Source organism: Paenibacillus qinlingensis, from assembly GCF_013204845.1.
In the GTDB taxonomy this organism is placed as follows: Bacteria; Bacillota; Bacilli; order Paenibacillales; family NBRC-103111; genus Paenibacillus_E; species Paenibacillus_E qinlingensis.
Genome location: NZ_JABMKY010000032.1, coordinates 1 through 87,549, shown reverse-complemented (window position 1 = coordinate 87,549; position 87,549 = coordinate 1). Strand labels below are relative to the sequence as shown.

Sequence of the window (87,549 nt, the reverse complement as noted above, 5' to 3'; positions counted from 1 at the left end):
TTTTACAACAGGACAAGGTCGAATAGCACAATTGGTTACATGTCACCTGAGCAATTTGAGCAGCTATACTACCAGCAAGTTGCATAACTTAGTGACGTCCACTTTCTTGACAGAAGAGCAAAAGGGTAGTTATTTTCGGAATATCTGTCAGTTTTGCTGGAAACGGACGGAATTACCTACATGTTATCCAGCTATTTAACTAAATCGGGGAAATCGTGCTGATTTAACTGTGCTTTTTCCATCTATCCTCGGGGAGAGTTCAAACATTAGCTACTTGGCCACCACCAATATCCCTATCTTGCAACTGTCATTCGCACAAGCTAGTTAGGTTATTGATTCATCATGCCGATGATTCAAACGGAGGCATATCAGAAATTGAAAATAACCATGGGAACATGTACATTAGACTTAGATATGAAATGAAATGGGAGTGAGAGCATGGATGTGAAAGAAGCAATCCGTCAGCGGCGCAGCATTGGGAAGCTTAAGCAGGATCCCATCGAGCACGCGCTGATCGAAGAGATATTAGAAGCTGCTGTCTGGGCACCGAATCATGCGAATACGGAGCCTTGGCGGTTCTGGGTGATGACGGGTGAAGGCAGAAAGCTGTTGGGACGCGGGTATGCCGAAGTTGCCATTACGGAAGCGAAGGCAGGTGCAGATGCGGCACTGTCGGAGGAAGAAGAAGAGCAGCTGCGCAGCAGCAACGAGAAAAAAGCTTTCCGAGCTCCGCTCGTGATTGCTGTAGCTGTCTCCCCGGCTGAGAAGCCCGTCGTACCCGTAATTGAAGAATACGCGGCTGTTCATTGCGCCATACAGAATATGATGCTAGCTGCGCATGCCTTGGGCTTGGGCACCATCTGGCGTACTGGTGATCCCACGTATCATCCGAAAATGCAAGAGAACTTCGGCCTCTCAGGCAAAGAAGAAATGGTCGGTTTTATTTACATTGGTTATCCGGAAGTTATACCAACGAAAGCAGCGCGTGTCCCTTTTGCCTTAAAAACGCAATGGATAACGGAGTAACTACTCCGGGGCAACACGCTCATGGAAGGGAAGTGTGACTGTGAATACAGAGCCTTCCCCTAACTGACTGCTCACTTCGATGGTCCCTTTATGGGCCAATATCAATTGTTTGGCGATAGCGAGACCAAGTCCCATACCGCCGCTGTTACGGGCACGAGCTTCATCCATCCGGTAGAAACGCTCGAACAAGAAGGGTAAATGTGCCCCATCAATGCCCATGCCTGTATCGCGAACGGAGAGACGAAGGTGTTGGTCGTCATGCTTCTCTATCCAAACTTCCACTCGGCCGCCCTCGGTGGTATACCGAATAGCATTGGTCAGCAGATTATAGAACACTTGGGTTATGCGATGAGCATCGACCCACAGAACCGTATTTTCAGCAGCACAATGAAGGGAGAGTTTCACATCCTTACGCTGTGCATCCGGTGCGAAATGTTCCACGATGCGCCCAAGAAGGCTAAGCATATCAACAGGCTTCCGCTCCAGCGGAAGCTTTTTGGCTTCTGCCAGCGACAGCTGATGGAGATCATCAACGAGCCGCGTTAGCCGTATCAGCTCGTCCTGTAGCGGCAGCAGCACCTCTGGTGCAAGAGGCTTCGCCTCCTGCTGGAGCAGTTCGAGTTTGCCGCTGATGATGGTCAGCGGTGTGCGCAGCTCATGTGCCACATCAGCGGCCATGTTACGGCGCAGTGATTCTGCTTGGTCCAGTTGGGCCGACATCACATTAAAGGCTTCAGCTACCTTGCCATACTCATCCTGGCTGGTCACAGGCGCTTGAATGCCGTACTCCCCTTTGCCCAATCGATCCAGCACAGGAATGAGCGCTCGAAGAGGAGCAGTCAGCCTTCGAGCGAGCCAATAGATCAGAAATAGGGAAACTAACACGAAGACGAATGTTCCGATCATGAGGAGAAAACGGGTTGAGCTGAGAACGCCGATGCGCAGCTGAGAGATGACTTCCGCGCCTGCATCATGGTAAATCAGCGTAGCAATCCGCCTCTCGCCTAACATGAGGTTACTTCGAATACCGAATGTCTGAACCTTTTTGGAAGGAGTATCTCCACTCGTTAACAGAACACGGGAATCCGAAGCCAAAAGGATCACACTAGCCTCCTTTACGCCTAAGATTTTCGGAGGGTGAGCCGTCCAATAGGCTTCAATTCCTGTCCACGCGTCTCCGTTCGTTTGATAATACTGCGCAAGAGACTGTGAGATTTCGCCTATTTCATCCTTCCGTGAGGCTTCAACCATTACCTGCAGCACATCCCTCATCAAGAACTGCGTGACCACTGCAAAGATGATGCCCATCCCTACAATAAAGGCAATCATCATGATAAAAAGCTTACGCCGGACACTCATAGCCGATCACCGAAGCGATACCCAAACCCATATACGGTTTGCACAAAAAGAGGGGCAGACGGATTGTCCTCTATTTTCTTCCTCAGATGACTAATATGCGCATCTACCGTACGTTCATCGTTTAGAAAATCATCCTCCAACGCGCTTTGCAGCAATTGAAGTCGACTGTAAACGATCCCAGGTCTTGCGGCTAGTGTAAGAAGCAGCTTAAATTCTGTTGGGGTGAGCGAGATGTCTTGACCCCGTTTGCGCACGAGGCATTTCGCTTCATGAATCGTCAGATCGCCACGCTGAAGCTCCTCGGTGTCGCCCTCATCATGGACAGCGAGCCTTCTCAGAACGGAGCGAATACGGGCTGCCAGCTCCCGCAGCGAAAATGGCTTCGTTAAATAATCATCGGCGCCGACCTCAAGTCCCACAATTTTGTCCGTCTCATCCGTTCGCGCCGTCACCATGATAATCCCAATGTGGCTGGATCCGCTGCGCAAACGTCGACAGACCTCGATTCCGCTCATTTCCGGCAGCATCCAATCTAGCACCACGAGTGCAGGTTTATGTTCGCCAGCAAGTGCTAAAGCTTGTGCTCCTGTTGTAGCTGTAACAATATGAAAGCCTTCCTGATGCAGGTAGGGCTCCATGAATTCAAGCACCTGCCGCTCATCATCGACGAGTAAAAGCGTGTGAGTCATGCCAATAATCCTCATTTCCGTAACGAATTATGCTTAGTATACCTTTACTCTACCTGCTTGTGGGGACATTCATCCAAATCGCAATGGATCTTCACAAGTTCGCAACATGATGCAAGTATAATGCTCCTTAGTTAACCACTTAGGGAGGATTATTGATGACAAAATTAAGTCCAATCGGCATGAAATGGTTAAAAATTGTGCATATCTCACTTGTAGCGCTGTTCTTTGGCGGCATAATGAGTTCATTAGCTTTAAATATGGGCATTAGTCTTGCTACTTATGATGATACATTGGCCACTTACAAAAGAATTGTGATCATCAGCGACAGCATTATTCGAACCGGGGCGGTAGGTACGCTGCTTGTGGGCTTTTTGTACGGGCTGCTGACCAGTTGGGGATTCTTCAAGCACCGGTGGGTCACTGTGAAATGGATTCTTTTTGTCGGACAGACCATCATTGGCATATTCGTTGTGGATAAGTTGATGCTGGCCAATATGACCCTCTTAGAGACAGAGAAAGCACTGGCACTGACCAACCCAGAATTTCTGCATAACCAGACGTTGCGTCAATATGCTATCTATTTTCAAGTCGCTGTCACGGTGTTTATTATTTGTGTTTCGGTGATTCGGCCATGGAAAAAGAAAAAGCAGGCGGTTGCAGGCTAATTGAAGTTGATTATCAACTTTAATTCCGTCTGTTGTTATACAAAAAAACTCGCCCCCACGAGAGGAGCGAGTCTATTCTAGTTCTTTAGCGCAACCGCGATCCTTGCGGCGGTCTGCGCATTGTGATAAACGAGCGCGATGTTCGTCTCCAGGCTGCGGCCCTCCGTCAGCTGCTTAATCCGCGCTAGCAAGAAAGGCGTGACCTTCTTCCCGGTCACATTTTGCTCTTTGGCCTCATTCAGCGCCTGCTGGATGACGGCCTCGATTTGGGCATGGTCCATAGCAGATTCCGCTGGGACCGGGTTAGCGATGACGGCGCCGCCGCTAAGGCCGAGCTCCCACTTCGTGCGGAGCATGGCGGCCACGTCAGCCGCCTCATCGAGGCGGAAGTCTACGCCATAGCCGCTCTCGCGGGCGTAGAAGGACGGGAACTCGCTCGTTTGGTAACCAACCACGGGCACGCCGTGTGTTTCCAAGTACTCGAGCGTACGTCCGATGTCGAGGATCGATTTCACGCCAGCGCAAACGACAGCGACGTTGGTTGCCGCGAGCTCCGTCAAATCAGCGGAGATGTCCATGGAGGATTCTCCCTCGCGGTGGACACCGCCAATACCGCCGGTAGCGAACACTTCGATGCCAGCAAGGGCAGCGCCGATCATCGTTGCAGATACCGTGGTTGCACCGATTTTGCCCGAGGAAAGGATGTACGGGAAGTCGCGGCGGCTCACTTTTTCCACATGGCCATTCGTTGCAAAAGCTTCGAGCTCCTGCTCGTTTAAGCCAATCTTAATTTTACCGTCCATAATGCCGATGGTTGCTGGAACAGCGCCATTATCGCGGATAATTTGCTCCACTTTTTTCGCCATTTCAATGTTTTGCGGGTAGGGCATGCCGTGAGAAATAATGGTCGTTTCCAACGCCACGATTGGTTTATTGTTCGCGAGAGCTTCCTTCACTTCATCGGTAAAAGTTAAATATGAGTTAGATAACATGGGTTTAGTCTCCTTTGGTCATGGTGTTCATCGTAAGTTGTAGGCGTTCCTCGTTCAGCTCGCTGGACGTGGATTGACTAGTTTGAAGCGTTATGTGAGCAGCAGCAAGACCGAATTCGCAAGATTTCATATAGGATTTTTGATGGCTAACTCCGTAGACAATACCCGCTAAGAAGGCGTCGCCTGCGCCTGTAACCTCAACAACCTGGGTAGGAATGGAGGGAAAGAAATGTTCCCCTTCTTCTCCCGCATAGTAGACCCCTTGGCTCCCAAGTGTAATGAAAACATGCTTCACACCGCGATCTCGAATGGTTTGAGCAATTTTGCCATGATCAGGCTCTACATAAAATATATCAATGACATCCTGATCCATGGTTAAGGGAGTTTGTGCGAGTTGAACAGCTTCTTCTAAATTCGGGAAAATAGCCGTTACACCAGAAAGGTCTGTCGGAAGCTTCTTCGATTTCTCCGAAGATACAGGATCAATGAAGAGGGGGATATTCTCCTCCTGGCAGCGACGAATCAGCTCCTCCAAGGTGTCGGTAGGTAGATTGGTATCTGCAATCACAAGTTTGGCAGCGGCAATATGGGACCATTTATCGCGAAGCATCGCGGGTGACAATTTATCGTAGATGTCCATATTGGCAAAAGCGAGAAACATCTCCCCTGAAGTATCCAGGAGCGCGGTGTAGGACCCCGTATTCTCGCCATTCAGCACGATGGCTTGGCTGACATCAACACCACGGCGCTTTGTTTCCTCCAGCACCCACTGGCCTGCTTTGTCGTCGCCAACCACAGTAAGGAGTGCGGTTTGACAAGCCAATCCAGCTAAAGCTTCAGCGATATTGCGAGCAACGCCGCCACAAGATTCGGTTACCGTTACAGGGTTTGAGGAAGCTAGGCGGATCGCATGCTTGCTTGTGGCTTTGCTGTCGAGATTGGCTCCGCCGATGCAATAAATCATATGTTCATCCGAGGTGACATACGCTCTGCCGCGAATCGTCCCCTTTTTGGTCAAAGAGGCAATATAACCAGCCACAGCGGAGCGGGAGATCCCGATAATACCGGCCATTTCATGCTGGGAAATGAATGGATTTTGACGGATAAGCGCTAGGATTTGCTGTTCGCGATCCATGCAAAGCAACCCTCCTTCGTCGTTCTCCCCTTATTCTAACGCACCTCAAAACAAAAGTCTATCATATAAACAAATGTTTATAGTTGCATACCAAAAAGCCCGTTCCCGAATCAGGAACTAGGCTTCATTAGTGGCTATGCATGCTAAGCAAGCAGCTATTCCGAATACGAAGAGTTGGAGCGTGACCCCAGTCCGAGCAATCCAAGTAACCCCAATAAACCGAGATAACTGTACCAAGGTTTCGTTTTATCTTTTGGCTTAGCAGCGACAGATTGTGCTTTAAGGGTGGAACTATTCAGGGTTGTTGGTGGGGTAATACCATAAGCGGCAGCGTAGCCATTCAAGTTCGTCATTGGGAGTAAACGAGTGTCTGCCCCTGGCATGCCAAAGGGATTGGTTTGATACATCGTGGCAGAGCCACTCTTTACATGCTGTAAATTGTCGCTCTCTGTCACATGCGTATTGTGATCGTGGGCGTGCAACCGATATTGATGTTCACCGAGCAGAAGCGAAAAAGTAAGGAAAGAAATCGAAGCTAATTTGACAGAGCGGGTAACCATTATCCATACCTCCAGGTATTTAGTAGATAGGGGTCATTCAGTGTAGGTAAGCATATATTCCCCTGCGAATGAGAAGTTATACATGAGAATCAAGGAGGTAATGGAGGCACTTGTCGTGTAGAACAAAAAAGAACCGTTTCCTCCTAGATAGCTAGGAAGACAACGGTTCTGGCATAGTTTTATTTTACTTCGTGATGGTCACTTGAACCGTCGTTCTCATATTGCCATAAGTAATGGAAATACGTGCGGTTCCTTTACCAGTTGCTTTAATAACGCCATCCTTAACGTCTGCGTTCATGATGTTGGATGTTGTCCATAATGCTGGTTTGGTAACATCATCCTCAGATCCATCCGAATAGGTTGCTATAGCTTCGACTTTGGCGGTTTCGCCTTCCTTCAGCGTAAGCTTAACGATGTTGGTTTTCAAATATTTCAAGGTATCGATTTCAACAGGAATAGAGACCGTTTTACCACCGAAGGATCCCGTGATGGTTGTTTTTCCTGAAGCAGTCGCTGTGAAAAGACCTTTTTCAACCGTACCTAGCTTATAAGAAGAAACTTTCCAAGTTGCGCTATCCGTGACGTCTTTCGTTGAGCCATCGGACAATGTTGCGGTTAATTTTAGTTGCGTTTCAGATCCGCTTTTCGTTACAAAAAAAGATTTATTCGCTGTTAAGCTATCAATCACACCGATTTCAACGGGTACAGAGACTGATTTTCCACCATAAGTTGCCGTAATGGTTGCTTTACCGCGGGCAACAGGTGTAACAAGACCCTTAGATACGGTAGCAATGCTTGTATTGCTGGACTTCCATTCTACATCGGTCGTTACTAAAACATCTTCGCCGTCGTCATCTGTTGCTGTAATTTTAATCAATCTCGTTTCATTTAAATCAAAAACCAAGCTAGCTACATTGGATTTTAACTCATTAGCCATATCCACTTTTACTGGAATCGTAACTGTTTTGTTGTCCAGTTGAGCGGTAATTGTAGTTTCACCGGACGCGATGGCTTTTACGACACCCTTGTCAACAGTAGCGGCTTTAACATTACTGCTTGTCCAAATGACATCAGCGGTTACCGTTTTCTTGGTATCATCGGTATACATTGCTTCTGCAGTAAGGGTTGCTGTTTCGGCCTTCTTCATCGTTAATTTCTCTTGGTTAATCGTAAGAGTCTTCAATTCGCCTACCGAAACTTGTACAGTTGCTTTACGCGTACCGTATTCAGCAGTCACCGTAGCAGCCCCGTTAGCAATACCCGTAATGATACCGTCACGAACCTCAACAACATCTTGGTTACTTGATGTCCATTTAGTTTTGTCATTCAGATCGTCATCCGTGCGGCCTTTGAAATTCGCAGTAACTGTGACAGTAGTAGAATCTCCGACTTGCATATTTACTGTTTTCTTGTCTAATGTGATGGTGTTAGGGATGTCAACTTCAACTCGAGTTGTCGTCGTTTTGCCGCCATAGGTAGCCGTTACATTCGCAACACCAGCTTTATACGGTTTGATAAGTCCATTCGTTACCGTAGCGATTTCTTCATTATCTACACTCCATACGGCTCTATCTTTTACGAGATTATCTGTTGTGCCATCGGCATAGGTTGCAAATAACTCAACTTGCTGAGTTTCATCTGTTTTCAAGACAACGAGCTCGCTGCTCACGACCAAACGACGTGGAACCTCAACGTCAACTTTCGCTGTGACTGTTTTGTCGCCATACTTCGCAGAGATCGTTGCTTCGCCAATTGCGTTCCCGATGAGCTTGCCTTTGGTTACAGAAACGATACTCTCATCGCTGGAAGTCCATTCTGCACGTTCCGAAATATCCGTAGGCGTAGTGCTTGTTGGATAGGTAGCGTTAAGCTTTAACGTGCCTGTCCCATTTTTCTTTAACAAAATACTTTGTTTATCTAACTCAAGTTTCACCGTGCTATCCACATCAACCGTAATTGTCGTTGATTTGGTACCATAGGTTGCAGTTAAAGTCGCTTTACCAACACTGTATCCGGTAATTGTTCCTTTAAGGGCATCTGCTACCTCTGGCTTGTCGGATGTCCATACCGCTTTCGCAGCTACGTTATCTTTCGTGCCATCCGGGTATGTCGCCGTTAATTCAAGCACGGAAGTCCCCTTAAGAAGTAAGGAAACATTGGATTTCTCTGCATCAAGACGACGTACAACCTCGACATCGACATCCAAAACGATCGATTGATTCATATGAGTTACCGTGATGGTCGTGCTTCCCGGGTTTTGTCCTTTAACTAGACCATTCGTCACCGTAGCGACAGAGCTGGATGCGACTGTGTAGTCTGCTTTACTTGTTACATCTGCAGAAGTACCGTCGTCATAATAAGCTGTTATCAGCACTTGGCTCGTTCCATTGAGACGAAGATCAATGGCTTGCTTGTCGGTGGTTAACGATTTAACTTTTTTCGTAACCGTTACGTTAACGATAACAGTCTCTCCAAGATAGGTGGCCGTAATGACGGCTTTACCTTCTTTTTTGGCTGTCACGACACCCGCGTAGACAGTTGCTACATCGGTCGTGCCGGAGTTCCAATCGGTTTTGACCGTTGCATTCTCCGTGGAGCCACTTGTGAAAACGGCCGTTGCTGTCAGATTAGCTGTATCGCCAACCTGCAAGTTAAGTTCATTTTTGTTCAGAACTAATTTGGAAATGTCATTCGCGGCGAAAGCACTTCCGGTGAAAATAGCCTGACTTGCAAGAACGAAAATGACGACTAGGGACAACCACTTACTTTGAGAAAACCATTTCATGCTTCATTTCCCTCCATTAAAGCTGTTGCTAGAATCTGCTTGCTGAAAATAGATATCTATTTTATCGGCATTTCATCGCGAAAAATGAAGGGAAATGATGATTTAATTTGTTGAGATTTTGTTGATTATGTCGAAAAAGAGAACCCCACCATCTACACGCGCTTGCGGGGAGGGTGCTCAACGCGTTAACCGCGTTTCACAATTTTGAAATTATCTTGGAGCAGCAGCCAGTTCTGCGGGAACTTGAGTCCAAGCTTCCAATAACTAATGCCGCGAAGTCCGAGCTCTTCGATCAAACGGAACTTAGCTTGAATAGAGCGAGCATCCTCGAACCAGACGGTATGCTCCTTTCCCGCGTCATCCCAATAGTTAAAATGTGGCGCTTGCGCGGTGTAGTCATATAAAATTTGCGCGTTATACTTGCGGGCCAGATCAATAGCTGCCTGCGGTGAAATCGCTTTGGCGTAGGCGCCGCCTTGGACAAAGGGCAACGTCCAGTCGTAGCCGTACAAATTTTGACCCATCATGATTTTGGAAGAGGGCATTTCACTGCGTGCGTACTCCAACACTTTGCGAACAGGTCCAATCGGGGAAACGGCCATAGGTGGCCCGCCACTGTAGCCCCATTCGTAAGTCATGATGATGACAAAATCCACAATTTGGCCATGGGCTTTATAATCATGAGCTTCGTACCAAGCACCAGCTTGTGTTGCACTTGTTTTGGGTGCGAGTGCCGTGGATACGAGATAGCCTTTCTGATGGAAGCGATCTACCGCTTTGCGAAGGAACTTGTTATACGCCTCGCGGTCCGCAGGGAGAAGATGTTCAATGTCAAAATGAATATCTTTAAATCCAAGCTTATCCGCTGTCGTCTCGATAGTATCGAGCAAACGATTTTGAACAGCTTCGTCCGTTAGGATCACATGCCCCAGTTCTGCGCTGAATTGATCATTCTCGAGGTTGGTGACCACCATCATGAGGGTGACGCCATGCTGCTGAGCGATTTCTCGCAAATCGTTAAGTGGAGGATTAACCAAGGTTCCATCTCGGTTAATGCGGAAGCTGAAGGGAGCTAAGTAGGTCAAATGAGGTGCGGATTCGCGGGCAGCTTGAACGAGAACAGGTGACACATCCGTCCCTCTAGGTTCAATATAGGCATTAACTTCGGCTTGTCTGCGTGGGGCAGGGGGGATATATAATCGATAACCGCTGGGCAATGGTTGATATAGCGTAAGTCCGTTAGTAGATGCGAGCACATCTAGGTCAATGCCGAGCTTTTGTGCGATTCGGTAGAGGCCCTCACCAGGCTGTACCCAATAGTAGGAGCCAACAATCGGAATGACTAATGCCTGTCCGATGACTAACGATTGAGAGGGAGTTAACTCATTCGCCTCTGCGACCTCCTCGACCGACATGCCGTAGGCTTGCGAAATACGATACAACGTTTGCCCCTTTTGGACAACGTGAATTTGCATAAGTTATGCCTCCTTAAAAAAATGACCGAGCCGCCCTACATGGTAGTCTCAGTGGCTGAAACTCGCTAAAGCGCAATTGAGACACCCAAGGTGGGAGGCTCAGGAAATGGGGAGTCGGAAATGACTGTATCCGAGCCTGCTTTTCGATAAAACTAACCTCTTAACCGTGATCGCTCATCCCTGGAATGACCTCGTCAAAGGTTTTCTCATATGTTATTCCGCTGATAGGCGTTAGGTGAATGTCTTGGGGGAAACTTAGGGGAAAAAGATAAAGAGCTCGCCTCTGGAGCCCCTAGGTAGGGGCAATGTTGTCAGGTTGGGTAATCGGGTGGCATTTCGGCAGATGAGATATTGCTGGCGCGGGCGGGATGCCGAGGACTTGGGGGAGCGAGAGGTTTGTAGGCGTGAAGACAGCGTGGGTTAGCGGCAGGGAGTGGTGGGATTGCTCATTTTCTTTAAGCCCTCACCGCGTGCGCCTCTCGGCCACACGTCGGCTGTGAAACTTCCTCTCCCCTTACTCAAAAATGCAAAAATACAACCTTTTCTACTCATTTATGGTCGAATGGACTAAATGCGTGCAAATAGGCAACCTTTTTTACGTATTTCAGGATAATCTCCTGAGATCACTCTAAATTGATGCCTATTTGCATCAATTTCAAAAGATGGGGGAGGAATCCATTCGGAAAGTGCTTTTTTGCATTTTTGACAGGGGAGGGGATTAATTACATTACTCGACTTTTCCCACATTCTTTTTAGCGTGACAACTATTCAATTAATCTCAATACACACATAATCTCACATTACGCAGCTAACACAGATAACAGAGATAACACAGATAACACGGATAGCACAGATAGCACAGATAACACAGATAACACAGATAGCACGGATAGTACAGATAACACTGATAGCACAGATAGCACAGATAGCACGGATAGCGCAGATAGCGCAGATAGCACAGATACCATTGATAGCACAGATAACACCGCATTACACATAACCCCACACCACATTACAGCCCTAATTACTCACTTCTCATAATGGGGGAGAGTCGGGGAGGGGGCGGGTAGGGAGAGATGGATGTAAGACGAATGATGACAGATGAAAGAAGAATGCAGCAGACGGATGAAGGACAAATGATGACGAATAAAAGACGGATGTAGCAGACGAATGAAAAACGAATGACGACGGATGAGGCGGCGAGCTTGGTTACAGCCCTTGCTGCCGTAGCAACTGGGCTGTCAGCTCGGGATGCGAGATCGGGAAATGGTGCGCTGCCTCGATCTCCAACGTATGGGCGGAGCGAAGCTCCTCCGCCCAAGGCATAGCGCGATCCTGTGTGCCCCACAGGATCGAAGCCTCCCGCAGCAGCTTCGCCTGCTGCTGCGGAGGGAATGCCTCTGCGCGTGTCAGCGCAGAGAGGGTCTCGGCAGTCGTCTTCCGCACACGCGGCGACTGCAGTTCTTGCAGGACATAAGTGACATACGAAGCCGGTATGTCACTTATGTCCACGAAGCAGCGCTGCGCCAGCAGCTGCTTCCGCAGGTTTTTCTCGCGCAGTCGGCGCAGCGCGAGCTGGTTGAGACGCGCGCTGCGGTACATGCGCGCGGCTGGTTGCAGGGCAGGCTGCAGCAGATGCAGCCTGTGGATCCGCTCCGGCACGCGAGCGTAGGCGTGGGCGGCCAGGAGGCCGCCCAGCGAGTGGCCCACGAGCGTGACCGGGCTGTCGAAGGCGCGAATCGCCTCGACGAGCGCAGCGATATGGCCCTCCATCACGTCGGCAGCGTGATGGTAGGGCGAGCGCCCGAAGCCTGGCAGATCGACCAGGCAGACGTCGTGCTCTGGGAACTGCGCAGCCAGAGGGAGCAGGCAATCCGCTCCGCTTAGTGTGCCGTGCACGAAGAGGAGGGTGTTTTTATGCTGCGCCAGTGGATGTCCTTCCAACCGAAGTTCAGCGTTGCTCCTAATCAACCCCTCATTCTTCGTAAGCTGTCCGGTACCACTTCGACTTCGCTCCAAACTAGCCAATGGCCCTCGTTTCCCTCTCACAAACCCTTCCGCAGGCATATGACCATGTACGAGCTGAAAATCAAGATCTGCCATCGTAGAAGGCAGCATTTCTTCCTGGACCTTGTTCGCGAGTTTATGTTTGTTCAGCAAGCTATCTTTCGGTGCAATCGGAAAAGACGTTTTCTTTTTCACGATGAATTCAAGGGACTCCTTGGGGATACCTAACTTTTGTCCTAACCGTGTACCCAAAAACTTACTCAGCCACGTTGGAGAAATGGATCCATGAGGCTTACTGACACGCAGTTCTTTGGCAATCAGGGCAACTAACTCCTGCATGGAAAGACCTTCCTTGGGATCATCCAGCAAATAGTAAGTTTGCGTAGGTGGCGGTGTAGCTTCTTTGGTTAATAAATTGACGAAGGAGGCGACATGATCCACATGGACAAGAGGCAACCAATGTGTAGAACCGCCGGGTACGATGGACATCAAGCCGCGGGCGGTAGCTCGGACAAGAATGCCGAGACCGCCGGTTTGAGTCGTTTCTCCATGCAGCGAGCTGCCGATGACCACGCTGGGATGAACGATGGAAAGAGGGAATCCCAGTTCCTGAGCGCCTTCTCGGATGCGCAAATCCCCGAGGCATTTCATCAGCTCATACGGTGGACCTTGTTCCAATTGTGCGATGATGGGAGCGGGATTGTGGATGTTTTCGTCCGTCCAGGGGCTTTTGAACCCGACAACATGGATAAAATGCTGTAATCCCCCACGCAGTTGAATGTCCGCAGCCAATCGAAGCATTTCCTCTGCAGCCTGCAGGAAAACCACGCGTGCCTCCGCTTCGCTGATCCGAATATCCATTGGCCCGCCCGCATGGATAATGACTTCTGCGGTCAGAACCTTCTCCCTGTCCGAGTGACTCAAGCCAAGACCAGGCTTACCCAAATCGCCAATGACAGGGCGGATGCGACTTAGGATTGTATCAGCACTGTCTGACCAACCTAACCCCTTACAAATTTGTTCCCAACGCGAACTAGACCGCACGAGCACAGACACCGTGTGATTCCCTTGCGAAAGCTGTGCTAACGTGTGGGTTCCAATAAATCCTGTGCCACCAGTCATAAAAATATGTGCCAAATGAATAACCTCCATTTTTTTGTAGTACTAATCAGTACTAAATATGAGTAAAAAAATTACTTTAGCAATTGGGCTAAAGTAGCAAGTGTTTGACCCAGCAAAGCTGGATCTTGATTCGCATGCTGTAGAAAAAGAGCACCTTCGAGTGATGAAACGATGAGCCCCGCCACAGCTTTTGTAGAAAGAGAAGGAGAGAACTCTCCTTTGCGTACGCCTTCGAGAAGCAGATCTTCCACCAGCCGCATTTGATCCTGAAAAAACAATCCAACTTTCCGTCTAAGTTCGTCCGCTTCTTGCGGCATCTGGGTATACAGCGTGAGGAAGGGACAGCCGGCTAAGAAACGAGTTTCAGGGCCTGCCATACCTTGAAGGAACAGATCAAAGCGCTCCTGTACAGGTAAGTCTGAACGAGCTGCGATCTCTTGCATCTGCTGTGTATAAGCCCCGATAAGCTGATCGAGAATCGCTGTTAAGAGCTCTTCCTTACTTTTGAAATAATAGTAAATATTCGTCTTAGACACCTTGCTGATGACCACGATTTCATCCATACTCGTCGCCAAATAGCCTTGAGTCAGAAAGAGATTTCTAGCGGTCAGAAGTACAACATCACGATTGGTTATTTTTTTTGTCTTTGTCATGAATAGTACTATACAGTACTAAAAAGATAATGTCAAATTGTTCCATGTCATGCAGGTGGGAGAGGAGTTATTAGAATGTGTGTGAAAAAGAATTTTAGGTTTAGTCTTAGGAGTAGGTACTATTCAAAAATAGTACTATTTGGAAAAGGTGCAGCACCATATACTGAGTATCAAGAGCAAGTCATTCATAACGTTGCTTGGCAACGATAGGGGGATTTTAAGATGATGAATCAGCGGAAACGGAATACAACGGCGTTTACTTTTATGGCATGGGCATCCTTTATTGGAGCTTTTGTAGCAATGTTTATTGGGATATATACACTTGAAGAATCGCTTAGCGTGAAGGGGTATTTCGCGGTGTGTGCACTGTTTCTCACCATGTCGGCGTTCGTGCTGCAGAAGGTCATTCGTGATAATTTGGAGGATGGGTACGAATCACGGAAACGGAATACATCGGCTTTTACCTTCTTGGCGTGGAGCTCATTTGCCTTAGCTTTGTTGGGGATGTTCATCGGGATCATTAATCTGGAACAGCTGCTTTCAGTTAAAGGGTACTACGCCGTTACGGCTTTGTTCCTGACCATGTCCTCGTTTGTTCTGCAAAAAACAGTGCGTGATAATAACGATGACGATGCGTTAACTCCTGTGCAGCACGTACATGCAACTGAATTTAAGGTGGAAGATTAGTCGATCGAATAAGGTTAGCCGCGACCCGATGGATGAGACCGAAGCTGCGATCCAAGATAAGAAATCCCGATCTAGCCTGAGGGCGAAAGAGGGGTTTTTTGCTTAGCGTCCTAAGGATAGGAGATCTAAACCTCCGATGCTTCGCTTGGATGACAGTACGCCTAGTGGACACTTACCTGTAAAAACTACAGCTATTCTTCTCATATTGGGCTAAATCAGAAGAATAGCTGGAAAATCTACAGCTAAATTTGCCAGTATCGTTGATTTCGATCGAATCTGCTGATTTTTAACTACACAATTTCCAGTTATTTTAATTAAATTGATATATATGGCGAAAGTAACAACATACAATCCAGCTAATCCACTTAGCCTTGTTGTACAAGTTGTCCCAGTGGACATAGACCTGCAAAAAATCCCGCCCCAGCCCAAAGGCTGAAGCGGGATTGTTATTCTAGAACCATTAAGCGTTAAGCAAATATTGATTCACAGTTGCCTTGATCAATTCCAAACGGCCGGATTGGTTCACAATCGGAGCGTTGTTCTCAAGCGCATAAGCTTCAAGAGACTTGAAGTCTGCTTTGCCAGACACGATGTCTGCGCCGATGCCGGACTTGAAGGAACCGTAACGCGTATCAAGGATGTTGTCGAATACTTTATCTTCAATTAACTTAGCAGCAACTTGCAAGCCGCGAGCGAATGCGTCCATACCTGCGATGTGTGCATATACAACGTCGATAGCTTCGAAAGAAGTACGGCGAACCTTCGCATCGAAGTTCACGCCGCCGCTGCCGATTCCGCCTTCGTTCAAGAGGATTTCGTACATCGCCATTGTTGTGGAATACAAGTCAGTAGGGAACTCATCTGTATCCCAGCCTAGCAACAAGTCACCTTGGTTCGCATCAATGGAGCCAAGAATGCCGTTAACGCGGGCTACACGAAGCTCGTGCTCGAACGTGTGACCAGCAAGCGTTGCATGGTTAGCTTCAAGGTTTAATTTGAAGTAAGGAAGCAGGTCGTATTTTTGCAAGAATGAAAGTGTAGTCGCTGCATCGAAATCGTATTGGTGCTTGGAAGGCTCTTTCGGTTTAGGCTCGATCAAAAATTGACCTGTGTAGCCGATTTCTTTGGCATAAGCCACAGCCATGTGCAGGAAGCGAGCAAGGTTGTCGAGCTCAAGACCAAGATCCGTGTTCAAAAGCGTTTCGTAACCTTCACGCCCGCCCCAGAACACGTAGTTCTCAGAGCCAAGCTCTTTCGCGTGGTCCAGAGCTTTCTTCACTTGTGCTGCTGCATAAGCGAAAACTTCTGCATTATTGGAAGTTGCAGCCCCGTGAACGAAGCGCGGGTTTGTAAACATGTTAGCTGTGTTCCAAAGCAACTTTTTGCCTGTGGAAGCCATTTTATCTTTGATCAAACCAACGACTTCGTCGAGGATTGCGTTGGTTTCTTGCAGGGTCGCGCCTTCATATGCGATGTCCCGGTCATGGAATGCGAAGTAGTCGACATCCAAAATATGCAGGAGCTCAAAACAAGCTTCAACGCGAGCGTTTAACAGTTCCATACCCTCGAATTTGTCCCATGCACGGACGTTCGTGCCCGCACCGAATGGATCGGAGCCATTAGCGGAGAAAGAGTGCCAGTAAGCGACTGCGAAACGCATATGCTCACGCATTGTTTTGCCTAGAATAACTTGATCTGGGTTGTAAAATTTAAAGGAAAGTGGGTTCGTGGATGTCGGGCCCTCGTATTTAACTTGTTGTACATTGTCAAAGTAGCTCATGAGTTCAGCCTCCGTATAAATGAATGATAACTGCTTATGAAGTCATCATAGCATCATTCCGAAAGTTTGTAAATTCATTAAACAAACTTAGTTAGTGCGTGAAAAAGTCTTCTATGTTAGAATCATTTCCATAGCGATTGAGTCGCAGCATTTGGAACGGTATGGAGGATAATTATGAAACAAACAGGCGACTTAAACCTCGTGAAAAAGATAAATAAAACGATCGTCTTGCATCACATCCGCACGGATTCACCGATCTCTCGAGCTAAAATCGCTGAGATTACAGGTCTGACGAAAGCGACAGTATCTAGTCTCGTAAATGAACTGATCGAGAGCTCTCTCGTGGAGGAGATCGGTGCTGGGGAATCGAGCGGCGGGCGCAAGCCGATGATGCTGCTTTTTAACGGAACGGCGGGGTATGCGATTGGCGTTGATCTTGGTGTGCATGATATGTTGGCTGTTCTCACGGATTTAACGGGTAAAGTGATCCGGGAAAAACGCATCCAGCATCACAATGAATCTGTCGCGCAGGTGACGCAGTTACTCAAAACGACGATTCGTGAGCTGATTGAAACAGCACCAGAGAGTGTTTATGGTGTGATTGGGATTGGTCTTGGTGTGCCCGGTATCGTAGATGAGGAGGGGAATCTATTATTTGCCCCGAATCTAGGATGGGAAAATGTGCCGCTGCAGAGCCAGTTAGAAGCGGAATTCGGACTTCCTGTTGTGATTGATAATGAGGCGAACGCTGGGGCAGTAGGCGAGAAGCAATTCGGCGCAGGCAAAGACACCGCGAATCTCATTTATGTCTCGATCGGTATGGGGATCGGTGCGGGTATTATTATTAAAAACGAGCTGTATCGCGGGGCGACAGGATTCTCTGGCGAGATCGGCCACATCTCGATTCAGCATGATGGTCCGAAGTGCCGCTGCGGCAGCTTAGGCTGCTGGGAGCTATACGCATCGGAGCATGCGTTGTTGGAGCAAGCAGGGCGAGAGCTAGGGCACGAAGTCGATCTGGAGTCTTTATTAACAAAAGCAGAGAGTGGCGACGCAGGGGTTATTAAGCTTTTTGAAAGGCTGGGCTACTACCTTGGGGTCGGTGTGGTGAACATCATTAACGCGTATAATCCGGAATTTATCATTCTGGGTGGTCGGTTGGCTGGCGGTGAAAAGTGGCTAATGAAGCCGCTTTTGGATCTGTTAGAGAAGCGCTCTTTGCCACATCCGCGCAAGCAGTTGAAGGTGGAATTCTCGGAGCTTCGTGATCGGTCGACTGTGCTTGGTGCGGCGTCTTTTGCGGTGACGAAGTTCTTTGCTTCGACAACCGTGTCGGTTGAGCGAAACTAATCAAGTGAAAAATAAGGGAAAAATGACATAACATAACATGTAAAGTTATTGACTGATTCTCTGTCTATTTTGTAAAATGGGAGAGGTCTGGTTTTGAACATGATCGGCCTCATGAATCCCATTATAGAAAAGGACGGGAACCAACGATGTTTCTTCGTTCACTTGTTGTTTGTTGTTATCTGATGGGAGCTTATTGGGCATCCTATCACTTTCCATCGATGAAGATGGTTTTCTACCCAACGCTGGGCGCATTTAGTTTTCTATTCATGCATCGTGTAGACAATATAAGAGAAATACGCCGTATTATTATCGGAGCCATTATTGCGGTTACGATGGGCAGTATTTTTTATACCATTAGCACGGGAGCCGTTTCCTTTTTCCTGACAGCCCTTGTGACGATTACGTTAATCCAATTTTTCAAATGGAATGCGGCGCCGATCCTGGCGGTTTCATTCATCCCTTATTTCGCTCATCCGGTATCCATGTGGGCATTGCCGATTGCGGTTCTCGTGTCGCTTACAGGTTTACTAGTATCCATTTGGCTGATTGGCAAGGTCGAGCAGTTGAATTGGTACGTGAGCTTATCAGGCAAAATAACACAGGCACGTCAGTCAATTCGGGCACCTTTTGAGCCATTGAAAAAAGAAGTATAGTCGTTCAAGATATCCATAAAAGCGATCAGCCCCAAGCGTGCTGTCGCTTTTTCTCATTAAGGGGATACGTAGATGATATTGCATAAAGGGGAAATCCTGTTCCGCCAAGGCGAGAAGGGTTCACTATTCAAGCTGCATTCGGGTCTGCTGAAAATTGTTCGTTCACATGAAGATGGTAACACGACACTTGTGAATATCATTGTACCTGGTGAAACGATTCCGCATCATTCGCTGATTAGTCCGAGTGCCTACTATGCAACGGCGGTCGCGCTAGTGACAAGCGAGGTTGAAATGCTGCCTGCAGAGCGCTGGTACGAGGACCTGGAAAGCAATCCAGACCATTTTCGCACCATTGCGCGCCAATTGCAGGAGAAGCTGCGCATGATGCAGCAGCGGATTGATCAGCTCACAGCCGTTGCCCCAGCGGCTAAATTGTTGAAAATGGAGGCATGGTTTGGGCAGTATATCGGTACTTTGAAGTTGACCGACGTGCTAACCCAAGAGGAAATAGGGCAGTTCATAGGGCTTCGCCGAGAAACGGTGAATCGGCTGTTACGAGAAAAAGGGAGAAAGTAAGTAGTAGGTGAGTGAAAGTCTTCTAACCTTTTGAGCCGGAATTTCATTTTGGGAAGGGCTTACCCTGTAACGAAAAGAGATCCAAACCTTTAGATCCAAACCTTCACGAAGGAAATGCCCTCCTTTCACGAAAAGAGATGCAAACCCTCACGAAGGAAATGCCCTCCTTTCGGCGAAAGAAATGCAGACATGGCTCGAAGGAAGGTGCTACTTCCACGAACAGAAATGCAAACCCTTAACCAGAAGATCATTGGGGTTTTCACCAGCTAGGTCCTAACTGCTCCAACTGCTCACCAACTACGCGCTAACTGCTCTCCAACTGATCTCCAACTGATCTCCAACTGGTCTCAAACTGCTCTCCAACTACGCTCTAACCGCTCCCAACTGCTCCCATCTGCTCCCATCTGCTCCCCAACTACACTCTAACCGCTCCCCAACCTTCTACCTTCCCACTCCAACAAATTAGATGGATTTTCTGATGTTAAATTAGTGGAATTTAGCGCAAAAATAAGAATAGCTGGATTATATGTGGTTAATTTCAGTGATTTACCTCAAGTCTGTGAAAAGTAGCGAAAATACCTGTATAAAATCCAGTTAATCATCTTTTTCGCTCGAAATGAGCTCAATTAGATGGACATTTTCCAGTTAGTTAGACTCCCCCCTGCGATGAGAGATATCCGCGCTGCCCTTAAACCAAACGGCCCCGTCGCATCATGCGCACAGAGCCGTTTTTCACGATGATATGAGGTGCTCGGCGTACATACATGCCTTTCGCCAACCTGCAGCAGGGCATTGCTATGGCCGATGAGCTCCGAATGTTTTTAGGAAAGAGCACCGGAAGGACCGAAGAATTCGTAATGACGATCCGCTTCTGGAACACCCCAAGCGATAAGCGATTGGTTCACGGCTTTCATGAATGGCAAGGGACCACAGAAGTAAAAGCTGCCATCCACTGTCGGAACAAGGCTTTGGATCCATGGGAGATCGACATAGCCCTCTTTGTGATAAGACTGCTCATTGGTATCGGCAGCTGTCGGTTGAGCGTAGCACCAAGCAAGTGTGACTTGGGGATGCTTTTCAGCCAACTGTTCGACCTCTCTGCGAAGAGCGTGATGTTCTCCATTTTGAGCAGCATGGATAAAAGTAACCTTCCGATTCGGCTGCTTGGTGGCGAGTGCGTGCAGCATACTCACCATCGGGGTAAGTCCGACACCGCCGCTTAGGAGCGTAACAGGTCGTGTATCTGTTTGATCTAATGTAAAGTCACCTGCTGGCGCGGAGAGCCACAGAACATCTCCCTCTTGAACCTGATTGTGTAAAAAGACAGATACTTTGCCCGCCGGCACAGCTGGATTGGTGTCTTCGCGTTTAACCGAGATTCGGTAGAATGGCTGCCCCGCGGCATGAGAGAGGCTGTACTGTCGAATATGTGTGTAAGTATCGCCGGGTATTTGGACACGAACACTGATATACTGTCCAGCTTCGAATGCAGCAATCGGACCTTGATCCTGCGGCGTTAAGTAAAAGGAGGTAATAACGTCGCTTTCTCTGTCTTTGCGGGCGATGACGAACGGTCTGAAGTCGGACCATCCCCCAGGCTGCAAAGCGGAATTCGTATACATATCGGACTCAATGCCAATGAAGGCACTGGCAATGACCCCATAGGCTTCAGCCCATGCCCCGAGAATGTCGTCCGTCGCCGCATCGCCAAGTACATCCTTAATTGCACCTAGCAAATGTTCTCCAACGATGGGATATTGCTCGGGTTTAACGCCAAGAGAGCGATGTTTGTGGGCAATTTGTTTGACGGCTGGCAGGATCAATTCCAATCGATCAATATGTTTCGCTGCTGCATAAACGGCATTCGCTAACGCTGCCTGCTGCCGACCTTGTTTTTGATTAGCGTGATTGAACAGATGTAGAAGCTCAGGGTGAGATGTGAACAGCTTCTCGTAGAAACGTTTGGTTATCGCGACACCATGAACTTCTAATACAGGCACGGTGGATTTAATGATTTGGATGGTTTGTTCGCTTAACATGTCGGATCATCTCATTTCCAGTAGAATGACTTGATGCCTTTAGTATAGCGAACAAATGGATGGAACCCCTGTGATTAGAATCACAGGGAATCGCAACAAAGTGTGTCTATGGGCAGAGGGAAGGATACACGGTATACTGGAACTAACATCCAAAAGAGGAGGCGGCCTATGCCCGATTGGTCGTATCACACGTTATTTAAATCACTGCTTTTCCGCCTTAGCGGGCGAAGGGCAAGAGATCTTACGTTGCATGCGATAGGTGGGTTAAGTCGCATTCCTGGGGGAACCTTCGTGATCCGCACGATGGGGCACATGGAAATGTCGCCGCAGCTTGCGAGCGAGCTGGCAGGCGTGCCGATTGCCTGTCCCGTCGGCCTCAGCGGCGGGCTTGATCCGCACGGCACGGCGCACAAGGCCCTCGCTCAGTTCGGGCTCGGGTTCATCGAGCTCGGACCCGTGACGGTCCGAGCTGTTCATAGCCATGCATCGATTACTCGCATGGCGGAAGAGGAAGCCATCGTCTACTCCGATGGCTACGAGAACGACGGCGCGGAGGCGATCGCTGCGCGCCTGCGCAAGGGCACGGGGCATCGACTGCCGCACTTCGTGCGGCTGCGGCCGATGCCGGGGAGATCGCCGCGCGAAGCGGCCGAGGAGCAGCGGGAGCTGCTCCAGGAGCTGGCGCCGTACGCGGCGGGGTTCACCCTCGATGGCCTCAGCGAAGGCTGGCCATCGGCAATGGCTTTGGCGTACCTCACGGAGGTGCGCCAGCTGGCAGAAACGGCAGCCCCGGGCAAGCCGGTGCTGTTGTATGTGCCGCAGGAGCTCCCGGAGGGGGAGCTGCGGGCCATTTTGGACACCGCGCGAAGCTTCAGCGGTGTCGTCCTCGGCGACGCGCAGCGGGAGCCGGGCACTCGCCGCGAGCGCGTTAGCGGCGGCGCTGCTTTGCTCAGCGCGCAGCTGAGCAAGGTTCGGTTGCTGCGCGAGTCGCTGGGCGAGCGCAGCGCGATTGTGGCGGCCGGCGGCGTGCATCAGCCGGAGGACGCGCGCGTGCTGTTGGCAGCAGGCGCGACTAGCGTCATGCTGCACAGCGGGCTCGTGTACGCGGGGCCGGGGCTGCCGAAGCGGATCAATGAAGCGATCCTATATGATCGCATCACAGCTCCTGCGACTTCGGCTGTCTTTGAGGCTTCGTGGAACGAAGTCAGTGTTCCTTTAAACGAGCAGGCTTCCGATTCTAATACCGCTGTTATTACGTCTTCCGTCGCTTTGGCGTCCCCCCAGCTAGGGAAGATTTCATCCTTCCAGCCTTCATCATCCCCGCCTACTCTTTCCTTCTGGGCGAATTGGGGGTGGATGAGCCTGTTGGGATTAGGGATGATAATCGGCGGCGTACTTGCCTGGTTGATTGCAGCAACGACAGTGCTGTTGCCGTATGATGAAGACTTTCTCGGCAAAACACGCAATGAAATTATCCGTTTCAATAACCATCTACTCCATTTCATGTCTCATGATCGCATTACCTTAGCGGGTACGATGATCTCCATTGGCATTTTCTATTATCAGTTAGCTCATCACGGCTTACGTTACGGGCTGCACTGGGCGCGAACGGCCGTCATATCTTCTTGTGTTGTCGGTTTTGGCAGTTTCTTTCTGTATCTGGGGTATGGTTATTTTGATCCGCTTCATGCAGCAGCAGCGGTTGTTTTGCTCCCGATGTTGTTGCTGACGCTGCGTGGCTTGAAGGATTATCCGTCTCGTAAGCCGCCAGGTGTACGTAATGATCGAGTATGGTTTAGAGCGCAGTGGGGGCAGTGCTGTTTGGTGATACTTGGCTTTGGTCTGGGAATCGGGGGACTTATGATCTCCATTGTCGGCATTACGGAGGTATTCGTCCCAAGTGATTTGGTCTACTTAGGTGTAACTTCTTCGGAGCTGTCGGCTTGGAGTGAGGCCATGATTCCGCTCATCGCACATGATCGTGCTGGCTTTGGTGGTGCGCTGTTTTCATTAGCAGTAGCGATAACGGCTTCGGCGCTTTGGGGTGTCAATCAAGGCGAAGGATGGTTATGGTGGACATTCCTCTGGGGTGGGCTGCCGGGATTCGCAGCTGGATTAGTGGTGCATTTTCATATTGGCTATACGGATTTTGTACATTTATTGCCTGTTTACATAGCGGTGATGCTGTATGTAGGCGGATTATATTTAACATATCCCTATCTCGTTGGCAAAGGGGGCGCAACTGTTACGGCAGTTAGATCCCTGTAAAGATGAGTGAGCTTCCAAATGTCCACGTGAGTGGTGTTTGAGGCTTTTTGCTAGATAGAGGGGAAGTCTAACGGACACTAGCGACCTTATTCACAAGAAAAGAAGCCCTTCTTCCACGTAACGGACGCCTACGACGTTATTCATCCATTTTTTGCGATTAGCATGTGCCAAAAAAGCAAATAGCGACTATCATGTCCGTTAGCCATGCAAATGGGTACTTTTGAACCAATTAGGGTCATCTGTGTCCGTTTTACAGCTCAACTCCTGCTAATTAAAGAGCTGCTCATCGAGCTGATGCCGCCAATCCACAAAGAAAAACTGTCCCCTAAGATCCATGGATCCTGGGGGACAGCTCCTTATTAAAACGTATGCGCCAAATCCTTCGCACGCGCAATCGCGTCCTCTTTGATCTGCTGCGCTTTATCAGGGAACTGGTTATGCCCCTCTACGAACAGCCCTTGCGTGTCGGTTATTCCGAAAAAGCCCATAATGATGCTGATATAGCGATGACCAGATTCCATACCGGCCGCAGGCCCCTCCGAATACACGCCGCCGCGCGCTTGGATATGCAGTACCTTTTTGCCAGGAAGAAGGCCAACAGGACCTTCTGCGGTGTACTTGAACGTTTTGCCAGCTACGCAAAGAGCATCCAGATAAGCTTTCATCACAGGAGGGAATGAGAAATTCCACATCGGCGTGACGAACACGTATTTGTCTGCAGCAATGAACTGCTCGGTGAGTTCACTAATGCGTCCAACCTTAGCGCTTTCCTCGCTAGATAAAGAGGAGAAATCTTGTCCACTGCGCAGCTTACCCCATCCGCTGAACACGTCCGCATCAATATGCGGCACTTGGATACGATACAAATCAACAGGAATCACTTCGTCATTGGGGTTCGCTTCGCGATAGGCATCGATGAAAGCTTTGCCTACGGCCATACTGTAAGACGTTTGATGATCATGAGGATGCGCAGTAATATGCAGAACAGTTGCCAAAGTGAGATCCATCCTTTCGGGTATGCAGTCTATGAAATCCTCTTCTAATGTGTATTAAAAGCACTTTAAATATGCTGGTAGGTAATGGCGAGCCGTTATGAGGCTAAACTGATGCAGGTTGTCGACAAAGATTTGGTCATGGAACTACCTATTTACATTGAGCCTTGGCGGCTTTTGAGTTATGATGGGAGACGATGTTTTTATTTGAATTTTCTATGCGATGATTAACTAAATTGAGATAAAGTGAGATGACGAATAATGACGAAACCTAAAGATGTAAACTATAGCATGCCAGCAGAGTGGACAGAGCACGAACGAACTTTTATTTCTTGGCCGGTTCAGGCGTCGATGGTTTACCCAGAGGATCACGCGGTAGTGTCCCAAGGGTATGCGGATTTGGCGAAGGCGATTGCCGAATTTGAGCCTGTTACTGTGATTGTTAATCCTTCTGATGCAGAGCAAGTGAAAGCGATGTTCACGGAATCCAATGTGGATTTCTTGGAGATTCCCCATAATGACGCTTGGTTCCGCGACAATGGTCCAACTTTCGTGTTGAACGAGCAGCAAGAAATTGCAGCAGTCAACTGGAAGTTCAATGCATGGGGCGGCAAGTATGCGCCTTGGGATCTTGATGATAACGTAGCGCCACAAATTGCGGAGCACCATGGTGTGAAACGTTTTGACGCTCCGCTCGTCATGGAGGGTGGCTCCATCCACGTGGATGGAGAAGGGACGCTTTTGACCACAGAAGAATGTCTATTGAACACGAACCGCAACCCGGATCTGAGCCGTGAGGAGATTGAGGCGCATGTCCGCAATTTCGTGAACGTGGAGAAAATTATCTGGTTGAACAAGGGGCTCGACGGTGACGAGACGGACGGTCACGTGGATAATATTGCTTGCTTCGCGGCTCCAGGCAAAATCATTCTGCAAGTCTGTAACGATCCTTCGGATGCTAACTATGCGATTACGCAGGAGAATTTGGAGATTCTCCGCAGTGCGAGGGATGCTAAAGGTCGTTCATTTGAGATTATCCAAATTGAGCAACCACCGCTGACGTTCTTTGAAGAGCAGCGTTTGACGCTTAGCTATTTGAACTTTTATTTCGTGAACGGCGGCATCATCTTGCCGGTGTTTGGTGGAACTTCGGAAGAGACAGATCGCAAGGCGATTGAAGTGCTTCAAGCGACGTTCCCTGAACGTCGAATCCGTACAATTAACGGCATGTCCATTATCAAAGAAGGCGGCAATGTTCACTGCACGACGCAGCAAATGCCAGCAAGCAAGAAAGGGTGATTCCAAATGAGAAAAGTGACTGTAGCAGCCACACAAATGAGCTGTTCCGATAACATAGAAGAAAACATCGCCAAAGCGGAGAAATTGGTCCGTGAAGCCGCGGCGAAGGGTGCGCAAGTGATTCTAATTCAAGAGTTGTTTGAAACACCTTATTTTTGCCAAAAAGAAAAATCCGATTACTACCGCTACGCAACGGAATTAGAAACGAACAAAGCGATCAATCACTTCCGTGAGATCGCCAAAGAGCTGGCAGTAGTTCTGCCAATCTCCTTTTATGAGAAAAAGAACTACGCTCGCTACAACTCGCTTGCCGTTATCGATGCCGATGGTTCCGTGCTCGGCACCTACCGCAAAAGCCACATCCCTGACGGTCCAGGGTATGAGGAGAAGTTCTATTTTAACCCGGGAGATACAGGTTTCAAGGTGTGGAAAACACGCTACGCCAAAATCGGCGTCGGCGTATGTTGGGATCAATGGTACCCAGAAGCTGCTCGCGTAATGGCACTGATGGGGGCGGAACTGTTGTTCTACCCAACGGCTATCGGTTCCGAACCGCAGGATGGTTCCATTGATTCGAAGGATCACTGGCAAATGTGCATGCGCGGTCACGCGGCGTGCAACTTGATGCCGGTAATCGCATCGAACCGTATCGGGAAGGAAGAAGATGAGGATTCCAGCATCAACTTCTATGGTTCGTCTTTCATTGCAGGTCCACAGGGGAATCTGATTGAGGAAGCTGGACGTGACGAGGAAACGGTTCTTGTTGCCGAGTTCGATCTGGATCAGCTCGAAATTCAACGTATTGAATGGGGTATTTTTCGAGATCGTCGTCCGGATCTATACAAGAAAATCGCTACGTACGATGGTGAGCAGGTGTTTTAATTGTGTGGCTCATTCCCTTACTTAAGGGCCTGTTATTAGGCTTTTCCATCGCGGCACCTGTTGGCCCTATAGGAATCCTATGTATGCGCAGAACGCTGACGTTAGGTCGCTTGCATGGTTTTCTATCTGGACTAGGCGCAGCTACGGCAGATGCTATCTATGGCTTCATTGCAGGGTTCGGCTTGACGCTGATTACTAGCTTTTTGTTAGATCAAAAGGTGATCCTACAGTTGGTCGGGGGTCTGTTCCTTATCTATCTGGGCGTGCAAACTTTTCGCTCAAAGCCAGCCGCTGAAGCGGCTAAAGCGACAGGGGATACGCTATTCAAATCATATGCGTCGACGCTGCTGCTCACCATTACGAATCCGATGACGATCATGTCGTTCGTCGGTGCGTTTGCGGGGCTTGGGCTGGCAGATCGTGCAGCGGGAGGCTTCACGCCTGCGATTGCTTTGGTGGTCGGTGTGTTCTCAGGTTCAGCGCTATGGTGGTTGCTGCTTAGTTTGTTGGTTGGATTGTTGAGGGAGCGGCTCAAAGGAGCGGCGTTCCTGTGGATTAATCGCGTCTCTGGTGCGATGTTAACGGTTTTTGGATTGTTTGCAGTGATGGGGCTACTCCTTCGGGGGTAGCTTTTTTGTACATTCTCCATAAACGCTCCCATCCTTGAAGGTCGGTGTAGGCGTTTATTTTGTAAGCGAAGCCTACTCCGGGCCATAGCTAAAGCCAAAACGACAAAACGCAAAACGCAAAACGCAAAACGCAAAACGCAAAACGCAAAACGCAAAACGCAAAACGCAAAACGCAAAACGCAAAACGTAAAACTCAAAACCCAAAACCCAAAATCCAAAACCCGTAACGCAAACCGTAAAACTCAAAACTCAAAACCCAAACCCAAACCCAAACCCAAACCCAAACCCAAGCGAAGGCCCCCAACCCCACCCGATTGATGCAGAATTGGTGGTTGGTTTATTGGGGATTATTCTCTGAAAAATGCAAAAGGGCAACCTTTCTCTCTATTTATCCCCCAAATAAGCAAATGCGTGCAAAAAGGCAACCTTTCTATCGAATTTCAAGGAAATATCATCTACTCACACGAAATTGATGCCTATTTGTATCAATTTCCAAAAAAACAAGTGAAATCCGCTGTCAAAACTGCTCTTTTGCATTTTTGATAGCTCCCAACCCAACCCAACCCAACCCAACCCAACCCAACCCAACCCAACCCAACCCAACCCAACCCAACCCAACCCAACCCAACCCAACCCGACCCAACCCAACCCAACCCAACCCAACCCAACCCAACCCAACCCAACCCAACCCAACCCAACCCAACCCAACCCAACCCAACTCGCAACCTAGGCGTTACCCACAGTGCATCCTGACCAAGTGAATAACTGGATTATCTGTAGCTAATTCAAGCGAGATCACGCATTTTGGCAGACTAACTGGATTTCCTCCCGTTATTTCAGGCCAATTTCTCCAAAGGGGGCATATCGAGCAAATTTAAATGTAGAAAATCCAGTTAAACTCCCAAGAGGCTAGTTTTACCCGGAAATAGATGTAGGAAATCCATTTATTCCCCAAAACCACCACAAACTTAGCAGTTGCTACTCTCCCTTCCCTTTCGAATAGCCGATAAATGCTGTAGCAGCGAAATTACGAGGAGGAATGGCTTGTAAATTGGCTCTATTTCTCCATAAACTCCCGTCCTTGAAGGACGGCGTAGGCGTTTGTTTTGCATGTTATGGAAGATGACATCCCCCCTTATTTTTTTAATAACATTTGTCGATATAGATAGAATAGCCCGCGAAATTTGTCGAATGAAGACCTCTTAGATGACTGCTTAGATGAGAAAAAACTTTCTTGAATTCAATGGCAATCGAACAAAGCACGTAACGCAGCGGCTAGAATTCAAAAGAAGAAAGAAGGGGTCTTTCATGATTAAAAATTGGTCTTTAAAAACGAAACTACTATCGGGCATGCTCTTAGTTATTTTGTTATTTACGCTTGGTGCCGTGAACAATTACTGGAAACTAACGGGAGCTCAAAGTACGTTGAGTCAGGAGACGGAACGAAATGCCGAGTTGAAGGCAGCATACGAGCTTAAGAATTATGTAGGCATCCTGTACAGTAATCAAGCTGATGTCATTATCAATCAGAGTGATGAAGCAGCGAAAGCGTACAAGGAAAATGAAGTGAAATTTAGAGAATACCTCGAGTTCATTGCCCTAAGATCGGACAACCCGAAAGAGGTGGAGTTGGCTGCAAGTCTGCGAACCGCTAGCGAGGGTTTTATCAAATCATTTGATGTAGTCATGGACATTAATAAAAAAGGCAGCAAACTAACGGCAGCGCAGCTGCGCGATGAGAATAAGAAGGCGGATGATCAAACCGACGAATTCAAACAAACGATCTATACCGTGGCAGATCAATATATTAATAGATTCAATCAAGAATCGAAGGAATCCACAGAGTATTTAACCGATGAAATTAAATCCGTCAATATGACACTTATTATTTCCTGTATTATTGATGTGCTGCTTGGCATAGGTATCGCATTGCTGCTTAGCCGAATCATCATTGGACCTATCAATGTGTTAATGAATGTGGCTCAAAGCATTGCTGGGGGAGACTTAACGCGTACGATCACGAGTCAGAGTAAGGATGAGGTTGGGAAACTAACGGATAGCTTTAGCCGAATGATTCTTAATTTGCAAGAGCTGATTAAAGAGGTGAATGCAAATTCACATGATGTAGCCGTTTCCTCAAAGCAGCTTTCGGCAAGCGCAGAAGAAACTTCGGCGGCTTCGAACGAAATCGCGACTTCTATCCAAGCCGTAGCGCGAGGGGCTGAAGCTCAGGGCTTAACTTCCAATGAAAGCGCTCGAGCGATGGAGGAAATGTCGATAGGCATACAACGAATTGCAGAAACGTCATCTTCCGTATCGGATGTTTCCATGGATGCCTCTGAGAAAGCAAGGAACGGTAACCTATCCTTACAGCAAGTTATTCGTCAAATGGAATCCATACGAGCCACCGTTGATCGTACAGCCTCCATGGTACAGAAGCTAGATAAGCAATCCATAGAAATCGGCAGCATTGTAAGTGTGATCTCCAACATCGCCACCCAGACGAATCTGCTTGCGCTCAATGCAGCTATTGAAGCGGCTCGTGCTGGCGAACATGGTCGCGGCTTTGCCGTCGTTGCTGGAGAAGTGCGGAAGCTAGCTGAACAATCAGGCAGCTCGGCCAATCAGATTATTGCGTTGATTGAACAAATTCAGCAGGGTACTCAGCTAGCTGTCGAGGCGATGAATGAGGGAACCAGAGAAGTGCATACGGGGATCGTCGTGGTACATGAGGCTGGTGAGGCCTTTCAATTGATCCTGCGGGCAATCGATCAAGTGGCTGATCAGATCCGTGATGTTTCTGCTGTGGCGGAAGAGATGTCGGCAAGATCGGAACAGGTGACGGCTTCGGTGATTGAATCATCTAACATCGCACAGCAATCGGCCTTTGCCGCTCAGAATGTAGCGGGGAGCGCTGAGCAGCAGCTTGCAGCGCTGCAAGAAGTTGCTGCATTCGCTAACGACTTGAACAGTATGTCCCTGAGACTGCAGCAAGCCGTCGGTAAGTTCAAGCTATAAAACAGGAGTAGGAACCCTCTGGAGCGAAGTAGACCATCACTAGAGTTGCAAAGGAGGCAAATCCAAAGCCATGCGAAGTGAACAAGAAATGATGGCCATCATCCTAGACACGGCTCGAGAAGATGAGCGAATTCGTGCGGTGATGATGAATGGATCGCGTACGAATCCGAATGTACCTCGGGATGAATTTCAGGATTATGATATCGTCTATTTCGTACAGGAAACCGAATCTTTCCGATCGGATCCCGATTGGATTGATCGGTTTGGAGAGCGGCTCATCATGCAGATGCCGGATAATAACGAATTTTATCCTATGGCGGAGCCAACGGAGCGCCTCGTGTATCTGATGCAATTCCAAGATGGGAATCGAATTGACCTCACCTTGATCCCTTTGGCGCAGCGGCAACAGCTGATGAAGCCGGACAGCTTAAGTGTATTGCTTTTGGATAAGGATGGAACGATCGGTCTACTTCCTGTTTCGAGCGACAGTGACTATCATATCCATAGGCCTACAGAGAAACAATTCCAAGGAGCATGCAATGAGTTCTGGTGGATCTGCTTGAATATGGCGAAGGGGCTTTGGCGCGAAGAGTTGACCTATGTCATGTTTATGCATGAGCAAATCAATCGCAATGTCCTGATTCAGATGCTCGAATGGAAAATAGGGATGCGTGCTGATTTTACGATGAGTGCTGGCAAATGTGGCAAGTACATCGCCAATTACCTAACAGCTGACGAATGGCAAGCATTTAAAGCAACGTATACGGATGCTGATTATGATCACATTTGGCAATCTCTCTTTAAGATGTGTGACCTGTTAAGTAGAACTGCGCAAGAAGTTGCTGCTTATCTGGACTTCGAATACGTTCATGCGGAAGAACGGAATGTACGTACTTATTTGCATGAGGTGCGAAATCGGCCGAAGAAACATGGGAATTAGGGAGCCTAGATGACCCACAGCGGTGAATGCTGAGGGTCTTTTTCTTGCTTTCGGTGGCGTCACGATTTATTTATATGCAAAAAAGGAAAAATCTAGATTTTTGCCGAATTGAAATAGCGAATAATTTAGAGGAGGCCACCCCTGCATGATTAACAATATATTTACAGCAGCACGCACTGGCGATGTAACCTTAGTCAAGGATTTACTGGACACGGATCTTTCGCTAGTCAATGCTGAGAACAGTGATGGCCTTACGCTTCTGGGATTTGCAGCACATTTCGGTCAGAGCGAAGTGGTTAAGCTGCTTTTGGAAAATGGCGCAGATGTGAATGCCGTATCGCATTCTAAAGTCAGCTATATCCCTTCGAATACGGCACTGCATGCGGCTATTGCCGGCGAGCAGAGCTTAGAGGTCATACAACTACTGCTCGCTCACCGTGCGAAGCCGACGATTATGGATAGCAATGGACATACGAGTCTGCATGTGGCCGCCTTCCATAAGGATAGTACGCAGATCATTGAGCTTTTGATCAGCCAGGGTGCGGATGTGAATGCGAAATTGGAAGATGGCGTCTATGCGATTGATCTAGCCAAAGAGCAGGGTCATACTGCGGTGATTGGCTTGTTGCGAGCGCACGGAGCTATCGGGTAATACATAGTGAACAGAGGACATTCAGCCAGCCCTAGCGGATCAAAGAATGTCCTTTTTGGCTTGAAGTCTTTTATTGGCAGCGACTAGACGGTATAGACTAATACCCAGTAAGACAAGGACTGGCACATAGAGAATCAGCAAGGGATAAAAAATCACATTTTTTATGTTTATCATGAAAATTGGGATTTGTGCGGCAGTAACCGCCGTAAATACGCCGATGAGTCGTTTATTCCGCTCGATCATGGAGTCAATGTCAGTAAAAATTTCAGGCTTCGTATGCTGATAGGTTTGTCTCCAGATATACCAACCTGCACCGCTGTAAATTTTATCCCAACCTGTGTCTTCAAAAATGCTAGCGTAGTTGGAATCCACCTTCGTTTGGTAATCGACGCAGTAGCTCATTTTGCGAGGAGCGCCTTTTTTAAAGTGAAAACGCAAGCCATTCCAATTTACATGTTGTAAATGCCAGCCTTGCGCCTCCATATCCTCCAACCATGCTGTAATCGTCTCCGATTGTGAACTGTCCCACCATTTAAACATCTTTTTGGTCTCACTCATACAAAGATCCCTCTACTTTCTTCGCATTTTCGTAAAGCTCTGTAATTCTGGCGATCTCCAGCTTGAGTAGTTCTTTACCAGAAGGCGTGATGCGGTACAGCTTACGACGCTCTTCTTCAGCTACAGCTTGAATCAAACGATCCTTCTCCATCCGAGATAAACTGCCATAAATCGTGCCAGGGCCGAGGTGAATTCGACCTTGCGTGAGTTCCTCCACCCACTGAATAATGCCATAACCATGCCGAACTTCCGTTAGGGAAAGCAAAATGTAATAAGCCGTTTCAGACATCGGCAAGTACTGACGGTAGAGCTTTTCGCTATCCATAAATTCTCCTTCTTCATACATCAGGATATGTTATATCATATCTCGTTGTATCGCGTAGTGATATATCATGAGATGAGTATATCACCGCGTGATATAGAGTGCAATAGGCATTTACAAATTGACACTGCCACTAATGTCATCGTTTATGATGAGTTTATAACCCATTAAGGAGATGATTGCGTGCTCGTATTAACGTTTCACTACAAACAAGGTATCCCATTTGATGAAGCTTACTATCTGAATACACATGTTAGTTTACTATCTCAGAAGACGGTGCTTGAAATGGGAGCGGCCAAGTATGAGGTCAAAAAGGTCCTGTCCTCAGCAGATGGAACGACTCCGAGGTATTCGTATATATTCAGCTTGTATTTTGAAACGAAAGAAGCTTTGGAGTCGTTCATCAGTGACCCTAGAGTTCAGGAATTGAAAGATGATGTAGCAAACTATTATATCGGTGAGCAGGATATCTATATCGAGGAAGTTGTGGCTTCGTTCCAAGGGGAATAAAGGAATTCATTATGGTACTATTTGTGTATATGAGTTGACGAAGCTATAGAAGGAGCAAACACGATGAGGAAAATCGTAGCAGGACTGTTCATGTCACTGGATGGTGTGATCGACTCGCCAGAGAATTCGCCTAAGAAATGGGGCAATGCGGAGATCATGGCACGCATCGCGGAAGGTGTGGCGAAAGCGGATGCGGTACTCTTGGGGCCGCAGACGTATCAGTTTTTGGCGGGTTTTTGGCAGCACCAGACCAATGATGTGCCGATGGCGAAATTCTTAAATAACTCGCCGAAGTATGTGGTCTCGCAATCGCTCGACACATTGGATTGGCAGCCTGCAACTCTGCTTAGAGGTGACTTTGTCGACGAAATCATGAAACTCAAACAGCAGCCAGGACTGAATATTCAAGTCCCAGGCAGCCCGACTCTCGTGAGATCGCTGCTGCGTGAAGGATTGCTGGATGAACTTAACCTCAACATTTGCCCGGTTGTAGCAGGATCTGGTACGCGGCTTTTCGAAGGGATGGAGGAGCCGCTGAACCTTAAGCTAGTCGACACCAAAGGCTACAGTAACGGCGTTCTGGCCGTAACCTACCAGATAGTTAAGAGCTAGCGAATCAACCAATTCAGGCTGCCGTGCGAGGAGATTATATTTCCTCAGACATCAGGGCAGCCTGTTTTTTTTGTGCAAATCATAGGAATTTCCTATCGTTATAAGAAGAACTATTGTATTGAAGAATCAATGGTCCCCATTTATACTGAACCCGAAAAGAAGTAGCACGTGAAAACTATTTTCTCAAGGGAGGTTCATGGCATGGAACATTTGCTTATTCAAGACCCCGTGATCGCATCAGCGATCAAGCAAGAGGCAAACCGGCAGCACGATAAAATCGAGCTGATCGCGTCCGAAAATTTTGTCAGTGGTGCGGTGCTGGAAGCAATGGGGACGGTTTTTACCAACAAATATGCGGAAGGCTACCCTGGTAAGCGATACTACGCCGGATGTGAACATGCCGATACCGTGGAGGAAATGGCCATTCACAGAGTGAAGGCATTGTTCGGCGCGGAGCACGCCAACGTTCAGCCTCACTCTGGAGCTCAAGCGAATATGGCCGTTTATTTTGCTGCAGCTAAGCTAGGGGATACGATCCTGGGGATGAATCTCGCGCAAGGCGGCCACTTAACGCATGGAAGCTCCGTTAATGCTTCGGGACAATGGTACAATTTCGTCCCTTACGGCGTTAACGAGCAGACGTTCCGCATCGACTATGATGAAGTTCGCAAATTAGCCCACAGATCCAAGCCACGTATCATTGTGGTAGGGGCCAGTGCGTATCCGCGCACGATTGATTTCGAACCCTTCGCGCACATCGCCGAAGAAGTCGGGGCGCTATTCCTCGTAGATATGGCCCACATCGCGGGCATTGTTGCCGCTGGATTGCATCCAAACCCAGTGCCGCATGCGCACTTCGTGACGACGACTACGCACAAAACATTACGAGGGCCAAGGGGGGGAGTCATTTTATGCCGCAAGCCTTGGGCTCAGGCGATAGATAAAGCGGTATTCCCAGCCACGCAAGGCGGTCCCTTCATGCATACGATTGCGGCCAAAGCTGTCGCTTTCGGAGAAGCGAGTCGTCCAGCGTTCAGTCAGTATATGGCCGATGTCCTCCTCAATGCCCGTACATTGGCTGGAGCGCTAATGGCCGAAGGGCTTGATGTTGTGACCGGTGGTACGGACAATCATCTGATCCTGCTTGATTTGCGCAGCATCCAACTGACAGGTAAGGACGCGCAGCATCTGCTGGACGAAGTGGGCATTACCGTGAACAAGAATGCGATCCCTTTTGATCCAACCAGTCCGTTAATTACAAGTGGGATTCGTCTGGGAACTCCTGCGGTCACCACGAGAGGAATGGGAGCGGCGGACATGCAAGAAATAGCTCAGCTTATTGCCCACACATTACGTAACCCCAATCAGGTAGTTATTCAGGAGCAAGTGCGCAAGAAGGTGAAGGAGATCACCTCACGATTCACGCTACACGCAAGCCGCAATTAGCTGCTCCATAAAGACACGGCTGGCTGCGCAGAGGAATTTATTTTTGCGATAAACGATGCCAATTTGTGTAGTGAGCACGGGATTCTGAATCGGTATCGCACGAATATGCGGATGATCAATATAGTCGAGATAAGCCTTCGGCAGAACGGTCACTCCGACGCCTTTGCGGACCATTTGAATAATGGATTCCAAGGTCGTCATTTCGATGACAGGCTGCACGGCAAAATCAAGCGCACGGCACTGTTCATTGAGGAATTGGCGGAGAAAGTACGAGCTCGGCAGTAAGACACTTGGTGTTTCTTTTAAAATATCAAGCGACACGTTGGGCTCCTTCGCTAGCGGATGATCCATTGGCACGGCAAGCACTAGATGATCCGTATATAACGGAATGGTTTCTAAATCGTCATGCTGCATGGGCAAATACACGATCCCGAGATCTAATTCATTTTGCAGGAGGCCCTCATAAATATCTCCCGTCCGAAGCCCAAGAACAGACAATTCTACCTGAGGATAGCGCTCATGAAATGAAATAACCGTAGGTGGGAGTAAATAATTAACAACGGTTAGCAGGGCACCGATTTTTAATGTTCCTCGCTCCAGTCCTTGAAGCTCGCTAATGGCGGCACGTGCCTGAGATAACTCATGAAAAACTTGAAAGCCATGCTGCTGCAAGATGCGCCCGGCTTCGGTGATGACCGTTTTCTTGCCAATGCGATCAAATAAGGGCGTGCCGATTTCATGCTCGAGTAACCGAATTTGCTGGCTCAACGAGGGTTGAGCAATTCGCATTTTCTCAGCAGCACGGGTAAAATGAAGTTCTCGGCATACCGCCATAAAGTACTCTAATTGTTTAAGTTCCATTTAGCCTCCGGTGTACCCGTAACATCATGAACATAATGATAGGTTTTAACTATCATTATAAGATGAATCATAAAGAAATAATAACTATATTTGGAGTTGAGCTCATATGAAGTCTGTCGAAATCGTAGCGATTAATATCGGTAAGCCACAGCTCGTCCCGTATAAAAACAAAGAAGTTGCCACAGGGATTCATAAGCAGCCAACGGATGGAGCTTTATTTTTGTCATGGGAGAATTTCAAGGGGGATGGCCAGGCAGATCTCGTTCATCACGGTGGCCGAGAAAAGGCTGTCTGTGTATATCCTTTTGAACATTATGTGTATTGGGAACAAGAGTTAGGCCAGGCGTTAACCTATGGCGCATTTGGAGAAAATCTAACGATCCGTGGCATCGTGGAGGCGGAGGTGTGCATCGGAGATATCTTTGAGCTGGGGGAAGCAATCGTTGAAGTGAGCCAACCTCGGCAGCCATGCTTCAAATTATCTGTCAAGTACGACAGGCCAGACATGCCGCTCAAAGTGCAAGAAACCGGGTATACCGGCTTCTATTTTCGCGTTCTGCGTGAAGGATTCGTAGATAAATCCGATGGATTGAAGCGAATCTTCGCGCATCCCAAAGCGATCACGGTGGCCTACGCCAACCGGATTATGCATCAGGAGAAAGAGCATGTTGCAGGCATCCGCCAACTGCTGGAAGTCGATAAGCTGTCAGTGAGTTGGCGGGCTACGTTGCAGAAGCGTCTTGAAGGTCAGGAGACAGATACGCGAGAAAGATTAACAGGTGGTACAAGTGTATCGACGGATGTCTCAGATGGCTCTGCGAATGGAGCTTCCTGAACCTGTCGTTCTTTGCTCTTGGAGCATAAACCGAATATTCACAAGTCCAAACACTAAGAAACACACCCAAGGAAGGCCTTGCCAGCCGAGGTAAGTGCCCAAATCATACAAATAACCGCCGCCAACGTTTCCGATAATAGCCCCGATGGAGAGTGCAAAGCTGTTAAACCCGAAATAGCTAGCAATCTGCTCATCTCCGGCATAATCGGAAACCATGGTATTCATCATCGGTTGTAGAAAAACCTGTCCAATCATGAAGGCGATAACCCCCGCATAAATCCCCCACATGGATCCGATCATCCCTAATGTAAATAAGCCCCCAGCGAGCAGTAAGGTGCCTAATGACATCACGCCAAAAGGCTGTAACTTTCTGTTGCCTAATTTGGATAAAGGAACCTGAAGCAGGACCATGACAATAGCCCCAGAGCTGTAAATGAGTCCGATATTCGCATCTGAAGCTAGCTGATGAACACGAAATGGAACGGCAATATATAACTGCGTGACCAGTGACCACGAGATCATCGTGAAGAGCATGAAGCGCCGGAAAGGGCGATTGCTCCACACGGTTTGCATCTGAGACCAGATGCCCGTATATGCCTTGCGGGATTGTTCACTTTGGATAGCTGGCAAAAAGAAGAGACTAAAGAAAAAGGAAAATGCGAAAATAAGGGTAGCGGCCAAACTAACATACTTGAAATGAAAGCCCATGAGTAAGGCACCCAGGACGGGACCCACGACGAATCCCATATTGCTTAACATTTCTCGAATAGCATAAATCGTGATCCGATTGCTCGAAGTCGATAGTGCTGCATAATAAGCATAACTAGCTGGGTTGAACAGGGATCCGCCTAAGCCAGAGAAGAAGCAAGCTATGATAAAGCCTGGGATGCTGTCGACAAAGCCGAACATGCCGAACCCAAAGGTACGGATGAGCAAACCGATCAGAATCGTGCGCTTATAGCCAAGCTTGTCGGCCAACGTACCGCAAAGGACGGAAAGACCTTGCTGGCTGAAGCTGCGGATAGCGGAGATGATACCAACCATAGTAACCGTCAGCAGGATGTCATTTAATAAATAAGAAGCAAGCAGGGGGATCATCATATAAAATCCTACCGCCATACTGAAGGTATTCATAAACATGACCCAGAAAGGGAGCCGAATGGAAGCAAGTTTACGCAGGGCTGAAATCATCGGTGGCCTCATTTCATGCTGTAAGTTGTCGATTTCAAAACCATACAGGATAAGCTATGCGTTGTATAGGGCTTTCTTTGGATGGACTTGGGTAAAAGTTAGTTAAGGCAGCTTGTACCTGCGATGAGGATGAAATTGTGACAGGGACTTCCAAAGGATGGTAAAATTGGGTAGTGGTATGTTTAGTTTAAGCTGCTCATGATCATTGAACGGAGGTAGAATGCACATGCTACATGTAGTTCGACGAATGCCCAAATATATCTCGGCGACAGGGATATTCTTAGTTGTGTTGATCCTAGCCTATTCCACAATTTATATGATAGAAAAACCGGGAGGTATAGCAGATTGGCGGATCTCCAAAGCGATGGGATTGACAGAGACCTTGCGCGTTCCGCTGGGAGACACACCTGAGGAGGCTATACGACAATTTCGGGGTTCATCTTTTGAACAAATTTTTAAGACCATTTTTCGGGAGCCTGTTCAAGGAGATGTTCTACAATTCAGCAAGCTGCTGCAAAATCATAGCGGGACAGATTTGAGAGTAGATATCGCAAAGAAATTATGGCTTGGGTGGAAGTGGACTTCTGGCGGTGGGTACTCTATTGGTGGGGATAAAATGGATGCTTCATCCGATTCTGCCTTGTCCTATATGATGATGCCAATGCGTTGGGAAAAGCCTAAGGGTAACTCCCTTCTATTTGGAGAAATAGGAGATACGTCGATCACGCATATCGTTGTTAAGGGTAATGAAGCAGTTGCGAGGGACTATGCGGCGGAAATTGTAAAAACGGACGAAGGTTATATCGTTTGGTATATGATTTTGCCTGCTTCAGTCCGTGTGCCATTCGACATACAAGCGTACACCGATCAGAATGAACTACGTGCCAAGCTGACGATAACAACGGAGCAGGTAAATGGTTCGATCGGGCGACAAAAAAATTGATGAGACAACTGGCGAAGTCACGATGAAGTCCGCAACGACACCGGTGTAGAGGAAACCGAGACATCCGATGTTAGATAGGTGTAGAATGGTGGTATATATAGTGTAATTGCTGATGAATGGAGTGATCGCTACATGAATGCGTCCAAATATGAAAAGTACTTCTCAATCGACGGCTTCTGGTCCAAGTTGAAAAAAGGGGCTAAGAAGGCTGGCAGTAAAGTCATTTACAGTGGATTGTTGCTTTTTTACGCGTTGGATAGCCCCAAAACACCGCTCCGCGCAAAAGTTCAAATCTACGGTGCACTCGGGTATCTCATCTTACCATTAGATCTCATGCCAGATATCCTGCCGATTGTAGGTTATGTGGACGATCTAAGCGCGCTGGGCTTTGCCTTAGCGGCCGTATCGAAAAGCATTGATGACGAGGTTAGGCGGAAAGCGAAGAACAAGCTGAGAGATTTCCTTGGAGACGATGTTGTGAGCAGCAAAGATATCATCGATATCGATGGTCACGTGGTGGAGGAGCAGGGGAAGCCGAAGGATGAGGAGAAGTAGGGGGGTTAGGTGCCCTCGGTACTTTTGGTGATTCGGTACCACGGCCATCTCGGTGGCCCGGAAGCTTTGGAAGCTTTGGTAGCTTCGGTAGCATCGGTAGCATCGGTATCCCTGGCACCTCGGTACCCCGGTACCTCCGGAACTCCCGGCACCCCGGCACACCGGCACCCCGGCACCCCGGCACCCCGGTAGCCCTGGCACCCCGGTATCCCGGTAGCCTCGGAACTCCCGGCACCCCGGTATCCCCGGTATCCCCGGCGCCCCGGCAACCTCAACACTTCCGGCCCCGCGAAAACTCTGGGTGCTGCCGTCATTGGTAGGCTTAGTGGTTAAAGGAGGTTGGTTACCTCGATTAACTGGAAAATCTACATCTATTTTCACGATTGAGAGACGAAAAGTAAGATTAGATGGAAAATATGTAGTTATTTTCACGCATATCCACTAGTTCTGCTAAAACGGGCTGATTTAACTGTATATTTTACATTTATTTCACTAAAATAGGGATTTACTCCGGATTTAACTGTACTTTTTCCATCTAAATTATACACCCGCTCGGCACAACTACCCATTACCCAAATTAGCTAATTAGATTGAATTACATAGGTCAACAACTGCCCCAGCTACAGAAGCCATCAACTCAACTCAACTCAACTTCATCCCCACCACTAATCGAAACATTAACTTGTTTACATGCAAATCTACCACCCTGCGTACAGGTAGCCTCAATGCCAAAAACCGACGAATTGGCCAATTCGTCGGTTGGTGATAGTGCATTTATTAACTGGAAAATTTAAATTTTAAGATGATTCTGGTTTAAACTTTTAACAACCAACCGAACGTATCCGGCAGTTTACCGCTTTGAATACCTGTGATCGTTGTATACAGTCGCTCAACAAGCTCACCGATTTCGCCATGGTTGACGACCATCGGTGTACCGTTCCACAGCAGGCTGCCAATTGGCGATACGACCGCAGCGGTGCCGGTGCCGAAAGCCTCTTCCAACGTTCCATCTGCATGAGCTTTGACGATGTCATCGATTGATATTTTCCGCTCAGAAACGGGGATTCCCCATTCTTTCAGCAGGTGGATGATGCTGCCACGCGTGATTCCTTCGAGAATGCTGCCGCTTAGGCTAGGCGTGACGACTTCACCGTTAATTTTGAAAAAGACATTCATACTGCCGACTTCTTCTAAATATTTCTTCTCAATAGCGTCGAGCCATAATACTTGAGCACAATTATTCTCTTTGGCCAGCATTTGTGCCTTCAAGCTAGCTGCGTAATTGCCGGCTACTTTGGCATTGCCTGTCCCGCCTTGCACAGATCGCGCATAATAGCTTTCCACAAGGATGTTGATTGGCTGCAGTCCCTCATCATAGTAAGCATCAACAGGTGACATAATGATGATAAAGGAATACTGCATAGACGGGCGGACACCTAGAATCGCTTCCGTTGCAATAACGAAAGGGCGGATGTACAGGGAGGAGCCGTTCTTCTTCGGCACCCATGCAGCATCAACACGAACTAGCTCCTGAATGGCACGGACAACGAATTCTTCATCTATATGCGGGATGCTGAGACGTTCGCTAGAGCGGTTCAAGCGCTTAGCGTTTTGATCTGGACGAAATAAAACAACGTCATCGTTCTCGGTGCGAAATGCCTTCATACCTTCGAAAACGGCTTGCCCATAGTGGAAAACCATCGCCGCGGGATCATGGGAAATCGGACCATAAGGAATGATACGCGGATCATGCCAGCCTTGACCTTCTTCGTAATCCATCATAAACATATGATTCGTAAAAAGTTTTCCAAACCCCAGATTTTCGTCTAAATTGGGCAGGGGCTTGCCCTTTAAATTGTGTTCGATGCGAATGCTTCCGTACATACGTTGTGCCACCTTTCCTATTGAGGGTTCTCACAATCTTTTACCCTTAACTATAGAAAATTCGCAATCATTGATCAATTGCGATTTATCAATTACTATCATAGTTAATAGCTATGATCGGGGGGCTTCAGGTGGATTATCGATTGTTGGTGTATTTTTTGGCGGTGTGCGAGGAACTGCACTTCACCAAAGCGGCAGAGAAGCTGGGAATTAGCCAGCCTACACTGAGTCAACAGATCCGATTGCTGGAGGATCGCGTGGGCTCTCCACTTTTTCAACGCATCGGCAAAAAGATCTATGTGACCGAAGCAGGCGAGATTTTGCGCAAGCATAGCCGTAATATTTTTCATGAGCTGGAGCAAGCGCAGATGGCGATGAATGAGCTCCAGGGCATGCAGCGCGGACGATTGCGAATCGGCTGTTCGGGGAATCATTTGCTGACGGCGACGATTATGACGTTTCATGCCAACTATCCCAAAATCGAGCTATCGGTGATGGAGCTGGCAACAGAAGAGACGAAAGAAAAGTTGCTGAGCAATGAGCTGGATGTGGGGGTTGTTTTTTTGCCAGAAGAGGACGAGCAGCTGCGGTGTGTGCCGTTGTACCAAGAGAAGCTTCAGCTTGTGGTGTCGGCTGAGCATACATTTGCCCAAGAGCAGGTGACCGAGATCAGGTTGGCGGAGTTGACCGAGATTCCAATTGCGATGCTGCAGCAGAAGTTCTATGTTCGGCAAATGATGGATGATTGCTGTGCGCAGATCGGACTTGCCTGGAAGCCAATTGTGGAGCTCTCCACGCTTGAATCCTTGCTGCAAATGGCGAAGAATCATGTGTGCGGAGCGATTTTGCCTCAATCCTATGTGGAGGGAATGGGCGATCGTATGCGAGAGCAGAAGCTGTGCGCCATCCCTATTATTGACCCTATTCCGCAGAAGGAAGTGGGGATTGTGTATCGGAAGGATATGTTTTTGTGTAAAACGATGGATACCTTCGTGAAGCAGGTTATTCAGGAATTTGCTTAGTGTGCAGGAAAGAGTGAGGGTTTGGAGCAGATGCGTATGAAAGAGAAGAGTATGGAACATAAGGGTACGGAACCTAAGAGTACGGAACAAAAGAGTCAACAACAAAAGAATATGGAACCTACAGGTCTAGAACAGAGCGAGAAATATGTCTATGTATTTGCGTGTCATGAAGATGAGCAGGCGTTGTGTCAACTGGAGCTGCGCACGTTGTTGGGCGCGGATGCTGTTATTGATGCGCGCTACGCCGTCAGCGCGCGCAAGGTAGAGCCGAGCCGCAGCCCATTTCTGAAGCTGCGGATGGATGTTGCTTTTGAGGCCGACAGCTTGCCTGCGCTGGCCTCTGAACTTCAGACGTTGACCGTGCGCGGCGCAACGTTCAAAGTCGTGTTCGCGGAGACGGACACGGCGGTCAGCTATGACCGCCAGCGAAACGTCGAGCGCGAACTAGGGCTAGGGCTGCGCGGCAAGGCCGAGATGCGCAGGCCAGAGCAATACTTCGCCGTGACGGAGCTAGGAGGCCGGTGGTTGTTCGGCGAGGGCAGCTACGGCGAAGCCGTGTGGCTTCAGCATCAGCAGAAGCCACAGAACTACTCCACCGCCCTGGGGACGCGCCTCGCGCGGGCGGTGGTGAACATCGCCGTGCCCGAGGTGGCGGGCACGCGGGTCATTGACCCGTGCTGCGGCATCGGCACGGTGCTGGTGGAGGCGATGTCGATGGGAATCGACATCGTGGGCTACGACATCAACCCGCTGGCCGTGCGCGGGGCGCGGGTGAATCTGGACCACTTCGGCATGCCGGATGTGGTCCAGGTTGCTGACATGCGGACGCTCGTTCCGCATCCTACGGCCCTGCAAGGCAGTCCAGAGCCCATCTACGATGCGCTGATTCTGGACATGCCGTACAATCTTTGCTCCGTTCTGCCGGAGGATGAGAAGCTGGACATGCTGCAAACCGCCCGCCGATTAGCGCGGCGCGCGGTAATTGTGACGACGGAGCAGATCGATTCGCTGCTAACGGAAGCTGGCTTTTACATCGACTCGCGCTGCACCGTGAATAAAGGCAATTTCAGCCGGCAAATTATTGTCTGCGTCTAGCCTGGTTTAGTACATCATTTTTCCGAGCGGGCCATCCTCTGCAATCATATCCTGTAACGCATAAACGGAAATCGGAAAGTAAAGGAATCCATACACATAAGCCGCTAGCTCATACACTTGAAAATAAACAACTAGTGATTTATCAGCGATATAGAAATCTTGATCAGGACGAATGCTTTTAAAATCAACCAACAAAGGAATATCACGCAGCTTGAGCTCGGCTGCAATGATGACACTCAACTTAGCGATGTAATCACTGCCGGGTTTAAACAATTCCTTGAGCGTATAGCTTTTGCCAGTTTCCGTGCTGAAAGTTAATGAATTCTGGATCGTGAGTCCGTGAGCGCCACCGGAGAAAGCATAGTTAAGCAACGACAAACTAAGTACGCGACGTTCATTCGTTTTGATTTCATAATAAGCGGTCACATCGGTCGAGGGGTTTTGTGGGAAGCCCTGATCATGCAGCTGCTTATTCACGGCATCGACAATCGTTGTATTGATTTTATGTTGGACAAGAGGGGCATTCATATGAATAACAGCGGGGTATAACAGGTTTAATTTGCTCTTTAGCACTTTATAGGTTTGTATACTAACGGGTTGGTGTTCCAATTCCAAGTCCTGGTCCATGTCTCTCATGTCTTCCGTGTCTCTCATGTTTCATCATCCCAACGTTTTTGCTACACCATATTCGGGAGCTGGGCGTTTGGTTCAATAGATGAAGGTATTCGTGCCCTGCCAAAGATAAAGAGCTTTCCCTACATCGCGATTAGCGTGAGGGAAAGCTCTATTTGGTGCGGAAGTGAAGCGAATTATTCCTGTGAGGTATTTTCCTCATCACTAGCATCGGATGTTGCACTTTGCAGCGCAGCAGATAATTCTTCTACTTGTTGCTGGGATTGGCTGTCTTCAGCATTCGCCTGAGCCGCATTAATTGCATGGCTTACTACGTCGTCATTACTGTTGGTTGTTGACATGGTACAATCACCTCCTTTACGTTTTCGCCAGAAAACTGGCGTCGTAAGCATAAGCTAAGATTCAACCAACTCAGTATTCTTCGAATGGAGGAAAATTATGCAAGATGGCGCAAGTTTTTTTGCTAACCTTATTCCAAAATACCAGTGTTCAGAATCTTAACGTTCACGGTTGGCTTAATACTGATTTTTGGATACTGTTCGCGCCACCAGTCGATGCCTCCAAACAGCTTCGGATGATAAGCTGAGACCTCATGTCCGAGCTGTAAGTAATCACAATTTGTCCTTTGCAAGGTTGCAATCACGTTAGTCGCCTTTGCCGTAATATCAGCTGTGATTTGCTTTTCCAGCTCTCTGAGGCTGGCCTCTGTATGTCTTTCCATGTCAAGTCCTGCTTTGATTAATTTAAGATCCAGCTTTAGCGAAATTTCAATGTCACGCAGACTGCCATCCGTATCGTTAATATGAAAATCCCGATGGGCGTTCTGCACCTGAACGGAGTAACTCTTTCCATTCAATTTTCCTGTGATTAGTTGGTTTTGGCCCGAAGTGCCATCTAGCAGCGTAGCTAAGTGGGTATCCTCGTCATCCAGATTGATGCCGGTATACGTCCCGTCTCGAAACAAAGAAGTACCCGCTAGGTGAACCCCGTTCTCGTAAGGCTCGAACCGATTGAGTGCGAAGTCGTTTAGGAATCCTGCGCCCCCGAGTATGAATTGGACTAATTTGCTGGAAGGGATCTTTCCCCTCTTCTTATCCTCTTGTAATAAACCTACCAGAAATTCCGATAAGGTCTGATCTTTGATTTTTTTCGTACTCAGCAACTTCGAAAGATCACCGTCATATATCGCCAGATAGCCGTATAATGGATTGGCGATGAATTGGCTCGTAATATTCAAATGGTTCAGCGGCTGATCTTTGGCGAATTTGGTGCTTATTAGGAATAACCTGGTTTCCAGTACAGAAAGAATGCCAGGGAATTGTTTGTTTGTTTTACTCACGGCATCATAAATGTTATCGCCAGTTGACTCCATAAATAAGTTGTTCGGATTGCCTCCGCCTTGATTGGCATGCTGTAGCGAGGAAATTACATAGCTGACCTTAAGCTGCTTGCTGTCTCCCTCATAATCTACACCTACTACATCGACAAAAAGCAGTTTCTTCAGCTGAGATTGATCCCAGCATCCTGTGAGTAGTAAGCAGGTGAGCAACGCAGCTATCACTCTTTTCATACCTCGTTCCTCCCTACGCCCCGTAGCCCGGAAATGATAAGAAGAATGACTGGCAGACCCACAACCAACGAGAAAGACACGATATCCTGAATCGTGGCAATCTGCAAGATGTCGTCCCTCTTCGTTACGAAGAAGCCCCCAAGGAAACATAGCGCGACTACCGTCCATACCCAAACATGCTGCTTACCCAAACCCTGTCTGCGAAGATGCTGAAATGCTTTCACAGCCATAAAGAAGTAGACATAGATCGTTGCCGATACAAGGCATACATAGAAGATTAGGAACAAGATGTCGATGCTCTGCAAGACATTAAGCTGATAGTTTTTTAAAATAAAAATAATAGGTTCCGGAATAACCTCAAGCTGTTTCAAGTTGAATTTCATGGAGCAGATCAGGCAAACGGCAATATAAAACACGGCTGTAGAAGCGTTCGCCAGTGTCATCGAAATCAGTAGTTTTTTTTTATTTTGGGATTGTACGTAAGGGTAAGCATAGAGGAGCAGATCATAACCTACATAAGCGCTAAATGCGGAATAGGCCCCTTTCAGAACCGGATACCAACCGCTTGGCAATATCGGCAGCAAATTTCTCACATCGAGACCATAAATTCCGCTAAATACGATAAGCAAAAAGCTGATGTAAGCGAAGACCATAAAGGTTTGCGATACATTAGCAAGCTGTTTCAACGTTGAGGTAGCTGCATAGCCGCAGACAAGGAGAAGCATGAGAATGAGAACCCATCTAGGTGTGAGTGGAAACAGCCATCTTTTTAAGATGTCGCAATAAAATACCGTCAACAAGAGTCCAGAGAGGGCGTAATAGCATCCAAACAACAAATTGATACTGGCCCCAATGGGTTTACCTACAATCAGTGAGATGTAGGCATAGAAGTTACGCTTTGGGTAACGACTGCCGAGCCACCAAAGCAGCGTGATGCCTACTTGTGCGGTGAGTGCAGCTACTAGGACAGCCAGCCATGTATCATGGCCCGCAACTCTAGCCTCCACATGGGGCAGGGATAATACTTCGGTTCCAAGCTGAACCATAATTACTAGTGAGACCAACTGTCTTCTGGTGATGCTTTCCTCTTGTCTCAACGCTTCCAACTCCTTGGATTCCGTATCCGTCTTCGATTGCTCGAAACCGCTTCAATTGGGCGCTTACGCGTGCTCCAAAGTGGTGCCCGAAACAGCGTATCCTGCGTATCACGAAAGGAAAAGGGCGGTGTATAGTACGGGAGACCCAGCGTTGTGATTTGACACAGATGGATACAAATCATTATGAAAAAGAAGGCGAGGCCAAACAAGCCGAACATCGAAGAAAGAAGAAGTGCAGGATAGCTTAGCAGGCGAACGGCACTGCTCATCTCGTAAGAAGGCAAGACAAAGGAGGCTAGGCCTGTTAAAGCAGTTACGATAACGATGGTATTGGAAACCAAATTAGCCTGCACGACCACAGTTCCGATTACAATACCGCCTACAACACCGATGGTTTGGCCGACTGGACTCGCTAGCCGGATGGTTGCTTCTCTTAATATCTCCAGCATAAACATCATCGATAGCGCCTCGAGTACAGGCGGGAATGTTACGAATTTCAGTGAGCTCTGCAGCGTATTAACGAAATTGATCGGCAACAGTTGTGGATTAAAGGCGCTGACTGCCACATAAACGGCAGGTAGGCCAATTGTTATGAACAGGCAACAAATGCGCAAAAGCCGAAAAAAAGTACCTATCAGCCAACTAACTTGGTAATCATCAGGACTTTGAAGGAAGGACCAGAACGTCACTGGCAAGATGATCGCATCTGGTGAACCTGCTGCGGTAATGACCACTTTCCCCTCCATTAAATAAGCGCGTGCGCGGTCCGGACGTTCCGTAATAAGCAGTTGTGGAAACAGGCTAAATTTCTTCTCCCGGATCATCTCATCGATAAATCCTGGCGCCTCGATATAGTCAATGTCAATGCTTTTAAGTCGCTTGTCTAGTTCCTCTACAATCGCTGTTGTGGCAATCGACTTGATGTACATAACAGCGACTTTCGTCCGCGATATCCGTCCAATCGTATAGGTTTTAACGATCAATTCTGTAGAATTAACTAGCTTGCGCATTAGATTGATGTTGGTATCTAAATTTTCAATGAAGGCTTCGTTTGCACCGCGTAAAACCCGTTCGTTGGTCGGAATATTGATGGAGCGCTCCTTCTTTAAATCCACCCCAAGCAGGTAAAGTTTACTGTCTCCGTCTTGATAGAGTACGACTTTACCATACAAAATGGCCTGAACCGCTTCATCTAATTGCTCTGTTTCCGCATAGTCTAGAATCGACACGACTTCGCGAATCGCATCCTGTGGCCGGAGAAACAGCGGCTTCAGAATAAAATCTTGAACGAGGGAAGAATCGACCAACGTGTCGAAATAAAACAGCCTAAACACGGTTCCACTAATAAGCAACTCTTTCGATTGGAAGTCACTTTGCTCAGAGAAAAGTTGTTTGAAATAGGGCTCCGCTGCTTCCATCGATGGACTTTGTTTCACACGTTTTCCTCCCTCACGATCATTTCCTCTTACTTTAACCTGTGACTTCCATAAATATGTAAAAGTTATCGATGGGAATAGTTGCGATAGATATTGCTCGACTTGCTACGTTATAGGTAATTCCTATGAAATGACAATAATTTATGTATTTCACAAATAGAGATGCGAAGCGCATAATAGAAGAAAATGGAAAGAGGTGAGTGCGACATGGGAAAATCGTTCGAGGCACTGTTACCGGAGCATGAGGCATTTATCGCCAAGCAACATATCTTCTTCGTTGGTTCAGCACCATTATCAGCGGAAGGGCATGTCAATATTTCGCCAAAGGGGCACGATGTGCTGCGGATACTATCGGCCAATCAAGTGGCCTATCTAGATTTAACAGGCAGTGGGAATGAAACCAGTGCTCATCTAGCGGAAAATGGCCGCATCACCATCATGTTCATGGCTATCGAGGGGCCGCCACAGATTATCAGGCTATATGGCAAAGGCCGTGTGGTACTGTCTGGATCTGACGAGTGGGATCAATTGGAGCCCAAGTTCGAGTTGCTGCCAGGGGTGCGGCAAATCATGGTCGTTGACATTCACGAGGTGAAGTCATCTTGCGGATTCAGCGTTCCTTTTTACACCTATGAGGGTGAGCGGAATACGCTGCAAAATTGGGCGGCGAAGCAAGGGGACGATGGACTGCACGCCTATTGGCAGAAGAAAAATATGACGAGCATGGACGGACTTCCGACGCCGATCGGCCAAAAGTTATCCACAGAGAATAGATGAAGTTGCTCCATGTAGTCAGTTCCATTTGATTCGCCATGGGATGCATAATTACATCCGTATCGGAGGAAACTACTACCAAAAAGGAAGCCCCGTAAATGGAATTGACGCAATGGATCCGTGAGAGGCTGCAAGATCGCTTAGATGTGGTCTCGCAAAGGATTGAGCAGGATGAGTTCATCTGTACAATTTACTATATGATGGATGCAATTGATTTGGAGATGCTGCAAACGCATGTACTGCGGAAGTTGCTGCAGCCATATCCGGGACGTAGTGACGAGCGTCTCCAAAGCATATTTCATAGTTGCACATTTTTTCCGTCTCCGTATAACGTTACACATACGCCAGAAGAAGCGCTTGAAGGCTTGTTCGACGGGTATGCCTTACTATGTATTTCGGGTGAGACATCTGGCGTCTTGTTCCCATTTTGTAAAAAAGCGAAACGAGATATTAGCGTTTCTGAAAACGAGAAGACGATTCGAGGTCCAAAGGAATCCTTCGTAGAAGATGTATGGACGAACTTGTCGCTCATCCGTCAGCGTATCAAAAGTGAAAATCTTGTCGTTGAGCAATTTATTATCGGGAGTGAGTCACGCACGTATGTCCTTTTGCTCTATATGAATGGTCGTTGTGACCCGGACATGGTGCAGCAATTTAAAACGAAGCTTGGGGCGATTCGAACAGACCGCGTTCCGGACAGCAGCTTTCTTGAAGAGTTATTGGACGAACGTCTCATATCTCCATTTCCAAAAATGCTGAATACAGAGAGACCAGATGTGGTGGTTTCTTCGTTATTTGAGGGACGAATAGCCTTGCTGACAGACGGAACGCCAAGTAATTTGGTCGCCCCCGCGACCTTATTGTCGTTTTTACAGTCGGCAGAGGATTATTATCAGCGCTATTTTTACAGTAGTTGGATCCGTCTGCTGCGTTACATATTTTTTGTTGTCAGTCTAGTTTTACCATCAGCTTATGTGGCCATTACGACCTTTCATCCAGAGATGCTTCCTTACAATATGCTGATTTCCTTGGCCGCAAGCAGGGATATTGTACCGTTCCCAGCGATCTTGGAGGCCTTAATTATGGAGGTAACCTTTGAAGTTATGAGAGAAGCAGGGCAGCGCATCCCCACAACGCTGGGACAGACGATCTCCATCGTGGGAGCCATTGTCATAGGGGAAGCAGCTGTTCAGGCTGGCATCGTCAGCGCGCCGATGGTTATTATTGTTGCCCTCACTGGAATTTCTTCCTTTGTTGTGCCGCATTTCTCACTTACCTTAACGATTCGAATTCTGAGGTTCGCACTATTATTCATCTCGGCTATATTTGGGCTTCTCGGATTATTGATTGGGGTCTTTTTTATTTATATTCATTTGTTATCTCTGAAATCTTATGGCACCCCCTATCTTTCTCCGTTCATACCTTTTAAGTCTGAACAGATGAGGGATGCTGCTGGCCGATTTCCTTGGACGAATTGGATGGGCAAGAAACGACCTTGATCAATCAGGGAGGGGCTGCAATGTTGCGAAATGTAAAGCGTGTCATTGTTATGCTGGGGCTTATCACAGCAGTCCTAACAGGATTAACTGGATGCTGGTCCAAGCAAGAGCTTAACGACCGCACCTTCGTGTCAACCATGCTCGTTGATTTGAATGAAGATGGGCAGACGGAAGTTTCTACGATGTTCATGCTGCCAAATCGCATTTCGAATGGACTCAATTCGAATAGTGTTAATCAAAAACCGTTCGTATCGATTTCGGGCAAAGGCTCGGATGTCGCTGAGGCGCTCCAACATATCCAGGCGGAGTTACCTAGATCGGTTACGTGGGGACAGATGCAAGTCATCGTGATCGGAGATCGTTTCGCACGTGCAGGATTGACCCCTCTGTTTGATCATTTGATTCGTGCAACGGACTTCAGGTTGCCGATCTATGTATTTTATTTCAATGGCCTCGCAAGGAATCTAGCGAAGTTAGAATCTGTGTTTGAACGTTTCCCCACTGAAATTTGGCGAGAATCCGCGCATACCAAGCGAGTGCCCCCAATTAGAATCCGAGACCTATTATATGCCCAATGGAATAACTTGGGTGACTCTTATATTCCAGAGTTAACTTTGCGTGATCTTAAGCTACTGACAGAATCCAAGACAGTGAAGTGGTCGGGGGTTGGGGGCGCTGCCATTATGAAGAATGGCGCCGTTACAGGTAGATTTACGAATGAAGAAGCGATGGGTATTTTAATCATGAAGAACCGGATTCCTGAGATGATTATTACGGGGGAACTTCCAGAGCAAAAGGGTGTTTTCAGTGCCAGGCTCATTGATGTGAAGCATAGAACGCGAGCAATTCGTAACGGTAACAGGGTCACTTTCAAGGTAACTATTCAGGCAAAAGCAGATCTTATTTCCATTGAATCCAATATGAATTTAAACGCTCCAGAGAATATCACAATCGTGGAGAGGGCTGTGAGCGATCGTATTCGACAACTAGTTCAATCTGCGAAGGAGAAAGCACAGAATCAGCAGGCTGATGTTTTCCAGTGGAGTGAGCTAGTTAAATATAAATACCCAAGGATGTGGCAAGATTGGGCGGAGAATCCTCGCGAGATGATGTTTACACATACAGATCCTGAATTTCATGTTCATGTGGTCTTGCGAAGCACAGGTATAAGCCGTTCGGCGAAACTTTGAATTCGAAAGGAGAACATCGTCCTTGTTGTATTTAATCATGGGTATTGGTTGTATCCTGATCTATCAAATCTCGTTGCTTCGGCGTCAATCTGCAAGCCCGAAAGAAAGGAGACTTGCTCTGTCGGTTACCGGTGTAGCGTTTGTTTTTGGCACCATCAGTATCTTCTGGCCGGAGTGGGTAAATCCCAGTCACGCGATTCGGTTGCTATTTGAGCCGATTCAAAGCTTCATTGTTCAACGATAGGCATGCAGGGAGGCGGCAAGGTGAAGCAACAAGGAACAGTGACAGGACTGCAGTTGGGGGCTATGACCTTTGTGTTCGTATTTTCTACCACGATTGCCTTTCTCATCAGTCCTCTTGCAGGGGCGGTCTCCTTTGATGGTGGATTGTGCATCATACTTGCCTCGGTCGTTGGCACGGCGCTTGCAACCCTAAGTCTTCGATTTGCTCTGCGCCAACCTTCGAACTATCTCGGTGAATACGGCAGCACGATCATCAATAAATATCTTCATAAGGGTATTTTATTTCTGTTTTCTTTCTTTTATCTGCATTTAGCCGCATATATTCTGCGTGAGTTTACCGACTTCTTTATACCGACATATCTGCGGGAAACACCGCCGGCCGCCGTTGCTGTTCTGGTAATGGGGGCAGTTGCGTCTTTGACCCAATCCGGTGTTTCAACTGTGTTCAGATTTACACAGGGGTGCTTTTTATTTATAGGTGTACTGTTCGCGTTTAAACCATTATTTTTTCTTACAGCTATGGATACACCTATGTGGTACGAGTTTACTCGTATTCATGATTGGAAGGCGCTGTGGGCTCAAACGTATGCCATTATTCCGTGGTATGGTGAATTAATTATGTTTTCTTATCTTGTTCCTGAGCTAAATACCAAGCAAAAAACTCGCAGAATCGTTTGGATAGGATCCTTGGTAGGCACCTACATACTCCTTGTAGAATTTCTGTTGATGATGTTTTTCTTCGGTCCTAAGCTTGCAGCTACGTTAGTATATCCTGCGCTTGAGCTCACAGGATTCCTACACTTAGGCGACTTTCTTCGCAACACAGATGCGCTTATTGTTTCGATCTGGTTCACAGGCTATTTCATTAAGCTAAGCATTATTTTTACGATAGGGACGCTGCTGTGCTCGCAAGCACTGTCACTTCGTAATTATAAACCGATTACATTCTCACTGGCGGCTATTGTTGTCTTGATGTCACTTATTTTAGCTAAGAATCCCGTAGAACTGGCAAAATATTTTGATAGCAGTTGGGCAACCTTTGCCCTCTTCATCGAGGGTTTGTTCTTCGTCTATCCCCTTGTGTTCTGGATAAAAAGCAGGAAATCCGTTAGTCATGAACCGGCTCCCAAACCGTGAAGCGGTCTATGACTCCGATTTCTTTCATACATTTTGAATGAAAGAAAGGCGTGCGGAGGAGGGCTGACCTGCATGACACTAGAAACGCGAATACCATTGCAAGAAGAGCATTTATTCTGGCTTGAAATACTAGAAGATCATGCGCATTTTCTGAGGGATTATTTATCTCCAGTGGAAACCAAGTGGTGGAAAGAAGCCGAGAGGTTCATCCCGCTATTTCAACATGCTTTGCAACAAGCGAAGGGGTTGGCGCCGTTAGAGGGAGCAGAATCCCCGAACATGCAAGCCTTCGCGAGAAGCGTGTATCCCCTTGCCGACGCCTATTGCAGGCTGGAAGGGCATATGCAGCATTTGCGGCTGTGGAATCGGGTTAATCTGAGTCTGACCCCATCTTATTTTAACGGGACCATTAATGAAAATAGAGAGTATTTGCGACAACTCTCCTACTGGATGCAAGGGGTTCCTGCTGCACCGCTAACACTGACTCAGTTGTTGGATCTTTGGCTGGAGGATCAACTAGGGCATGCTGTGCTGCTCAGTGGTCTGCTTGACCCTGTCGAGCGCATACTTGGGCTAGAGACAGATAAGTTTGCTTCGCTTTTCTCTGCCTATATGACGAAAAATCGTGCGATGCAAGGTTATTTACGTTTCACACCGCCAGGCTTTCCAGCAGAGATTCAATTCGCTAAAGAAGTACTTGGAACGGTGAAAGCCTTCTATGATTTCGTACAGCGAATCGTTGTTCAGTACCGTAACGACGAATTGTTATCGAAAGCAACACTTCGATTTTTGGAACATCATTTTCCAGAGTCCTGCTATTTCATGCGGAAGCTGACTGAATTTATACCTGACGCGCCATCACTCGGTCACTGCCCGTTAACAAAGCCTTCATTGATGCTGGATGACTAAACGAAATACTTTCTTAATGCTGCCGGGGCCTCCCGGCTTTTACGCGTTAGGCTGTCCATCGTCACGCTCGTAACGAGCGCATCTGCGCACAGTTCACCTTGCCCATTGCGAATCTCCTGGTGCAGCACATAACTGGTGTTGCCGATCTTCTCGGGGCGACAGCTTACTGTCAGGTGCTCCCCTTGTTTGCACTCTTTGCGGTAATTAATGTTGATATTCACTGTCACAGTTTGAATACCCAGATCACTGAAAGTCTCGTAAGATAGCTCACAAGCCTCATACCATTCTTCACGTCCCCATTCGAGGTACTCTAAATATTTGGCATTATTCACATGCCCATTCACATCAATTTCCGTGGAGCGGACGATGATCGCTAACTTTGTTTCCATATGTGTAATCTCCTTTGTTTGAATGTGTAGTCTAAAAGGGGCAGGCACTTCGTAAACCGTGGGACGAGTAACGAAGCCCGTATGATGTATCCCCCGGATACATCATTTTACTTCCTCGTATGTTGCATTCCATACAACATTATCGTAGACAATCGATGAAAAATGGAAAAATGATGTACTTTATGCAACATGTTTAAGCGTTTTTCTTGAAATAGAACGATTTCAGCCTCAAATGTTGTATAAACTACAACATTAGAAAGAATGGTGCGCAATATGAGGCGTAATGTTGCACTTGATACAACTTTGCATTTGACAGTGAGAAGGATAATAGAAATATCTCTTCCCACTAACATTAATACCTATTATAGCTTTTCTTCTAGCGGGATAACCAGCAACGACTCATAAGGTTCCAACATTTGGGGAAACTATGCGATGCGTGTTTATGTGTACCCAAGTGTGGGTAGTAGTGGGTACGGTACTAAGTAAAGTAGAAGTAGATTGGCAAGACCAAGGAGGGAACATATGACGCAAGAATATCGCACAGAACGTGATACCATGGGCGAAATCAGAGTACCTGTGGATAAGTTGTGGGGGGCGCAGACCCAGCGCAGCTTCGAAAATTTCAAAATTGGCACAGAGCGAATGCCGGTGAGGTTGATTAGTGCTTTTGCGCTGTTGAAAAAAGCAGCTGCCCACGTCAACCGCGATCTTGGCGGATTACCCGCCGATAAAGCAGAGGCAATCTCGCAAGCGGCGGATGAAATCGTACAAGGCCGCTGGGACGATGAGTTCCCGCTTGTTGTCTGGCAGACTGGCAGCGGGACGCAGTCGAACATGAACGTCAACGAGGTGATCGCTCACCGCGGCAGCGAGCTGCTCGGGGATGGCGCTTCGCGCATTCATCCCAATGATGATGTGAATCGTTCGCAGAGCTCGAACGATACGTTCCCCACCGCGATGCACGTTGCCGGTGTCATCGCGGTAGAGCAAGAGCTGCTGCCCGCACTAGAGGGGCTGCAGGCGACGCTGCACACCAAGATGTCGGCCTTCGCCGACATCGTCAAGATCGGCCGCACCCACCTGCAGGACGCGACCCCGCTGACGCTGGGTCAGGAGATCAGCGGGTGGTGGGCGATGCTGGACATGACGGCGCGCATGGTGCGCAGCGCCGTGGATACGATGCGCGAGCTCGCGATCGGCGGCACCGCCGTCGGCACGGGGCTGAACGCGCATCCTGAATTCGGCGCCCGCGTCGCCGAAGCCCTAACTAGCGAGACGGGCACGCGCTTCGTCTCGGCCGTGAACAAGTATCATGCGCTGACCAGCCATGATCAGATCGTTTACGCCCACGGCGCGCTGAAGGCGCTGGCGGCGAATTTAATGAAGATAGCCAACGATGTTCGATGGCTATCTAGCGGCCCACGCTGCGGAATCGGAGAAATCACGATTCCAGAGAACGAGCCCGGCAGCTCGATTATGCCGGGCAAGGTCAACCCCACGCAAAGCGAAGCAATGACGATGGTCGTGTGCCAGGTGATGGGCAACGATGCGGCCATCGGCTTCGCCGCTAGTCAGGGCAATTTCGAGCTGAACGTGTTCAAGCCCGTCATCATCCACTGCTTCCTGCAGTCTGTACGACTGCTGGCGGACAGCATGCGCTCGTTCAATGACCATTGCCTCGCAGGCATGGAACCGAATCGCGCGGTGATTCAGCGCAATCTGGAGCAATCGCTTATGCTGGTCACGGCACTCAACCCGTATATCGGGTATGAGAAGGCGGCCAGCATTGCCAAGCAAGCGCATAAGGAAGGGTTGACACTGAAGGAGTCTGCGGTGCGCAGCGGCTACTTAACCGCTGAACAATTCGACAGCTACGTGAAGCCAGAGGATATGGTACATCCGAAGGCATAGGCCAGCACATAGAGAAGAGGGTATCCCGCAGCCATGTTTGTGGCGGGATACCCTCTTCTTCTTGAATGAGGTACACTCTTATTATCCAATGAACCTCTCCAATTCGCTATCTTCCGATTGTGGTTCTCTCCACCTCTCCAATCCACTACGGCATCGGATCAGGAACCATATCGTTCTCTATGAGCTCGCTATTGGTTTTCATATGTTTCATTTCATTCCCGAGCTTCTTCATTTCATCCATATCCTGAGCCATCGAGCCATTGTTGGCCTCTTCAAGGGATTTACCGGACGATCCGTTACAGATCTGCTCAAGCTCGATTAATTTATCAAGCGCAGCCCGGCGAACTTGAAGAGGAACGAATTGGTTGTCATTAAAATCGGCTTCATGGAAATGCACGGTAGTGTTTCCAAGTTCAGAAGTTATGGTGGTTAACGTCAACGGATAAGCCGCTGAAGTGGCATCGTTGTAAATATCGATGCGGTACACGGACTTTTCGACGTATTCCATACGTTCAAGTCCGAGTTCAGTTAATTGTTGATGTAAGGCATGTTTGTCCATCGTAAAGCACTCCTTTGGTGGGGATGCCCCCGTGTACAGCTGGTATTAATTATTTTGAAAGGTTGTTTTGGCTGCCTGGATCGAGTCTGTGACACGATGCTGACTTTCTTTGGCTGTTTCTTTGGCTGTATCTACAAGATCCTCTGTTTTTTGGCTAACGCTTTCCGCAAGGGCTTTGGAGCTCTCGCTTACGGAGGTGGCGATCTCTTTCGTTTTATCCTGCCAAGTCCGATAGGTACTCATGAGGTCTTCGCGCAGCTTCGAACCCGCTTTAGGGGCAATTAACAATGAGGTAATCGCGCCGACAGCACCACCAATCATTAGACCTAACCATAATCCGCCTTTGTTCGTCTCGACTACTTCACTCATACGTCATCTCTCCTTCAGTTTGGGGTATAGTTGTTACATGTCCATACTTGGATGTACCCGCTTAGCGATATTTTGAAACAGGGGAAGGTACAAATATTAACCTTTAGCCCATCTGAATGCCTTGCATAATAGGGATATTTAGCTAATTTCACGAAGTTTCTTCATTAAGTTGATTGAAATGTTCACGATACGGTTATAGGATATATGATAGATTATACATATGGGACTCTGTTCCTATTTACCCGAAAGGGGTTAGTGCGATGAGTATTGTTATTGTGGATGATAATAAGACGAATTTATTAATTATTGAAAAAATTCTAGAAAAAGCGGGTTATACGGATCTAATTGCGCTAACTTCGGCAAGAGAGCTGTATCATTTGCTTGGTATGGACACGCCGGATCAAGTGGAAATAACGGTCGATCTCATTCTTATGGATATGATGATGCCGGAAATCGATGGGGTAGAAGCATGTCGTACGGTACAAGCTGATGAGCGGTTAAGGGATATTCCTATCATTTTCGTAACGGCGATGGGGGATTCCAATAAGTTGGCGGAGGCATTGGATGCAGGAGCGCTGGATTATGTGATGAAACCGATTAACAAGGTGGAGCTTCTGGCGCGGATTCGTTCAACACTTCGTTTGAAATATGAAAAAGATTGGCATAAAGAGCGCGATAAGCGGATTAAGTATGAGCTTGATTTGGCAAAACAGGTCCAGCTTAGTGTGCTTAGCCATCCACTGAAGAATGAGAACATCGAGATTTCAGCGGTGTATCGGCCTTCGTCAGAACTGGCGGGTGATTTGTATGCGTGGTATCCGATCGGGCCGCATCGGTATGGCATTATTTTGCTCGATATGATGGGGCATGGTATTTCTTCATCCTTAGTGTGTATGTACATCTACTCGGCTTTGAAGGATACCATCACGGCGATAGGCGATCCAGAGTTGGTGATGCAGGAACTTAATCGGCGAATGAATCAGCTCCATGTCACGGATAGTCTTATTAATTATTACTTTACTGCGATCTATCTGGTTCTTGATACCGAGCAGCGTACCATTGAGTATGTAAATGCAGGCCATCCAGCTGGCGTTGCAGTGCTTGATGGCGATGTGCAACTGCTCTCGGAAGGGTGCTGTGCAATTGGCTTTTTTGAAGGAATTGAGATTACCAAAGGATACGCGAGCTACGAGAAACAAGCCCAGATTGTTTTATATACCGATGGATTGACGGAATGGATTGCAGATGATGAGCAGGATGGTATGGCTCAAATCAAGGGCAATCTCAAAGTTTTGAATGGGCATGACCCGGAAGGATTAGTCGAAAGGCTTTCTACGACAACGAAGAACAGCCCTTCGCAGGATGATATGTGTTTGGTCATGATCTCTGCCTCCTAGCTTGCACAATGCAATGAAACTTGAATACGAGTAGTGGTCTTGGTACGATTAGACAATAATGACTAGGGAGTGTGGCTTATGTCCTCAGAAAGATTTCAAATTGATCTTGAAGAATCGGAGAAGTCAATACAGCTCATTATCCGTGGGGAGCTTGACTTGGCAGCAGCACAAGCATTCCGCCAGGCACTTGAGGCCGTCGTTCATCGTGAAGATAAAGCATTAATTCTCAATTTGAAGCATTTAAACTATATCGATAGTACGGGGATTGGCATCGTGGTATCTACCTTGAAAATTCGCGATGAAATCAAAGCGCCGTTCGCCGTCCATGATATTCCGCCAGGAATAAGGAAACTGTTTGATTTGACGGGGATTACAGGATTTCTGAATGAAGGGATCGAACGCAGCGTATGAAGGTCATTCGCTTACATATTCCGGCAGCAGCAGAGCATTTGGAGATTGTGAGACTTAGCTTATATGGTGTAGCAACGAAACTGGGCTTCTCGTATGAGGACATTGAAGATATGAAGGTGGCTGTATCTGAAGCTTGTAATAATGCCATTTTGCATGCGGAGCCTGGAGATAGCAGCGGCCACATCGACATTAGCTATGAACTTAGTGATGATGCCCTCCGCGTGAAAGTGAAGGATAGCGGTACTGGCTACGAGGTGTCTAGCGAAAGTCGGCAAACGGGTCCTTTCACGGGGACGATGCCGAGTGAACTTACCACCGGTGGTCTGGGCATTTATCTGATGGAAGCGTTAATGGATGAAGTTCTGGTCGATACGACGTGTGGCACTGAGGTTACTTTAGTTAAATATGTGCACAGCAAAAACCACGGAATGACGGAATAACCGCCAAACCGTGGTTTTTCTTTCCTATTCTATTTGCCGAGATAGGCGGCCAGCATCCAGCTGTGTTTCTCCAAGGAGGAACGGATCGTAATCAGCATATCCGCGGTAGGCTGATCTTTTTGGTCTTCAGCCAGCTCAATCCCTTCGGTCAACTCGGAGCATAACAATGTGAAATCATCAACGAGCTGTTTCACCATGAGGTCCGCATTATTTTCAGTCTTCTTAGCTTCTTTAATGGAAGCCATTTGCAAATGCTCTTTTAAAGTGGCAGTCGGAACTGCACGCAGGGAAAGCATTCTCTCTGCGATTGTATCCAAATGGAGTGTGGCTTCTGTGTACAATTCTTCAAATTTAATATGTAGGGTGAAGAAATTTTCACCTTTCACATACCAATGATAATTATGCAGCTTCATATAGAGTACTGAGAAGTTAGAGACTTGTTTATCAAGCAGGTCTGTTAGCGGGCTAGCCTTCGTTATCGTTGTATTAACCATGATCATTCCTCCACTTAATTAATTTATTTGTGTCTACAAGATATAAGTAACCTTATGAGAGCTAAGTGAAACAGTTAAGTTTCGATGAATATATTTTGTGTCTCGTGTGTTTCAACTTTTTCTATCTTGGGTAACTACGTAATAACAAGGCACAATAGGAGGGATTCCCATGTTGCTTCAAATAAGTGTATGTGTGGTAGCAATTGCGTTTGTGTTTCTGGTTTTTTATTTGATTCAAACCTTAAAATCCTTGAAGCATTCCCTTGATGAGATAACCTCAACAATGGGTCAGATGAAAAATGAAGTGACGGAGATCAGTTCTGATGTGAAGGATGTCATTCTTAATACGAATGAGGTTGCAATCGATATGCGAATGAAACTTTCCACGCTTAATCATCTATTTGGAACCGTGCAGGATGTTGGTCAGGTACTTCATGAGCTATCTTCTTCCGTTAAACAATCAGCTTCAAGTCTGATCGCTTCTGTCAAGCCAACAGAAACATCTGCAAAAACATCCCCGCTTAATGGGAAGTTGAAAGCTATTCTGCAAGGAGCGACTATGACGCTCGAGATTTGGGATAAAATTAAAGTGAAGAAGTCATCACCGCAAGCCGGTTCGATGAAATAGAGAGGGGTCATCACGTGAACGCTATACGTAAATTTATGTTTTATAAACAGTCCGATGGGAAAGAAAATAGGATCTATTTAAGCGGAGAGCTTGATCTCTCAGCGGCGTCTTCACTAGCTAACGTACTGGATTCCGTAGTTAGAAAAGAGGAAGAAACGCTTATCCTAGATTTGAAAGAACTAAAATATATAGACAGCACAGGAATTGGGCTTATCGTTTCCGCAATTAAAGTAAGGGCTGCGATGCACGCATCGTTCCAAATCGACCATATCCCAGCTAAGGTTAGGCGCTTATTCGATATTACAGGCGTTTCCAGTTATTTGCATAACAATGGCAGCTTAAGAGAAAATCAACGTATAACTGAAAGGAAAGAAGAAATCATATGAGCCCATACATCGGTCTGACCATACCTGCACAAGCGGATTATTTGGATATTGTTCGACTCACTTTATACGGCGTTGCAACCAAAGCAGGCTTCTCCTTTGAAGATATTGAAGATATGAAAGTCGCTGTCGCTGAAGCCTGTAACAACGCCATTCTTCATGCTTATGCTGAGGGGAATCCAGGCATCGTAGAAATTCAATTTGAGCCTAGTGATGGCTATATGAAAATAACGGTGAAGGATGAAGGCGATAGCTTTCATTATGTTCAAACGGACCCTGAAGAAGTAACGCTGCACCATAAATCGATTCAAGAAGCGAATGTTGGGGGACTCGGTCTCTTTTTGATGCAAGCATTAATGGATGATGTGCAGGTGTTAGCGCGTGGTGGCCAAGGGACTAAAGTCATTCTGACCAAGCAGGTGTATAGAAAAGAGGAGATTGTATGAATGTGAAGGGAACTGTCTCTTCCTCCGACCCTTTATATGATATCTATGAGAAGAAGAAGATTTATAAGGAAACCGGATGTCAAGAGGCAGCTACCGTCTTGCTCTTGCACTATGAACCGATTGTACGAATGGCGGTAAGCAAAATGTCGCGAAGCCGCCCTGACCTCTATGAAGATCTCTTTCAAGTCGGTCAAATGTCGATGCTCAGGTTGTTTACGCAGTATGACCATGCGATGGAAGTGCCTTTTGAAGGCTATGCGATGAAAAGCCTCATTGGGCATCTCAAAAATTATTTGCGTGATAAGTCATGGTACATACAAGTTCCTAGACGCATTAAGGAAAAGGGAGCGCAGATGGGGCGTGCGTTGGATGAACTGACGGCTAAGCTGGAGCGCTCGCCGAATGTGGATGAAATTGCAGCTTATCTAGAGCTGAGTACAGAAGAAACCATGGAAATCTTAGCCGGTCGCGATTATTATCACTACACCTCCCTCGATACCCCGCTCACAAGTGAGGGCGATGGGGCCACGATTGGGGATATGATTGCAGGTACCACCGATGACTATCAAGCTATAGAGCGGCGTATGGATCTTGCTGAAGCTATGGATTGCTTGAAGGATGAGGAACGTACCGTTATTGGGATGATTTACCAAGAAGGGCAGTCCCAACGCCAAATTGCCGATCAGCTAGGCATCTCTCAGATGAGTGTATCCCGTATTCAGAAGAGGGCGATGACGAAATTGAAAACAGCCTTAACATCGAACGTATAGAAGGTTATTTACCTGCTAGGGGCTGAAAATGTGGTATAGTAGTTTAGTATAATGTTATCTTACATTTGCTACCAACTGTACCAGGAGGCACTTTCTTATGTTTAATTCCTATCTACTTAAGATTAAACCCAAGATTATGCTGGGCTATATCTTAATTATTGTCTGTCTTGGTCTATCACTATTAGTCGTAAGTAGTCGCGTGACGGATCTGCAGAAAGAAGTTAGTTTCATCTCTACGCATGATATGGAAGTACACGATCAGCTCAACGAGTTGCAGAAGAGAATGCTCGATCTGGAGACAGGCATGCGCGGCTTTGTCATCACGGGTGATGAGCAGTATCTGGAGCCCTATAATGAGGGGAATCGCACCTGGCAGGAAGCTTATAATAAAATTCGTCAACTTGTCAGTGATAATCCCTCGCAAGTGCAAAGTATGGAGGCCATTGAAGAGACGATTCAGCTCTGGCTGAAAACGAGCGGTGACACCGTTATTCGTATGAAAAGGGATAACAATACGGCAGCACTGAATGATTATTTTAAACAGAATGCAGGCAAAAAGGTGATGGATCAGTTGCGTACGCAATTTGATTCTTTTCTCGTAACGGAGAAGAATTTAACGGCCGTACGAGTCGAACAGATCGCCAAAAGCAACTATAATCTTAAAGTTGTTCTTTTTACTATTTTGGGTCTTATTTCTATTATTGCTGTTGTTGTGGCATTCCTACTATCGAATTCGATAACAAACACGATTAAACAAGTTACCCAGAAGATTCGCGATATTACCGCATTGGAAGGGAATTTAGCCTCTCGGATTGAAGTGAAGACGAATGACGAAATCCGTTTGTTGGCTGAGGCAACGAATGAGTTGCTGGCGAGTTTAGAGAAACAGAGCTGGATTCAGTCGAGTATTACAGAAGTTGCAACCCTGTATCAAGGTATACGTGAAATAACTTCTCTGAGTGAAGCCTTTATCCATAAGCTGGCACCTTTGTTGGATGCCAGCTATGGTGTTATTTATTTGAGGCAGAACGAAGAAGGGGAACCTTTGTATGTAAAAATTGCAGGATACGCTGTTTCTGGACAGGTTCAAGCTGCTTCCCAGTTTCGGATAGGCGAAGGCTTAGTCGGACAGTGTGCAGTCGATAAACGAATTTTCCTGATGGATAACCTTCCTGATAATCATGTGAAAATAACGTCTGGGTTAGGAATCTCCACACCTCGCAGCCTACTACTAGCACCGATTCTGGTAGATGGAAGAACCGAGGCCGTTATTGAGTTGGCTTCCCTTCATCAATTTCAGTCCAAGCATCTAACTTTGGTTGATTCTCTGCAAGAGAAGTTCGGTACTGCGATTACAAGTGTGCGCAGCCGGATGGAAGTGGAGCGTCTCCTCTCCGAGTCGCAAATGCTGACGGAGGAGCTGCAAGCTCAATCCGAGGAGCTTCAGACGCAGTCGGAAGAGCTGCAGATGCAACAGGAGCAGCTGCGGATGACGAATGAGTTTTTGGAGGAGCAGAATCAATTTGCTGAGCAGAAAGCTACGGAGCTTGAGAAAGCCAAAGACGAGCTTGAAGAGTATTCATTGCAGTTGAAGACAAGTTCTCAATACAAAACCGACTTCTTGGCTAATATGTCTCATGAATTGCGTACACCTCTGAATAGCATCATGATTCTTTCGCAAATGCTAGTGGAGAGCAGTGGAGACATGCAGATGTCCGAGGTCGTGGAGTATTCGCGCGTGGTGAATGCGGCGGGTCATGATTTGCTGTCATTGATCGACGATATTCTGGATTTATCCAAGGTCGAAGCTGGGAAAATTGAGATTATGCAGGACGAAGTTAATGTGACGGAGATTCCACAGTCCATGGAGCTTATGTTCTTACCAGTGGCTGCCAAGAAAGAGCTGGATTTCCATATTATCCTAGACTCGGATGTGCCGTCCGTCATTGTGACAGATGGTCAACGCCTGCAGCAAATTCTGAAGAACCTGTTGTCAAATGCATTTAAATTTACCGAAACAGGCTCTGTTACTATGAGAATAGCTCTCGCTGATTCATCGCGTATTAAAGAACTTCTCCATCGAGGTCCAGAGGACACGATTCTTGCTATTTCGATTAAGGATACAGGTATTGGAATTCCGATTGATAAGCAGCACATTATTTTTGAGGCCTTTCAACAAGTGGATGGTACAACCAATCGTCAGTATGGCGGAACGGGGCTTGGTCTATCGATCTGCCGCGAGTTTACCCGATTGCTTGGGGGAACGATTGTTGTGAAGAGTGAGCTGCAAGTAGGTAGTACGTTTACCTTATATATCCCAAATAGACCAGAACTTGTCCATCCTGACGATACCTCAGCACAAGGTCAGATCGCGGCTTCTAGTGAGCAAGTGATTCCGTATAAAGGGGATGCTTCCTATCCGAAGAGTTTCTTTAGCGATGCTGAGCTGTCCCTAGATGGGTCAATTCATGCGGATGCACAGCTTTTCGAGGGGAAAAGAGTTTTGCTTGTCGATGATGACGCCCGTAACGTATTCGCACTCGTTAGTGCTTTAGAAATAAAAGGTGTAACGGTTGTTGTGGCTGAGAATGGCAGAGAAGCGATTGATCTATTAACCGTGGATTCAAATTACGATTTGGTATTAATGGATATCATGATGCCAGTTATGGACGGTTATGATGCCATGAAGGAGATACGGGGAGGTTTGGAGTTACGCCACCTACCTATCATTGCCTTGACAGCGAAAGCTATGAAGAGTGAGAAAGAGAAATGTCTTGAAGCGGGAGCATCGGACTATATTACGAAGCCACTGCAGATGGAACAACTCTTCTCGCTGATGCGGGTATGGCTTACGAAGCAGGTGAAGAAGCATTGATACGTGAACCTCAAGATGGATGGAATGAGCCTGAAGAGCCTCCAATTGATGAGAGGGAAAACATTGAGATTAATTTGCTCCTGGAGGGCATATATCAAATGTATGGATTTGATTTCCGACATTATGTGCGCTCCTCTTTACGCAGACGGATTCTAAATCGAATGAAAATGGAAAAGTTACCAACGCTTACAGCGCTGCTGGAAAAAGTGCTGCATGAGCCGCTATTCGTAGACAAACTACTGGGTGACATGTCGATTCGTGTGACGGAAATGTTCCGAGATCCCAGCTTCTTCAGTGCCTTCCGCACTCAAGTTGTGCCAGCGCTGCGGGACTATCCAGAGATTCGTATCTGGCACGCAGGTTGCGCTACAGGTGAAGAAGCCTATGCCATGGCCATACTCATGCAAGAAGAGGGCTTGGCAGAGAAGACTCGAATCTATGCCACTGACATGAATGAGCAGGCCATAGAGTCGGCTCAAAGAGGTGCGTTCCCGCTGAAACAGATGCAGCTGTATACCAAGAATTATTTGGAATCTGGCGGCACCAAAGCGTTCTCGGAGTATTACTCGACGGATCATCAGTATGCCTATTTTAAACCGCAGCTGAAAGAGTGCATGATGTTTGCCCAGCACAATCTGGTGACAGATGGCTCTTTTAACGAGTTCCACGTTATCCTTTGCCGGAATGTGATGATCTACTTCGATCCAAAGCTGCAGCAGCAGGTGCATAATTTATTTTACAGCAGCTTAACTCAGCAAGGTTTCTTGGGTCTCGGGAAGAAAGAGTATATTCTTCATGTGCCTGAAGGTGTGCATTATGATGATTTTATGCCACATGAGCGTATATACCGTAAGAAATCGTAGCAACGTTATTGAAGAGGTGTCCCAAAGCCATATGTGGCGGGGCATCTTTTCTCTTTTGAAATTCTTCGAGGATTAGCGGCCTACTCGGTATGGACGTACGGGGGTGTGGATGCGCGACGCGTACATACGGGATCTAGGAGATTGCTCTTCATAAATCCAATTAACTGGAAAAAATGCAGCTGTTTTTACGAAATTTTCTCCAAAAATCAATCTAACTGGATAATATGTAGTTATAACTGCCTGTATTGTTCAGGTTAGGTAAAAAAGGTTGAAATTAACTGCAGATTTTCCATCTACTCTGCGTAAAATCAAAAAAACCACAAATTTAACTGTATAAAACCCATCTATTTACTTGGAACACGGGGGGATTGTACGAAACTTGCATCCGACCTACTCGCCTTTTTGACGCAGCACTTCAAACTTTTACCTCTACCTCTACCTACCTCTACTCCTACATCATCTACCTTTACTTCCTCACGCATCCCTCGGCTCTACTCACAACCAGCATTTCACACATCAGGCCTTACTGAAAGAGGAGTAAGCTTCGCTTAGCTCTAAAGACTAAATGTCATACGTCTGGATTAACGCAAACGCCCTTAGAAAGTGGCCGCTTAGTTATTTTTTGACCAACTTCGTTTAATAGCTTGTTTCAAGCCTAGGTAGTGTGGGTAATAGAAAGCATAGCAAGATGAACACTATCGAAAAGGAAGAGAGAGGTGTTGGGTATGTTAGGATGGGCTATGACGTTTCTCGTAATCGCGTTAGTTGCAGGTGTTTTTGGATTCTTTGGGATTGTGTCAACAGCAGTAGGTATCGCCAAAATTTTGTTCTTCGTCTTCCTTATTATGTTCGTAGTATCACTGATTTTCGGCAGACGTCGAAGCTTCTAACAAGCATGATCTAGCTTAAGCAGCTAACTCGAAGTAACACAGATACACCCAATAAAACCCATTGACGAGGAGGAATTACCATGAGTACGTATACCAGAGTAAGTGTGACATCAAGTCTTGAGGATACGCAGAATAAGGTACAACAGCTGCATAACGAAGGCTTTAAAAAAGATCATATTTATGTTCTGACACACAGTGCTGAAGGTACAAATTACGTCGCGGAGTATGCGGGTGCAGAGCAGATTTCGATGGCTGAAGAAGGATTGTTCACGTCGATCGCCAATCTGTTCCGATCACGTGGCGAGGAGCTGAGAGCGAAGATCCTGGCGCTCGGCGTGCCAGAAGCAGAGACGGACAGACTCATAACGGAGCTGGAGTGGGGAAAAATCCTCGTATTGGCTACGCCTCATATGAGTGACGAAGATACCTTAATGATGTACCAAGGTGAAGCATTTCAGCGAACTATCATATAAGTGGACGCTATGTAATCGTCCTATACCAAGAAAAAGCCCTTGTCTCCATGGGAGACAGGGGCTTTTGTGTCGGATTCATCGCCTGCTGCTTGTGTTCGATAAGGTGGGGAGCATCTTTAAATCCTTGACCATGGATGAATTGCAAATCGGGCATGCGGGACTATCCGCGAATGAAAAGTTATCTCTCATCCAGCAAGAGCACTGATCAGTGCTGCAGGTCCAGATGCTGGTTTGTTCCTCCGGTACTGGTTCCAGTGATTTTTTTGAAAAGTACAATCGAACTCCTCCTTGTCATAATTGACTCTGACGCGCAAGCAGTTAAAGCACTATGTGATGAAGGACTACAGCTTGACTACATTTTCAGCTTGCGGTCCGCGGTTACCTTGAACAACTTCGAATTGCACACGTTGGCCTTCATCCAAGCTTTTAAAACCTTCTCCTGTAATGGCGCTGAAATGAACGAATACGTCATTGCCGCCTTCCATTTCGATAAACCCAAATCCTTTTTCTGCGTTAAACCATTTTACCGTACCTGTTTCCATGTGTTCATAAACCTCCAACAATAATTTGTGCCTGCGCGGTTCTCCCCGGCGGAATCAACTCGTTCCGAAGAGCTTGTAATTTAATAACGCAGCTTTGATAATATATCCATTATTCAGGAAGCTTATTCCACTTTTCTGAAAAAACATCAAAGTTATTTTCAGACCGCGGCGCACCTTGACGTTTCTATCTTAACTGCTCTATACTATTCCTAAATTTAACAAAGGATTTTCAACAATTTCATAGTTCGTATAACCTCGATAATTCGGTTCGGGGGCTCTACTGGGAACCTAAATCCTAACTACGAACACAGTATATTCGTATATTGTGTTTGTTGTTAGGATTTTTTTGGTTCCTTTATTTCATTTTTAGGAGGCTGAAGGGAATGGGTTCCATATTAATTCAAAATGCGAAGGCGATTGTAACGGTGGATGCAGAGGACCGTATGTTGGAGAATGCGGATCTGCTGATCGAGGACAATCAGATTGTAGCGTTGGGGAAAGGGCTAACGCCGAAGGATGACTCCACGCAAATTATTGATGCATCCAACATGTTTGTGTATCCAGGTCTCATTAATGTCCATAATCACTTGTATCAAACGTTTACGCGTAATCTGCCGCAAGTGCAGAAGCTAGAGCTCTTCGACTGGCTTCGCTACTTGTATGAGATCTGGAAAGGACTTACACCGGACGCTGTTTATCATAGCTCACTTACAGGAATCGCTGACCTTATGAAGAATGGTTGTACGACCGTATTTGACCATCATTATGTTTTTCCTGAGCAGAATAGTGCTCATTTCATCGATAAACAGTTCGAAGCCGCTGATCGATTAGGCATCCGTTTCGTGGCTTCACGAGGATCGATGACACTGGGTAAGGATCACGGCGGATTGCCGCCGATGAGCGTCGTGCAGGACAGCCGTACGATCCTGGCGGACAGCGAGCGGCTGATTGACCTCTATCACGATGCCAGGGCAGGCTCGATGCGCCAGATCGTGCTAGCGCCTTGCTCGCCATTCAGTGTAACCGCAGATATCCTGCTGGAATCCGCTAAGCTCGCTAGAGCAAAAGGCGTGCGCCTCCATACACATCTCGCCGAGACGAAGAATGAGGAAGCCTATACGCTCGAAAGATTCGGCATGCGGCCGCTCGCCTATATGGAAAGCTTAGGCTGGTTAGGCTCCGATGTGTGGTATGCGCACGGCATTCATTTCAACGATGATGAAATGAAGCTGCTCGCGCAAACGAAGACGGGTATCGCCCATTGCCCCATTTCTAATATGAAGCTATCCTCTGGTATTGCCAGAGTGCCTGAGATGCTGGAGATGGGCATTCCAGTTGGTTTGGCTGTCGATGGCAGCGCTTCTAATGATGGCTCGAATCTGCTGGAGGAGCTTCGCGTTGCTTACCTGCTGCACAGGCTTCAATCTAGCGCATTGGCGCCAACAGGTTATGATCTACTGAAAGTAGCGACGAGGGGCGGAGCTGAGATTTTGGGTAGAACCGACATTGGGGCGCTGGAGGTAGGCAAATCAGCAGACCTGTTCATGGTGCGCGTCGATCAGATAGACGCTGTCGGAACGCATACGGACGCCAAGTCCTGGTTGGGGACAGTAGGTCTTAAGCGTGCCGTGGATTATACCATCGTAAATGGCAGAGTCGTCGTGGCGAATGGTGTGTTGATGGGAGCTGATGAGGAGAGGCTCTACACAGAATGCCAAGCTTCGTACCAGCGTTTTATTCAACAATAAAATAGAGAAAAGCTCGCCCCTTAGCCGTGTGGCATGAAGGAGCGAGCTTTCTGTTTAGGCAAGCAGGAGAATAACCAAAAGTTCAAAAAGCACAAGTGTAATAATTTGATTATATTGTGCTGGCGTGTAGATCGGTCTGTGATGACCTTGCTGGTGACCATGATGAGGATCCGTATTCAGATACACGTGATGACCATCTGCATTAATGAGAACACCTTCGTGTGTATGCCCATCAATTGTCGTGACACGAATCTTACGGCCCATGTGTGGATGCAGTGCATGCATGACGGCGTCTCTTTTGTGCTTCATCATGTGCTGCCAGTTGGGCTCAGATTGGTACAACACATGAGGTCCTTGGTGTCCGTGATGACCTTGCGGCCCTTGCGGATGCATAGGGTTCATATACATAAACGTTCACTCCTTTTCGTACAACTGCGCTCTGCAGCAGGCTTTCTGCCTAGGTTCATTACTAGACTATTCAGCTATACGAAAAGGGTGATCGCCTATGTGGAAATTACTTAGTCGCGGTGGATCGTGACAACACGCGTCTCATTGTTGAACGAAACTACACAGCCAAGTTGCTCAGCAATGAAGCGAATAGGAACAAACGTTGAGCTATCAGACAGTGTTGCTGCACTTTCCAGTTCAGCAACGGCTGCCCCGTTTACACTTGCGTTGGTGCTATTCAACGTCAAGAGGAGCGTCTTGCCATTAATGAAATCAGTAATAGTAACTTGTTTCAGCTCACCATTCCAGCCAACCTCAGCACCTAGCTGCTCGGAAACAAAGCGAACCGGTACCATCGTCGTGCCATTCGCATTAATAAATGGTTGAGGTGCGTCGTCCTTGGCACCAGACCCGTCAGTAACCATATTAATATCTTTTTTCGTCACTTGGAAATCATTTTTAAGCATCTTATAAAGCGTAGATTGCTTATCCAGTGCAGCAAGCACTTTGAAGATTGCCGTAGCATCTGGTTTAAGCTGAAGTGCGCCCGTCGTATTAACTTTGCTAGCTGTAACCGGTTTATTCAAATTCCAAGTTTCACTCACATAAGAAATCTTAATCGCGGAAGCGCCATTGTTGGATTTTGTAATTGGCATATTGATCGCGATGTTCTGCTTACGAATTTGCTTGTCATTATCGATGTAAACATCTGCTTGAAGCGATGCCTTGCTACTAAACATATCTTTCGTCGGATCAATGGAATCCGTCAATCCCGCCAGGTAATCGTGGATCGGGGAGTAGACAAAGCCAAGCGTCAGATCTTTATTCGTTAGAAGACTTAATGTAATACTCTTATCTCCACCTGCAATTTGTTCTTGGATGACAGGAGCAAGCGCATCGTACAACTGGCTAAGCACTTTTTTGAGGCCAGCTTCGTCGGCAAGAACGTTAGCAAGCAGCTTTTGCAGAAGGGAAGCTAATTCCGTGCCGCTAAGCTCTACATGTGCTTTGCGTAACGAAAGCGATTCATTATTCACTTGATCCGTTACCGAAGTAATCGCTAGAGAAGCAGGGTCCGTGGTATTCGCTAAAATAAGTTCGATGAGTCCTGATTTAATCTCAAGTAATTTATTGCCGAATTGTTCTTGGATGGACTTAGGCAAGAAACTTAAGAAAGAAATATCAGCCCCGCCTAAAAGATCAATAACAATTGGCTGTTTCGCACCTTCAATGCTAAGGTTGATCTTCGTACCCTCCATAGCAATATTGAAAGGAATGGTACCTTTACTGTAAATAATTTTGCCTTCCGCAGATAGACGTTGGCTATCCTGCGTTTTAACTGCGAGCTCAACCTTCACATCTTGCAAGGCTGCTAGTGCTGCTTTTTCCGCTGCGGATAACTTTGATGTATCGCCTGGGACAAGCTCAAGCTGCAAAGTACCTTTTGACTCGGAAGACTTCACACTCGCATCATTCTGAACGGCTTTCGCCAGTTCCAAACCTTGTATCGATTGACAACCTGTTAGTGTCAACATCATGATTACCAGCGCTGCCGAAATTAACCAAGTCCATTTTTTTGTGTGCATGGGATAATCTACTCCTTTGTTTTAATAGATTTAACGATAAGTCATCGAATGATTATACGCAAGTGGTACGAGAAGGATGCGGTTATGGCTTAAAATTAACGAGCATGATCCCATTTCTCAAGTTCTGTTTGAATGTCTGTTCGGAAGGGGAACTGTTGATGTAGCTTTTGAAGCTCAATTCTCGCTTGTGTTCGTTCTCCTTGAGCGTATTGAATTTGGCATCGAAGGAATAGGACATGAACATCCTGTGGGTTCATAGAAAATGCTTTGTTGATTTCCATCGCGGCGCGAGTGAGATGTACTGGATTTGTTGTTTCTAAGTAATTTTTTAGTAAGAGATAGGCTGAGGTATAGTGTTGATTTGCTGGGATGAAGGCTAGGTTAGAACTGCGTTCAAGAAGTTCAATGGCTTCGGTATAACTAGTTGCGTGTTCTGCCTTGGTGGATAACGCCTCTGAGAAGCTAAGACGGATAGATATGATCGAAAATAAGATAAGAACCAATGAGAAAAGGATGCGTAGAGGTCCATTTAATTTATTTATTAAATCACTAGTAGGTTTTAGCTCTACCATCGAAGTGTGGCTAAATATGCCAAATACAACCCATAAACCGAATAGCAAAGGATATTCAAATGTAAAATCAACTGTACTATGAACCAGTAGACAACCGAATACAGCAAGGCAACTTGCTACCCAGATTTTCGTCGAACCATCTGATTTAAGGTAAGAAGACAAGCCGCTCCAGATAAACAAAATTACAATTGTTGTGAACAGTAGTACACCAATCAATCCGGTCTCAATCCACGTTTCCAACCAATAATTATGTAAATATAGGACTGTGTAGGCAGCTGTCTGATAGTGATATTGTAAAATGTTCCATGCTCCTCCTCCGTAACCTAGAAAAGGGGAGTCGATAATTATTTGCCAAGCGTCTTTGTAATAACCAATCCTACTTGTCCATTCTGATGCGTGAGGGGTTAGCTGAAACAAACGCTTAAGTGAGGTAGCTTGATTACTGTATAGCATCGCAACAGCCATTGCTAGAAAAATAGGAATCATAGTCACACTTATTGTTTTAGTCCGAATCTTAGGCATTACATAGAGTATGAGTAAGGCGACGATGAGAACAGAGCCCAGAAATGCCCATTTTGAAAATGAATAGGTGACAGCGCTAGCAACTCCGGCACAAATAGCTAGTGTTACGGAAGGGATGGTTTTTCGATCATTTTTTCCAAATGCCCAGTATTGTAGTGGGACAATGATAACGAAAAGTAAAAGAACTGTTCGCGAACCGCTCAGAATAATTCCTGATGCTAGAAGGGAACTAAGCCAGATATAGTGAGTTTTGTTTTCTATAGCGGCTAACATATTAGATAGAATCAAGGCAGTGAGTAGTAATACCCCCCATGCATTCGCATACTCCAAGGGTCCTTCGAAACGCCCATCTCGAAATTGGTCGAAAAGAATGCCATAGACGAGCCCAACAGAACATAGATAAACGAACACTCTTATCAGAGTTAATCTATGTGCTTTGGTAAGCTGTGCAGCTATAAGAAATAGAGGTATTACAAGTGCGATACGGAACGATGTTGCTAGAGACTCTTGTTTAGAAATAGCGCTAAATGTAAGTGCAAAGTAGAGACAGACAAAGACAATAAATACGTAGAAAACAGGATGAGAAGGCATTTTACACCTAAATAAAATGAGGCCTGCTGAGACATAGAGACAGCCTTCAATCAGTAAATACTCAGGCTTAAACAATAGACCGTGCCAGAATAGAGAAATACTGATGAAGATGATAAGCAATATAAGTGAAAAAGAGGAAACCCAGTTCTTTTCAACTTCTGGTATATTCTGTTTTTTTCTTGGGCGCACGCTAAGTGTTTTCACTCCATCTCATGAAATTAAGCAAAATTTAATGTTGTGTTCCTAATTTCCATTATAAGGCATGGGACTTTAGTCTTGTTGAATCTCTTGTTATCTCTTATTATTTAGTAGGTAATAGAAGATCGGTAGAAACAACCTGAGGAGGAACTATTTTGCATTTTAGTAATAAGGTAATTGGATCGTTTAAGCGAAGGGCCTCTGCGGCACTCGTGCTATTATTTTTGGTGAATGCATGCATCCCAATTATAGCATCTGCAACAAGTTTGTTTAATCTCCAGTTTGATCCAGTATCTGGCACGGTATATGGCTATATTTATTCAGACAAGGCGGCGTTATCGGTCAGTGTGAATGATGAGACATATGGGACTAAAGCAGTGACCCCAAGTAGTATAAACTTTACAAACCCTTATATTAATGGATTTTATTATGAGTTGAATGGCGTGGGAAGCGAGGGGCTTAAAGGGCTTAAGCCAGTTACAGCAGTAGTTTATGAAGGTAGTACACCTGTTTACTCAACAGTAAATAATGTGAGCAGTAATGTGTATACCTATAGCGGAAGTGATGTTAATCTTACTCCTCCTACTAATCTTGTGGCAAATTTTGAACATGGGCACTGGAGAATTAAATGGGATTCACTTGATAATTTACCCTTTATCTATAGTGTCAAAGAATATCGGAATGGAATATTCGAAGGACAATCTAAAGGTTATCTTCCATTTGAATGGGGTGAAAGGTATGAATTTAATGCACCGCCTGTGGATATTCAATTAAGTGTCATAGACATATTTGGTAACGAATCAGCGCTAAGTGAAAAGGTTACACTCGTAAGTGTAACGGGACCGGAGGCCTATCATTACTCAGGTGTCATTAATTTAAATGGCGTCCCTGCAGCAAATACGAAGTTTGATATTAAGAATGCAGCTGGTGTTGTTGTTGAAAGTTTTACGTATACGAATCAAGAAATCAAGGGCCAAACACAACTTGGCCGGTATGGAATCAACATCAATCAACCGTATATGGACTATGCGGGTAAGCATTTGGATTATTATTTTGATTTACCTGACAACAATTATTCCGTAACCATTACGAATTCACAAAAAAAGATTTTCCAACCGACATCCTATGTTACTGACTTTGTTGCAAGCGTTGACTACGAAGGCTTTTTTGCTAATGTATTTCAACATGAGGTAAATATGAATGGTAATTTTAAGACAAAGCCAGACATGTTTACCAATAAAGATGCAGGTCATTGGTACGTGCCTAATGAAGAAATTGTAAGTTTTACGCCGACAAATGCTACTGGAAACCGTCTGGATATCGATTTTCCCTATGATAGTTGGCCAATGTATGGAGTGGGAACGCATAATACAACGACAATTCAAAATGAGAATTTGATAGGGTCAGATTTACAACTAATTAAAGTTTCAGATCAGTCAGAGGTCGGAATTACGAGCTTAACTCATAATCCTTCTTTTTCGAATGAAGCAATTAATGATAAGTTGGTAGTAAGTGGGAACGGCGGAGGAGGAGGTGGTGGTAGCAGTAGTCCATCTCCTGTAGTTACTAATAATGGGAACGGTTATACACGACCGCAATTACTATCTCTCGTACTCGATGCAGAATTGGAACCTAATGAACAATATGTACTAAAAATGTCTTCTTCTAGCGACTCGAATGAAATCCGATTACCGCAGTGGTCAGGGACAGGCTTTAGTACTGCGGTGTCACTTTCAGTAAAAAACAATTATTTAGATTTATATACGGGCAACATAATTGACAGTTACTATAATGACCGAACAGTTCAAATTTTGCCAGCAGGAACGCTAGAAGCGGTTGCAGCTGTAACGGCCAAAATCACAGCTCTACCAGCTACTTCAAGCCTAGTATTAGCAAATGAAACAGCTGTGAAGGAAGCCAAAGCAGCATTTGATTTACTTACAACGGCTCAAAAGGCGTTGGTAACTCCAGAAAATCAAACAAAGCTTACTAATGCAGTAGCGAAGATAGCTTCATTAAAAGCAACCTCAGGATTTGGTGGAGGTGGTGGCGGCTTCGTGGATAACTCACCTAAACCATCCGACGATGGCGCCAAGGTGGATACGAACAATTACCTGACAAAAGAAAAAGGTTCAGACGGCAAAGAGGTTTCACGCGTCAAACTGGACTCAGATGTATTCACGAAGGCGCTTGATGTGATCAAAGGCAACGATAACGACCACCAAACGATCACCTTGGATGCGACGGGTACGCAAGCTGGGGCCAAAATTGAAATCCCAGCAGCATCATTAACTGAGGCATTGAAATCCAATTCGAATATTGTGATATCGATCCAGTCGGATGCAGGTACGTATCAGGTGCCCGTTAGTATTTTTAAAGATATCGCTAAGCAAATAAATAAGGACCTTAAAGATGTAAAAGTAACGATTTCCGTGACGCAGGCGTCTGCGAAATCATACGAGGCACTTCAGCAAGCGAATCCAACGATTACGACGCTACTTGCCAATCCGATTGAATTTACCATTACAGCAGAGTCGGGTTCTACGAAGGTAGAATTGAATGATTTCTCAGGTACTTATGTGGAACGGAAGATTATTGTACCTTCTACGGTAGATAGTAATGCAACAACCGTTGTTTCATTCGACCCTGTTACAGGTAAAATGACTTTCATTCCTGCCGTTGTCTCCCATGTCAATGGCAAAAGTGAGATCACCATCAAATCACCGCATAACAGCATATACACACTGGTGAAATTGGACAAATCATTTAGTGACATCAGCACGCATTGGGCCAAAACAGACATCGAATTGCTAGCGTCTAAGTTCGTTGTGCAAGGCATGAGCGAAACTACTTTCGCTCCGGATCAACGTGTGACCCGAGCACAATTTGCATCTATGCTTGTTACCGCATTAGCATTAAATCCAGATGCTGCGAAGTCGTCTACGTTTACAGATGTGAAAAGTGCTGACTGGTTTGCAGGCGCTGTGGGTACAGCGGCTAAATTAGGACTTGTTGAAGGAAACAGTGCTGGGGAATTCGATCCTCATGCAGATATTACAAGAGAGCAAATGGCCGTGATGATTTCTAGGGCTTTGATGCTTTCTGGTCAAGAAGTACAGTCATCATTAGCTCAAGACAAGCTTGCTGGTTTTGCTGATAGCAGTTCAATTAGTGCGTGGGCGACATCGGCTGTAGCGCAATCACTTGCTGCTAATATTGTAAATGGTCTGACTGAACAATCGTTTGGACCTAAAGAGAGTGCAACTAGAGCACAAGCAACGGTTATGCTAAAAAGGTTCTTACAATTTGCAGAATTCATAAACTAATAGTAAGACAACGATCCTCCTATTCGATATAGGGGGATTTTTCTTTGAAGCGAAACCTTTTATTCCCAATTTCGTCTAAATTTATGTGGGAGGTAAAGCTGATGATGACGATGTTTATTGTTTGTTTTTTCGTAGGTCTTGTACTTACGTTGCTCATCACACTCTTCGGTGTGGACAGCATTGAGCTGCATGGCGATGCAGGTGGTACACATGGACACGGGCATAGTGGCCCATCTTGGTTTAATATGTCCTCATTGCTCGCGGGTTTGACCGTATTCGGCGGTATGGGGTATATCTTGGGCAAGGTTGGCATGACAAGCGGTTTATTGATTCTACTCGTTGCCATTGCAGCTGGTCTTGTGATGGCGTGGCTGTTCTTTCTTTTATACGCCAAGGTTATTTATAAGCATGATGACAGCATGAGGGAGAGCGATTTTGAGCTCAGCGGGCAGTTGGGGAAGCTCACAGTTCCGATTATTGGAAAAGGTATGGGTGAAATGGTGTATGTGCTCCAAGGAACCACACGTTCCATCAGTGTTCGTTCCGAGAACGGTGAGTCCTTGGTGAAAGGGACGAAAGTTGTTATTTTGAACATGAGCAAAGGTGTGGCTACGGTGACGGAATTTAGTGAATTTGAATAGCCCGTTCGTGCTTCAAACAATAGTGAGGAATGACAGGGAGGTAGAGCAGGAATGATGTATCCAGTGCTTATCATGGTTGTTGCCATTGTGGTTGTTGTTTTTATCTTACTAGCTTCGATTGTAAAAGCGTATAAAAAAGTGCCACCGAATGAAGCGATGATCGTGTTTGGTTTAGGGGGCAAAAGAGTGGTGCAAGGCGGAGGTACGTTCGTTATCCCCGGTTTTCAGAGCTACAAAACCATCTCGATGATGCTCACAAGCTTTGACGTGAAGCCAGACCAGCCGATGTTTTCACTGCAAGGTATTCGTCTCAAAATTGAAGCTGTCGCTCAGATTAAAATTCAAAGTGATCCCATCGCGATCGCAACCGCTTCTGAGCAGTTCCTTGATCATTCGATGGCGGAGCGGGAAGCGATGATTTTGCACTCAGTCGAAGGGCATTTGCGGGGATTAGTCGGGCAATTGACGGTCGAGTCGATCCTCAAGAACCCCGATGAGCTCAACAGTAAGATGAGGGAAACATGTTCCGAGGATTTGGATAAAATGGGGCTCAACCTCATTTCCTTCGTGCTGAAACGGGTAGCGGACGATCAAGGCTACATCGAGAACTTGGGTGTGCCTGAGGTGGAGCGGATCCGCAAAAGCGCGAGTATTGCCAAGGCGGAAGTTGAGCGGGATATTCAAATCCGTCAGGCGGATACGGAGAAGGAGTCGGCCATTCGCAAGGCGGAAGCCCATCAATTGACAATTGAAGCGGAGAGCGCTGCGTCGGCGAAGGAAGCTCAGTACCGCAAGGAGCTCAGCATGAAGGAGGCCGAGTTTAAGCAGGAGACGACGAGTCGTCAGGCGGAAGCGGATTTGGCCTATGAATTGAAGCAAAAGCAAATTCAACAGCTGCTCGTGACGGAACAGGTACGGATCCGTCAGATGGAAGCAGAGGCGAACAAGACCGTTCGCCAAATCGAGGTCGAGCTGAAGCAGAAGGAGCTCGAAGCTTCAATCATTAAGCCAGCCGAAGCGGAGAAGCTGGCGGCAATCATGCGCGCCGAGGTGAGCAAACAGCGGCAAATTCTTGAAGCCGAGGCGGACGCAGAGTCGACGAGAAAGCGCGGCGAAGCCACGGCAGAGGCGGAGCTCGCCAAAGGGAAGGCGAACGCTGAGGTCGTGCGCCTAGCGGGGCTTGCGGAAGCGGAGGCGCTGGAGAAAAAGGCGGAAGCCTACAAGCAGTACACGCAAGCGGCGGTGACGGTGGAAATTCTCCGCATCCTGCCGGAACTGGCGGAGAAAATTGCGGCCCCGCTGAGCAACGTGGATAAGATCACCGTGATCTCGCAGGACGGTTCGACGTCTGGCGTCAACCGAATCACTGGTGATATTGCCAAAATGATCGCGCAGGTACCGGAAATCACCCAGACGCTCACGGGCAAAAGCGTGACCGACTTGGCGCGCGCGTTCCTTGGAAATGATGCTGACCCGACGTTGAAGCGGGAAGGATAAGGGGCACACCCTGACTAAACAACAAAGCCACACTCTTAGCTATAGAGTGTGGCTTTTTCCTTTTTCCAGAAGAGCTAGCAAGCTAGTCAATTCTAAGAGAGATATCAAGCGGATTTCGCTAGATTACGATACAATAGAGGGGATGCGAGTCTTCTTCGCAGTAAGCATAGTTTGGATAGAGGCGGGGAGACGTATGCTGATATATAAAAAATTTCTACGTGATCTTTTACGAAATTATATGATGGGTTCGGGTATTGCTGTTCTAGTTGTTGGCGGGGTTATTATTTCGACAACGCTCACGATTTCGGGGGTTGAAATGCTCCGTGTGTTTATTATTATGATTTTATCGTTATGTGTCATGATGTTTGCGGAGTTTGTGATATTTCGGAAGCACATAGGGCCGATACGTGAAATGATGAGGCAAGAAAAGCCGTCGCTGGCGACTATTCGTGCAGCCTACTTACAGACGCATCGCTTTCCTGCCCTATCGGTGATGCGGATTATGGGGCCGCACTTTTTGGGGCTATCCATTCCAGCAATGACCATGGCAAGTTTAGGGATCGCATGGGGTTGGTTGACACTGCCGGCGTTTTACATTGGGCTGGCAGGCATCGGTGCGATACTGATTGCCAGTATGCATGCGTTGCTGGAGTTTTTTACGACGGCGCAAGCTATTCGGCCCATGCTGGTACATATACGTGAGTTAGGGCAGCAGATTCATGGGGAGGATGTCTCGTTGGATGGACGCGTCATCGTGTCAATTCAGCGAAAGTTTCAGTTGAGTGCTTTTCTCATCGGCACGATGCCGCTATTTCTTTTTAGCTTAGCAACGCAAATTCGGTTGAGCACAAGTGTGGACTCTTCCCAGCTGATCGCTGATTACTGGAAATGGGCGGCGATTATTCTTTTGCTGGGCGTTGGCTTCTCGTCCTTGGGAGCACGCTTGCTGGCCAGTGATATTCAACAGCCGATTGAGGATTTACATCGCGTAATGAAGCAAGTGCAGTCCGGCGATCTTAAAGTTAGAGCCTCTGACTTATACTCGGATGAGTTTTCGCGGTTGATTGCGGGCTTTAACCATATGGTGAAGGGCCTCGATGCCCGTGAAAAAATGAACAATCAGCTCCTGCAGAGCTATTACGCTACACTTGCGGCAGCTCTCGATGCGCGAGATGCCTACACGGCAGGGCATTCAACGCGTGTCGCCAAGTACTGCTTGTTAATTGGACAAGCGGTTAGCTTGAGCGAACAGGAGCTTGACTGGTTGTACAAAACAGCGCTGCTGCATGATATCGGCAAAATTGGCGTGCGCGATGCGGTGCTGTTAAAGGATGGCCGATTAACCGACGAGGAATTCGAGCAAATCAAACGTCACCCGGATCTGGGTGAATCGATTTTGAAACAGATTGAGCCTGCTGAGGCGATGGCTCCCTTGCTTCCGGGCGTGCGCTCGCATCACGAGCGCTACGATGGTGCGGGATATCCGGATGGCCTGAAGGGCCAGGATATCCCGGTGTTCGGCCGCATCATTGCGGTGGCCGATGCGTTCGATGCGATGACGTCCGATCGTCCGTATCGGAAGGGAATGCCTGTCGAGAAGGCGATGGCCATTCTCGCGGACGGGAAGGGGAGTCAGTGGGATCCCCGTTTTGTTCAGGGCTTTATGGATGCATACAAGGCCTAGTTGCTGAGAGTGGTAGTCAGGGGGCCACAGAGGGAGTGGGCTGAGTGGCCTGTGGGTCAACTAAATGGAAAACATACAGCTAATTCAGGCGTATTTCATGGTAATCGGACGAATAGATGGAAAAAGTACAGCTAAAATAGCGGAAATCAGTAATAATTCCGTTTTGGGCAGAAATTAACTACATGAAATCCAGCTATTCTCGCGATTGAGTGAAAATCAGCAAAATTAGCTACATATAATCCAGTTAAATTTGTTGAAGTGCACCGGGAGCGGCGGGGGTTGGGTCCGTAGAAGTAGATGTAGAAGTAGAAGTAGAAGTAGAAGTAGAAGTAGAACACCCAGCCCAGAATCGGCACCTGCGCAGCCGAAACCACAATAAACCCGCTCAGTCCAAATGGACCAGCGGGTTTTCATATTTAGTGTGCTTTTGTTTGTGATTCCAATTGCAGTCCCACTGCAGACCCAGTAGCGCCAGCCGGCCGAGACTCTGTCTCGGCGGACAGATAGCGTCCGACCTTGTCGATCCATTCCTGGACGTAGTGGTCTGTGGCCCATTGTGCCATGACGAGCTGTTCACCAGGCTCCAAATCTAAAGTGAGCTGGGGAATGCTGCCGGGCGCTTGCCCGTAGGAGTAAAATTTGAGCGTGTCTCCCTCGAAGATGACGAGCATATCGTCCAAGGGGGAGGTTAGCGCATCGGTAGCTTTCGGCCACGAGGACTTGATATTGCTCCAAGAGCAACAGATATCATCGTGATTAACGACTTTATCCGGCAGTTGCCGTGGGAAATCACGCAGTACGTAAGAATCAGGTCTCGATAAACTAGCTTTCGGCGTTTCAGCAACTTTGCCGACCCATTGTCCTGGTTCACGCTGCACCGTCCAGCTCTGTCCTGAGACTTCACTCATCGCATTGTCTCCTATGCTTGATATCCTCGCAAGATCCGTGCTCGTGCTTGTGCCAAAGACATCCATCAAGGATACATGGTTCTTGTCCACTGGCTTTTTGTAGAATTGCAAGGTACGTGCTTCTTTCAATTGCGGAAGTGTACGCACCCAGATGCGATCTGCATGGTAGGGCGCATTGCCATTCCAAGCTGCCTCCGACTCGGCAATAGAGACGTACTGGTTGCCTGCAAACAACAGTGTTTCTACACGATTAAACTCTTGATCTTCTGGCTCTGTGAAGCGTTCTGTCTTAACGGGCTGATCAGCCAAATGAGCAGATAAATAGTGAGACTCACCTTTGTTCGTTATATGTGTAAGGGAGTCAATTTTCCAAAAATTTTGCTTATATGGCATCAAAATGCCAGTACCTTCGGAGGTTTTCTGTAATTGCCCGCGAACAGGCGCAACGAGCATCGTCCGATAGGTACTGTAACGAAGCGGAGACAGCGCCCGTCCTTGATTTCCGTTCGTAGCCGTCTCATGCTCTGTCCGTAGCCCAATGAGCAAGGCTGTGTTAATGGGAGCAGGTGGAGGCGTGGAGACGGTGACTTCCGCCGGCATCATTTTCTCCTCAAGAGCAGCAGCCTCACTTTGCGTGTGCATCGTATGCCAAGGGAAAAGAAGTACTACAGCCAAGACAGTACCTAAACCACCAACGCAGAGAAGAGGTTTTACCTTGGATTTGCTGCGCTCCTTCTTACGAATCGTTTGCTCGATATCCTGTTGAAGCTTGGAGGTGAACCCCTTCTGCACGAGGGGCGCATCTTCCAGTTGCTTCTGGAAGTCATCCGGCTCAGGAGTGTTCAAGGGCTTCACGCTCCTTCAGACTAAGAACCTTGAGTCTGGCGTGATGTAGTCTGGATTTAACGGTTCCTTCCGAAATATCCAGAATAGCTGCCATTTCCTTGGTTGTCATCTGATAATGTGCGTGAAGAATTAAAATTTCTCTATATTTTGCGGATAAAGACATGACCTTCTGCCAAATTTCACTTGCATATAAATTCTCAACCGCTTCGGTTTCAGCTGAGCTTGCGGTACCTCCCGACTGCACGAATCCAACAAGAGTCACCTTGCGCCAAAACGCTTTGCGCATATGATCATAAGCGGTATTGCGGGTTATGGTAAGCAACCAGGTTTTAACCGCAGCTTCACCACGGAAAGTCGTCAGATTGCGATATACTTTTAAGAAAGCATCCTGTGCAATATCGTCAGCTGCATCTTTATTCCGACAAATACTGAAGGCATAATTCCACACATCATTCCCGTAGGTTTCCATTAAATTACGAAGGATCACCTTCTGATCTGTTGTTTCTGCAATGTACTTCAAATAATCAAATACATGGACACCCGTCGTTTCCAATTCTCTCACCTCTCCTATATAGACGCATCTGTTCCCGAAAAGTTCAACATTCGAAATAAAAACTTTACTTACATCTTTCGTAAGCCCTTGCTCCTTTGTGCCTCATCAGAGCGTATTCTTTATTGAAACTGTTCATGCCCAATTAGTAGAGCGTGATCGGCAGGAAATTGTACCTAGAAAAGAGAACAATAAGAATAGAAACTGGAACGTATGCGTTCTTGCTTGACAACGAAGAGCTTTAGCACGCAATATGAAGGAAGGACTAGATCCTTCGGAGAGGAAGAGCAGCATGAATTTCGTTGAGCATATAGCAGATCATTTGCGATCCGGGCTAATAAGCAATTATCCACAGCCGATTGCCCTGAACCTAGGTTTAGTGTACACCGTGAAGCTAGAAGACAAGAAGACGAATTTAATTTGGCTTCCTTATGAATATACAGGTTTAGCTTACATTGATATGGGCCTACAGGTGAATGTTTACCCGTACTACCGGGGTACAATTATCGAGGAAATTGAGCTTTCCCGAGGAACGGATCTGTACAAGCCACAGACGGAAGAAGCGTTCACTAAGACTCTCTATACCAAGGGCTACGAGCTGCACCAGCTGCTGCAGGAAGAGCCCTACAGTCATTTACAGGGAAGTGCACCTGATTATCTAGCTAAAATGATGTACATTGTCGACTGGATGCGCTATTACAATTCGGCTAAAGCGGTAGCAGGGAAGCAAAAAAAAGTATAAGAATGTTCACGATAGCGGATCTTGCTTTCTACCTAGTAGAGGGCAGGGTCTTTTTGTCTTTTATGTGGCTATAGACCCAGTTAAGGGGGGCTTGTCCCGCCTTAATGAATGGGCTTTTTAGCCTGTTCTCAAAGACTAGTAGAAGGCTTATCCTAGAGAATGGTAGAAGTTGGTGCCGAAAATTAGGATAGAAGCGGAGAAATTGGCGATGATACGATGGAATAAATGGCTGACAATTGCGACGATCGGTTGCCTATTAACAATAGGTGGTCTGCAAGGTAGAAGCGAGGCAGCGGGATTTAAGGATATTAGTGGACATTGGGCGGAGCAGACAATCGATCAGATGGTACAGCAAGGTTTGTTGGATGGCTTTCCAGATGGAACGTTCCGACCGGATGAGACTGTTACCGCAGATCAATTTGTGAAAATTGTACTGCTAGCCTTCACAGATAAGTTCCCGAATGGGGAACGGAAGTGGAAGACAAGCTTTTTGCAAACATTGAGTGTAAGTAATCAAAATATTTTAGGACAAGACTACCGAGATTTCACGTTTAAGCCGAGCACGGTCGGTTACTGGGCGAAACCGTATTTAGATCTGGCAAGTGATCTTCATTTTATTAGCAAAGGGCAATTCAGTGATTATAAGGCTTCGCTCAAGCGAGAAGATGTCGCGGAGATTTTGTACTATTTATTGAAGGAAACGGAGTATTTGGAGGACGAAACCTATAGTCTTAGCGCGGCATCTCATTTCGGAGATTTACAGAGCGCAACGAGCAGACAGCAGAAGTTTATCGGAGAGTCGATGACGAAAGGGATCATGGAAGGGTATCCGAATGGCTACTTCGGGGTAGGCAAATATGTAACACGAGCGGAAGCGTTGCAAATTATTACGCGTTTGCAGACGAAATCGAAGCGCGTCAGCGTGAAAAACGATAACGATGCTTTCATCAAAGTCGTGCCAACCAAGGATGGCAGCTACAAGAAGCTTGTTTTCCCAGATCAGCGCATGCTGCAAGCCTACGAAGTGATGGAAGGGGCGGGCAAGCTGCGCGGGACGAACTACGATCTGGAAGAGACAACGCTGCGTCTATTTCGTAATTCAGAAGCCAAAGCGCAATCCCTGAGCGGAGCTACGGCGGAGGCGCGGGGCAGCAATGAAGCTTCTCTCTGGTTGGATCCACAGTTTGCGACCTATGGCGTCACGGTACGACTGGAGGACGGGGTGCTTGCTCGGAATACGGAAAGCATCCGCAAGTTTACGGATTTTCTATTCGGGTACGATGCAGACATTTTCAATCGCCTATTTACGGATGCATGCGCACGTGCCGCAGCGAAAGGTGTTCTTGAAACAACAACAACGCAAATCGGTAATTATTCGGTGGAAACACGACTAGAGTCAGATGGGAAAACGATTGTTTTCTCTATTATCCATTCATAAAAGGTGATCTGAGGCTGTACATACAAGTTGATTTGTTTATTCCTTATTTGCAAAATATCTAGCTAACATGTACGTACAAGTGTATAATGTAGGTATTATATGTACATTTTATCGGAAGGTGTTGAGCTCAGATGCTAGAGGAATTGAGACAGCAAGTTTTGGAAGCCAATTTGGATCTGCCCAAATATCGGCTAGTTACGTTTACATGGGGCAATGTCAGCGGAATCGATCGTGAGCAAGGACTTGTCGTGATTAAGCCGAGCGGCGTACCATATGAGGATTTGAAGGCCGAGGACCTCGTTGTCGTAGATCTGCAGGGTAATCTTGTGGAAGGCAAATTGAAGCCATCCTCAGATACGCCAACGCATTTGGCGTTGTACCGCGCCTTCCCGACGATTGGCGGCATCGTTCACACACATTCGCCTTGGGCTACAAGTTGGGCGCAGGCAGGTCGCGCTATTCCGGCATTGGGTACAACGCATGCGGATTATTTCTACGGTGAAGTACCGTGCACGCGTCTGATGACAGAGGCAGAGATACAAGGCGCCTACGAGTTGGAGACGGGCCATGTAATCATTGAAACGTTCCGTGAGTTGGATCCCGCGATGGTTCCGAGTGTGTTAGTGAACTGTCACGCACCATTTAGTTGGGGCAAGGACGCGCACAATGCCGTTCATAACGCGGTTGTACTGGAAGAGGTTGCGAAGATCGCGTATCGTACGTACAACTTGAATCCTTCAATTCAGCCTATGGATCAAACCTTGCTGGATCGTCATTTTCTAAGAAAGCACGGGGCGAACGCCTATTACGGGCAAAAATAAGAACTTATTGAGGGCAATCGGCTGAAAGGGCTGATTGTCCTTTTTGTATTTATATAGATAAGGAGAGGGGTTAGTCGATGAAAGAGACTAACTCCAGCGCGCCAGGGCAATTGTAGAAGAGTTAGTCGCTCCAGTATCTTTTGGCGAGGAGCCGTTCATTTGGTATGATGAAAGTAGACTAGGCAGAAGAGGATGATGAGAGATGTTTGCGAAATCGAATTATAGTGGAACAAGAGAAGAACAATATACCTTGCTGATCGGGCAAGTTCACGCTTTAATACAGGATGAACCGAACCGTATTGCTAATTTGGCGAATGCATCCGCATTGCTGGGGCAGTTCCTAGAGGACATCAACTGGGTAGGCTTCTACTTGGTGGATGAGCAGCTTGAGCGGAAAGAGCTTGTGCTCGGACCTTTTCAGGGATTGCCGGCTTGCGTGCGAATCCCTTTCGGTAAAGGGGTGTGCGGTACGGCAGCTGAGCGGATGGAAACTGTGCTTGTTCCTGATGTCCACGCTTTTCCGGGACATATCGCTTGTGATGCGGCTTCGCAATCCGAGATCGTGATCCCGATTGTGGTGGGATCTGAACTTGTCGGGGTGTTGGATATCGACAGCCCGAGTCTTAATCGGTTCGATAACATCGACCAGCGTTATCTGGAACAGTTTGTGCAGAAGCTCGCCGCTGCGATGTAGCGTTAAAAATTAACTTATGCACGGCATTCCGCGCATAAGTTTTGGCTGCTCTTGTCGAATAACTGGATAATATCCAGCTATTTCTCGTCAATATATTGATTTGAATAAAATAACTGGATAATATCCAGTATTCAGCTCCAATACGGCGTAGGTGGCTGGATTAACTGTAGGTTTTCCATCTGTTTCACGTATTTAGTGATAAACAGCTGAATTAGCTGTAGTTTTTCAGGCTGTCGAGAAAGTCTCGCGGTGTTTTCGACAGTTTGATTTTTATGTGGTGGATCTCTCCTCTTAAAAGAAAAATCGATTTAAAACAATCTGAGAGACAACGTTCGAGTCTAAA

General features: G+C 47.1%; 82 protein-coding genes, 1 pseudogene and 1 riboswitch. Of the genes and pseudogenes, 49 read left to right on the top strand and 34 right to left on the bottom strand.

The annotated features are described in order from the left end of the window. Positions 1-438 precede the first annotated feature (438 nt). Entirely contained in the window at positions 439-1,026 is a 588-nt protein-coding gene (locus HQN88_RS33980) for a nitroreductase family protein (RefSeq protein ID WP_173120615.1), read from the top strand. Here the strand turns inward: HQN88_RS33980 and HQN88_RS33975 are convergent, their stop codons facing one another. Both HQN88_RS33975 and HQN88_RS33970 read right to left on the bottom strand, forming a co-directional pair. After that, positions 1,027-2,385 (bottom strand): sensor histidine kinase, encoded by a 1,359-nt coding sequence (locus HQN88_RS33975; protein ID WP_173120613.1) that lies wholly within the window; start codon positions 2,383-2,385, stop codon positions 1,027-1,029. Next, positions 2,382-3,074: a response regulator transcription factor gene (locus tag HQN88_RS33970; RefSeq protein ID WP_173120611.1), complete on the bottom strand. Its 693-nt coding sequence runs from the start codon at positions 3,072-3,074 to the stop codon at positions 2,382-2,384. Before HQN88_RS33970 ends, HQN88_RS33975 begins: the two co-directional genes overlap by 4 nt. Positions 3,075-3,229: 155 nt before the next feature. Here HQN88_RS33970 and HQN88_RS33965 point away from each other — a divergent pair, with 155 nt between their 5' ends. Beyond that, complete coding sequence (locus HQN88_RS33965; protein ID WP_173120609.1) at positions 3,230-3,739, top strand: DUF2269 family protein; 510 nt, start codon at positions 3,230-3,232, stop codon at positions 3,737-3,739. A gap of 77 nt (positions 3,740-3,816) precedes the next feature. On the opposite strand, the gene HQN88_RS33960 is transcribed toward HQN88_RS33965, so the two are convergent. From HQN88_RS33960 to HQN88_RS33930, 7 genes are all read right to left on the bottom strand, one after another. Next, complete coding sequence (locus HQN88_RS33960; protein ID WP_173120608.1) at positions 3,817-4,731, bottom strand: pseudouridine-5'-phosphate glycosidase; 915 nt, start codon at positions 4,729-4,731, stop codon at positions 3,817-3,819. A 4-nt stretch (positions 4,732-4,735) separates the two neighbouring features. After that, positions 4,736-5,866, bottom strand: coding sequence for a carbohydrate kinase (locus HQN88_RS33955; protein WP_173120606.1), 1,131 nt, complete (start codon positions 5,864-5,866; stop codon positions 4,736-4,738). 155 nt (positions 5,867-6,021) lie between these two features. Next, positions 6,022-6,426, bottom strand: a complete 405-nt coding sequence (locus HQN88_RS33950; RefSeq protein ID WP_173120604.1) for a hypothetical protein — start codon at positions 6,424-6,426, stop codon at positions 6,022-6,024. A 184-nt stretch (positions 6,427-6,610) separates the two neighbouring features. Then, positions 6,611-9,211, bottom strand: a complete 2,601-nt coding sequence (locus tag HQN88_RS33945; RefSeq protein ID WP_173120602.1) for an Ig-like domain-containing protein — start codon at positions 9,209-9,211, stop codon at positions 6,611-6,613. A 185-nt stretch (positions 9,212-9,396) separates the two neighbouring features. Continuing rightward, positions 9,397-10,686: a glycoside hydrolase family 18 protein gene (locus tag HQN88_RS33940; RefSeq protein WP_173120600.1), complete on the bottom strand. Its 1,290-nt coding sequence runs from the start codon at positions 10,684-10,686 to the stop codon at positions 9,397-9,399. 1,209 nt (positions 10,687-11,895) lie between these two features. Continuing rightward, positions 11,896-13,830: an alpha/beta fold hydrolase gene (locus HQN88_RS33935; protein ID WP_173120598.1), complete on the bottom strand. Its 1,935-nt coding sequence runs from the start codon at positions 13,828-13,830 to the stop codon at positions 11,896-11,898. Between the two features lie 56 nt (positions 13,831-13,886). Then, entirely contained in the window at positions 13,887-14,468 is a 582-nt protein-coding gene (locus HQN88_RS33930; protein ID WP_173120596.1) for a TetR/AcrR family transcriptional regulator, read from the bottom strand. 222 nt (positions 14,469-14,690) lie between these two features. Between HQN88_RS33930 and HQN88_RS38535 the strand changes: the two are divergent. After that, positions 14,691-14,870: pseudogene (locus tag HQN88_RS38535) on the top strand (YiaA/YiaB family inner membrane protein); the annotation flags it as partial. Continuing rightward, the gene (locus HQN88_RS38530; protein WP_246320617.1) at positions 14,847-15,155 is read left to right on the top strand and encodes a YiaA/YiaB family inner membrane protein; all 309 of its coding nucleotides are present in this window, start codon (positions 14,847-14,849) and stop codon (positions 15,153-15,155) included. The pseudogene HQN88_RS38535 and the gene HQN88_RS38530, both read left to right, overlap by 24 nt. 460 nt (positions 15,156-15,615) lie before the next feature. Here HQN88_RS38530 and xylA read toward each other — a convergent pair whose 3' ends face one another. Continuing rightward, the gene (xylA, locus tag HQN88_RS33920; RefSeq protein WP_173120594.1) at positions 15,616-16,935 is read right to left on the bottom strand and encodes a xylose isomerase; all 1,320 of its coding nucleotides are present in this window, start codon (positions 16,933-16,935) and stop codon (positions 15,616-15,618) included. Positions 16,936-17,109: 174 nt separating this feature from the next. Here xylA and HQN88_RS33915 point away from each other — a divergent pair, with 174 nt between their 5' ends. From HQN88_RS33915 to HQN88_RS33905, 3 genes are all read left to right on the top strand, one after another. After that, the gene (locus tag HQN88_RS33915) at positions 17,110-18,285 is read left to right on the top strand and encodes an ROK family transcriptional regulator (RefSeq protein WP_173120592.1); all 1,176 of its coding nucleotides are present in this window, start codon (positions 17,110-17,112) and stop codon (positions 18,283-18,285) included. 146 nt (positions 18,286-18,431) lie between these two features. Next, positions 18,432-18,938, top strand: a complete 507-nt coding sequence (locus HQN88_RS33910) for an HPP family protein (RefSeq protein WP_173120590.1) — start codon at positions 18,432-18,434, stop codon at positions 18,936-18,938. A 72-nt stretch (positions 18,939-19,010) separates the two neighbouring features. Next, entirely contained in the window at positions 19,011-19,514 is a 504-nt protein-coding gene (locus HQN88_RS33905; protein ID WP_173120588.1) for a Crp/Fnr family transcriptional regulator, read from the top strand. 821 nt (positions 19,515-20,335) lie between these two features. Here the strand turns inward: HQN88_RS33905 and hmpA are convergent. Beyond that, positions 20,336-21,553 (bottom strand): NO-inducible flavohemoprotein, encoded by a 1,218-nt coding sequence (gene hmpA / locus HQN88_RS33900; protein ID WP_173120586.1) that lies wholly within the window; start codon positions 21,551-21,553, stop codon positions 20,336-20,338. Between the two features lie 108 nt (positions 21,554-21,661). On the opposite strand from hmpA, the gene HQN88_RS33895 reads away from it, so the two are divergent. Further along, positions 21,662-23,821 (top strand): dihydroorotate dehydrogenase, encoded by a 2,160-nt coding sequence (locus HQN88_RS33895; RefSeq protein ID WP_338118551.1) that lies wholly within the window; start codon positions 21,662-21,664, stop codon positions 23,819-23,821. 359 nt (positions 23,822-24,180) lie between these two features. Here HQN88_RS33895 and HQN88_RS33890 read toward each other — a convergent pair whose 3' ends face one another. After that, positions 24,181-24,816 (bottom strand): FMN-dependent NADH-azoreductase, encoded by a 636-nt coding sequence (locus tag HQN88_RS33890; RefSeq protein WP_173120582.1) that lies wholly within the window; start codon positions 24,814-24,816, stop codon positions 24,181-24,183. A gap of 258 nt (positions 24,817-25,074) precedes the next feature. On the opposite strand from HQN88_RS33890, the gene HQN88_RS33885 reads away from it, so the two are divergent. Genes HQN88_RS33885 through HQN88_RS33875 form a run of 3 tightly spaced genes read left to right on the top strand, consistent with a single transcriptional unit; the run spans position 25,075 to position 27,623 of the window. Beyond that, positions 25,075-26,112, top strand: a complete 1,038-nt coding sequence (locus HQN88_RS33885) for an agmatine deiminase family protein (RefSeq protein WP_173120580.1) — start codon at positions 25,075-25,077, stop codon at positions 26,110-26,112. A 6-nt stretch (positions 26,113-26,118) separates the two neighbouring features. Then, a complete protein-coding gene (gene aguB / locus HQN88_RS33880; protein WP_173120578.1) occupies positions 26,119-26,994 on the top strand; it encodes an N-carbamoylputrescine amidase in 876 nt (291 codons plus the stop codon). Between the two features lie 2 nt (positions 26,995-26,996). Next, a complete protein-coding gene (locus HQN88_RS33875) occupies positions 26,997-27,623 on the top strand; it encodes a LysE family translocator (protein WP_173120576.1) in 627 nt (208 codons plus the stop codon). 517 nt (positions 27,624-28,140) lie between these two features. Here the strand turns inward: HQN88_RS33875 and HQN88_RS33870 are convergent. Continuing rightward, the gene (locus HQN88_RS33870; RefSeq protein WP_173120568.1) at positions 28,141-28,341 is read right to left on the bottom strand and encodes a hypothetical protein; all 201 of its coding nucleotides are present in this window, start codon (positions 28,339-28,341) and stop codon (positions 28,141-28,143) included. Positions 28,342-28,931: 590 nt separating this feature from the next. Here HQN88_RS33870 and HQN88_RS33865 point away from each other — a divergent pair. From HQN88_RS33865 to HQN88_RS33855, 3 genes are all read left to right on the top strand, one after another. Then, positions 28,932-30,641 carry a methyl-accepting chemotaxis protein gene (locus HQN88_RS33865; protein WP_173120566.1) on the top strand — a complete coding sequence of 570 codons (1,710 nt, stop codon included), beginning with the start codon at positions 28,932-28,934 and terminating at the stop codon, positions 30,639-30,641. A 70-nt stretch (positions 30,642-30,711) separates the two neighbouring features. After that, positions 30,712-31,581 (top strand): aminoglycoside 6-adenylyltransferase, encoded by an 870-nt coding sequence (locus HQN88_RS33860; protein WP_173120558.1) that lies wholly within the window; start codon positions 30,712-30,714, stop codon positions 31,579-31,581. A gap of 145 nt (positions 31,582-31,726) precedes the next feature. After that, positions 31,727-32,233: an ankyrin repeat domain-containing protein gene (locus tag HQN88_RS33855; RefSeq protein ID WP_173120556.1), complete on the top strand. Its 507-nt coding sequence runs from the start codon at positions 31,727-31,729 to the stop codon at positions 32,231-32,233. A gap of 39 nt (positions 32,234-32,272) precedes the next feature. On the opposite strand, the gene HQN88_RS33850 is transcribed toward HQN88_RS33855, so the two are convergent. Both HQN88_RS33850 and HQN88_RS33845 read right to left on the bottom strand, forming a co-directional pair. Continuing rightward, positions 32,273-32,791 carry a DUF2812 domain-containing protein gene (locus HQN88_RS33850; RefSeq protein WP_173120554.1) on the bottom strand — a complete coding sequence of 173 codons (519 nt, stop codon included), beginning with the start codon at positions 32,789-32,791 and terminating at the stop codon, positions 32,273-32,275. Beyond that, positions 32,784-33,116: a PadR family transcriptional regulator gene (locus tag HQN88_RS33845; protein ID WP_173120553.1), complete on the bottom strand. Its 333-nt coding sequence runs from the start codon at positions 33,114-33,116 to the stop codon at positions 32,784-32,786. Before HQN88_RS33845 ends, HQN88_RS33850 begins: the two co-directional genes overlap by 8 nt. A 180-nt stretch (positions 33,117-33,296) precedes the next feature. On the opposite strand from HQN88_RS33845, the gene HQN88_RS33840 reads away from it, so the two are divergent. The 3 genes from HQN88_RS33840 to HQN88_RS33830 all read left to right on the top strand — a co-directional run bounded on the left by HQN88_RS33840 (position 33,297) and on the right by HQN88_RS33830 (position 35,681). Then, positions 33,297-33,623, top strand: a complete 327-nt coding sequence (locus tag HQN88_RS33840) for an EthD family reductase (protein ID WP_173120551.1) — start codon at positions 33,297-33,299, stop codon at positions 33,621-33,623. A 63-nt stretch (positions 33,624-33,686) separates the two neighbouring features. Beyond that, positions 33,687-34,235, top strand: a complete 549-nt coding sequence (locus HQN88_RS33835; protein ID WP_173120549.1) for a dihydrofolate reductase family protein — start codon at positions 33,687-33,689, stop codon at positions 34,233-34,235. Between the two features lie 201 nt (positions 34,236-34,436). Then, positions 34,437-35,681: a serine hydroxymethyltransferase gene (locus tag HQN88_RS33830; RefSeq protein WP_173120547.1), complete on the top strand. Its 1,245-nt coding sequence runs from the start codon at positions 34,437-34,439 to the stop codon at positions 35,679-35,681. Here HQN88_RS33830 and HQN88_RS33825 read toward each other — a convergent pair. Then, positions 35,661-36,542 carry a LysR family transcriptional regulator gene (locus HQN88_RS33825; RefSeq protein ID WP_173120545.1) on the bottom strand — a complete coding sequence of 294 codons (882 nt, stop codon included), beginning with the start codon at positions 36,540-36,542 and terminating at the stop codon, positions 35,661-35,663. The genes HQN88_RS33830 and HQN88_RS33825 overlap by 21 nt on opposite strands. 106 nt (positions 36,543-36,648) lie before the next feature. On the opposite strand from HQN88_RS33825, the gene HQN88_RS33820 reads away from it, so the two are divergent. Next, complete coding sequence (locus HQN88_RS33820) at positions 36,649-37,377, top strand: MOSC domain-containing protein (RefSeq protein ID WP_173120543.1); 729 nt, start codon at positions 36,649-36,651, stop codon at positions 37,375-37,377. On the opposite strand, the gene HQN88_RS33815 is transcribed toward HQN88_RS33820, so the two are convergent. Next, positions 37,348-38,568 carry an MFS transporter gene (locus HQN88_RS33815; RefSeq protein ID WP_173120541.1) on the bottom strand — a complete coding sequence of 407 codons (1,221 nt, stop codon included), beginning with the start codon at positions 38,566-38,568 and terminating at the stop codon, positions 37,348-37,350. The two genes, HQN88_RS33820 and HQN88_RS33815, sit on opposite strands and share 30 nt — an antisense overlap. Before the next feature lie 226 nt (positions 38,569-38,794). On the opposite strand from HQN88_RS33815, the gene HQN88_RS33810 reads away from it, so the two are divergent. Next, positions 38,795-39,511 (top strand): hypothetical protein, encoded by a 717-nt coding sequence (locus HQN88_RS33810; RefSeq protein ID WP_173120539.1) that lies wholly within the window; start codon positions 38,795-38,797, stop codon positions 39,509-39,511. A 132-nt stretch (positions 39,512-39,643) separates the two neighbouring features. After that, the gene (locus HQN88_RS33805) at positions 39,644-40,066 is read left to right on the top strand and encodes a YkvA family protein (protein ID WP_173120537.1); all 423 of its coding nucleotides are present in this window, start codon (positions 39,644-39,646) and stop codon (positions 40,064-40,066) included. An 813-nt stretch (positions 40,067-40,879) separates the two neighbouring features. On the opposite strand, the gene HQN88_RS33800 is transcribed toward HQN88_RS33805, so the two are convergent. Beyond that, complete coding sequence (locus tag HQN88_RS33800; RefSeq protein ID WP_173120535.1) at positions 40,880-41,950, bottom strand: branched-chain amino acid aminotransferase; 1,071 nt, start codon at positions 41,948-41,950, stop codon at positions 40,880-40,882. A gap of 131 nt (positions 41,951-42,081) precedes the next feature. On the opposite strand from HQN88_RS33800, the gene HQN88_RS33795 reads away from it, so the two are divergent. After that, positions 42,082-42,972: a LysR family transcriptional regulator gene (locus HQN88_RS33795; protein WP_173120533.1), complete on the top strand. Its 891-nt coding sequence runs from the start codon at positions 42,082-42,084 to the stop codon at positions 42,970-42,972. Positions 42,973-43,008: 36 nt separating this feature from the next. After that, the gene (locus HQN88_RS33790) at positions 43,009-44,067 is read left to right on the top strand and encodes a TRM11 family SAM-dependent methyltransferase (RefSeq protein ID WP_274318794.1); all 1,059 of its coding nucleotides are present in this window, start codon (positions 43,009-43,011) and stop codon (positions 44,065-44,067) included. A 6-nt stretch (positions 44,068-44,073) separates the two neighbouring features. On the opposite strand, the gene HQN88_RS33785 is transcribed toward HQN88_RS33790, so the two are convergent. The 5 genes from HQN88_RS33785 to HQN88_RS33765 form a co-directional block, all read right to left on the bottom strand. After that, complete coding sequence (locus HQN88_RS33785; protein WP_246320610.1) at positions 44,074-44,721, bottom strand: DUF3298 and DUF4163 domain-containing protein; 648 nt, start codon at positions 44,719-44,721, stop codon at positions 44,074-44,076. 155 nt (positions 44,722-44,876) lie between these two features. Next, complete coding sequence (locus tag HQN88_RS33780; RefSeq protein ID WP_157264846.1) at positions 44,877-45,041, bottom strand: hypothetical protein; 165 nt, start codon at positions 45,039-45,041, stop codon at positions 44,877-44,879. Between the two features lie 128 nt (positions 45,042-45,169). After that, positions 45,170-46,270: a Ger(x)C family spore germination protein gene (locus tag HQN88_RS33775; RefSeq protein ID WP_173120531.1), complete on the bottom strand. Its 1,101-nt coding sequence runs from the start codon at positions 46,268-46,270 to the stop codon at positions 45,170-45,172. Then, the gene (locus tag HQN88_RS33770; RefSeq protein WP_173120529.1) at positions 46,267-47,367 is read right to left on the bottom strand and encodes a GerAB/ArcD/ProY family transporter; all 1,101 of its coding nucleotides are present in this window, start codon (positions 47,365-47,367) and stop codon (positions 46,267-46,269) included. The genes HQN88_RS33775 and HQN88_RS33770 overlap by 4 nt, the downstream gene beginning before the upstream one ends. Further along, entirely contained in the window at positions 47,364-48,803 is a 1,440-nt protein-coding gene (locus HQN88_RS33765) for a spore germination protein (RefSeq protein ID WP_274318795.1), read from the bottom strand. The genes HQN88_RS33770 and HQN88_RS33765 overlap by 4 nt, the downstream gene beginning before the upstream one ends. Positions 48,804-49,010: 207 nt before the next feature. On the opposite strand from HQN88_RS33765, the gene HQN88_RS33760 reads away from it, so the two are divergent. The 6 genes from HQN88_RS33760 to HQN88_RS33735 all read left to right on the top strand — a co-directional run bounded on the left by HQN88_RS33760 (position 49,011) and on the right by HQN88_RS33735 (position 54,555). Beyond that, on the top strand, positions 49,011-49,580 hold the full coding sequence (locus HQN88_RS33760) for a pyridoxamine 5'-phosphate oxidase family protein (protein ID WP_173120527.1): 570 nt from the start codon (positions 49,011-49,013) through the stop codon (positions 49,578-49,580). Positions 49,581-49,675: 95 nt separating this feature from the next. After that, positions 49,676-51,076, top strand: coding sequence for a spore germination protein (locus HQN88_RS33755; protein WP_173120525.1), 1,401 nt, complete (start codon positions 49,676-49,678; stop codon positions 51,074-51,076). Positions 51,077-51,096: 20 nt separating this feature from the next. After that, the gene (locus HQN88_RS33750; protein ID WP_173120523.1) at positions 51,097-52,266 is read left to right on the top strand and encodes a Ger(x)C family spore germination protein; all 1,170 of its coding nucleotides are present in this window, start codon (positions 51,097-51,099) and stop codon (positions 52,264-52,266) included. A 22-nt stretch (positions 52,267-52,288) separates the two neighbouring features. Then, on the top strand, positions 52,289-52,510 hold the full coding sequence (locus HQN88_RS33745; RefSeq protein WP_173120521.1) for a hypothetical protein: 222 nt from the start codon (positions 52,289-52,291) through the stop codon (positions 52,508-52,510). Between the two features lie 20 nt (positions 52,511-52,530). Continuing rightward, positions 52,531-53,646: a GerAB/ArcD/ProY family transporter gene (locus tag HQN88_RS33740; RefSeq protein WP_173120520.1), complete on the top strand. Its 1,116-nt coding sequence runs from the start codon at positions 52,531-52,533 to the stop codon at positions 53,644-53,646. A gap of 72 nt (positions 53,647-53,718) precedes the next feature. Next, positions 53,719-54,555 (top strand): DUF2935 domain-containing protein, encoded by an 837-nt coding sequence (locus tag HQN88_RS33735; RefSeq protein ID WP_173120518.1) that lies wholly within the window; start codon positions 53,719-53,721, stop codon positions 54,553-54,555. On the opposite strand, the gene HQN88_RS33730 is transcribed toward HQN88_RS33735, so the two are convergent. After that, a complete protein-coding gene (locus HQN88_RS33730; protein WP_173120516.1) occupies positions 54,552-54,944 on the bottom strand; it encodes an acyl-CoA thioesterase in 393 nt (130 codons plus the stop codon). The genes HQN88_RS33735 and HQN88_RS33730 overlap by 4 nt on opposite strands. A gap of 522 nt (positions 54,945-55,466) precedes the next feature. On the opposite strand from HQN88_RS33730, the gene fumC reads away from it, so the two are divergent. Further along, positions 55,467-56,855 carry a class II fumarate hydratase gene (gene fumC, locus HQN88_RS33725; protein ID WP_173120514.1) on the top strand — a complete coding sequence of 463 codons (1,389 nt, stop codon included), beginning with the start codon at positions 55,467-55,469 and terminating at the stop codon, positions 56,853-56,855. Between the two features lie 145 nt (positions 56,856-57,000). Here fumC and HQN88_RS33720 read toward each other — a convergent pair whose 3' ends face one another. Next, positions 57,001-57,414 (bottom strand): hypothetical protein, encoded by a 414-nt coding sequence (locus HQN88_RS33720; RefSeq protein ID WP_173120512.1) that lies wholly within the window; start codon positions 57,412-57,414, stop codon positions 57,001-57,003. A gap of 45 nt (positions 57,415-57,459) precedes the next feature. Continuing rightward, on the bottom strand, positions 57,460-57,783 hold the full coding sequence (locus tag HQN88_RS33715) for a YtxH domain-containing protein (protein WP_173120510.1): 324 nt from the start codon (positions 57,781-57,783) through the stop codon (positions 57,460-57,462). 260 nt (positions 57,784-58,043) lie between these two features. On the opposite strand from HQN88_RS33715, the gene HQN88_RS33710 reads away from it, so the two are divergent. The 3 genes from HQN88_RS33710 (at position 58,044) to rsbW (HQN88_RS33700) (ending at position 60,031) form a co-directional block, all read left to right on the top strand. Then, positions 58,044-59,180: a PP2C family protein-serine/threonine phosphatase gene (locus tag HQN88_RS33710; protein ID WP_173120508.1), complete on the top strand. Its 1,137-nt coding sequence runs from the start codon at positions 58,044-58,046 to the stop codon at positions 59,178-59,180. A gap of 78 nt (positions 59,181-59,258) precedes the next feature. Continuing rightward, on the top strand, positions 59,259-59,591 hold the full coding sequence (locus HQN88_RS33705; RefSeq protein WP_173120506.1) for an STAS domain-containing protein: 333 nt from the start codon (positions 59,259-59,261) through the stop codon (positions 59,589-59,591). After that, entirely contained in the window at positions 59,588-60,031 is a 444-nt protein-coding gene (gene rsbW, locus HQN88_RS33700) for an anti-sigma B factor RsbW (protein ID WP_173120504.1), read from the top strand. The genes HQN88_RS33705 and rsbW (HQN88_RS33700) overlap by 4 nt, the downstream gene beginning before the upstream one ends. A gap of 29 nt (positions 60,032-60,060) precedes the next feature. Here rsbW (HQN88_RS33700) and HQN88_RS33695 read toward each other — a convergent pair whose 3' ends face one another. Next, positions 60,061-60,525, bottom strand: a complete 465-nt coding sequence (locus HQN88_RS33695) for a Dps family protein (protein ID WP_246320609.1) — start codon at positions 60,523-60,525, stop codon at positions 60,061-60,063. A 169-nt stretch (positions 60,526-60,694) separates the two neighbouring features. Between HQN88_RS33695 and HQN88_RS33690 the strand changes: the two genes are divergently transcribed. From HQN88_RS33690 to HQN88_RS33655, 8 genes are all read left to right on the top strand, one after another. Then, positions 60,695-61,153, top strand: coding sequence for a DUF948 domain-containing protein (locus HQN88_RS33690; protein WP_173120500.1), 459 nt, complete (start codon positions 60,695-60,697; stop codon positions 61,151-61,153). A 14-nt stretch (positions 61,154-61,167) separates the two neighbouring features. Next, positions 61,168-61,539, top strand: coding sequence for an STAS domain-containing protein (locus HQN88_RS33685; protein ID WP_274318796.1), 372 nt, complete (start codon positions 61,168-61,170; stop codon positions 61,537-61,539). Beyond that, positions 61,536-61,982, top strand: coding sequence for an anti-sigma B factor RsbW (gene rsbW / locus HQN88_RS33680; RefSeq protein WP_173120498.1), 447 nt, complete (start codon positions 61,536-61,538; stop codon positions 61,980-61,982). The genes HQN88_RS33685 and rsbW (HQN88_RS33680) overlap by 4 nt, the downstream gene beginning before the upstream one ends. Continuing rightward, on the top strand, positions 61,979-62,752 hold the full coding sequence (locus HQN88_RS33675; RefSeq protein ID WP_173120496.1) for a sigma-70 family RNA polymerase sigma factor: 774 nt from the start codon (positions 61,979-61,981) through the stop codon (positions 62,750-62,752). The genes rsbW (HQN88_RS33680) and HQN88_RS33675 overlap by 4 nt, the downstream gene beginning before the upstream one ends. Positions 62,753-62,849: 97 nt before the next feature. Next, positions 62,850-65,627: a CHASE3 domain-containing protein gene (locus tag HQN88_RS33670; RefSeq protein ID WP_173120494.1), complete on the top strand. Its 2,778-nt coding sequence runs from the start codon at positions 62,850-62,852 to the stop codon at positions 65,625-65,627. Beyond that, positions 65,624-66,490 carry a CheR family methyltransferase gene (locus tag HQN88_RS33665; RefSeq protein ID WP_246320608.1) on the top strand — a complete coding sequence of 289 codons (867 nt, stop codon included), beginning with the start codon at positions 65,624-65,626 and terminating at the stop codon, positions 66,488-66,490. Before HQN88_RS33670 ends, HQN88_RS33665 begins: the two co-directional genes overlap by 4 nt. A 725-nt stretch (positions 66,491-67,215) precedes the next feature. Next, the gene (locus tag HQN88_RS33660) at positions 67,216-67,380 is read left to right on the top strand and encodes a DUF1328 domain-containing protein (RefSeq protein ID WP_173120490.1); all 165 of its coding nucleotides are present in this window, start codon (positions 67,216-67,218) and stop codon (positions 67,378-67,380) included. A gap of 80 nt (positions 67,381-67,460) precedes the next feature. Continuing rightward, a complete protein-coding gene (locus HQN88_RS33655) occupies positions 67,461-67,853 on the top strand; it encodes a YflT domain-containing protein (protein WP_173120489.1) in 393 nt (130 codons plus the stop codon). A 75-nt stretch (positions 67,854-67,928) separates the two neighbouring features. Here HQN88_RS33655 and HQN88_RS33650 read toward each other — a convergent pair whose 3' ends face one another. Together HQN88_RS33650 and HQN88_RS33645 are read right to left on the bottom strand one after the other, a co-directional pair. Further along, complete coding sequence (locus HQN88_RS33650; protein WP_081787428.1) at positions 67,929-68,129, bottom strand: cold-shock protein; 201 nt, start codon at positions 68,127-68,129, stop codon at positions 67,929-67,931. Between the two features lie 65 nt (positions 68,130-68,194). Continuing rightward, positions 68,195-68,395, bottom strand: coding sequence for a cold-shock protein (locus tag HQN88_RS33645; RefSeq protein WP_028555458.1), 201 nt, complete (start codon positions 68,393-68,395; stop codon positions 68,195-68,197). Between the two features lie 225 nt (positions 68,396-68,620). Beyond that, positions 68,621-68,717: riboswitch (purine riboswitch) on the top strand. A 61-nt stretch (positions 68,718-68,778) separates the two neighbouring features. Between HQN88_RS33645 and HQN88_RS33640 the strand changes: the two genes are divergently transcribed. Then, the gene (locus HQN88_RS33640; protein WP_173120487.1) at positions 68,779-70,143 is read left to right on the top strand and encodes an 8-oxoguanine deaminase; all 1,365 of its coding nucleotides are present in this window, start codon (positions 68,779-68,781) and stop codon (positions 70,141-70,143) included. A 54-nt stretch (positions 70,144-70,197) separates the two neighbouring features. Here the strand turns inward: HQN88_RS33640 and HQN88_RS33635 are convergent, their stop codons facing one another. The 3 genes from HQN88_RS33635 to HQN88_RS33625 form a co-directional block, all read right to left on the bottom strand. After that, on the bottom strand, positions 70,198-70,551 hold the full coding sequence (locus HQN88_RS33635; protein ID WP_173120485.1) for a hypothetical protein: 354 nt from the start codon (positions 70,549-70,551) through the stop codon (positions 70,198-70,200). A 110-nt stretch (positions 70,552-70,661) separates the two neighbouring features. Then, the gene (locus HQN88_RS33630) at positions 70,662-72,176 is read right to left on the bottom strand and encodes a copper amine oxidase N-terminal domain-containing protein (RefSeq protein ID WP_173120483.1); all 1,515 of its coding nucleotides are present in this window, start codon (positions 72,174-72,176) and stop codon (positions 70,662-70,664) included. A 95-nt stretch (positions 72,177-72,271) separates the two neighbouring features. Continuing rightward, positions 72,272-74,050 carry an O-antigen ligase family protein gene (locus HQN88_RS33625; protein ID WP_173120481.1) on the bottom strand — a complete coding sequence of 593 codons (1,779 nt, stop codon included), beginning with the start codon at positions 74,048-74,050 and terminating at the stop codon, positions 72,272-72,274. A 164-nt stretch (positions 74,051-74,214) separates the two neighbouring features. Here HQN88_RS33625 and HQN88_RS33620 point away from each other — a divergent pair, with 164 nt between their 5' ends. The 4 genes from HQN88_RS33620 to HQN88_RS33605 all read left to right on the top strand — a co-directional run bounded on the left by HQN88_RS33620 (position 74,215) and on the right by HQN88_RS33605 (position 81,207). Next, positions 74,215-77,385, top strand: coding sequence for an S-layer homology domain-containing protein (locus tag HQN88_RS33620; RefSeq protein WP_173120479.1), 3,171 nt, complete (start codon positions 74,215-74,217; stop codon positions 77,383-77,385). A 101-nt stretch (positions 77,386-77,486) separates the two neighbouring features. Beyond that, positions 77,487-78,026, top strand: coding sequence for an NfeD family membrane protein (locus HQN88_RS33615; RefSeq protein ID WP_173120478.1), 540 nt, complete (start codon positions 77,487-77,489; stop codon positions 78,024-78,026). 51 nt (positions 78,027-78,077) lie between these two features. Beyond that, on the top strand, positions 78,078-79,523 hold the full coding sequence (locus HQN88_RS33610; protein WP_173120476.1) for a flotillin family protein: 1,446 nt from the start codon (positions 78,078-78,080) through the stop codon (positions 79,521-79,523). 193 nt (positions 79,524-79,716) lie between these two features. After that, positions 79,717-81,207 (top strand): HD domain-containing phosphohydrolase, encoded by a 1,491-nt coding sequence (locus HQN88_RS33605; RefSeq protein ID WP_173120473.1) that lies wholly within the window; start codon positions 79,717-79,719, stop codon positions 81,205-81,207. A gap of 416 nt (positions 81,208-81,623) precedes the next feature. Here the strand turns inward: HQN88_RS33605 and HQN88_RS33600 are convergent, their stop codons facing one another. Continuing rightward, positions 81,624-82,961 carry a hypothetical protein gene (locus HQN88_RS33600; protein ID WP_173120471.1) on the bottom strand — a complete coding sequence of 446 codons (1,338 nt, stop codon included), beginning with the start codon at positions 82,959-82,961 and terminating at the stop codon, positions 81,624-81,626. Next, positions 82,948-83,514 carry an RNA polymerase sigma factor gene (locus HQN88_RS33595; protein ID WP_246320607.1) on the bottom strand — a complete coding sequence of 189 codons (567 nt, stop codon included), beginning with the start codon at positions 83,512-83,514 and terminating at the stop codon, positions 82,948-82,950. Before HQN88_RS33595 ends, HQN88_RS33600 begins: the two co-directional genes overlap by 14 nt. Positions 83,515-83,803: 289 nt before the next feature. Between HQN88_RS33595 and HQN88_RS33590 the strand changes: the two genes are divergently transcribed. The 4 genes from HQN88_RS33590 (at position 83,804) to HQN88_RS33575 (ending at position 87,206) form a co-directional block, all read left to right on the top strand. Then, a complete protein-coding gene (locus HQN88_RS33590; protein WP_246320606.1) occupies positions 83,804-84,253 on the top strand; it encodes a hypothetical protein in 450 nt (149 codons plus the stop codon). A 208-nt stretch (positions 84,254-84,461) separates the two neighbouring features. Continuing rightward, on the top strand, positions 84,462-85,691 hold the full coding sequence (locus HQN88_RS33585; RefSeq protein ID WP_173120469.1) for an S-layer homology domain-containing protein: 1,230 nt from the start codon (positions 84,462-84,464) through the stop codon (positions 85,689-85,691). Between the two features lie 131 nt (positions 85,692-85,822). After that, positions 85,823-86,512, top strand: a complete 690-nt coding sequence (gene araD / locus HQN88_RS33580) for an L-ribulose-5-phosphate 4-epimerase (RefSeq protein ID WP_173120467.1) — start codon at positions 85,823-85,825, stop codon at positions 86,510-86,512. Positions 86,513-86,714: 202 nt separating this feature from the next. After that, a complete protein-coding gene (locus tag HQN88_RS33575) occupies positions 86,715-87,206 on the top strand; it encodes a GAF domain-containing protein (protein WP_173120465.1) in 492 nt (163 codons plus the stop codon). Positions 87,207-87,549: the final 343 nt, after the last annotated feature.

Coding starts and splice junctions, on each gene's coding strand:
- HQN88_RS33980 (WP_173120615.1), top strand. CDS start 439: ATGGATGTGAAAGAAGCAATCCGTCAGCGGCGCAGCATTGGGAAGCTT.
- HQN88_RS33975 (WP_173120613.1), bottom strand. CDS start 2,385: ATGAGTGTCCGGCGTAAGCTTTTTATCATGATGATTGCCTTTATTGTA.
- HQN88_RS33970 (WP_173120611.1), bottom strand. CDS start 3,074: ATGACTCACACGCTTTTACTCGTCGATGATGAGCGGCAGGTGCTTGAA.
- HQN88_RS33965 (WP_173120609.1), top strand. CDS start 3,230: ATGACAAAATTAAGTCCAATCGGCATGAAATGGTTAAAAATTGTGCAT.
- HQN88_RS33960 (WP_173120608.1), bottom strand. CDS start 4,731: ATGTTATCTAACTCATATTTAACTTTTACCGATGAAGTGAAGGAAGCT.
- HQN88_RS33955 (WP_173120606.1), bottom strand. CDS start 5,866: ATGGATCGCGAACAGCAAATCCTAGCGCTTATCCGTCAAAATCCATTC.
- HQN88_RS33950 (WP_173120604.1), bottom strand. CDS start 6,426: ATGGTTACCCGCTCTGTCAAATTAGCTTCGATTTCTTTCCTTACTTTT.
- HQN88_RS33945 (WP_173120602.1), bottom strand. CDS start 9,211: ATGAAATGGTTTTCTCAAAGTAAGTGGTTGTCCCTAGTCGTCATTTTC.
- HQN88_RS33940 (WP_173120600.1), bottom strand. CDS start 10,686: ATGCAAATTCACGTTGTCCAAAAGGGGCAAACGTTGTATCGTATTTCG.
- HQN88_RS33930 (WP_173120596.1), bottom strand. CDS start 14,468: ATGACAAAGACAAAAAAAATAACCAATCGTGATGTTGTACTTCTGACC.
- HQN88_RS38530 (WP_246320617.1), top strand. CDS start 14,847: ATGTCGGCGTTCGTGCTGCAGAAGGTCATTCGTGATAATTTGGAGGAT.
- xylA (WP_173120594.1), bottom strand. CDS start 16,935: ATGAGCTACTTTGACAATGTACAACAAGTTAAATACGAGGGCCCGACA.
- HQN88_RS33915 (WP_173120592.1), top strand. CDS start 17,110: ATGAAACAAACAGGCGACTTAAACCTCGTGAAAAAGATAAATAAAACG.
- HQN88_RS33910 (WP_173120590.1), top strand. CDS start 18,432: ATGTTTCTTCGTTCACTTGTTGTTTGTTGTTATCTGATGGGAGCTTAT.
- HQN88_RS33905 (WP_173120588.1), top strand. CDS start 19,011: ATGATATTGCATAAAGGGGAAATCCTGTTCCGCCAAGGCGAGAAGGGT.
- hmpA (WP_173120586.1), bottom strand. CDS start 21,553: ATGTTAAGCGAACAAACCATCCAAATCATTAAATCCACCGTGCCTGTA.
- HQN88_RS33895 (WP_338118551.1), top strand. CDS start 21,662: ATGGGCAGAGGGAAGGATACACGGTATACTGGAACTAACATCCAAAAG.
- HQN88_RS33885 (WP_173120580.1), top strand. CDS start 25,075: ATGACGAAACCTAAAGATGTAAACTATAGCATGCCAGCAGAGTGGACA.
- aguB (WP_173120578.1), top strand. CDS start 26,119: ATGAGAAAAGTGACTGTAGCAGCCACACAAATGAGCTGTTCCGATAAC.
- HQN88_RS33865 (WP_173120566.1), top strand. CDS start 28,932: ATGATTAAAAATTGGTCTTTAAAAACGAAACTACTATCGGGCATGCTC.
- HQN88_RS33860 (WP_173120558.1), top strand. CDS start 30,712: ATGCGAAGTGAACAAGAAATGATGGCCATCATCCTAGACACGGCTCGA.
- HQN88_RS33855 (WP_173120556.1), top strand. CDS start 31,727: ATGATTAACAATATATTTACAGCAGCACGCACTGGCGATGTAACCTTA.
- HQN88_RS33850 (WP_173120554.1), bottom strand. CDS start 32,791: ATGAGTGAGACCAAAAAGATGTTTAAATGGTGGGACAGTTCACAATCG.
- HQN88_RS33845 (WP_173120553.1), bottom strand. CDS start 33,116: ATGGATAGCGAAAAGCTCTACCGTCAGTACTTGCCGATGTCTGAAACG.
- HQN88_RS33835 (WP_173120549.1), top strand. CDS start 33,687: ATGAGGAAAATCGTAGCAGGACTGTTCATGTCACTGGATGGTGTGATC.
- HQN88_RS33830 (WP_173120547.1), top strand. CDS start 34,437: ATGGAACATTTGCTTATTCAAGACCCCGTGATCGCATCAGCGATCAAG.
- HQN88_RS33825 (WP_173120545.1), bottom strand. CDS start 36,542: ATGGAACTTAAACAATTAGAGTACTTTATGGCGGTATGCCGAGAACTT.
- HQN88_RS33820 (WP_173120543.1), top strand. CDS start 36,649: ATGAAGTCTGTCGAAATCGTAGCGATTAATATCGGTAAGCCACAGCTC.
- HQN88_RS33815 (WP_173120541.1), bottom strand. CDS start 38,568: ATGATTTCAGCCCTGCGTAAACTTGCTTCCATTCGGCTCCCTTTCTGG.
- HQN88_RS33810 (WP_173120539.1), top strand. CDS start 38,795: ATGCTACATGTAGTTCGACGAATGCCCAAATATATCTCGGCGACAGGG.
- HQN88_RS33805 (WP_173120537.1), top strand. CDS start 39,644: ATGAATGCGTCCAAATATGAAAAGTACTTCTCAATCGACGGCTTCTGG.
- HQN88_RS33800 (WP_173120535.1), bottom strand. CDS start 41,950: ATGTACGGAAGCATTCGCATCGAACACAATTTAAAGGGCAAGCCCCTG.
- HQN88_RS33790 (WP_274318794.1), top strand. CDS start 43,009: ATGAAAGAGAAGAGTATGGAACATAAGGGTACGGAACCTAAGAGTACG.
- HQN88_RS33785 (WP_246320610.1), bottom strand. CDS start 44,721: ATGAGAGACACGGAAGACATGAGAGACATGGACCAGGACTTGGAATTG.
- HQN88_RS33780 (WP_157264846.1), bottom strand. CDS start 45,041: ATGTCAACAACCAACAGTAATGACGACGTAGTAAGCCATGCAATTAAT.
- HQN88_RS33775 (WP_173120531.1), bottom strand. CDS start 46,270: ATGAAAAGAGTGATAGCTGCGTTGCTCACCTGCTTACTACTCACAGGA.
- HQN88_RS33760 (WP_173120527.1), top strand. CDS start 49,011: ATGGGAAAATCGTTCGAGGCACTGTTACCGGAGCATGAGGCATTTATC.
- HQN88_RS33755 (WP_173120525.1), top strand. CDS start 49,676: ATGGAATTGACGCAATGGATCCGTGAGAGGCTGCAAGATCGCTTAGAT.
- HQN88_RS33750 (WP_173120523.1), top strand. CDS start 51,097: ATGTTGCGAAATGTAAAGCGTGTCATTGTTATGCTGGGGCTTATCACA.
- HQN88_RS33735 (WP_173120518.1), top strand. CDS start 53,719: ATGACACTAGAAACGCGAATACCATTGCAAGAAGAGCATTTATTCTGG.
- HQN88_RS33730 (WP_173120516.1), bottom strand. CDS start 54,944: ATGGAAACAAAGTTAGCGATCATCGTCCGCTCCACGGAAATTGATGTG.
- fumC (WP_173120514.1), top strand. CDS start 55,467: ATGACGCAAGAATATCGCACAGAACGTGATACCATGGGCGAAATCAGA.
- HQN88_RS33720 (WP_173120512.1), bottom strand. CDS start 57,414: ATGGACAAACATGCCTTACATCAACAATTAACTGAACTCGGACTTGAA.
- HQN88_RS33715 (WP_173120510.1), bottom strand. CDS start 57,783: ATGAGTGAAGTAGTCGAGACGAACAAAGGCGGATTATGGTTAGGTCTA.
- HQN88_RS33710 (WP_173120508.1), top strand. CDS start 58,044: ATGAGTATTGTTATTGTGGATGATAATAAGACGAATTTATTAATTATT.
- HQN88_RS33705 (WP_173120506.1), top strand. CDS start 59,259: ATGTCCTCAGAAAGATTTCAAATTGATCTTGAAGAATCGGAGAAGTCA.
- rsbW (WP_173120504.1), top strand. CDS start 59,588: ATGAAGGTCATTCGCTTACATATTCCGGCAGCAGCAGAGCATTTGGAG.
- HQN88_RS33695 (WP_246320609.1), bottom strand. CDS start 60,525: ATGGTTAATACAACGATAACGAAGGCTAGCCCGCTAACAGACCTGCTT.
- HQN88_RS33690 (WP_173120500.1), top strand. CDS start 60,695: ATGTTGCTTCAAATAAGTGTATGTGTGGTAGCAATTGCGTTTGTGTTT.
- rsbW (WP_173120498.1), top strand. CDS start 61,536: ATGAGCCCATACATCGGTCTGACCATACCTGCACAAGCGGATTATTTG.
- HQN88_RS33675 (WP_173120496.1), top strand. CDS start 61,979: ATGAATGTGAAGGGAACTGTCTCTTCCTCCGACCCTTTATATGATATC.
- HQN88_RS33670 (WP_173120494.1), top strand. CDS start 62,850: ATGTTTAATTCCTATCTACTTAAGATTAAACCCAAGATTATGCTGGGC.
- HQN88_RS33660 (WP_173120490.1), top strand. CDS start 67,216: ATGTTAGGATGGGCTATGACGTTTCTCGTAATCGCGTTAGTTGCAGGT.
- HQN88_RS33655 (WP_173120489.1), top strand. CDS start 67,461: ATGAGTACGTATACCAGAGTAAGTGTGACATCAAGTCTTGAGGATACG.
- HQN88_RS33645 (WP_028555458.1), bottom strand. CDS start 68,395: ATGGAAACAGGTACGGTAAAATGGTTTAACGCAGAAAAAGGATTTGGG.
- HQN88_RS33640 (WP_173120487.1), top strand. CDS start 68,779: ATGGGTTCCATATTAATTCAAAATGCGAAGGCGATTGTAACGGTGGAT.
- HQN88_RS33635 (WP_173120485.1), bottom strand. CDS start 70,551: ATGTATATGAACCCTATGCATCCGCAAGGGCCGCAAGGTCATCACGGA.
- HQN88_RS33630 (WP_173120483.1), bottom strand. CDS start 72,176: ATGCACACAAAAAAATGGACTTGGTTAATTTCGGCAGCGCTGGTAATC.
- HQN88_RS33615 (WP_173120478.1), top strand. CDS start 77,487: ATGATGACGATGTTTATTGTTTGTTTTTTCGTAGGTCTTGTACTTACG.
- HQN88_RS33610 (WP_173120476.1), top strand. CDS start 78,078: ATGATGTATCCAGTGCTTATCATGGTTGTTGCCATTGTGGTTGTTGTT.
- HQN88_RS33605 (WP_173120473.1), top strand. CDS start 79,717: ATGCTGATATATAAAAAATTTCTACGTGATCTTTTACGAAATTATATG.
- HQN88_RS33590 (WP_246320606.1), top strand. CDS start 83,804: ATGAATTTCGTTGAGCATATAGCAGATCATTTGCGATCCGGGCTAATA.
- HQN88_RS33585 (WP_173120469.1), top strand. CDS start 84,462: ATGATACGATGGAATAAATGGCTGACAATTGCGACGATCGGTTGCCTA.
- araD (WP_173120467.1), top strand. CDS start 85,823: ATGCTAGAGGAATTGAGACAGCAAGTTTTGGAAGCCAATTTGGATCTG.
- HQN88_RS33575 (WP_173120465.1), top strand. CDS start 86,715: ATGTTTGCGAAATCGAATTATAGTGGAACAAGAGAAGAACAATATACC.